At 35.9% G+C, this 115343-nt stretch carries 109 protein-coding genes, 1 tRNA gene, 1 other RNA gene, 2 pseudogenes and 2 riboswitches (2 of these 115 cut by a window edge); of the genes and pseudogenes, 96 read left to right on the top strand and 17 right to left on the bottom strand.

Features of this window, described 5'->3' with window-relative positions; all coding sequences use genetic code 11:
- From ACFQ18_RS00855 to ACFQ18_RS00710, 30 genes are all read left to right on the top strand, one after another.
- A protein-coding gene (locus ACFQ18_RS00855; protein WP_047184744.1) for a YibE/F family protein crosses the window boundary here: on the top strand, positions 1 to 715 show its 3' portion. It extends 410 nt beyond the left edge of the window; 715 of the gene's 1125 nt are visible here — the last part of the coding sequence; its start codon lies beyond the left edge, outside the window; it ends in the stop codon at positions 713 to 715.
- Positions 712 to 1494 (top strand): YibE/F family protein, encoded by a 783-nt coding sequence (locus ACFQ18_RS00850; protein WP_204797643.1) that lies wholly within the window; start codon positions 712 to 714, stop codon positions 1492 to 1494. The genes ACFQ18_RS00855 and ACFQ18_RS00850 overlap by 4 nt, the downstream gene beginning before the upstream one ends.
- 277 nt (positions 1495 to 1771) lie before the next feature.
- Positions 1772 to 1939, top strand: a complete 168-nt coding sequence (locus tag ACFQ18_RS00845) for a hypothetical protein (protein ID WP_157851570.1) — start codon at positions 1772 to 1774, stop codon at positions 1937 to 1939.
- 313 nt (positions 1940 to 2252) lie between these two features.
- Positions 2253 to 4769 (top strand): preprotein translocase subunit SecA, encoded by a 2517-nt coding sequence (gene secA, locus ACFQ18_RS00840; RefSeq protein WP_060668032.1) that lies wholly within the window; start codon positions 2253 to 2255, stop codon positions 4767 to 4769.
- 68 nt (positions 4770 to 4837) lie between these two features.
- Positions 4838 to 5939, top strand: a protein-coding gene (gene prfB / locus ACFQ18_RS00835) for a peptide chain release factor 2 (RefSeq protein ID WP_111014427.1) whose coding sequence is annotated in 2 segments (ribosomal slippage) — positions 4838 to 4909 and positions 4911 to 5939 — 1101 coding nt in all. Because the reading frame shifts where the segments join, the coding sequence is not laid out codon by codon here.
- 246 nt (positions 5940 to 6185) lie between these two features.
- Positions 6186 to 6569, top strand: a complete 384-nt coding sequence (gene cccB / locus ACFQ18_RS00830) for a cytochrome c551 (RefSeq protein ID WP_047184908.1) — start codon at positions 6186 to 6188, stop codon at positions 6567 to 6569.
- Positions 6570 to 6812: 243 nt separating this feature from the next.
- Positions 6813 to 7499, top strand: a complete 687-nt coding sequence (ftsE, locus tag ACFQ18_RS00825) for a cell division ATP-binding protein FtsE (RefSeq protein ID WP_204797642.1) — start codon at positions 6813 to 6815, stop codon at positions 7497 to 7499.
- Positions 7489 to 8382, top strand: coding sequence for a permease-like cell division protein FtsX (gene ftsX, locus ACFQ18_RS00820; RefSeq protein ID WP_047184740.1), 894 nt, complete (start codon positions 7489 to 7491; stop codon positions 8380 to 8382). Before ftsE ends, ftsX begins: the two co-directional genes overlap by 11 nt.
- 133 nt (positions 8383 to 8515) lie before the next feature.
- A complete protein-coding gene (locus tag ACFQ18_RS00815) occupies positions 8516 to 9946 on the top strand; it encodes a murein hydrolase activator EnvC family protein (RefSeq protein WP_047184739.1) in 1431 nt (476 codons plus the stop codon).
- Positions 9947 to 10180: 234 nt separating this feature from the next.
- Entirely contained in the window at positions 10181 to 11647 is a 1467-nt protein-coding gene (locus tag ACFQ18_RS00810; protein WP_060668035.1) for a S41 family peptidase, read from the top strand.
- A gap of 262 nt (positions 11648 to 11909) precedes the next feature.
- Positions 11910 to 13100, top strand: coding sequence for a PDZ domain-containing protein (locus ACFQ18_RS00805; RefSeq protein WP_204797641.1), 1191 nt, complete (start codon positions 11910 to 11912; stop codon positions 13098 to 13100).
- 334 nt (positions 13101 to 13434) lie between these two features.
- The gene (uvrB, locus tag ACFQ18_RS00800) at positions 13435 to 15420 is read left to right on the top strand and encodes an excinuclease ABC subunit UvrB (RefSeq protein WP_379565497.1); all 1986 of its coding nucleotides are present in this window, start codon (positions 13435 to 13437) and stop codon (positions 15418 to 15420) included.
- An 8-nt stretch (positions 15421 to 15428) separates the two neighbouring features.
- On the top strand, positions 15429 to 18311 hold the full coding sequence (gene uvrA, locus ACFQ18_RS00795) for an excinuclease ABC subunit UvrA (RefSeq protein WP_204797640.1): 2883 nt from the start codon (positions 15429 to 15431) through the stop codon (positions 18309 to 18311).
- Positions 18312 to 18458: 147 nt separating this feature from the next.
- Positions 18459 to 18812, top strand: a complete 354-nt coding sequence (locus ACFQ18_RS00790; protein ID WP_068673049.1) for a YojF family protein — start codon at positions 18459 to 18461, stop codon at positions 18810 to 18812.
- 21 nt (positions 18813 to 18833) lie between these two features.
- On the top strand, positions 18834 to 19499 hold the full coding sequence (gene bshB2 / locus ACFQ18_RS00785; RefSeq protein ID WP_204797639.1) for a bacillithiol biosynthesis deacetylase BshB2: 666 nt from the start codon (positions 18834 to 18836) through the stop codon (positions 19497 to 19499).
- Positions 19500 to 19731: 232 nt separating this feature from the next.
- On the top strand, positions 19732 to 20670 hold the full coding sequence (hprK, locus tag ACFQ18_RS00780) for an HPr(Ser) kinase/phosphatase (protein ID WP_204797638.1): 939 nt from the start codon (positions 19732 to 19734) through the stop codon (positions 20668 to 20670).
- 13 nt (positions 20671 to 20683) lie between these two features.
- Positions 20684 to 21517 (top strand): prolipoprotein diacylglyceryl transferase, encoded by an 834-nt coding sequence (gene lgt, locus ACFQ18_RS00775; protein WP_047184731.1) that lies wholly within the window; start codon positions 20684 to 20686, stop codon positions 21515 to 21517.
- A gap of 110 nt (positions 21518 to 21627) precedes the next feature.
- A complete protein-coding gene (locus tag ACFQ18_RS00770; protein ID WP_047184730.1) occupies positions 21628 to 22575 on the top strand; it encodes a nucleoside recognition domain-containing protein in 948 nt (315 codons plus the stop codon).
- Entirely contained in the window at positions 22550 to 23188 is a 639-nt protein-coding gene (ppaX, locus tag ACFQ18_RS00765) for a pyrophosphatase PpaX (RefSeq protein ID WP_047184729.1), read from the top strand. The genes ACFQ18_RS00770 and ppaX overlap by 26 nt, the downstream gene beginning before the upstream one ends.
- Positions 23189 to 23710: an acyltransferase gene (locus ACFQ18_RS00760; protein WP_047184728.1), complete on the top strand. Its 522-nt coding sequence runs from the start codon at positions 23189 to 23191 to the stop codon at positions 23708 to 23710.
- A 9-nt stretch (positions 23711 to 23719) separates the two neighbouring features.
- Positions 23720 to 24268, top strand: coding sequence for a glycerol-3-phosphate responsive antiterminator (locus tag ACFQ18_RS00755; RefSeq protein WP_084824056.1), 549 nt, complete (start codon positions 23720 to 23722; stop codon positions 24266 to 24268).
- Positions 24269 to 24611: 343 nt separating this feature from the next.
- On the top strand, positions 24612 to 25430 hold the full coding sequence (locus ACFQ18_RS00750) for an MIP/aquaporin family protein (protein ID WP_047184727.1): 819 nt from the start codon (positions 24612 to 24614) through the stop codon (positions 25428 to 25430).
- A 15-nt stretch (positions 25431 to 25445) separates the two neighbouring features.
- On the top strand, positions 25446 to 26939 hold the full coding sequence (gene glpK / locus ACFQ18_RS00745) for a glycerol kinase GlpK (RefSeq protein WP_047184726.1): 1494 nt from the start codon (positions 25446 to 25448) through the stop codon (positions 26937 to 26939).
- Positions 26940 to 27162: 223 nt separating this feature from the next.
- On the top strand, positions 27163 to 28833 hold the full coding sequence (locus ACFQ18_RS00740; protein ID WP_204797637.1) for a glycerol-3-phosphate dehydrogenase/oxidase: 1671 nt from the start codon (positions 27163 to 27165) through the stop codon (positions 28831 to 28833).
- A gap of 172 nt (positions 28834 to 29005) precedes the next feature.
- The gene (locus tag ACFQ18_RS00735; protein ID WP_047184724.1) at positions 29006 to 30004 is read left to right on the top strand and encodes a tetratricopeptide repeat protein; all 999 of its coding nucleotides are present in this window, start codon (positions 29006 to 29008) and stop codon (positions 30002 to 30004) included.
- Positions 30005 to 30144: 140 nt separating this feature from the next.
- Complete coding sequence (trxB, locus tag ACFQ18_RS00730; RefSeq protein WP_047184723.1) at positions 30145 to 31098, top strand: thioredoxin-disulfide reductase; 954 nt, start codon at positions 30145 to 30147, stop codon at positions 31096 to 31098.
- A gap of 335 nt (positions 31099 to 31433) precedes the next feature.
- On the top strand, positions 31434 to 32321 hold the full coding sequence (gene rapZ / locus ACFQ18_RS00725) for an RNase adapter RapZ (RefSeq protein ID WP_047184722.1): 888 nt from the start codon (positions 31434 to 31436) through the stop codon (positions 32319 to 32321).
- Between the two features lies 1 nt (position 32322).
- A complete protein-coding gene (locus ACFQ18_RS00720; protein ID WP_047184721.1) occupies positions 32323 to 33282 on the top strand; it encodes a gluconeogenesis factor YvcK family protein in 960 nt (319 codons plus the stop codon).
- Positions 33283 to 33430: 148 nt separating this feature from the next.
- The gene (gene whiA / locus ACFQ18_RS00715; protein ID WP_047184720.1) at positions 33431 to 34372 is read left to right on the top strand and encodes a DNA-binding protein WhiA; all 942 of its coding nucleotides are present in this window, start codon (positions 33431 to 33433) and stop codon (positions 34370 to 34372) included.
- A 221-nt stretch (positions 34373 to 34593) separates the two neighbouring features.
- Complete coding sequence (locus ACFQ18_RS00710; RefSeq protein ID WP_047184719.1) at positions 34594 to 34848, top strand: HPr family phosphocarrier protein; 255 nt, start codon at positions 34594 to 34596, stop codon at positions 34846 to 34848.
- A 48-nt stretch (positions 34849 to 34896) separates the two neighbouring features.
- Here ACFQ18_RS00710 and clpP read toward each other — a convergent pair whose 3' ends face one another.
- Entirely contained in the window at positions 34897 to 35487 is a 591-nt protein-coding gene (clpP, locus tag ACFQ18_RS00705; protein ID WP_047184718.1) for an ATP-dependent Clp endopeptidase proteolytic subunit ClpP, read from the bottom strand.
- Positions 35488 to 35965: 478 nt separating this feature from the next.
- Entirely contained in the window at positions 35966 to 36526 is a 561-nt protein-coding gene (locus ACFQ18_RS00700; protein WP_204797636.1) for a shikimate kinase, read from the bottom strand.
- 178 nt (positions 36527 to 36704) lie between these two features.
- Between ACFQ18_RS00700 and ACFQ18_RS00695 the strand changes: the two genes are divergently transcribed.
- The 11 genes and pseudogenes from ACFQ18_RS00695 (at position 36705) to ACFQ18_RS00645 (ending at position 46670) form a co-directional block, all read left to right on the top strand.
- Positions 36705 to 36780: transfer RNA gene (locus ACFQ18_RS00695), tRNA-Arg, on the top strand.
- A 187-nt stretch (positions 36781 to 36967) separates the two neighbouring features.
- Positions 36968 to 37732 (top strand): type I 3-dehydroquinate dehydratase, encoded by a 765-nt coding sequence (gene aroD, locus ACFQ18_RS00690; protein ID WP_204797635.1) that lies wholly within the window; start codon positions 36968 to 36970, stop codon positions 37730 to 37732.
- Between the two features lie 26 nt (positions 37733 to 37758).
- Positions 37759 to 37827: pseudogene (locus ACFQ18_RS00685) on the top strand (hypothetical protein); the annotation flags it as partial.
- Positions 37824 to 38087 (top strand): glutaredoxin family protein, encoded by a 264-nt coding sequence (locus ACFQ18_RS00680; RefSeq protein ID WP_338111354.1) that lies wholly within the window; start codon positions 37824 to 37826, stop codon positions 38085 to 38087. The pseudogene ACFQ18_RS00685 and the gene ACFQ18_RS00680, both read left to right, overlap by 4 nt.
- Positions 38088 to 38237: 150 nt before the next feature.
- On the top strand, positions 38238 to 39260 hold the full coding sequence (locus ACFQ18_RS00675) for a sugar-binding transcriptional regulator (protein ID WP_060667572.1): 1023 nt from the start codon (positions 38238 to 38240) through the stop codon (positions 39258 to 39260).
- 78 nt (positions 39261 to 39338) lie between these two features.
- Positions 39339 to 40346: a type I glyceraldehyde-3-phosphate dehydrogenase gene (gene gap, locus ACFQ18_RS00670; RefSeq protein WP_047184703.1), complete on the top strand. Its 1008-nt coding sequence runs from the start codon at positions 39339 to 39341 to the stop codon at positions 40344 to 40346.
- Between the two features lie 165 nt (positions 40347 to 40511).
- On the top strand, positions 40512 to 41693 hold the full coding sequence (locus tag ACFQ18_RS00665) for a phosphoglycerate kinase (protein WP_060667571.1): 1182 nt from the start codon (positions 40512 to 40514) through the stop codon (positions 41691 to 41693).
- 22 nt (positions 41694 to 41715) lie between these two features.
- Positions 41716 to 42474, top strand: a complete 759-nt coding sequence (gene tpiA / locus ACFQ18_RS00660) for a triose-phosphate isomerase (RefSeq protein WP_204797634.1) — start codon at positions 41716 to 41718, stop codon at positions 42472 to 42474.
- On the top strand, positions 42471 to 44012 hold the full coding sequence (gene gpmI / locus ACFQ18_RS00655; protein ID WP_047184700.1) for a 2,3-bisphosphoglycerate-independent phosphoglycerate mutase: 1542 nt from the start codon (positions 42471 to 42473) through the stop codon (positions 44010 to 44012). The genes tpiA and gpmI overlap by 4 nt, the downstream gene beginning before the upstream one ends.
- A gap of 104 nt (positions 44013 to 44116) precedes the next feature.
- Complete coding sequence (eno, locus tag ACFQ18_RS00650) at positions 44117 to 45403, top strand: phosphopyruvate hydratase (protein ID WP_047184699.1); 1287 nt, start codon at positions 44117 to 44119, stop codon at positions 45401 to 45403.
- A 295-nt stretch (positions 45404 to 45698) separates the two neighbouring features.
- A complete protein-coding gene (locus tag ACFQ18_RS00645) occupies positions 45699 to 46670 on the top strand; it encodes a nucleoside hydrolase (RefSeq protein WP_047184698.1) in 972 nt (323 codons plus the stop codon).
- 105 nt (positions 46671 to 46775) lie between these two features.
- On the opposite strand, the gene ACFQ18_RS00640 is transcribed toward ACFQ18_RS00645, so the two are convergent.
- Entirely contained in the window at positions 46776 to 47597 is an 822-nt protein-coding gene (locus ACFQ18_RS00640) for a MerR family transcriptional regulator (protein ID WP_204797633.1), read from the bottom strand.
- Positions 47598 to 47743: 146 nt separating this feature from the next.
- Between ACFQ18_RS00640 and ACFQ18_RS00635 the strand changes: the two are divergent.
- A pseudogene (locus tag ACFQ18_RS00635) lies at positions 47744 to 49093 on the top strand (MATE family efflux transporter).
- Between the two features lie 174 nt (positions 49094 to 49267).
- Here ACFQ18_RS00635 and ACFQ18_RS00630 read toward each other — a convergent pair.
- Positions 49268 to 50317: a homocysteine S-methyltransferase family protein gene (locus ACFQ18_RS00630; RefSeq protein WP_204797632.1), complete on the bottom strand. Its 1050-nt coding sequence runs from the start codon at positions 50315 to 50317 to the stop codon at positions 49268 to 49270.
- A 389-nt stretch (positions 50318 to 50706) separates the two neighbouring features.
- Between ACFQ18_RS00630 and ACFQ18_RS00625 the strand changes: the two genes are divergently transcribed.
- Positions 50707 to 51285 (top strand): nitroreductase family protein, encoded by a 579-nt coding sequence (locus ACFQ18_RS00625; protein ID WP_060667568.1) that lies wholly within the window; start codon positions 50707 to 50709, stop codon positions 51283 to 51285.
- Positions 51286 to 51356: 71 nt separating this feature from the next.
- Here ACFQ18_RS00625 and ptsP read toward each other — a convergent pair whose 3' ends face one another.
- Positions 51357 to 53069, bottom strand: a complete 1713-nt coding sequence (gene ptsP / locus ACFQ18_RS00620) for a phosphoenolpyruvate--protein phosphotransferase (RefSeq protein ID WP_204797631.1) — start codon at positions 53067 to 53069, stop codon at positions 51357 to 51359.
- A 30-nt stretch (positions 53070 to 53099) separates the two neighbouring features.
- The gene (locus tag ACFQ18_RS00615; RefSeq protein WP_204797630.1) at positions 53100 to 54023 is read right to left on the bottom strand and encodes an alpha/beta hydrolase; all 924 of its coding nucleotides are present in this window, start codon (positions 54021 to 54023) and stop codon (positions 53100 to 53102) included.
- Positions 54024 to 54282: 259 nt separating this feature from the next.
- Between ACFQ18_RS00615 and secG the strand changes: the two genes are divergently transcribed.
- From secG to ssrA, 6 genes are all read left to right on the top strand, one after another.
- A complete protein-coding gene (gene secG / locus ACFQ18_RS00610) occupies positions 54283 to 54513 on the top strand; it encodes a preprotein translocase subunit SecG (RefSeq protein ID WP_047184692.1) in 231 nt (76 codons plus the stop codon).
- Positions 54514 to 54703: 190 nt separating this feature from the next.
- Positions 54704 to 55450: an alpha/beta hydrolase gene (locus ACFQ18_RS00605; RefSeq protein WP_204797629.1), complete on the top strand. Its 747-nt coding sequence runs from the start codon at positions 54704 to 54706 to the stop codon at positions 55448 to 55450.
- 49 nt (positions 55451 to 55499) lie between these two features.
- Complete coding sequence (rnr, locus tag ACFQ18_RS00600; RefSeq protein WP_204797628.1) at positions 55500 to 57722, top strand: ribonuclease R; 2223 nt, start codon at positions 55500 to 55502, stop codon at positions 57720 to 57722.
- Between the two features lie 324 nt (positions 57723 to 58046).
- Positions 58047 to 58853, top strand: coding sequence for a zinc transporter ZupT (gene zupT, locus ACFQ18_RS00595; RefSeq protein WP_047184689.1), 807 nt, complete (start codon positions 58047 to 58049; stop codon positions 58851 to 58853).
- Positions 58854 to 58919: 66 nt separating this feature from the next.
- On the top strand, positions 58920 to 59387 hold the full coding sequence (gene smpB / locus ACFQ18_RS00590) for an SsrA-binding protein SmpB (RefSeq protein ID WP_047184688.1): 468 nt from the start codon (positions 58920 to 58922) through the stop codon (positions 59385 to 59387).
- A 150-nt stretch (positions 59388 to 59537) separates the two neighbouring features.
- Positions 59538 to 59880: a transfer-messenger RNA gene (gene ssrA, locus ACFQ18_RS00585) on the top strand.
- Between the two features lie 1146 nt (positions 59881 to 61026).
- On the opposite strand, the gene ACFQ18_RS00580 is transcribed toward ssrA, so the two are convergent.
- Entirely contained in the window at positions 61027 to 61635 is a 609-nt protein-coding gene (locus ACFQ18_RS00580; protein WP_204797627.1) for a LysE family transporter, read from the bottom strand.
- A gap of 117 nt (positions 61636 to 61752) precedes the next feature.
- On the opposite strand from ACFQ18_RS00580, the gene pdxR reads away from it, so the two are divergent.
- The 12 genes from pdxR (at position 61753) to ACFQ18_RS00520 (ending at position 72448) form a co-directional block, all read left to right on the top strand.
- On the top strand, positions 61753 to 63201 hold the full coding sequence (pdxR, locus tag ACFQ18_RS00575; protein ID WP_204797626.1) for a MocR-like pyridoxine biosynthesis transcription factor PdxR: 1449 nt from the start codon (positions 61753 to 61755) through the stop codon (positions 63199 to 63201).
- 482 nt (positions 63202 to 63683) lie between these two features.
- Positions 63684 to 64838, top strand: a complete 1155-nt coding sequence (locus ACFQ18_RS00570; RefSeq protein WP_047184685.1) for a betaine/proline/choline family ABC transporter ATP-binding protein — start codon at positions 63684 to 63686, stop codon at positions 64836 to 64838.
- A gap of 16 nt (positions 64839 to 64854) precedes the next feature.
- Complete coding sequence (locus tag ACFQ18_RS00565; RefSeq protein WP_047184684.1) at positions 64855 to 65499, top strand: ABC transporter permease; 645 nt, start codon at positions 64855 to 64857, stop codon at positions 65497 to 65499.
- A gap of 18 nt (positions 65500 to 65517) precedes the next feature.
- Complete coding sequence (locus ACFQ18_RS00560; protein WP_257455383.1) at positions 65518 to 65931, top strand: glycine betaine ABC transporter substrate-binding protein; 414 nt, start codon at positions 65518 to 65520, stop codon at positions 65929 to 65931.
- On the top strand, positions 65928 to 66398 hold the full coding sequence (locus ACFQ18_RS00555) for a CocE/NonD family hydrolase (protein WP_257455385.1): 471 nt from the start codon (positions 65928 to 65930) through the stop codon (positions 66396 to 66398). The genes ACFQ18_RS00560 and ACFQ18_RS00555 overlap by 4 nt, the downstream gene beginning before the upstream one ends.
- 213 nt (positions 66399 to 66611) lie before the next feature.
- Entirely contained in the window at positions 66612 to 67160 is a 549-nt protein-coding gene (locus tag ACFQ18_RS00550; RefSeq protein ID WP_047184681.1) for a GbsR/MarR family transcriptional regulator, read from the top strand.
- 3 nt (positions 67161 to 67163) lie between these two features.
- Positions 67164 to 68057, top strand: a complete 894-nt coding sequence (locus tag ACFQ18_RS00545; protein WP_204797625.1) for a BKACE family enzyme — start codon at positions 67164 to 67166, stop codon at positions 68055 to 68057.
- A 1-nt stretch (position 68058) separates the two neighbouring features.
- Positions 68059 to 69039, top strand: a complete 981-nt coding sequence (locus ACFQ18_RS00540) for a 3-hydroxyacyl-CoA dehydrogenase NAD-binding domain-containing protein (RefSeq protein WP_047184679.1) — start codon at positions 68059 to 68061, stop codon at positions 69037 to 69039.
- Positions 69040 to 69061: 22 nt separating this feature from the next.
- Positions 69062 to 69538, top strand: coding sequence for a thioesterase family protein (locus ACFQ18_RS00535; protein WP_047184678.1), 477 nt, complete (start codon positions 69062 to 69064; stop codon positions 69536 to 69538).
- A 346-nt stretch (positions 69539 to 69884) separates the two neighbouring features.
- Positions 69885 to 70628: a metal ABC transporter ATP-binding protein gene (locus ACFQ18_RS00530; RefSeq protein WP_204797624.1), complete on the top strand. Its 744-nt coding sequence runs from the start codon at positions 69885 to 69887 to the stop codon at positions 70626 to 70628.
- Positions 70628 to 71482 carry a metal ABC transporter permease gene (locus ACFQ18_RS00525; protein WP_145542943.1) on the top strand — a complete coding sequence of 285 codons (855 nt, stop codon included), beginning with the start codon at positions 70628 to 70630 and terminating at the stop codon, positions 71480 to 71482. Before ACFQ18_RS00530 ends, ACFQ18_RS00525 begins: the two co-directional genes overlap by 1 nt.
- A gap of 21 nt (positions 71483 to 71503) precedes the next feature.
- The gene (locus ACFQ18_RS00520) at positions 71504 to 72448 is read left to right on the top strand and encodes a metal ABC transporter substrate-binding protein (protein WP_204797623.1); all 945 of its coding nucleotides are present in this window, start codon (positions 71504 to 71506) and stop codon (positions 72446 to 72448) included.
- A gap of 54 nt (positions 72449 to 72502) precedes the next feature.
- On the opposite strand, the gene ACFQ18_RS00515 is transcribed toward ACFQ18_RS00520, so the two are convergent.
- A complete protein-coding gene (locus tag ACFQ18_RS00515) occupies positions 72503 to 73699 on the bottom strand; it encodes an MFS transporter (protein WP_204797622.1) in 1197 nt (398 codons plus the stop codon).
- 150 nt (positions 73700 to 73849) lie between these two features.
- On the opposite strand from ACFQ18_RS00515, the gene ACFQ18_RS00510 reads away from it, so the two are divergent.
- Both ACFQ18_RS00510 and ACFQ18_RS00505 read left to right on the top strand, forming a co-directional pair.
- The gene (locus ACFQ18_RS00510; protein WP_047184668.1) at positions 73850 to 74407 is read left to right on the top strand and encodes a cupin domain-containing protein; all 558 of its coding nucleotides are present in this window, start codon (positions 73850 to 73852) and stop codon (positions 74405 to 74407) included.
- A 97-nt stretch (positions 74408 to 74504) separates the two neighbouring features.
- Entirely contained in the window at positions 74505 to 75440 is a 936-nt protein-coding gene (locus ACFQ18_RS00505) for a hypothetical protein (protein WP_060667553.1), read from the top strand.
- A gap of 40 nt (positions 75441 to 75480) precedes the next feature.
- Here the strand turns inward: ACFQ18_RS00505 and ACFQ18_RS00500 are convergent, their stop codons facing one another.
- Positions 75481 to 75945 carry a hypothetical protein gene (locus ACFQ18_RS00500; protein ID WP_204797621.1) on the bottom strand — a complete coding sequence of 155 codons (465 nt, stop codon included), beginning with the start codon at positions 75943 to 75945 and terminating at the stop codon, positions 75481 to 75483.
- Positions 75946 to 76031: 86 nt separating this feature from the next.
- The gene (trhA, locus tag ACFQ18_RS00495) at positions 76032 to 76682 is read right to left on the bottom strand and encodes a PAQR family membrane homeostasis protein TrhA (RefSeq protein ID WP_047184666.1); all 651 of its coding nucleotides are present in this window, start codon (positions 76680 to 76682) and stop codon (positions 76032 to 76034) included.
- Between the two features lie 138 nt (positions 76683 to 76820).
- Between trhA and ACFQ18_RS00490 the strand changes: the two genes are divergently transcribed.
- The 11 genes from ACFQ18_RS00490 (at position 76821) to ACFQ18_RS00440 (ending at position 88359) form a co-directional block, all read left to right on the top strand.
- Positions 76821 to 77381, top strand: a complete 561-nt coding sequence (locus tag ACFQ18_RS00490; protein WP_047184665.1) for a DUF1836 domain-containing protein — start codon at positions 76821 to 76823, stop codon at positions 77379 to 77381.
- Between the two features lie 30 nt (positions 77382 to 77411).
- Complete coding sequence (locus tag ACFQ18_RS00485; protein ID WP_204797620.1) at positions 77412 to 78467, top strand: M42 family metallopeptidase; 1056 nt, start codon at positions 77412 to 77414, stop codon at positions 78465 to 78467.
- Positions 78468 to 78526: 59 nt separating this feature from the next.
- Positions 78527 to 79516, top strand: coding sequence for an LLM class flavin-dependent oxidoreductase (locus ACFQ18_RS00480; RefSeq protein ID WP_060667551.1), 990 nt, complete (start codon positions 78527 to 78529; stop codon positions 79514 to 79516).
- 249 nt (positions 79517 to 79765) lie between these two features.
- Positions 79766 to 80119 carry a lmo0954 family membrane protein gene (locus ACFQ18_RS00475; RefSeq protein WP_047184662.1) on the top strand — a complete coding sequence of 118 codons (354 nt, stop codon included), beginning with the start codon at positions 79766 to 79768 and terminating at the stop codon, positions 80117 to 80119.
- 18 nt (positions 80120 to 80137) lie between these two features.
- On the top strand, positions 80138 to 80773 hold the full coding sequence (locus tag ACFQ18_RS00470; RefSeq protein WP_047184661.1) for a PspA/IM30 family protein: 636 nt from the start codon (positions 80138 to 80140) through the stop codon (positions 80771 to 80773).
- Positions 80774 to 80860: 87 nt separating this feature from the next.
- Positions 80861 to 81589, top strand: a complete 729-nt coding sequence (gene liaF / locus ACFQ18_RS00465) for a cell wall-active antibiotics response protein LiaF (protein ID WP_047184660.1) — start codon at positions 80861 to 80863, stop codon at positions 81587 to 81589.
- Positions 81586 to 82629 (top strand): sensor histidine kinase, encoded by a 1044-nt coding sequence (locus ACFQ18_RS00460; RefSeq protein ID WP_047184659.1) that lies wholly within the window; start codon positions 81586 to 81588, stop codon positions 82627 to 82629. The genes liaF and ACFQ18_RS00460 overlap by 4 nt, the downstream gene beginning before the upstream one ends.
- Positions 82622 to 83254 carry a response regulator transcription factor gene (locus ACFQ18_RS00455; protein ID WP_047184658.1) on the top strand — a complete coding sequence of 211 codons (633 nt, stop codon included), beginning with the start codon at positions 82622 to 82624 and terminating at the stop codon, positions 83252 to 83254. The genes ACFQ18_RS00460 and ACFQ18_RS00455 overlap by 8 nt, the downstream gene beginning before the upstream one ends.
- A 580-nt stretch (positions 83255 to 83834) precedes the next feature.
- A complete protein-coding gene (gene aceB, locus ACFQ18_RS00450) occupies positions 83835 to 85430 on the top strand; it encodes a malate synthase A (protein ID WP_204797619.1) in 1596 nt (531 codons plus the stop codon).
- Between the two features lie 2 nt (positions 85431 to 85432).
- Positions 85433 to 86710, top strand: a complete 1278-nt coding sequence (gene aceA / locus ACFQ18_RS00445) for an isocitrate lyase (protein WP_204797618.1) — start codon at positions 85433 to 85435, stop codon at positions 86708 to 86710.
- A 248-nt stretch (positions 86711 to 86958) separates the two neighbouring features.
- The gene (locus ACFQ18_RS00440) at positions 86959 to 88359 is read left to right on the top strand and encodes a C40 family peptidase (protein WP_047184655.1); all 1401 of its coding nucleotides are present in this window, start codon (positions 86959 to 86961) and stop codon (positions 88357 to 88359) included.
- Between the two features lie 111 nt (positions 88360 to 88470).
- Here the strand turns inward: ACFQ18_RS00440 and ACFQ18_RS00435 are convergent, their stop codons facing one another.
- The 7 genes from ACFQ18_RS00435 to ACFQ18_RS00405 all read right to left on the bottom strand — a co-directional run bounded on the left by ACFQ18_RS00435 (position 88471) and on the right by ACFQ18_RS00405 (position 92731).
- Positions 88471 to 88905, bottom strand: a complete 435-nt coding sequence (locus ACFQ18_RS00435; RefSeq protein ID WP_204797617.1) for an SH3 domain-containing protein — start codon at positions 88903 to 88905, stop codon at positions 88471 to 88473.
- A gap of 82 nt (positions 88906 to 88987) precedes the next feature.
- Positions 88988 to 89335, bottom strand: coding sequence for a fluoride efflux transporter CrcB (gene crcB, locus ACFQ18_RS00430; protein ID WP_047184653.1), 348 nt, complete (start codon positions 89333 to 89335; stop codon positions 88988 to 88990).
- The gene (crcB, locus tag ACFQ18_RS00425; protein ID WP_240473188.1) at positions 89336 to 89731 is read right to left on the bottom strand and encodes a fluoride efflux transporter CrcB; all 396 of its coding nucleotides are present in this window, start codon (positions 89729 to 89731) and stop codon (positions 89336 to 89338) included.
- Entirely contained in the window at positions 89716 to 90129 is a 414-nt protein-coding gene (locus ACFQ18_RS00420) for a Fur family transcriptional regulator (protein ID WP_204797616.1), read from the bottom strand. Before ACFQ18_RS00420 ends, crcB (ACFQ18_RS00425) begins: the two co-directional genes overlap by 16 nt.
- Positions 90126 to 90980, bottom strand: a complete 855-nt coding sequence (locus ACFQ18_RS00415; protein ID WP_204797615.1) for a metal ABC transporter permease — start codon at positions 90978 to 90980, stop codon at positions 90126 to 90128. The genes ACFQ18_RS00420 and ACFQ18_RS00415 overlap by 4 nt, the downstream gene beginning before the upstream one ends.
- Positions 90981 to 90995: 15 nt before the next feature.
- Positions 90996 to 91751, bottom strand: a complete 756-nt coding sequence (locus ACFQ18_RS00410; protein ID WP_204797614.1) for a metal ABC transporter ATP-binding protein — start codon at positions 91749 to 91751, stop codon at positions 90996 to 90998.
- Between the two features lie 23 nt (positions 91752 to 91774).
- Entirely contained in the window at positions 91775 to 92731 is a 957-nt protein-coding gene (locus ACFQ18_RS00405) for a metal ABC transporter solute-binding protein, Zn/Mn family (RefSeq protein ID WP_052771675.1), read from the bottom strand.
- A 271-nt stretch (positions 92732 to 93002) separates the two neighbouring features.
- Here ACFQ18_RS00405 and ACFQ18_RS00400 point away from each other — a divergent pair, with 271 nt between their 5' ends.
- From ACFQ18_RS00400 to yunB, 22 genes are all read left to right on the top strand, one after another.
- The gene (locus ACFQ18_RS00400; protein ID WP_204797613.1) at positions 93003 to 95390 is read left to right on the top strand and encodes a 3-hydroxyacyl-CoA dehydrogenase/enoyl-CoA hydratase family protein; all 2388 of its coding nucleotides are present in this window, start codon (positions 93003 to 93005) and stop codon (positions 95388 to 95390) included.
- Between the two features lie 12 nt (positions 95391 to 95402).
- The gene (locus ACFQ18_RS00395; RefSeq protein ID WP_047184648.1) at positions 95403 to 96578 is read left to right on the top strand and encodes an acetyl-CoA C-acetyltransferase; all 1176 of its coding nucleotides are present in this window, start codon (positions 95403 to 95405) and stop codon (positions 96576 to 96578) included.
- A 158-nt stretch (positions 96579 to 96736) separates the two neighbouring features.
- The gene (locus tag ACFQ18_RS00390) at positions 96737 to 98521 is read left to right on the top strand and encodes an acyl-CoA dehydrogenase family protein (RefSeq protein WP_204797612.1); all 1785 of its coding nucleotides are present in this window, start codon (positions 96737 to 96739) and stop codon (positions 98519 to 98521) included.
- 236 nt (positions 98522 to 98757) lie between these two features.
- Positions 98758 to 99114, top strand: a complete 357-nt coding sequence (locus ACFQ18_RS00385) for an arsenate reductase family protein (protein ID WP_204797611.1) — start codon at positions 98758 to 98760, stop codon at positions 99112 to 99114.
- A gap of 134 nt (positions 99115 to 99248) precedes the next feature.
- Positions 99249 to 99629: a glycine cleavage system protein GcvH gene (gene gcvH / locus ACFQ18_RS00380; RefSeq protein WP_047184645.1), complete on the top strand. Its 381-nt coding sequence runs from the start codon at positions 99249 to 99251 to the stop codon at positions 99627 to 99629.
- Positions 99630 to 99758: 129 nt separating this feature from the next.
- Complete coding sequence (locus ACFQ18_RS00375; RefSeq protein WP_047184644.1) at positions 99759 to 100124, top strand: toprim domain-containing protein; 366 nt, start codon at positions 99759 to 99761, stop codon at positions 100122 to 100124.
- A gap of 40 nt (positions 100125 to 100164) precedes the next feature.
- Positions 100165 to 100479: a thioredoxin family protein gene (locus ACFQ18_RS00370; protein WP_204797610.1), complete on the top strand. Its 315-nt coding sequence runs from the start codon at positions 100165 to 100167 to the stop codon at positions 100477 to 100479.
- Positions 100480 to 100684: 205 nt separating this feature from the next.
- Positions 100685 to 100799, top strand: a riboswitch (SAM riboswitch).
- 150 nt (positions 100800 to 100949) lie between these two features.
- Positions 100950 to 101990 carry a methionine ABC transporter ATP-binding protein gene (locus tag ACFQ18_RS00365; RefSeq protein ID WP_204797609.1) on the top strand — a complete coding sequence of 347 codons (1041 nt, stop codon included), beginning with the start codon at positions 100950 to 100952 and terminating at the stop codon, positions 101988 to 101990.
- Entirely contained in the window at positions 101980 to 102636 is a 657-nt protein-coding gene (locus tag ACFQ18_RS00360) for a methionine ABC transporter permease (RefSeq protein ID WP_047184641.1), read from the top strand. Before ACFQ18_RS00365 ends, ACFQ18_RS00360 begins: the two co-directional genes overlap by 11 nt.
- A 170-nt stretch (positions 102637 to 102806) precedes the next feature.
- Positions 102807 to 103652, top strand: a complete 846-nt coding sequence (locus ACFQ18_RS00355) for a MetQ/NlpA family ABC transporter substrate-binding protein (protein ID WP_204797608.1) — start codon at positions 102807 to 102809, stop codon at positions 103650 to 103652.
- Between the two features lie 172 nt (positions 103653 to 103824).
- Positions 103825 to 103995, top strand: coding sequence for a hypothetical protein (locus ACFQ18_RS00350; protein WP_165589169.1), 171 nt, complete (start codon positions 103825 to 103827; stop codon positions 103993 to 103995).
- A gap of 329 nt (positions 103996 to 104324) precedes the next feature.
- Positions 104325 to 105110, top strand: a complete 786-nt coding sequence (sufC, locus tag ACFQ18_RS00345) for a Fe-S cluster assembly ATPase SufC (protein ID WP_204797607.1) — start codon at positions 104325 to 104327, stop codon at positions 105108 to 105110.
- Between the two features lie 17 nt (positions 105111 to 105127).
- Positions 105128 to 106438: a Fe-S cluster assembly protein SufD gene (sufD, locus tag ACFQ18_RS00340; protein ID WP_204797606.1), complete on the top strand. Its 1311-nt coding sequence runs from the start codon at positions 105128 to 105130 to the stop codon at positions 106436 to 106438.
- Complete coding sequence (locus tag ACFQ18_RS00335) at positions 106438 to 107661, top strand: cysteine desulfurase (RefSeq protein ID WP_047184637.1); 1224 nt, start codon at positions 106438 to 106440, stop codon at positions 107659 to 107661. The genes sufD and ACFQ18_RS00335 overlap by 1 nt, the downstream gene beginning before the upstream one ends.
- Positions 107648 to 108082 carry a Fe-S cluster assembly sulfur transfer protein SufU gene (sufU, locus tag ACFQ18_RS00330; protein ID WP_047184636.1) on the top strand — a complete coding sequence of 145 codons (435 nt, stop codon included), beginning with the start codon at positions 107648 to 107650 and terminating at the stop codon, positions 108080 to 108082. The genes ACFQ18_RS00335 and sufU overlap by 14 nt, the downstream gene beginning before the upstream one ends.
- A gap of 72 nt (positions 108083 to 108154) precedes the next feature.
- A complete protein-coding gene (gene sufB / locus ACFQ18_RS00325) occupies positions 108155 to 109552 on the top strand; it encodes a Fe-S cluster assembly protein SufB (RefSeq protein ID WP_047184635.1) in 1398 nt (465 codons plus the stop codon).
- Positions 109553 to 110080: 528 nt separating this feature from the next.
- Entirely contained in the window at positions 110081 to 110869 is a 789-nt protein-coding gene (locus ACFQ18_RS00320) for an enoyl-CoA hydratase/isomerase family protein (RefSeq protein WP_204797605.1), read from the top strand.
- A gap of 305 nt (positions 110870 to 111174) precedes the next feature.
- Complete coding sequence (locus tag ACFQ18_RS00315) at positions 111175 to 111255, top strand: putative holin-like toxin (RefSeq protein ID WP_225344196.1); 81 nt, start codon at positions 111175 to 111177, stop codon at positions 111253 to 111255.
- Positions 111256 to 111582: 327 nt separating this feature from the next.
- Positions 111583 to 112401, top strand: coding sequence for a sulfite exporter TauE/SafE family protein (locus tag ACFQ18_RS00310; protein WP_047184633.1), 819 nt, complete (start codon positions 111583 to 111585; stop codon positions 112399 to 112401).
- Between the two features lie 11 nt (positions 112402 to 112412).
- Complete coding sequence (locus ACFQ18_RS00305) at positions 112413 to 113810, top strand: bifunctional metallophosphatase/5'-nucleotidase (protein WP_060667542.1); 1398 nt, start codon at positions 112413 to 112415, stop codon at positions 113808 to 113810.
- A 94-nt stretch (positions 113811 to 113904) separates the two neighbouring features.
- Positions 113905 to 114216 (top strand): YunC family protein, encoded by a 312-nt coding sequence (locus tag ACFQ18_RS00300; RefSeq protein ID WP_047184631.1) that lies wholly within the window; start codon positions 113905 to 113907, stop codon positions 114214 to 114216.
- Between the two features lie 244 nt (positions 114217 to 114460).
- The gene (gene yunB, locus ACFQ18_RS00295) at positions 114461 to 115270 is read left to right on the top strand and encodes a sporulation protein YunB (protein WP_047184630.1); all 810 of its coding nucleotides are present in this window, start codon (positions 114461 to 114463) and stop codon (positions 115268 to 115270) included.
- A gap of 43 nt (positions 115271 to 115313) precedes the next feature.
- Positions 115314 to 115343: riboswitch (Lysine riboswitch) on the top strand (it continues 147 nt past the right edge of the window).

Below are 115343 nucleotides of genomic sequence, written 5' to 3'. Positions count from 1 at the left end.
GATTTTTATCTTTACTTTACTTATCGTTGGGAAAAAACAAGGGCTATTTGCCAGTATCAGTTTAGCGGTGAATATCCTTTTATTGTCCTATGCATTGGATATTTATGTAAGGACGGATTTGAATTTATTATGGATATGCGGGATAACGGTTATTTTATTCACCATTATTTCTTTGCTACTTGTTAATGGATTTAATGAAAAAACGTATACAGCTATTATTGCGACTTTATTAGGAACATTTAGCTCCCTTTTAATTACGTATTTTGCTATCTGGATAGCTTCTGAGAATGGGCTTTACTATGAAGAAATGCAATATTTGACAAGACCATATCGACTAATATTTTTAGCAGGGTTATTTATTGGTTCTTTAGGAGCCGTAATGGATGTTGCCATTTCACTATCGTCTGCTACGTTTGAATTATATAACAAAAACAACGATATATCGGTTAAAGCACTTAAGGCATCTGGAATGGAAATTGGAAAAGATATTATGGGGACGATGACCAATATTTTATTTTTTGCCTATATAAGTGGATCCATTCCAATGCTTATTTTATATTTAAAAAATTATTCGCCACTAGGTTTTACTCTTTCTATCAATCTTTCATTGGAGCTGGCCCGTGCTCTAGCTGGTGGCATTGGAATTGTTTTAACCATTCCAATAGGCCTATATACATCTATTTTCTTTATTAAGCGAAAGAGGGAAAATTCATGAATGTACTAGTATTATTGGTGATTATTTTATTTGCATTGATGATATGGATTGGTGGAAAAAAAGGAGCACGATCTTTTGTTTCTTTATTTTTAAATTTTGGGGTTATCCTAGTATCTGTGTTTTTTATGATGGATGCAAATGCTGATCCAATTATTATCACTTTAATTGCTTGTACGGTAATAAGTTGTATCAATCTTTTTTATATTAATGAAGTAAATAGTAAAACAGTAACAGCCTTTATTTCTACCCTTATTACGGTGACTATTTTATTATTCTTTATTTATATCGTAACAAAGAAGGCCATGATTCAAGGCTTTGGGGAAGAAGAAATGGATGAAATTAGTGTCATCTTCTCTCTTTATCCTGGGTTAGATTTTGTTAAAATTTCTGCTGCGGTGATTATTATGAGTACCATTGGCGCCGTTACAGATATAGCCATTTCTATAACATCTCCTATGCAAGAAATTTTTAACCAACATCCGTCCATTAAGAAAAAGGAATTGTTCACATCTGGATTATCTATTGGGAAGGATATTTTGGGTTCCAATACCAACACATTATTTTTCGCTTTTATCGGTGGTTATATGGCTTTACTTATTTGGTATAAGGATTTATCCTACTCCTTTGGTGATATTGTTAATTCAAAAATATTTAGTGCTGAGATGATTACGATTTTTTGTGCTGGGATTGGGATAGCTCTGGTCATTCCCATCGCATCCCTAATTAATGCACATTATTTAATTAAAATAAGGGATAAAAAAAGTGATAGTAAGATTTAATTGAAGTTTATCAGTCCAATTTGCACATATAAATTGGACTGATTTTTTACTTTTTAAGCATGTTACGGTTTTTAATATGCGTGGCGAAAAATGTCGAATGGTTAACTGAAATTTAAAAATGGTTAATCGTTGGGTTCCGTTTTTAAAAATCATGCAAATTTATAGAAAATATTGAAGAAAAATGCTTATTTTATCGAGCCAAAACTGCATTTCTTCAATTAGTACTTTAGATACTATATGTGGTAAAAATAAGTCAACGGAACTAGGAGGTGGTGATGTGAATGAGCGTGATAAATTAGTTTTACTTGAGTTACAAAAGAAGGTTCACCAGCATGAACAAACAATCAGCCAATTACTTAAAATTGTGGCTGCCACTAATAAAAAAATGACGGAATTAACAATGAACCAGAATAATACTGCAGCAAGGAGACTACTTATCAAATAACTCCCCCGAAAGTTTCCCCTATTTTCTCCATAAATTCCGCGAAATATGACCTCTTAAGAGAGTAATCTATCCCCGGATTACTCTCTTTCTTAATTTTTCTGTCCAATTCATTCCATGTGCACAAAGTTGTCATTGGTCAGCCTAAAATGTTATTATTAATCAATAGATGTAGTATGATTTTATCTACGGATGGGGAAATTTTTCCTCCTGGGGTTCCGATTACTCGCCCCACCGTAAAAATTTGCATAAGTGCAACTAAGGCATTCGACTAAAGATCTGTCGAATGCTGAGTTTTCTAAGGGAGCGTATATATATGGCAGGATTTCTCACAAAAATTTTTGGTGATGGAAATAAAAAACAACTGAATCGAATTCAAAAAAAAGTTGATCAAATAGAAGCTCTAGAACCCCAAATTGAAAAATTATCAGATGATGAACTAAAAGAAAAAACGACGGAATTTAAGGAACGTTTTCAAAATGGCGAAAGCTTGGATGATTTGCTTGTGGAGGCTTTCGCTGTTGTTCGAGAGGCAGCTAAACGAGTATTAAACATGCGGCCGTTTCCTGTGCAATTAATTGGTGGTATAGCCATCCATGAAGGTAATATTGCGGAAATGAAAACAGGGGAAGGTAAAACACTTGCCTCTACTTTGCCAGCGTATTTAAATGCACTGGAAGGTAAAGGTGTCCATATTATTACAGTGAACGATTATTTAGCTGATCGTGACTCGAAACAAATGGGAGAGCTTTTTGAATTTCTCGGCTTAACTGTTGGATTAAATACAAACGGGTTATCTAAAGAGGAAAAACGTGAAGCATATGAATGTGATATTACGTATGGTACAAATAACGAATTTGGATTTGATTACCTACGTGATAATATGGTGCTTTATAAAAATCAAATGGTTCAACGGAAACTTAATTTTGCCATAATCGATGAGGTCGACTCCATTTTAATCGATGAAGCAAGAACACCATTAATTATTTCAGGTTCGGCTAAAAAGTCAGCAACTTTATACCAACAAGCTAATAGCTTTGTCGTTACTCTCAAAGAGGACGACTATACGTATGATGAGAAGACAAAAGGTGTTCAATTAACGGAAGAGGGTATTAATAAAGCTGAGGGATTCTTCCATATTGAGAATTTATTTGATTTAAAAAATGTTTCTCTAATTCACCACATTAATCAGGCTTTAAAGGCACATGTTTCCATGCATCGTGATGTGGATTATATGGTGCAAGAAGGGGAAGTAGTCATTATTGATTCCTTTACTGGCCGATTAATGAAAGGTCGTCGTTATAGTGATGGATTGCACCAAGCGATTGAAGCAAAAGAAGGCTTACAAATCCAAAATGAAAGTATGACACTAGCTTCTATCACTTTCCAGAATTTCTTCCGAATGTATAATAAACTAGCGGGGATGACTGGTACGGCGAAAACGGAAGAAGAAGAATTTAGAAATATTTATAACATGGATGTAATTGCGATACCAACGAATAAACCTATTATCCGTGATGACAGACCGGACCTTATTTATAAATCAATGGATGGAAAATTCCGTGCTGTGGTTGAGGACATTAAGGCAAGACATAAAGAAGGACAGCCCGTTTTAGTAGGTACGGTTGCGGTAGAGACATCTGAATTAATTTCGAATTACTTGAAAAAAGCTGGAATTAAACATGATGTTTTAAATGCTAAAAACCACTTTAAAGAAGCGGAAATCATTGAGCATGCTGGTCAAAAAGGAGCAGTTACTATTGCAACAAATATGGCTGGTCGTGGTACGGATATTAAACTAGGTGAAGGTGTCTTGGAATTAGGCGGTCTTGCTGTTATTGGTACAGAACGTCATGAATCTCGCCGAATTGATAACCAGTTACGTGGTCGTTCTGGACGTCAAGGTGATCCTGGGGTGACTCAATTTTATCTTTCTATGGAAGATGAATTAATGCGACGTTTCGGTTCGGACAATTTGAAGAGCATGATGGAACGTTTAGGAATGGACGACTCTCAACCAATCGAAAGTAAAATGGTATCACGTGCTGTGGAATCTGCACAAAAACGAGTGGAAGGTAATAACTTTGATGCCCGTAAACAAGTTCTTTCTTATGATGACGTATTAAGGGAACAACGTGAAATTATCTATAAACAACGTTTTGAGATAATTGATACAACAGAGAATATGCGTGAAATTATTGAGAATATGATGAAATCTACCATTGACCGTATTGTATCTACGCATACTCAAGATAATGATGAAGATAATTGGGACTTACAAGCGATTGTCGATTATGCTCATGGTAACTTAATGGATCCAGAAGATGTTTCTATTAACGACCTAAAAGGAAAAGAAAGTGACGAAATCTCAGAAATTTTATTAGAAAAAGCGAAAGAAAAATACAATCAAAAATCTGAAGAGTTACCACCAGATCAATTCCAAGAGTTCCAAAAAGTGATTGTATTACGTACAGTTGATACAAAATGGATGGATCATATTGACCAAATGGATCAACTTCGTCAAGGTATCCATTTACGAGCTTACGGACAAAACGATCCTTTACGTGAGTATCAACTCGAAGGATTCCATATGTTTGAAGATATGGTAGCAAGTATTGAAGAGGAAGCTGTCAAATATATTCTAAAAGCTCAAATACGTGAAAACCTCCAACGTGAAGAGGTAGTAAAAAATACCCAAGCTGTTTCAGGTGGAAGCGAAGAAAAGAAAAAAGTAAGAAAACCATACGTGAAAAAGGTTAATGTTGGTCGTAATGACCCTTGTCCTTGTGGAAGTGGTAAGAAGTATAAAAACTGCCACGGTAAAAATGAATAATTGTAGAAAGCACTCCTTTTCCATTAAAGGAGTGCTTTCCTACTTAAATTTAACAAGAGGTGAATGAGATGGAATTAATTGAAATTAGACATGAATTAGACAAAATAGCTTCAAGAATTGAAGATTTTAGGGGGTCTCTTTGACTTAGATTGGAAAAGGGAAAGAGTTAAAGAGTTGGAACAAATGATGACAGAACCGGATTTCTGGGATGATCAAAACGCTGCGCAAAAGGTGATCAATGAATCCAATAACTTGAAAAACTACATTAGCAGTTTTGAGGAAATAGAAGAACGATATGAGGATATGGAAGTATCGTACGAGTTAGTTAAAGAAGAAAAAGATCAAGAACTTTTTGATGAACTAAATGAAGAAATGACAACTTTTTTAAATGATATTAATGACTTTGAATTACAACTTTTACTTAATGAACCATATGATGCGAATAATGCCATCTTAGAACTCCATCCAGGTGCTGGTGGTACAGAATCACAAGACTGGGCTAGTATGCTTTTAAGAATGTATCAGCGTTGGGCAGAAGATAAAGGATATAAAGTGGAGACATTGGATTATTTACCGGGTGAAGAAGCTGGGGTTAAAAGTGTAACATTGCTCATTAAAGGACATAATGCCTATGGATATTTGAAAACCGAAAAAGGCGTACATCGTTTGGTACGTATTTCTCCATTTGATTCATCAGGAAGAAGACATACTTCATTCGTTTCTTGTGATGTGACTCCAGAAATGGATGATGATGTAGACATTGAAATTAAACCAGAAGAAATAAAAATTGACACGTATCGTGCAAGCGGTGCAGGTGGTCAGCATGTTAATACGACCGATTCAGCTGTTCGTATTACACACATTCCTACCAATACAATTGTTACGTGCCAAAATGAACGATCACAAATTAAAAACCGTGAAGCAGCGATGAAAATGTTAAAATCCAAGTTGTATCAATTAGAAATTGAAAAACAACAAGAAGAACTTGCGTCGATTCGTGGGGAACAAAAAGAAATCGGTTGGGGAAGCCAAATTCGCTCTTACGTATTCCACCCATATTCTATGGTAAAAGACCACAGAACCAATACAGAAATTGGAAACACTCAAGCAGTAATGGACGGGGAGATAGATCCATTTATTGATGCTTATTTAAGATTACAGATAAATTAATGGAGGATAAAAGTTAATTCAAAAGTCAAGGTATTGGCCGTTGAATTAGCTTTTTTCAGTAGGAGGATATCATTTCCCCCCCCTTCCATTATTTCATAAATTTGCCATAATTATCCAAAAGCCTTGGTGATGCTGGATTACAACAAAAATTCTAGAAAAGTATTATGGTTGAGTACTTTTAAAAAAAATGGATACGGGTATAATAACCAGTGAAGTACTTTATATTGATAGGAGGATGAAAACATGATGAAAAAATGGTTATTAGCCATTATTTTCGGTACAGTATTAACACTTGCAGCTTGTGGTGGAGCAGGCAATGATAACAATGACAACGAGCCACCTGCAAATGATAATGCTGCTGAAGAACAAGATAAAGGGGATACAAACGGAGCTGGCGAAGCAGTTGACACTGCGGCAGGTGAAGAAGTGTTTGCGAACAACTGTGCAATGTGTCATGGTGCTGATTTATCTGGTGGAGCTGGTCCAGATTTAACAAATGTTGGATCTAAATACTCTGCTGATGAAATTAAAGATATCGTTCAAAACGGTAAAGGACAAATGCAGCCACAGAAACAAGTTACAGGTGATGATTTAGATAACTTGGCAAATTGGTTAGCAGAAAAAAAATAAATTATCATAAAAAAGCTTGTCGTGTAGATAAGCTTTTTTCTTCTCTTTAAAAATCCTATCATAGAGACATAAACTGACAATTATTACCAACTACTTACAAATGAAATACAAATGTAATAATTTTATACCTAAACTTTTCGTCGAAAAATGATATAATGTAAAAGACTTGTTGAAAAAGAGTGTCTAATAAAAATATTTTTCGACATTATTTGAAAATCAAAAAATTATAAAGGTGATTTTAAAATGATCTTAATGAAAGATGTATATAAAACCTATGCAAATGGGGTAACAGCACTTAGTGGTGTAAATGTTAAAATAGATCAAGGTGAATTTGTATATGTTGTTGGCCCGAGTGGCGCTGGGAAGTCAACATTTGTTAAATTAATTTTTAGAGAAGAAAAGCCATCGAGTGGCCAAATTTTTATAAATGATATTAATCTCTCGGAATTAAAGGAGAGGAAAATACCTTATTTACGAAGAAATATCGGCGTAGTATACCAAGACTTTAGACTTCTTCCAAAACTAACAGTCTATGAAAATATCGCTTTTGCCTTAGAGGTAATAGAAGAATCTCCGCGTAATATTCGTAATCGTGTAATGGATGTTTTAGATGTTGTTGGACTAAAAAATAAAGCTAAATCGATACCAGATGAACTATCAGGTGGTGAACAACAACGTGTATCCATTGCTCGTGCCATTGTAAATCGTCCAAAGATTGTAATTGCTGATGAGCCTACAGGAAATTTAGATCCCGAAACGTCACTAGATATTTTGAAAACTTTCGAATCCATTAACGAAGGTGGTACCACTGTGATTATGGCGACCCATAGTAAATCAATTGTGAACCAATTTAAGAAGCGGGTTATTGCAATTGAGGATGGAATTATCGCTAGAGACGAACAACAAGGAGAATACGGATATGAAGTTTAGAACATTTTTAAGACATATACGAGTAGGGTGTAGCAACATCTTTCGTAATGGCTGGATGACGGTGGCTTCAGTAGGTGCCGTTACTACTACCCTTATTCTAGTTGCAGTATTTCTTGCGCTAATCTTGAACTTAAATGAAATGGCAAAGAACATTGAAGATGATGTTGAAATTCAAACGTTAATCGATCATACAGCGAATGAAAAAGATGTACAGAGTCTAGGAAAGCAAATTGAAGAAATTAACGGAGTGGATACGGTTTTCTTCTCTTCCAATGACGATGAGTTAAATAAACTCATTAAAGGTATGGGAGAAGAAGGAGAAGCATGGAAATTATTAGAACAGGACAATCCACTTAACCATGCCTTTATTGTTAGAGCAAAGAATCCACAAGATACGGAAAAGATTGCAGATCAAATTAAAGATTTGGACCATGTGGAGGAAGTTGTTTTTGGACAAGAAGTTGTGGAACAGTTATTCAAGTTTACTAAGTATGCAAGAACCATTGGAGTTGTACTCATTATTGCATTAGTGTTTACAGCTATATTCCTCATTTCTAATACGATTAAAATTACTATTATGGCACGTAGTAAAGAGATAGGAATTATGAAATTAGTAGGTGCAACGAATTGGTTTATTCGCTGGCCGTTTTTTATTGAGGGTATGCTTCATGGTGTGCTTGGTTCGATTATACCAATCGCACTCATCTTGGTGGGGTACCATTATGTAGAAGATGCAGTAGCAAATCAAGTGTCATTTAACTTTGTTGAGGTACTACCGTATAATCCATTTGCATGGCAACTTTCCTTACTAATTATAGCAATAGGTGCCATTATTGGTATTTGGGGAAGTGTTATGAGTATTCGCAAATACCTTAAGATTTGATAGACTTTAAGATCTCAAGCCAATCCCCTCTATTTAAATAGAGGGGAACATAAGGCTTAGTGCATTATACATAGATCATGTTTCATTAACAATTCCATATTAAGGTTAATTTTTATGGGGAAGGAAGATTGAAATGAAGAAGGCATTATCATGTGCGTTAATCGGAACCTTAGTAATATCATTAAGTCCGATTCAACAAGCATCGGCACAATCCATTGAAGATTTAAATAAGGAAATTGAGAATTTAGAGAAAGAACAAAATACTAAACAAAATGAAACGAACGAATTAGAGAAAAAACAAAACGAGATGGAAAACAAAATAAATGATAATAAAGCCGAGCAAAACAAGACGCAATCCGATATAAATAATATTGATCAGAAATTAACAGATACAAGAAATAAGATAGATGCCAAAGAGAAACAAATAGATGCAACGAATAAAGAAATTGAAGATTTAACAAATCGAATCGAAGAACTAAAGAAAGAAATTAAAGACTTAGAAGAAAGAATCGAAAAAAGAGATAAGTTACTAAAAGACAGATTACGTTCCATTCAACAAAATGGTGGAGAAATGCCATACATAGAAGTGATTTTTGGTTCACAAAGTTTCGGAGACTTTATTAGTAGATCAATTTCTGTTAATAAAATAATGGATTCTGATAAAGAAATAATGGATCAACAAAAGAAGGATAAAGCAACTTTAGAAGCTGCAAAAATAGAAGTGGAAGATAAAAAGGAAAAAATTGAAACTGAAAAGGCAAACTTAGAGGCCCAGAAGAAAGAATTAGAATCTTTAAAACAAGATTTAGATAAGCAAATAGCACAAAAAGAAAAGATTATGGAAAAATTGGAAGAGGAACATAATCATCTTGAGGAATATAAGATATCTATAGAAGATGAAAAACAAATTTTGGCAAATCAAGCTGCTGCTGCCGCTAAAGCGAAGGAAATAGCAGAAAGTGAAAAAGGTAAATTAGAACAAGCTGCTAGAGAGCAAGAAGAAAAGGCTAGAAAAGAAGCAGAGGCTGCTGCAGCCGCTAAGAAGCAAGCTAGTGAAAATAATAATACTTCATCATCTAGTTCAGATTCTAAATCAAGTTCTACATCCAGTCCATCACAGTCTACACCGGAAGTTACCACACAAAGTGGTGGTGGAAATGGAACGTTTTCTTGGCCAACATCAGGTACGATCAGTTCTACTTATGGTCATAGATGGGGTAAACTTCACAGAGGTATAGATTTTGCTGTGTCAGTAGGAACTCCAGTTAAAGCAGCTGCACCTGGTGTTGTTATTCAAACAAATACAGAGCATGGTCCTGGGATGAATGGATATGGAAATGTAATCCTAATTGCGCATTCTATAAATGGTGAAACCTACACAACATTATATGCTCATTTAAGTTCTATGGCTGTATCATCTGGAGATGTTGTTAGTGCTGGACAGGTAATTGGTAATTCTGGTAATACTGGCCATTCAACTGGTCCACATTTACATTTTGAAATTCATAAAGGTGGATGGAATGGCGATGCTAACGCTAAGGATCCAATGAACTATCTACCTTAAATAAAAAAGAAGACATTGCTCATCACGAGCAGTGTCTTCTTTTTTATTTACTGATTTAAAGACCCAGTAGTGTATGCAATCGTTAATAAATGAAATTACTTTGTTATAGTTTTTCTAATAGTAAAATGCAATATAACGTGTTATGCTTTTTTTAGCAGATAAGAAGGGGTTTGAAAATGAAAAGCTGTTCGTTATACAATGGTTAAAAGTTAACTAAAATATTGAGGTGGAAAAATGAGACTTAAAAATTCGCATATTATCCTCATTTTAGTTGGGGCTTTACTTTTAGGTGGTATTGGTGCTTACACTGGTGTGAAGTTGGCTCAAGCGAATGATGATGGTAAGGGGCAAACATCCATTACGGATTCTGTTCTTTTCGGTAAAAAAGGAGCTCAGTCCGATCAATTGCCTAAGGATATGGAAAAAGTAGCACAGGCTTTTGCGCTGATTCAAGATAATTATATTGAAGATATTGATGATAAGCAGTTAACCGAGGGAGCAATTGAGGGAATGCTTGCCACTTTAGAGGATCCACATAGCTCTTATTTAGATGTTGAAATGATGGATCAGTTCAATGAACAAATTGAATCATCCTTTGAAGGTATCGGTGCAGAAGTAAGTATGGTAAATGGTGTTGTTACGATTGTAGCGCCTATAAAGGATTCCCCAGCAGAAAAAGCGGGAATGCGACCGAATGATGAAGTGCTTTCCGTTGATGGGGAAAGCTTAGAAGGATTAAATCTAAATGAAGCTGTAGCTAAAATTCGCGGAGAAAAAGGATCAAAAGTAGTACTAGAAATAAGACGTGCTGGGGCTAAAGATCCTTTTGATTTGACGATAACTCGTGATGAAATCCCGGTTGAAACAGTATATAATAAAATAGAAACGGTCGATGGGAAGAAAACAGGTATAATCGAGATTACGAATTTTTCTGAGCATACATATACCGAATTTAAAGAACAATTGGATACGTTGGAAGATAAAGGGATAGAAGGTTTAATCATTGACGTTAGAGGTAATCCTGGAGGACTCCTAAATGTAATTGAGGAAATATTATCCTTATTCGTACCGAAAGATATCCCATATATTCAGATTGAGGATGCAAATGGTAATAAAGAGCCATATTACTCTAATCTTGATGAGAAAAAATCTTATCCAATTAGTGTCTTAATTGATGAAGGTAGTGCGTCTGCTTCGGAAATATTGGCCGTAGCGATGAAGGAATTAGGTTATGATATAGTTGGTCATACTAGTTATGGTAAAGGAACGGTTCAACAAGCTATTCCTCTTGGAGATGGAAGTTCTTTAAAACTTACTACAAACAAATGGCTGTCTCCAAAAGGTAAATGGATCAATGAAGTTGGGGTAGAACCAACTATCGATGTAAGTCAACCTGATTATTATTATACGAATCCAATTTCACTTGAAAAACCTTTACAATACGATCAAACCAATGAAGCAATTGGAAATATGCAAACAATGTTGAGTGGGTTAGGTTATGATACAAGTCGTACAGATGGTTACTTCAATAAGGAAACGGAAAAAGCAGTGAAACAGTTCCAAGCAGACAATAAATTGGATGCAACAGGAAAGGTCGATGAGAATACTGCAGGTCTTATTGAAGCTAAAGTAATAGAACATATTCGAAATGGTGAAGATGATCAACAATTGAAAAAGGCATTAGAAGAAATATATAAATAATGTTAGAAAATAAAATCCGTGGGAAACCACGGATTTTATTTCATTTTTTTGTTATACTTCAATTAGAGTATGATGCAGAAAATACATTTATTTATCCTACCTCAAGATTTTGGGGAAACAAAGAAGTAGGTGGGAGATCAACTGTCCGTAATGGTCCGATAAGTGCGACTAACCATTAGTGGGGATGAAGGAAACCCTCCACGGATGGAAGTCTCCTTAATCGAATATATTTTTAAATGCATCTTGTTGGAAGGTGATGAACTTGATAGAAGATTGGTTCATGGAAGTGTTAAAAGGAATTGGAAGGTTCTTCTTAAATCCTCTTGTATATTGGTCTATTTTATTAGTTGTTTTTTCTGGCTATAAACGCATTAAAGATGAACGCCTTGATTTCGGTTCTAAAGTTTTTGATATTTTTTCTGAATGGAAAGGCACGCACTTGATTGCAATTGTTTCTGGTATAATCATTTCGGTTATTACTTTAGGGACAGGTATGGTTATTAACTATGAGACTATCATTTTACTATGTATATTAACTATTCTATTAAGTATAACAATGCGCTTTACGCTGCTTTCACCGATATACACGATAGGTATTACTTACTTATTGTTTTTATTTTTGCCATTCGTATCGAAAGACTTAGAGTTATTCGGTATGTCCTTTACAATGGAAACAAACTTTACCGTATTATCTATTTTATTAGGTTTATTTTTAATTGTAGAGGCGATTTTAATTAAAAGCATAAAACGAAATCGAACTTTTCCAAGCCTATCATTAAGTAGACGAGGAATTTGGGTAGGTCAGCACCGATTAAAAAGAATGGCTGTCATTCCATTTTTTATGCTAATTCCTACTGGCAATATTTTTCCTATTGAGCCTTACTGGCCAGTTGTTTCTTTAGGTGATCAAAGTTTTGGCATCGTACTTATTCCTTTTATTATTGGGTTTGACTATATTGCAAAAGGCCACATGCCAAAACAAGCCGCGGAGAAACTTTCGAAATATATTATGTTACTAGGATTTGGGATTGTTGCCATTGCAGTAGGTGGAATCTTCATACATTGGTTGTCCTTTGTTGCATTAATTGTAGCCATTTTAGGAAAAGAATATATTCATTATCGTTATAGATACGGCGATAAAGTAAGATTACCTTATTTCCATCCAGAAAATGCTGGGCTTAAAATTGTAAGTGTTATTCCTGGTACTCCCGCTGAACGAAGTGGAGTTCTAGTCGGAGAAATCATCGCAAAGGTAAACGGAATTAAGGTAAATAATGTTCATCAATTTTATCTAGCCTTACAAAATAGTGGAGCCTACTTTAAATTAGATGTTTTAGATGATAACAAAGAAGTAAGGTTTGTACAGGGCGCCTATTATGAAGGGGAACATCATGAATTGGGATTATTATTTTCTGAGAAACCTCACAAAGAAAAGATGAAAAAGGTAAATTAATGAATAGCTTAAGAGCCTGCTAAAGCTCTTCATGCTATTAGACTTCTATCGTGGATAGGGGTCTTTTTTTGATACATGGGGCTCGTTGGCTAAAATGTTAATTTATCTCATTTAAGTAAGACCCTCACCACAAGCTTCAGGGAAACAAAGAAGGGAGAGGCAGATCCAAATTCCCGTAAAGTACCTCTGTCCTCATTGTCTCCTTATTTTCCCTGCAAATTATGGATAAAATAGTAAAGCGTTAATACTTATGAATCGAATATTTGTTCGTGCTATGTTAAAATATGAAGCAGATATGATAGAATATAGGGAAAGAAGAACGGAGGCGGACATTTTGGATAATAATAAGTTTGAATTAGTATCTAAGTATAAACCAGCAGGGGACCAACCAAATGCAATTAAAGAAATAACGGAAAAAGTGTTGGCTGGTCAACGACACCAAACTTTATTAGGTGCAACAGGTACTGGTAAAACATTTACGATGTCCAATGTAATAAAAGAAATTAATCGTCCAACATTAGTGATTGCTCACAATAAAACACTTGCAGGACAATTATATAGTGAATTTAAGGAGTTTTTCCCCAATAATGCAGTGGAGTATTTTGTTAGCTACTATGATTATTATCAACCTGAGGCATATGTCCCTTCGACAGATACATTTATTGAAAAAGATGCAAGTATTAATGATGAAATAGATAAATTACGGCACTCTGCCACATCGTCTCTTTTTGAAAGAAATGATGTATTAATAGTAGCAAGTGTGTCTTGTATATATGGTTTAGGCTCACCAGAAGAATACCGTAGTCAAGTACTTTCCCTTCGTATGGGGATGGAAAAAGATCGTGATCAATTGCTCCGAGAATTAGTGGATATTCAATACGCTAGGAATGATATTGAGTTCGGGCGCGGAACATTTCGGGTTCGGGGGGATTCGGTTGAAATTATTCCTGCATCTAGAGAAGAACATTGTATTCGTGTTGAGTTCTTTGGGGATGAAATAGACCGAATTAGAGAAGTTGATGCTTTAACGGGAGAAATAGTTGGTGATAGAGAACATATTGCTATTTTCCCTGCTTCCCACTTCGTTACGAGAGAAGAAAAAATGAAATTGGCTATAGCTAATATTGAAAAAGAGTTAGAAGAAAGATTGAAAGAATTACGCGATGACAACAAACTATTAGAAGCACAGAGGCTAGAACAACGTACCCATTATGATTTAGAAATGATGCGGGAAATGGGTTTTTGTTCAGGGATTGAAAACTATTCTAGGCATTTGACTTTAAGAGAAGCAGGTGCAACACCATATACATTGCTCGATTATTTTCCAGAGGATTTCCTAGTTGTTATTGATGAATCCCATGTTACGTTGCCGCAAATAAGGGGAATGTATAATGGGGACCAAGCTAGAAAACAAGTACTTGTGGATCACGGTTTTCGTTTACCATCTGCTTTGGATAACCGTCCTTTAAAATTCGAGGAATTTGAAGAGAAAACACATCAACTTGTTTATGTTTCTGCAACACCTGGGCCATATGAGTTAGAACATTCTCCAGAAATGACGGAGCAAATAATTCGCCCAACCGGATTATTGGATCCGAAAATAGAGGTACGTCCAATTGAAGGACAAATTGATAATTTAATTAAGGAGATAAATCAACGAATTGATAAAAATGAACGTGTCCTTGTAACAACTTTAACGAAAAAGATGTCAGAGGATTTAACCGATTATTTGAAAGAAATCGGGATGAAGGTTGCCTACTTACATTCAGAAATTAAGACATTAGAGCGAATTGAGATCATACGTGATTTACGAATAGGAAAATATGATGTACTAATTGGAATTAACTTACTTCGTGAAGGACTTGATATTCCAGAAGTTTCGTTAGTTGCTATCTTAGATGCGGACAAAGAAGGATTCCTTCGTTCTGAACGATCCTTAATCCAAACAATTGGTCGTGCGGCACGTAATGCAAATGGAGAAGTTATTATGTATGCAGATAAAATAACGGATTCGATGCAGAAAGCAATTGATGAAACTGGGCGACGTCGGGAAAAACAGATGGCATATAATGAGGAACATAACATCGTACCAAAAACGATTAAGAAAGAAGTACGTGATGTGATTCGTGCAACAATGGTTGCAGAGGATACCGAAAAATATGATAGTAAGTCTAAAGCAATAGAGAAGTTACCGAAGAAGGAAAAGGAAAAAGTGCTTGAACAAATGGAAAAGGAAATGAAAGAGGCAGCAAAAGCGCTTGATTTCGAAAAAGCTGCTGAACTCCGTGATATTATTTTTGAGCTGAAAGCGGGAGCGTGATTTCAAATATGTCTACGAATAAAACGATACAAATAAAGGGAGCAAGGGCCAATAATTTAAAAAACATTGATATTAATATCCCGAAAAATCAACTTGTAGTGGTTACAGGATTATCTGGTTCGGGAAAATCTTCGCTCGCTTTCGATACAATCTATGCAGAAGGCCAACGTCGATATGTTGAATCCCTATCTGCCTATGCAAGACAGTTTTTAGGCCAAATGGATAAACCAGATGTCGATTCGATTGAAGGTTTATCCCCAGCAATTGCAATAGATCAAAAAACTACAAGTCGTAATCCAAGGTCAACGGTTGGAACAGTTACAGAGATTTATGACTATTTACGTCTTTTATTTGCTAGAGTGGGGCACCCAACATGCCCAAAACACGGAATCGAAATAGCATCACAAACTGTTCAACAAATGGTTGATCGAATCATAGAGTATCCAGAGCGAACCAAAATGCAGATCCTTGCTCCGGTTATTTCTGGAAAAAAAGGTGAACATAAAAAAGTTCTAGAGAAGTTGAAAAAAGAAGGCTATGTCCGAATTCGTGTAGACAAAGAAATGCGTGAAGTAACAGAAGACATAGCACTGGAAAAAAACAAAAAGCATTCGATTGAAGTGGTTATTGATCGTGTAGTTGTAAAACCAGGTATAGAAGGAAGATTGAGTGATTCCATTGAAACAGCATTGAAATTGGGTGAAGGAAAAATCATTGTTGATGTGATTGGAGAAGAAGAATTAACTTTTAGTGAAAATCATGCCTGCCCTATTTGTGGTTTTTCCATTGGAGAATTAGAACCACGTTTATTTTCATTCAATAGTCCATTTGGTGCTTGTACTGCTTGTGATGGACTTGGTACAAAACTAGAAGTAGACATCGATTTAGTAATCCCTGATTGGAATAAAACATTAAATGAAAATGCGATTGTTGCTTGGGAACCTATTAGTTCACAATACTATCCACAATTACTGAAAAGTGTTTGCAAGCATTATAATATTGACATGGATACCCCAGTAAAAGATTTGCTAAAAGAACAAATGGATAAAGTGTTATATGGAAGTGGAACTGAAAAAATTCATTTCCACTATGAAGGTGAATTTGGAAACATTAGGGATACCGATATTTACTTTGAAGGTGTTATGAACAACATTGCGAGACGTTACAAAGAAACGAGCTCTGACTTTACAAGGGATACACTACAGAAATATATGACGGAAAAAAAATGTCCTAAATGTAAAGGACACCGATTGAAACAAGAAGCATTAGCGGTATTAATTAATGGGTTACATATTAGCAATATAACCGATTATTCTATCAAGGAAGCAACGGAATTCTTTAAGAAAGTAGATTTCACGGAGAAAGAAAAACAAATTGCAAAAATGATTTTAAAAGAAATTAATAATCGTTTATTGTTCCTTGTCAATGTAGGATTGGATTATTTAACGATGTCTCGTGCTGCAGGTACTTTATCTGGTGGAGAAGCACAACGTATTCGATTAGCTACTCAAATTGGATCCGCATTAACCGGAGTGTTATATGTGCTAGACGAACCATCTATTGGATTACATCAAAGAGACAACGACCGTCTTATAAGTACGTTAAAACAGATGCGTGATTTAGATAATACGTTAATCGTAGTAGAGCATGATGAAGATACCATGCTTGCTGCGGATTGGTTAATCGATATAGGCCCTGGAGCTGGGGAATATGGTGGTCAAGTCATAGCAAGTGATACACCGGAAAACGTAATGAAACACGAAAATTCACTTACTGGTAAATATTTATCAGGAGAAAAGTTTATCCCACTTCCTACGAGCAGGAGAAAAGGAGATAAACGAAAACTTGAAGTTATTGGTGCGTCAGAGAATAATTTGAAAAATGTATCTGCAAAAATACCGATCGGATTAATGACCGTAGTTACCGGAGTTTCAGGTTCAGGTAAGAGTACATTGGTAAATGAAATTATTTATAAATCGCTAGCGAAAGAATTGAACAGAGCCAATATAAAAGCCGGGGAACATAAGGAAATCAAGGGATTAGATAATCTTGATAAAGTGATTAATATTGACCAGTCACCGATAGGAAGAACACCACGTTCCAACCCAGCAACATATACGGGGGTTTTTGACGATATTCGTGATGTGTATGCACAAACAAATGAAGCAAAAGTAAGAGGTTATAAAAAAGGACGATTCAGTTTTAATGTTAAAGGTGGGCGTTGTGAAGCTTGCCGAGGAGACGGAATTATTAAAATTGAGATGCACTTCTTACCAGATGTTTACGTTCCTTGTGAGGTTTGTCATGGGAAACGATACAATCGTGAAACATTAGAAGTGCAATATAAAGGAAAAAGTATTTCAGACGTTTTGGATATGCGAATTGAGGAAGCATTGGAATTTTTTGCACCTATCCCCAAAATCAAACGAAAACTCCAAACATTAGTTGATGTTGGATTGGGGTATGTTCAATTAGGACAACCTGCAACTACGTTATCTGGTGGAGAAGCCCAACGTGTGAAGTTAGCAAGTGAACTCCATAAACGATCAACAGGTAAAACTTTCTATATCTTAGATGAACCTACAACAGGTTTACATGTTGATGATATTAAGCGACTACTATCTGTTTTACAACGCATCGTAGAAAACGGGGATTCCATCTTAATTATTGAACACAATCTGGATGTTATTAAATGTGCCGATCATATTATTGACTTAGGCCCTGAAGGTGGAGATCGTGGTGGGCAAATTATTGCAACTGGAACACCAGAGGAAATTGCAGAGGCATCTGATATTTCTTATACCGGTCAGTACCTTAAAACAGTACTAGAAAGAGACCAAAAACGTATGGAAGAACTAATTACCGAAAAAGAGAAAATTAGTACGAAATAAAAGTGGAAGCACCAAACAGCCCGAATATATGATCCTTAAGAACGAGGAGTGTATTTCGGGCTACAATCTATTTTAAACAAACCAAATTTTTGACTGTATTTTGTTCTTCCGTTACAGTTAAAAAGAGAAAGAATTGGAGGAACAAAAATGAAACCAATTGAATTGGAAAAAGTTCAAAAAATAATAGATGGATTTAAAAATAAAGAAGTATATGTCCATTTGGAAACAACAAATGGTGCATACGCGAGTCATATTAATAAAAAAGCATACAATGTTGGTGCATACATACGAAATGCGAAAGTTTCCTTTAACCAAGCGAAAATTGTAGGAAATGGAAAGTCATATCGTGTCGGTCTTAAAATGGAAATGGGATGGATTTATGCAGAAGGTCTAACGGATTGGACCATTCATGAAGATTCTAAATTATTAATGGCCGGTCATGATAGAGAAGGACGTTTAATGGTTTCCCTACAGATTAGTGAAACACCATTTAGCTATTAAGTGAAGGAAGGAACGTTAACTATGGAAAAACACGTTGTTGTTATTTACCCACATCCAGATGATGAATCATTTGGAGCAGCAGGGACCATTGCAAAATTTCGAGAAGAAGGTGTGCCCGTTACATACTTATGTGGAACACTTGGAGAAATGGGAAGAAATATGGGATCCCCTATATTTGCAAACCGCGAGACATTACCTGAAATTAGAAAAAAAGAACTAATAGATGCATGTGAAGTTCTGGATATGAATTTAGAAATGTTAGGTTACCGCGATAAAACAATTGAATTCGAAGACCGAAACCAAATTGCATTAGATTTAAAGTCATATTTAGATAAAATTAAGCCTAGTCTAGTTATCACGCATTATCCAGACTATGCAGTTCACCCGGATCATAATGCATTAGGTGCAGCTGCCATTGAAGCTGTTCGCCTAATGAATCCTGAAGATCGACCAACCGTTTGGGCTCAAGCTATATCCAATGATTATGAAGAGGTACTAGGAAAGCCTGAAATCGAAAATGATATAACGGCTATTTTTGATAAGAAAATCGATGCAATATTCGCACATGCTTCTCAAGCACAAGGTGTTCTAGGGCAACGAAGAGACGAAGCAAGTGCCAATATTGATTTGAAAGAAATTGCAAAACAGAACATGGGAATAGAAAGATTTTATATATGGAAGTTTTAAGAATAAAGGAACCTACTTATGTTAGGTTTCTTTTTTTAGCAAGAAGTTATAATGAACTTCTTGTCCTGGGATCCAATTAACCGTCCCACCGTAAAGATTTGTAAAGCGCAACTAAGGTAATCGCCTAGCCCAATCGCGTGTGCTAGTTTTAATCAAAAAAATCTAGTAGGTGTATTGCCTATATTTTTTTATGCTATAATATTAGCAGTTATTATTGAAGGAGGCTACCTGAATGGGTGCAATAGTACGCACAAAAGATCTACTGGATAATTTTAATCTAACTCTAGTTGCAGGGGAAGATGGTATACATAGAGAAATTATTACAAGCGACATATCTCGTCCAGGAATCGAAATGACTGGCTATTTTAAATATTATCCTAAAGAGCGTTTACAGCTTATTGGAAAGACAGAAATGACATATTTTCTTGAATTGTCACCTGAACAGAGAAAAGACCGAGCAGAAAAATTATGTACAGACATTACTCCATGTATTGTCATTTCCCGTGGTATGAAAGTTCCAGAGGAGTTAATCAAAGCTGCAGATCATGCAGGAGTACCTATTTTACTTTCGCCTAGAAAAACGACTAGGGTCACCAGTCGGTTAACAAACTATTTGGAAGCAAAATTTGCACCATTTACAGCCGTACACGGTGTTTTAGTTGATATTTATGGGGTAGGTGTACTCATTACTGGACAAAGCGGTGTTGGAAAAAGTGAAACTGCCCTTGAATTGGTTAAGAGGGGCCACCGTTTAGTTGCAGATGATAGTGTAGAAATTAGACAGGAAGATTATGACACCTTAGTTGGAACTTCTCCACCATTAATTGAACATATGCTCGAAATACGTGGATTGGGAATTATAAATGTCATGACCTTATTTGGAGCCGGGGCAGTCCGTAATTATAAAAAGATTGCTTTAGCCGTCAATTTGGAAATTTGGGATGATAAGAAACAGTACGACAGACTCGGTTTAGATGAGGATAAAATGAGAATAATGGACGTAGATTTACCTAAGGTAACGATACCAGTACGTCCGGGCCGAAATCTTGCTGTAATTATCGAAGTGGCAGCAATGAATTTCCGATTGAAAAATATGGGTGTAAATGCTGCAGAAGAATTTTCAGATCGATTAACCCAAATGATTGAACTTGAAAAAGATATTTCAGAATAAGTGAGGTTTAAAAATGATCTTAACTGCACCATTAAATAGAGTATTTATAGAAATTGGCCCGTTAACCATTTATTGGTATGGGGTAATCATTGCAGTAGGTGCTGGATTGGGACTATGGCTAGCTATGAAAGAAGCGGATCGCCTTGGTCTAAATAAAGAACTGCTAATCGACTTCATTGTTTATGCGGTACCTATAGCGATTATTTGTGCAAGAATTTATTATGTTACGTTTGAATGGAGTGAACGTTACGCGAATGGTCCATTCTGGAAAGTGTTTGCAATTTGGGAAGGCGGTATAGCTATTCATGGTGCTATTATTGGGGGAGTATTAACTGCAATCGTCTTTTCGCGTGCTAGGAAGATACCTTTTTGGCAATTGGCTGATATCGTAGCTCCAAGTTTGATTCTCGCTCAGGCAATTGGACGTTGGGGAAATTTTATGAACCAAGAAGCTCATGGTGGCCCACTCCCTGATGGGTCCATTATTTATGATATTGTCCCGGATTTTATTATAAATCAAATGACAATTAATGGGGTTACCTACCATCCAACATTTTTGTATGAATCATTGTGGAACATTTTAATCTTTGTTTTACTTATTATATTAAGAAGATACAATCCATTACGTGGGGAAGTATTCTTAACGTATGTCATTGGCTATTCGATTGGACGCTATTTTATCGAGGGTATGAGAACGGATAGTTTATATGTTATTGGTGAATGGAGAACAGCCCAAATAGTTTCTGTCATTGCTATTGTTACAGCAATTCTATTGATCATTTACCGACGAAAAACGACAACTATCAGATACAATGATATTCCCAATAATAAAAAGAAAAAAGGTTAGAGTACTTGGCATTCGTCAAGCTTTTAGGCGAATGCCTTAATTGCACTTCATACAAATCTTTTAAGGAAGAAAAAATAAATGGATTAACATTAACGTAAAGGAGATTGCGTATGACAGGTATTTTAAAACGCGGTTTTATACAAGGATTAATAACCGGATGGACATTAGGGAAGGTAATCTTTCCAGTTACATTAATTGTTACCATTTTACAGTTTACTCCTTTACTCCCATGGCTAATCAATATATTAGAGCCGGTGATGGGCCTTATAGGTTTATCAGGAGAGGCAGCAGTTCCTTTAGTGCTTGGGAACTTTTTAAATTTGTACGCAGGAATTGGGGCAATTATTTCGTTTGATTTTACTGTAAAAGAAGTATTTATTATGGCTATGATGCTTTCGTTCTCTCATAATTTACTCATTGAATCTGCTGTAGCTACTAAAGTTGGAATTAAATGGTGGATTATTGTCAGTATCCGTCTTGGGTTAGCGGTACTTTCTGCGGTTATTATCAACTTGTTTTGGAGTGGTGGATCACAAGCTGCACAATATGGGTTTATAGCGGCAACAGAGGAACCTAATGGATGGGGCGAAATCATCTTCCATGGTATACAAACTTCAATTTTGGCGATTATTCAATTAGCTGCAATCGTGATACCATTAATGATTTTCACGCAGATATTACGTGAAAAAGGGTGGTTAAATAAATTATCCAACGCTTTTGCTCCTTTCATGAAAGTGCTTGGAATGAACAAGAATACATCAATGACGATGGTAGCAGGGCTTACAATAGGCTTAGCATATGGAGCAGGTTTAATGATTCAGGCGGTGAAAGAGGATGGGGTATCTAAGAAAGATATGTACTTAGCGATTATATTTCTTGTTTCATGTCATGCAGTAGTTGAAGATACGTTGGTTTTTATCCCATTAGGAATCCCGGTCTGGCCACTGTTAGTAATTCGATTGACTACAGCAATCCTTTTAACTATGTGTGTTGCTTTAGTTATGAATAAACATTCTAGAAAGGAAAGAGAAAATGAGCATACATACCATACTATTTGATTTAGACGGAACATTAATTGATACAAATGAACTAATCATTGCTTCTTTTACCCATACGTTTAAACATTATAATTTACCTTATACAAGAGAGGAAATTATAGAGTTTAATGGACCACCATTAAGGGAAACTTTTTCAAACATTGATAAAGACCGTGTGGAAGAAATGATCGATGTTTATCGAGAACATAACTTAAGGGAACACGATCATTATGTAAAGGCTTTTCCGAATGTAGTAGAAGTATTAGATATACTTAAAGAAAAAGGCTTCCAGCTAGGGATTGTGACAACGAAAATGAACGATAGTGTCCATCGCGGACTTAGTATAGTAGGTATAGAAGATTATTTCGATACAATCGTGACACTTGATGATGTTTCACATTCCAAACCACATCCTGAACCTGTGATGAAGGCGATGAAACAATTAGATGCAGATTCAACAACGACATTAATGGTTGGAGATAATTCTCACGATATTGAAGCAGGTAAAAATGCGGGAGTGAAAACAGCAGGAGTGGCATGGTCCTTTAAAGGAAAAGAGCGGTTAATGAAGTATAATCCAACTTATATGTTAGAAGATATGCGTGATTTATTAAAAATCGTAGGAGTCGAATAAATGCGTAAAACGAAGCGATACCCAGTACAGAATTCAAATTCCTTATGGCAAATATATCAAACGATTTCTTTCTTTAAAGTATTTAAAAATACGGTTGTTATCATTATTGGAAGATATACCCCGTTTATGCGTTTAAAGAACTGGATGTACCGCATGTTGTTGCATATGAAAATTGGCGATAAAACAGCCTTTGCCTTTATGGTTGTCCCAGACATTATGTATCCCGAAAAAATCACGGTCGGTAAAAATAGTATTATCGGATATAACTCAACTATTTTAGCGCATGAATATTTAATTGATGAATATCGTGTGGGAGAGGTCATCATTGGTGATGAAGTTATGATCGGAGCAAATTCTACCATTCTTCCTGGAGTGACCATCGGCGACCGTGCCATTGTCTCTGCAGGATCAGTTGTTCATAAAGATGTCCCTGAAGGTGCATTCGTTGGAGGGAACCCAATGAAAATTATTTATACAAAAGAGGAAATGGAAAAAAGAAAAGTTAGCTTAAGAGAAGAGTAGGTGAAAAGGTTGGAAATTCCTACTGGTATTATACCAGCAGTAAGAAAAATGAAAGAATTTGAATTAGCCATTGAGACACCATTTGACACAGTTGTTTTTTTAGAAACTAGAATTAGTCAATTGAAGAGTATGATACATTATGCGAAAAAGGCAAATAAAAATGTGCTTGTTCATTTTGATTTAATCCATGGCCTAAAGTCAGATGACTATGGAATGGAATTTTTGGTACATGAAATGAAACCAGATGGTATTTTATCTACCAGAGGAAATGTGGTTACGTTAGCAAAAAAACACCAATTATTAGCGATTCAACGTATGTTTTTGTTAGATAGTATCGCACTTGAAAATAATTTGAAATTGATTAATCGTATTAAACCCGATTGTGTTGAGGTGCTTCCAGGTATCATGCCAAGCATCATTAAACAAATTTATGATAAAACAAATCTTCCTATCATAGCGGGAGGGTTAGTAACAAGCTCAAATGATGTAAAGGCAGCGTATGATGCAGGAGCAATTGCTGTTTCAACTTCAAGAAAGAATTTATGGCATTTATCATAATAAGAAATAATATTTTATCATTGACAACGTTTTCAGTGTGTAGTAACATCTAAACATAAGTTAATATTGTGACGGAGAAATGGAGTCCCACACGTTTATCGTACTTTTATAAAAAAAGGGTATGAATAATTAGTGTGGGCTCTTTTTATTTCACGTTAGGGAAATTTAGCAAGCGACGCTAACATTTTAACGTTTCAAGTAAAACAAAAGGATTAATAAGTTCAATCTTTATATTTCTCTGTAGGAAAAACATTATGGATTCGTTAAAGGACGAGTGAATAAAGTTTTTCAAAATAACATAACTTGCTTATAGATACATCTAAGAAACGGAGGTATGGTAGAAATGTCAGAATTTCTGGCTGAACTTATAGGAACTATGATCGTTATTATTTTCGGTGGAGGTGTCGTAGGTGGTGTAGTATTAAAAAAGACGAAAGCCGAGAATTCTGGTTGGGTAGTGGTTACCATTGGCTGGGGTCTTGCTGTGACAATGGGGGTTTATGCAGTAGGTAAATTTACTGGTGCCCATATCAATCCTGCTGTAACATTAGGGTTTGCAGCAGCTGGTGAATTCCCGTGGGCAAAGGTCCCACTTTATATTACAGCACAAATGATTGGTGCATTTATTGGAGCGGTTATTGTTTTTCTAAACTATTTGCCACATTGGAAGGCAACAAAGGATAAAGGAGCGAAATTAGGAGTGTTCGCAACAGATCCAGCAATACGAAGCCCTCTATCCAATTTGGTTAGTGAGATAATTGGTACATTTGTCTTAATGATGGGACTGATGTTTATTGGTGCAAATGAAATTACAGAAGGATTAAATCCGATTATTGTTGGTGCTTTAATTGTAGCAATTGGAATGTCATTAGGTGGTACAACGGGATACGCAATTAACCCGGCTCGTGACCTAGGACCGAGAATTGCTCATGCAATTCTACCGATACCAGGGAAAGGTAAATCGGACTGGGGGTATGCTTGGGTTCCTGTCTTTGGTCCAATAATTGGTGGTGTTTATGGCGCCCTATTTTATAATGCGATATTTCTAGGGAATTTTTCCGTGATGTTCTGGGTATTAAGTGTTTTTGTAGCCTTAATAGTAATTGTCGCTGCAAATATTGAATTGAAAAAGAAAGAAATAATATCAGCTAAAAACAATTAGTTAGGAGTGTAGCAAATGAGTGAGAAGTTTATTTTATCTTTAGATCAAGGTACAACAAGTTCACGTGCAATATTATTTAATCATAATGGAGAAATAGTTCAGACAGCACAAAAAGAGTTTGAACAATTTTTTCCGCACCCTGGTTGGGTTGAACATGATGCCAATGAGATTTGGACAAGTATTTTAGCATGTATTTCTGACGTATTACGAAAAGCAGATGTGTCAGCTTCACAAGTTGCTGGGATTGGAATTACGAACCAAAGAGAAACTGCAGTAGTATGGGATAAGAATACAGGTAAACCAATTTATCATGCAATCGTTTGGCAATCGCGACAAACAGAAGATATTTGTAAAGAGCTAGCTGATCAAGGCTATCAAGATATCATTCGGAAAAAAACTGGGTTATTAATCGATCCATATTTTTCAGGCACAAAAGTAAAATGGATACTTGATCATGTGGATGGAGCTAGAGAGAAGGCCGAAAATAATGAGTTAATGTTTGGTACAATTGACACTTGGCTTATATACAAACTTTCTGGTGGAAAGGTGCATGTAACTGATTACTCTAATGCTTCCAGAACATTAATGTATAATATTTATGATTTAAAATGGGATGAGGAATTATTAGATATTTTAACGGTTCCAAAAAGTATGCTGCCAGAAGTACATCAGTCTTCAGAAATCTATGCTAAAACCGTGGATTATCATTTCTTTGGCCAGAAGGTTCCAATAGCAGGAATTGCCGGTGACCAACAAGCAGCATTATTTGGCCAAGCGTGCTTTGAAAAGGGAATGGCTAAAAATACGTATGGAACAGGTTGCTTTATGCTAATGAATACAGGTGAAAAAGCCGTTGTATCCGAAAAGGGGCTATTAACAACATTAGCTTGGGGAATTGATGGGAAGATAGAATACGCATTAGAAGGAAGTATTTTTGTTGCTGGTTCCGCTATACAATGGCTACGGGATGGGTTGAGAATGATTAAATCTAGCCCACAAAGTGAAGCATATGCAAAGAGTGTTGAATCTACGGACGGAGTATACATGGTTCCGGCATTTGTTGGACTAGGTACTCCATACTGGGATAGTAATGCAAGGGGGGCCGTATTTGGCTTAACTCGTGGAACAACAAAGGAGCATTTCATCCGTGCTACGTTGGAATCTCTAGCGTATCAATCAAAAGATGTCCTAAATGTTATGATTTCTGAATCAGGCATGGATCTAAAAACGCTACGTGTTGATGGTGGTGCTGTTGCAAATGATTTCTTGATGCAGTTTCAAAGTGATATTCTAGGTGTTCCGGTTGAACGACCAGCTATACAAGAAACCACCGGTCTAGGAGCAGCATATTTAGCTGGTTTAGCTATAGGATTTTGGGAAGATAAAGATGAGATTGCTAAACAATGGAAAAATGAACGTACTTTTACAAATCAAATGAATGAAGAAGATAGGAATAAATTGTATTCCGGATGGAAGAAAGCAGTGGAAGCAACTAGAGTATTTAAGTAATTTAGAAGTATATAGGTGTAGTAAAGACTTTTAAGTACCAAATATAAGAGAAATTGCTGTTGAATGTTATATCAAATGGTGCTATACTAATGGTAAGTTAATAATCTGCTCGGAGAGATGGAGAACCGCAAGCAACTAATGCAATGGCATTAGTCTGTTTGTGGTTCTTTTTTTGGGTAGAGTTTTTCAAAATTGGTAATACTACCTATAAGGAGTGTAGACAATGAATAACTTTTCAAGCTATAAACGTGAAGATATATTTCATAATCTAGAAAAAGAAAAATTAGATCTTTTAGTAATTGGTGGTGGGATTACTGGAGCAGGAATTTCATTGGATGCTGTAACAAGAGGATTAAAAACGGGACTAGTTGAGATGCAAGATTTCGCTGCAGGTACTTCAAGTCGTTCCACGAAACTTGTTCATGGTGGTCTTCGTTATTTAAAACAATTTGAAATAAAAATTGTAGCCGAAGTTGGGAAAGAAAGAGCGATTGTTTATGAAAATGGGCCACATGTAACAACACCAGAATGGATGATGCTCCCATTTCATAAAGGTGGCACATTTGGTCCGTTTACAACAAATATTGGACTTCGGGTTTATGACTTTCTTGCTGGCGTAAAAAAACAAGAACGTCGAAAAATGTTAAGCGCGGATGAGGCGTTGAAAAAAGAACCACTAGTAAAAGACCAAGGCCTAAAAGGTGCAGGGTATTATGTGGAATATAAGACAGATGATGCCCGATTAACCATTGAAGTAATGAAAAAAGCCGTTGAAAAAGGTGTCCATGCAATAAATTATGCAAAAGTAGTGGAATTACTTTACGATGGATCTAAAAAAATAATTGGTGTAGTTGTGGAAGACCAAATTACTGGTGAAAAACATGAGGTATTTGCGAAAAAGGTAATTAATGCAGGTGGACCATGGGTAGATAATTTAAGAGAAATGGATGGATCTAAAAAAGGAAAAGCATTACATTTAACAAAAGGTGTTCATTTAGTAATACCAAAAGAAGTTTTTCCACTTAAACAGGCGATATATTTTGACACTCCTGATGGTCGGATGGTTTTTGCAATACCGCGTGAAAATAAAACATATGTCGGAACAACGGATACAACCTATCAGGGTGATATTGCACATCCACAAATAACAGACAAGGACAGAGATTATTTACTTGAGGCAATAAACTATATGTTCCCATCACTGAATATAGGACCAAATGATATTGAATCAAGTTGGGCTGGATTACGGCCGTTAATTGCGGAAGAAGGTAAAGGTAATAGTCCGAGTGAAATCTCTAGGAAAGATGAAATCTTTATCTCAGATTCTGGACTTATATCCATGGCAGGCGGAAAATTAACCGGATATCGGAAAATGGCGGAACAAGCTGTCGACACAGTCGTAAAACAATTAAAGGAAGAAGAAGGAATACTTTATCCTGAATCTGATACAGAAAAAATGCCGATATCTGGTGGAGACATAGGTGGTTCTAAAGGGTTCGACCGTTTTAAAGAGCAAAAAGTTAGAGAAGGAATAAACTTAGGTTTAGATAAGGAAACTGCATTAAAACTTGTTCAAAAATATGGTACAAATGTAGATTTAGTTTTTGATGTATATCAAAACCGCTCTGAGGAAGCTAAGGAGGAAAATATCGACCCTGACGTGTTCGCAATGATTGTTTATGGAATTGAACATGAATTAGTTTATAAACCTATTGACTTTTTCATCCGGAGAACAGGTGCATTGTTCTTTGATATAAATTGGGTGCATCAACATAAAGAAACTGTCATCAATTATATGGAAAAAGTTCTAAAATGGAGTAAGGAACAAAAGGAAGTGTACACCAAAGAATTAGATCAATTACTTTATGAAGCTGTACACCCAATAAAGGAATAATGTCTCTTTACCTAAATCCAAATCTAAAAGGGCAGCCGTTATGGCTGTCCTTTTAGATTTGTAACACCAAGTATTCGAAAAGGCTTAAATGATTATCCAAGAACTAGGTATATATTTAGAAGATTATATATGGTATACTTTTTTCGTATGTTCGAAAAATAGGGGGATACACATGTCACATGTAACAAATAAAGAAAAGAATAAAGTAAATAATATCGTCCCTTATATTCCAGATGGTGATTTTTATTTTACAAAAGGTGTTGAGGCATTCCGTAATCGGAAATTTGATATTGCATTAAAATGGATGAAAAAGGCTGTCGAACAAAAGCCAAATGAACCATTATATCAATGTCAGATGTCTATTATATATACTGAAATTGGTGCGTATCATGCAGCCAATCAATTATTAACAAACGTATTACAATCAAGTGATTATATTGATTGTTATTATTTAATTGCTAATAATTATGCGCATTTAGGACTATTAAATGACGCGAAAAAATATGCAACTTCATATCTTGATAAAGAACCAAATGGCGATTTTAGTGATGATGCCAAACAGTTATTAGAGTTGATTGAAATTGATGACGAAGAATTGGATGAATTTGATTTAGAAGATGAGGATGAGCTTCTTATTTATCAAGAAACTGCCTTTTTTTATATGGAAAAGATGGAATGGGATAAGGCATTACCGGTTATAGAAAAAATGGTTGAACTATTTCCGAATCATGAAATTCCAAAACATGACTACGCGCGAGCGTTATTCTTTTCAGGTCGAAGGGAAGAGGCTTTACAGAAGGAATTAGAACTATTTGAAGAAGACCCAACTTCATTATATAGCCTAACGAATTTAGCAATCTTTTATTATGAATTAGGTCAAAACGAAAAAAGTGATCCATTTATTCAAGCTATAAGTAATGTATACCCAATACATGAACAGCAAAAGCTAAAAATAGCGGTTACGTTAGCTCGTACTGCAAATTTTGAGGAAGCATACCTTCGATTTCGCTCAATTGCAAAAGGAAAAGTGAAAAATCACTCCTCTTATTATCGCTGGTACAGTACTACTGCTTATCACCTAGGAGAGCCATCTAAATCCATAGAGTTATGGAAAGAAGGGTGTCACTTACATCCACATTTATCTAAGGAAAAAGGGCCTTGGAATTGTTAAATAAGTCCGAAAAGCCAATGAGCAGAATAATAGACGTACTGCGTTTATTTTAATAAGCTAGAGATGACTGAAAGTGCAAGTTCAAAAGAAGGACTTTTTTGAACATGCTTTAAATAAATAGGATTAAAGGGGCGAAGAAAATGTCCGATGAACGAATCTATGATGTAATTATTGCGGGTGCAGGTCCTGCTGGTATGACCGCTGCTGTATATGCTTCACGTGCAAACTTATCAACGCTTATGATCGAGCGGGGAATTCCTGGTGGACAAATGGCTAATACGGAAGATGTCGAAAATTATCCAGGATATGATCATATTTTAGGACCAGATTTATCTAACAAAATGTTTGATCACTCTAAAAAGTTTGGTGCAGAATATGCTTATGGAGATATTAAAGAGATTATAGATGAAGGCGACTATAAAACGATCAAAGCTGGCGATAAGGAATATAAGACAAAAGCATTAATCATTGCAACAGGTGCAGAGTATAAAAAACTCGGTGTCGAAGGTGAAGATGAACTAGCCGGCCGTGGCGTTTCTTATTGTGCGGTTTGTGATGGTGCATTTTTTAAAGAAAAAGAACTAGTCGTCGTTGGTGGTGGTGATTCAGCCGTTGAAGAAGGTGTTTATTTGACACGTTTTGCAAATAAGGTTACCATCATTCACCGTCGTTCGGAACTAAGAGCACAAAAAATTCTTCAAGATCGTGCATTTGATAATGAGAAGATTGATTTCATATGGGATACCGTTGTGAAGAAAATTAACGGTCCTGAAGGTAAAGTGAGCAGTATTACTTTAGAAAACACAAAAACGGGTGAAGTAACAGAATTTCCTGCTGATGGAGCATTTATTTACATCGGTATGGTGCCATTAAGTACACCATTCGAATCACTTGGAATTACAAATAATGAAGGTTATATCCCAACAAATGAAAATATGGAAACGAATGTACCGGGAATTTTTGCAGCTGGTGATATTCGAGAAAAACAACTTAGACAAATTGTGACAGCTACCGGCGATGGAAGTATTGCTGCAGAATCAGCTATCAAATATGTCGAAGAATGGCAAGAAAGATCCAAAGTCTCTAATTCATAAGGTATTGTGATTTTTACGAAGTTTTAATCCTGCTGTAACACAGGTGAAATAAATATGGGGTACAATTAAAATAACTAATTGACCCCCTTTTATAAATAGATTAGTTACTTGGCACAGGTTTGAAACCTGTGCATTTTTTTGTTCTAAAAAGACTTATTACAATTTTCTACATCAAATGATTATTATTGTTAAAACTAGGAAAAAACAAAAACTCTACTGTCATGGAAGTTTAGTGTTATTCATAGTATAATATGTAAGGAAGATAAAATATATTAATGAAACTAGCGTAATGATAAAAATCCTTCCATTAAGGTATTTTAAAGGGGACATACAGGATGAGCGATAAAAATACAGAAACAAAATTAGTCATTATTACTGGAATGTCAGGTGCTGGTAAAACAGTAGCTGTACAAAGTTTTGAAGATCTAGGATATTACTGTGTAGATAATTTACCCCCTACTTTATTACCAAAATTTCTAGAATTAATGAAGGATTCCGCTAATACGATACAAAAAGTTGCAGTTGTCATGGATTTAAGGGGTCGGGAATTTTTTGACTCCTTATTTGATGCGTTGGAATCTTTAGGGAAAGAAGAATGGTTAGATGAACATATTCTATTTCTTGATGCGAAAGATGAAAAATTAGTTAGTCGATACAAAGAAACAAGACGTTCCCACCCACTAGATCCTGGTAGTTTACCGCTTAATGGTATCAGACAAGAGCGAGAAATTCTAGATCTTCTGCGTGGTAGAGCTCAACGAATTATTGATACAACAAATTTAAAACCGAGAGAATTAAGAGAGAAGATTATTAATATATATTCCGAAGAGGAACAAGAAATTTTCTCTGTGCATATGGTTTCTTTTGGATTTAAACATGGAATACCAATTGATGCGGATCTTGTATTCGACGTGAGGTTTTTACCAAATCCTCATTATGTAGGTAATTTACGACCGTTAACAGGTTTGAATCAAGAGGTTTCTTCCTACGTATTTAAGTGGTCTGAGACACAAACATTTATTGAAAAAGTTTTAGATCTATTACGGTTTATGCTCCCTCAATATAAAAAAGAAGGAAAAACACAATTAGTCATAGGTATCGGTTGTACAGGCGGACAACATCGTTCCGTAGCATTAGCGGAATACTTCGGTAAAGAACTATCCTCTAGCTATATAACACATGTAAGTCATCGCGATATTGATAAAAGAAAGGGAAACTCCTAACATGATGAAGAAAGAGCAACCACGTGTAGTTGTCATTGGGGGCGGAACTGGTATGCCGGTTCTTCTTAGAGGTTTAAAAAATTTGCCAATTGATCTCACAGCACTAGTTACCGTTGCTGATGACGGTGGTAGTACAGGAAGAATTCGAAGCGAAATGGCAATCCCTGCCCCAGGTGATATAAGAAATGTAATTGCAGCGTTGTCTGATGCGGAACCTATGTTACTTGATCTTTTTCAACATCGTTTTTCTGATGGTAATGGTTTATCAGGTCATTCACTAGGAAATTTACTCTTAGCCGCAATGACCTCCATTACTGGTGATTTTTATGATGGAATACAAGAAATTTCAAGAGTACTCAATGTAAAGGGAGATATTTTCCCGATTTCTAACCAAAATATGACTTTACATGCTAAGTTCACGGATGGGACATATGTTTGTGGAGAGTCCAATATACCTAAAGCAAATAAAAAAATTGAACGTGTATTTTTGGAGCCAAACCCGATTAAGCCACTTCCTAATGCTGTACGTGCAATCGAGAATGCTGATTTAGTCATTATTTCTCCAGGTAGTTTATTTACAAGCATCATGCCCAATTTAATTATCCCGCAAATTGATGTTGCATTAAGGGAAACGCAAGGGAAAGTTGTTTATATTTGTAACGTTATGACGCAACCTGGGGAAACTACTGGTTTTACCGCATCTGATCATATTCAAGCAATTCAGAATCATATTGGTACTGGATGTGTTGACTCTATTGTTGTACATAACGAACCTATCGAACAATCGATTCGTGCGATTTATGCAGAAGAAAATGCTGAACCAGTTGTATACGATATTGAAAAATTGGTCGATATGGGATTGGAGATTATTGAAGGAGATATTATTAATCATTCAAATAAGACCGTAAGACATGATAAAGAAAAAATTGCAAAGCTATTATTTTCGATCATCGACAAATAATTGGGATAAAATGCGAGTTCAAAAAGGACCGTGGTCGGCTAAATGCGTAACGTTTTATTGCAACGCTGCTATTACCAACTAGAAATGCGAAGCGTCATTTTCACCGGACTTTTTGAACAACCTCTTAAAAGGAAGGGAGGGGATTACGATGTCCTTTGCTTCAGAAATAAAGAAAGAACTGACAAGCCTAGAAGTTGATGAATGTTGTAAACAAGCTGAATTAACTGCATTAATTCGGATGAACGGTGTTATTTCTGTCAATAGGTTACAATACACGTTAGATGTTCAAACTGAAAATGCTGCAATCGCTCGAAGAATATACACGCTTATAAAAGCAAATTATGATCCACCAGTAGAGCTACTTGTTAGAAAGAAAATGAAGCTTAAGAAAAATAATGTTTACATTGTTCGCTTAAAGGAGAAGGTACGTGAATTCTTAATGGAGTTAGGAATTTTAAAGGATTCATATACGGTTGTAAGAACGATATCTGATAAATACTTATCTAAATCTTGTTGTAAACGTGCCTATTTACGTGGTGCATTTTTAGCTGGTGGTTCCATTAATAATCCCGAAACATCATCTTATCATTTAGAGATTTTTAATAATTATGAGGATCATAATAATGAGTTATTCGAATTACTTAATTCATATGGTTTACGTTCAAGAACGTTAGAACGGAAAAAAGGTTATATTGTCTATATGAAGGAAGCAGAAAAAATTACTGAGTTTCTAGGAATAATAGGAGCACATAATGCATTATTTAAATTTGAGGATGTTCGAATTGTAAGGGATATGCGAAATTCCGTTAATCGATTAGTGAATTGTGAAACTGCGAATTTAAATAAAACGATTGGAGCAGCTTTCCGTCAGATAGAGAATATAAAACTTATAGAAAACACAGTTGGTCTGGATAAGCTTCCAGAAAAATTGCAAGAGATTGCTAAGTTACGGGTCGAGCACCAAGATGTCTCGTTAAAAGAATTAGGGGAATTAGTTGGAAGTGGAAAGATTTCCAAATCTGGTGTAAATCACCGCCTTAAAAAGATAGATGAGTTTGCAGAAAAAATCAAGCAAGGTGAATTTGTTTAGCGGATAAGAAAGTATGATACTATCTTATCTACATAAGTCACCAGCTAATAGTGTATTCTGATTATATTAAAGTTAAAAGGGGATATTTTCCTTTTAACTTTACATATGATATAATACATGTAATTTACAGTATAAAATTTAATTTTTTAGATAGTTAGCAACATGGGATGGTACAAAAGAAAAACAATGTTAGCGCTTACTCAATTGGGAGGATGAGAAGTTTGATTGAAAAACAGATAAAGGTAGAAATAGAGTCGGGTCTACAAGCTAGACCAGCGGCACAATTTGTTCAAGAAGCAAACCGCTATGCAGCGCATTTATTTTTAGAGAAAGATAGTAAGAAAGTAAATGCCAAAAGTATAATGGGGCTTATGAGTTTAGCTATTGCATGTGGAGAAGAAATTAAATTAATTGCGGATGGTCCTGATGAAGAAAATGCAATTGATCATTTATGTGAATTTGTTTCCAAAAAATAAGATATAAAAACTCCCTTTCGAAAAGTTGAAAGGGAGTTTTTATATCTATTATTTTTCTGATTGACGTTCTAGAATTTTGTCAATTAATCCATATTCAACGGATTGTGGAGCAGTCAAGAAGTTATCACGTTCCGTATCACGTTCTACTACTTCTAGAGGCTGTCCAGTCTTCTCAGCAAGGATTTCGTTCATGCGTTTTTTGATTTCTATAATACGTCTTGCATGAATTTCAATGTCGGTTGCTTGCCCCTGTGCTCCACCTAATGGTTGGTGAATCATAATTTCACTATTTGGTAGGGCATATCGTTTTCCTTTTTCCCCCGCTGCAAGTAAGAATGCTCCCATAGAAGCAGCCATTCCAATACAGATAGTGGATACATCTGGTTTAATAAAGTTCATCGTATCATAAATTGCCATCCCAGCAGTAATAGAACCACCTGGTGAGTTAATATATAATGAAATATCTTTCTCTGGATCTTCAGCTTCTAAGAATAATAATTGTGCAACAATGGAGTTTGACACATTATCATCGATTCCGCTTCCAAGTAAAATGATACGGTCTTTCAATAAGCGTGAGTAAATATCATATGCACGTTCACCACGATTAGTTTGTTCAATAACTGTAGGTACTAAATTCATAGTAAATCCTCCCTTAATAACAATAGTTTAGCCAAAATGTTATATTTCCATAATAGCTCAATGGTCAATGAAGGTCAAACAAAAACGTTCGACAAATTGGATACACTTTCCATTTTTCCCATAATTTTATTTAATAAACCAAATAAACCATTGGAAAGTTTGAAATCCCTTCATTTTATCATTATTGACTATTATCCCACCTCAAGCTTCCGGGGAACAAAGAAGGTAGGTGGGAGAAAGGTCCGATAAGTGCGACTAACCATCAGTGGGGGATGAAGGAAAAAACCACTGATGGAAGTTTTCTTTATGGCTTCATTAGAAAACTTGGCATTCGCTAGGCTTTAGCGAATGCCTTAGTTGCACTTATGCAATTCTTTAAGGTGGGGCGAGTAATCGGAGCCCCAGACGGGAAAGATGTTATACTTTCCCGCTAAAAAAAAGAAAGTATATTTCTACTTTTCTTTCCCTAAAATTTTATTTAACGATTTGGTTCATAAATATCCCAAGCTGTTTTTAATGAGGATACAATATAATCTGCTATTTCTTCGACATTTTGCTTGTCCGTTGCTACTTTGGAATGATGTTCTTCGTATATTGGCTGTCTTTTTTCAAATAGTTCTTTCATTTCTTCATAATTCTTTCCTTGAAGAACCGGTCGATTATCTATTATCATACTGATTCTTTCTTTCCATGATTCCCAAGATAACGAAAGGTAGAATACGATAGAATTAGCTAAGCAAGTCTCTTTTATTTCTTCTTGTAAAAATGCGCCACCACCAAGTGAAATAATTTTGAGTCTTTGATTTTTACAAAAATCCTGAATGATTTCTTTTTCTTTTTCACGGAATGTTTTTTCCCCAAATACCTGGAATATTTGGGGGGTAGGCATGTTGAATTGTTTTTCGATTTCTTCGTCTATATCAATGAAATCGCGATAAAGTTTTCTTGCAACAGCTTTACCGATTGTTGTTTTTCCTGCTCCCATAAATCCGATAAGCACAATATTTTGTTCTCTGAGAGAAACATTATTTAATCCCATTTTAATCCTCTTTCTCTTTGATAAGTTAAGGATATTATAATGTAAATTCATAATTTTGTAAAAGAGGTCACATAGGTACTAGGTGTCAAGTTTTTTGGCAATGTAAATGGATTAATTAAAGACTTGAATCTAGTAAAAGTTAAGGTTATAATAATATATGTGTCCAATTTTATATTATGCGCCCATAGCTCAGCTGGATAGAGCACTGGTTTCCGGTACCAGGTTTGTCGGGGGTTCGAATCCCTCTGGGCGCGTTAGATGAAGTCAAGTGTAGCAAGGGATAAAAGATGTTTTCTTCCCTTGCTATTTTACTATGAAAAAGGTGATTTTCAAACGGATTTCAAACATGTGGATCCAATTCACTGAATAGAAAGATTTTTTAGTAGGATTAGCACTGGTGTAACGAGAAAATCAATTAAACCTAACTAAAAGGAGTCCCAAATGATGACTATAGTTAAAGTGAAGAATATTACTATAGGCGAAGGAATGCCGAAAATCTGCGTACCGATTGTAGGAGAGACCGTTGAAAAAATAGTAGAAGAGGCAAAGTATCTTACTACTCTTGAGGCCGATGTAGTGGAATGGCGAGTTGACTTTTTTGAACAAGTTGAAGATATCAATCAAGTAAAAGAGGCATTAAAGAAAATACGAAAACGATTGCCACAAACCCCTATCATTTTCACGTTTCGTAGTTTAAGAGAAGGCGGACAAAAGGAAATTAGTACATCTTATTATATGGAATTAAATCGTATAATGGTTCAAACCGGGCAAGTGGACATGATAGATGTAGAATTGTTTAACGATGAAAAAGATGTAAAACATTTGATTGATGTTGCTCATGACCATCATGTGTATGTGATTATTTCCAATCATGATTTTCATAAAACTCCAAATAAAGAGGAAATTGTAGCCAGATTACGAAAAGGGCAAGAGCTAGGTGGGGATATTCCAAAAATTGCTGTTATGCCGAAAAATACGGCTGATGTATTGACATTATTGGATGCGACAAGAGAAATGAAAGAACATTATGCCGATCGCCCGATTATTACGATGTCAATGGCTGGAAAAGGTGTAATTTCTCGCTTGGCTGGTGAAATATTTGGCTCAGCATTAACATTTGGAGCGGCGAAGAAGGCCTCAGCACCAGGACAAGTAGCTGTTAATGAATTAAAAAACACTTTATCTTTATTACATAAAGCTCTTTAAGACGAATATGGAATTGAAATTGCCACAGAACAGTCATGAAATATCGAGAACAATTACATATACCATCATCAACTAATATAAGGAGAAAACAATGATGTTACATATTAACTTTTATACGAAGGAGAATTGTTCTTTATGTGTGGATGCAGAAGCACTCTTGTCCACATTCAAAAGAGATTACCCTTATGAGTTAGAAATGCGTGATATATACTCAAATGACGATTGGTTAGAAAAGTACCAATTATTAATTCCAGTTATCGAAGTAAACGGAAAACAATTGAATTGTGAGGAAATTAATTATGACTCAGTTGAAGAATTATTAAAAAATGAGTTTAAAAGGGAAGCCAACAAATAACGGTCTTTCCTTTTTTTATGTTCTTTTCCACTGTTTGTCATGATTATGAATCTTTTATTTGTATATTCATTAAACTATGTTATAATTAAAATCAGCTGGGACATAATAAAACCGCATGGGACATATTGTGTCCAGTTAGGAAGGGATTATATGAGAACTTTTACTGAATTGCAACAGAAATTGGTGCCAGATCTTTTGAAAATTATGCAACAACGTTATTTTATTTTACAAGCTGTCGAGAACTTTGAACCAATTGGAAGAAGAGGCTTGGCAGATCATTTAAATATGACGGAAAGATATGTCAGAAGTGAAGTTGATTTTTTACATAAACAAGCACTTCTTGATGTAACGTCAAAGGGTATGTATATTTCAAAAGAGGGCAAATTAGTTCTTGAACAATTATCTGGCATGATGCGGGAAATTGTCGGATTATCTGTTTTAGAAAAGCAAATTCGGGAAAAGTTAAAAGTAAGAAACGTTATTATTGTCCCTGGAAACAGTGATGAATATGAATGGGTAAAACAGGAAATGGGTAAAGCATGTGTTACCTATCTTAAAAAGATTGTTACTACTCGTTCCATTATTGCTGTAACTGGTGGAACAACAATGGCAGCCATTGCCGATGTAATGACTCCCTTAAATCACCGGATTTTATTTGTTCCTGCTCGTGGTGGGGTTGGAGAGAAGGCTGAGAACCAGGCAAGTAGTATTGTTTCCCAGATGGCGCATAAAGCGAATGGTGAGTATCGTCAACTATTTGTTCCAGACCCAATAAGTGAATCAGCATACCAAACATTAATTGACGAACCAATGATTAGGGATGTTTTAGAACATATTAAAGGTTCGAACATCGTCATTCATGGTATAGGTGATGCAAATACAATGGCCAAGCGAAGAAAGACATCCGAAGAAACAATGCGTAAACTTATAACCAATCATGCGGTTAGTGAAGCCTTCGGATATTATTTCAATCAAGATGGGGCTGTTGTTCATAAAGTACGAACAGTTGGATTACAACTGGAAGACTTATCATCAATTGATCATGTAATTGCGGTTGCTGGAGGAACTTCTAAGGCAGAAGCTATAGAATCATACTTTAAACAAGGAAAAAGTGATTTATTAATTACAGATGAGGCAGCTGCAGAACAGATTTTAAGAGGGAAATCCTTTTAAATATATGTTCGAGGAGTAGAGGAGAAATCATCTACACTTTGAACAAACCTATATAAAAAACATTAGGAGGAATTTTTAATGGCAGTTAAAGTAGGTATTAATGGTTTTGGAAGAATTGGACGTAATGTTTTCCGTCAAGCTCTAAAAAATGATAATGTAGAAATTGTTGCAGTTAATGACTTAACTGATGCAAATATGTTAGCACATCTTCTAAAATATGACTCTATTCACGGAATTTTAGAAGAAGAAGTTACTGTAAATGGTTCAAATATTGCAGTAGGTGGTAAAGAATTTAAAGTACTTTCTGAGCGTGACCCTGCACAATTAGGCTGGGGAGACCTAGGAGTAGACATCGTAATCGAATCTACAGGTCGTTTCACTAACGGAGAAGATGCGAAGAAACATATTGAAGCTGGAGCGAAAAAAGTAATTATCTCTGCACCTGCATCTAATGAAGATTTAACAATCGTTATGGGTGTTAATAATGATAAATATGATCCAAGTCAACATAACATTGTATCTAATGCATCTTGTACAACAAACTGCTTAGCACCATTTGCTAAAGTACTTAATGATACATTTGGAATTAAACGTGGTCTAATGACAACTATTCACTCTTACACAAATGACCAACAAATTCTTGACTTACCACATAAAGACTATCGTCGTGCTCGTGCAGCTGCTGAAAACATCATTCCAACAACAACAGGTGCTGCAAAAGCAGTAAGTTTAGTATTACCTGAATTAGAAGGTAAATTAAATGGTATGGCTGTTCGTGTTCCAACTCCAGACGGTTCATTAACTGACCTTGTTGCTGAACTTGAAAAAGATGCAACAGTTGAAGATATTAACAATGCATTTAGAGAAGCTGCACAAGGACCATTAAAAGGAGTTCTTGAATACAGTGAATTACCATTAGTATCTAGAGACATTGTAGGAAATACTCATTCTTCTATCGTTGATGGATTATCAACAATGGTAATGGAAAATAATATGGTAAAAGTTGTTTCTTGGTATGATAACGAAATGGGTTATTCCACTCGTTGTGTAGACTTAGCTGTATTTATGGCAGAAAAAGGACTATAAAATTAACCAATAGTGTTTAATAATTTCCTTAGGGGGAGGAGGTAGCTCCTCTCCCAATTTCCATTTTCCTATTTTTAAATCGTACATTTAGTATATAATGGATAAGGATGCAAGAAATGGCAGACGCTATATACTAGACATCTACATAATATAGGAGGATCTAACGTGAATAAGAAAACATTAAAAGACCTTGATGTAAAAGGGAAAAAAGTTTTTTGCCGTGTCGATTTTAATGTGCCTATGAAGGATGGGGAAGTAACAGACGATACCCGAATTAAAGCTGCATTACCAACCATCAAACACTTATCAGACAATGGTGCTAAGGTAATTTTAGCTAGTCACCTAGGACGACCAAAAGGACAAGCGGTAGAAGAGTTACGACTTGATCCAGTAGCCAAAAGACTTAGCGAATTAAGTGGTAAAGAAGTAGTCAAAACAGATGCAGTTTATGGCGAAGAGGTAAACGAAGCTATCGCTAATCTTCATGATGGTGATTTATTATTAATAGAAAATGTTCGCTTCGAATCAGGAGAAGAAAAAAATGATCCTGCATTAGTGCAAAGTTTTGCATCTATGGCAGATTTATATGTGAATGATGCATTTGGAGCAGCTCACCGTGCGCATGCTTCAACAACTGGTATTGCGGAAAAATTACCTTCTGCAGCTGGCTTTTTGATGGAAAAAGAAATCAGTGTGTTGAGTAAAGCTTTAGAAAATCCAGAGCGCCCATTTACAGCGATTATTGGTGGGGCTAAAGTAAAAGACAAAATTGACGTAATCGATAATTTGTTAGATAAAGTAGACAATCTTATTGTCGGTGGAGGCCTTGCTTATACATTTATCAAAGCACAAGGTCATGAAATTGGAAAATCCCTATTAGAAGAAGATAAAATTGATTTAGCAAAAGAATTTATGCAAAAAGCAAAAGAAAAAGGTGTAAACTTCGTCCTTCCAGAAGATGTCGTTATCGCGGATGATTTCTCTGAAGAAGCAAACACGAAAGAAGTATCCATTGAAGAAATCCCTGCCGATTGGGAAGCACTAGACATTGGACCGAAGACACGCGAGAAATATAGCAAAATCGTATCTGAATCTAAACTAGTGATTTGGAACGGACCGATGGGTGTATTCGAATTGAATGTATTTGCTAATGGTACAAAAGCTGTAGCAGAAGCTCTTGCAACAACAGAAGGTTATACGGTTATTGGTGGAGGAGATTCGGCAGCAGCAGTTGAAAAATTTGGTCTAGCAGACAAGATGGATCACGTTTCAACTGGTGGTGGAGCTTCCCTAGAGTTTATGGAAGGTAAGGTTCTACCGGGAGTAGCAGCCCTAGACGAAAAATAGTATTTTATATTGAGGTGAGACGATGCGTAAAAAAGTAATTGCTGGTAACTGGAAAATGAATAAAGTTTTATCTGAAGCAAATAGATTTGTAGATGAAGTAAAAGAAAAAGTACCTAATAGTGAACAAGTAGAAGCAATCGTATGTGCACCGTTTCCATTTTTAGCATCTCTTGTAGAGAAAACAAAGGGATCTAAATTAAAAATCGCTGCACAAAACATGCATTTTGAAAATGATGGAGCATTTACTGGTGAAGTAAGTCCCGTTATGTTAAAAGACTTAGGTGTAACTCACGTTGTATTGGGGCACTCTGAACGTCGTGAGTATTTTGCTGAAACAGATGAAACAGTTAACCAAAAGACCCATGCAGCATTTCAACATGGTTTAACACCAATTGTTTGTGTTGGTGAAACGTTAGAACAACGTGAAGCAAACGAAACAATGGGACTTATCGAAACTCAAGTGCAAAAAGCACTTCAAGGGTTATCCGAAGAACAAGTAGCAAATACTATCATTGCTTATGAGCCGATTTGGGCAATTGGAACTGGTAAAACAGCAACAAGTGAACAAGCTAATGAAGTATGTACACATATTCGTAACGTTGTAAGAGAATTAACTTCTGAAGCTACTGCTGAACAAGTTATTATCCAATATGGTGGAAGTGTAAAACCTGCCAATGTGGATGAATTATTAGCACAATCCGATATAGATGGCGCACTTGTTGGTGGAGCAAGCCTAGAAGCCGATTCTTTCTTACAGCTTGTGGAGGCTGGAGCAAAATGAATAATGAAAAACTAGCTGCATTAATCATCTTAGATGGATTCGCATTTCGCGATGAACAATTTGGGAATGCAGTTGCACAAGCAAAAAAACCAAACTTTGATCGTTATTGGAAGCAATTTGCACATAATCAGTTAACAGCTAGTGGTGAAGCGGTTGGATTACCTGAAGGGCAAATGGGTAACTCTGAGGTTGGACACTTAAATATCGGTGCGGGTCGTATCGTTTATCAAAGTTTAACAAGAGTTAATTTATCCATTAAAGAAGGCGAATTTTACCATAATGAAGCTTTCTTAAAATCTATTCAACATGCAAAAGATCATAACCGAGCATTACATCTATTTGGTCTACTATCAGACGGTGGAGTGCACAGTCACATTAGTCATTTATTCGCTTTGTTAAAGCTTGCGAGTGATCAAGGGCTTAAAGAAGTTTATGTCCATGGTTTCCTTGATGGTCGTGATGTTGGACCGCAAACAGCGAAAGAATTCATTAAACAAACGGAAGAAAAAATGAAGGAATTAGGTGTAGGTAAGTTTGCTACAATCTCTGGACGTTATTATTCCATGGATAGGGATAAACGTTGGGATCGTGTGAAGAAATCATATGATGCCATGGTATATGGAGAAGGACCTAGCTACCAATCAGCGTTGGAAGTAGTAGAAGACTCCTATAAGAACGGGATTTATGATGAATTCGTTATTCCTTCTGTAATCGTTAATGAAAATGGAGAAGCGGTTGGAAAAGTACAAGATAATGACTCTATTATTTTCTATAATTTTAGACCAGACCGTGCCATCCAAATTTCACGTACCTTTGCAAACGAAGATTTCCGTGACTTTGACCGTGGTGAAGGTGTACCGAAAAACTTGGACTTCACAATGTTAACAAACTTTAGTGAAACAGTTGATGGGTATGTTGCCTATAAACCAGTGAACTTAGATAATACAGTAGGTGAAGTTCTTTCTCAAAACGGCTTAAAACAATTACGTATTGCGGAAACTGAAAAATATCCGCACGTAACGTTTTTTATGAGTGGTGGACGTGAAAAAGAATTTGAAGGAGAAAAACGAATTCTTATTAATTCACCAAAAGTAGCGACATATGATCTTAAACCAGAAATGAGTGCATACGAAGTGACGGACGCGTTGCTTGATGAACTTGATTCTGAAGATCGTCCAAATGCCATCATTCTTAATTTTGCTAACCCAGATATGGTTGGACATTCCGGAATGTTAGAACCAACCATTAAAGCAATCGAAGCGGTGGACGAATGTTTAGGAAAAGTTGTCGATAAAATTCTTGAACTAGGTGGAAATGCAATTATTACTGCTGATCACGGTAATTCAGACGAAGTAGTAACAATGGAAGGTAAACCAATGACAGCTCATACAACAAATCCAGTACCTGTCATTGTTACGAAAGAAGATGTCAAATTACGTGATGGTGGAATCCTTGCAGACTTAGCACCAACCTTACTTGATTTATTGAATGTTAATAAACCAGAAGAAATGACTGGGAATTCATTGATTGAAAAATAACTATATGTCTTAAAATTCCCGTGGTGAGATAAGATTGGCTAGCCACTCATATACGGGAACATGGACTTGATAGAAAACTAACATATTTAAGGAGAGAAAAAATTATGCCATACATTACAGACGTATACGCACGTGAAGTATTAGATTCACGTGGTAACCCAACAGTAGAAGTAGAAGTTTATACAGAATCGGGTGCTTTCGGCCGTGCTCTAGTTCCAAGTGGTGCTTCAACAGGTGAATATGAAGCAGTTGAATTACGTGATGGAGATAAAGACCGTTATTTAGGTAAAGGTGTTCTTCAAGCGGTGAAAAACGTAAATGAAACAATCGCACCTGAAATCATTGGACTAGACGTAACTCGTCAAAATATCATTGATGCCACTATGATTGAATTAGACGGTACAGAAAACAAAGGTAAATTAGGAGCAAACGCAATTCTAGGTGTATCTATGGCTTGTGCTCGTGCTGCTGCTGATTTACTAGATGTTCCTTTATACAATTATTTAGGTGGATTCAATGCAAAAACTCTTCCAACACCAATGATGAACATTTTAAATGGTGGAGAACATGCAGATAATAATGTTGATATTCAAGAATTTATGGTTATGCCTGTAGGTGCTGAAAGTTTTAAAGAAGCTCTTCGCATGGGTGCAGAAATTTTCCATTCCTTGAAAAAAGTATTAAATTCCAAAGGACACAATACTGCTGTAGGTGACGAAGGTGGATTTGCACCAGACCTTGGTTCAAACGAAGAAGCTCTACAAACAATTGTTGAAGCAATCGAAGCAGCAGGGTATAAACCAGGTGAACAAGTAAAATTAGCGATGGACGTAGCTTCTTCTGAAATTTATGAAGATGGTAAGTACAACCTTAAAGGTGAAGGGGTAACTCGTACATCTGAAGAAATGGTAGCATGGTACGAAGAAATGGTGAACAAATACCCAATCATTTCCATTGAAGATGGTTTAGATGAAAACGACTGGGAAGGCCATAAACTATTAACAGACCGTCTTGGCGATCGTGTACAATTAGTTGGTGATGACCTTTTCGTTACAAATACGAAGAAACTTGCACAAGGTATTGAACAAGGTGTAGGTAACTCTATTCTTATTAAAGTGAACCAAATTGGTACACTTACAGAAACATTTGATGCAATTGAAATGGCGAAACGCGCTGGTTATACAGCAGTAGTTTCTCACCGTTCTGGTGAAACAGAAGATTCAACAATCGCTGATATTGCAGTTGCAACAAATGCTGGTCAAATTAAGACTGGTGCTCCATCACGTACAGACCGTGTAGCTAAATATAATCAATTACTACGCATTGAAGATGAATTAGCTGGCATGGGCGAATATGGTGGACTAGCTTCATTCTATAACTTAAAAAAATAAGTTGAAACAATATAAAAAGAGTGCTAAATCATAAGGTTTAGCACTCTATTTTTTTATATTTCCGTAAAAGGTCAGATAAGAGCCTGTAAAAGATTGAAATGTAATCGTCGATGAGTAACTATCTGCATATGTTTAGCGAATGTATTTTTTATCCCGCCTAAACGGGCAGTAAGACTCCTGCCTCGGGCTTCTGGGGAACAATGAAGGTAGGTGGGAGATTAACTGCCCAGTTTTTTCCATAAGGGCATAGGACAAATTATCGAATTAATATCATAGCATAAGGGGGGGAGGAAGATTGGCAAAAAAAGTATTGCTCTTTGGAGATATTGGTATAGATGATACAGTAGCTCTCATCTATGCTTATTTAAGTAAAAATATTGATGTAGTAGGTGTGGTAGCAGATTATGGGAACATACCTAGAGAAAATGCGATAGCTAACATTAATTACGTTCATAACATCTTTGATACACCAAAAATAGAAAATGTTAAAATTATTGCAGGAGCTGAACTCTCGATGACTGGGGAAATCCCTAAGTTTTACCCAGAAATTCATGGGGAATATGGACTTGGGCCTATCATTCCCCCTGCAGATGGGGCTGAGGTTTTAAGTGAAAATTTCTATGAAGTCATCGAAATTATTAATGAACACTTTGATGATCTTATTATCGTTAATATTGGTCGACTAACATCTTTAGCCACATTGTTTATTCTGCAGCCTAATTTGATGAAACAAATTAAAGAATACTACATTATGGGAGGGGCATTCTGGTATCCAGGTAATGTTACATCGGTCTCTGAAGCTAACTTCCATGGTGATCCAATAGCTGCACAATTAGTTCTTAGTTATGCAAATAGGGTGAAAATCTATCCTTTAAATGTAACATCTAGAGCTATTGTTACACCTGAAATGGTTAACTATATTGATCAAGTCGGGAAAGTACCCCTAATCAAAACCCTCCTTGATTACTATTATAATTTTTATAAAAAACGCGATCCAAGTGTACAAGGAAGTCCGTTACATGATGTACTCACAATAATGGCAGTATATTATGATGATATGCTTAAGTATGAAAGTTTTCCAGTCTATGTCGTACGATCATTAAATGGAACGGAACGGGGTCAGAGTATTGCTGACATAAGACCATTTGGAAGTTTAGAAGAAGAAACGACAGCGGTGATTAAAAAACATCAAATTGCGTCCCAGTTAGACTATCCGAAGTTTTTCAATCATTTTATGGAAGTGATGACAGGGGGAAAATTTGAATAGGAAAATATTCGTTTTTAAGAGGAACTATCCAATGCATTCTAGAAGAAGAAAATGAAAAAAATAAGCGATATAACTAAAAATGGCAGAAGAAAAATAGCAGTTTGCTTATTTTTCTTCTACCTGTATCATTATTTTTGTCACATAGTTATCTTCTCCGTGTACACTTACCTCATCTATCACATACTCTTCGAAGCTGTCACCACAAATGCTATAGCCTTCCTTATTTAAATAAATTTTCATTTTTTCATATGTTTCTGGAATCGTTACATAACTTCCTTTATGATAACCAATTACATATTTGCCTGCCTTTTTGATAAAAGGTTCCGCAAAATCAGGTTGATCGATACGCATATATAGATGCGAATAATTCCAGTAGTCTCCCGCTTCTAATTGCTTTTGTCGAACTAGAGCACCAATAGGATAGCCTGTATCAAGTTCCTCTTGCTTTGTGTATTTAATAAATGACATAATGGATTTCGTATATTCTTTATCGGAACAGTTTAAAATGTCCTCACTTAATACATAGCTTCCTATTTCCATCTCTTCAATTGTAAACTTGTCAAAATCCAACCGTAACGCTTCCTCAATTTGTTTTTTCTTGTTTTGAATAATTTGCTGCGTACGTTGCATTTTCACGATTTTCTCTTTCATTGCTTTTTCCTTTTCCGTTAATAATTCGATTGCTTGCTTAGGGTTTTTGAAATGTAAAAAGTCTTTAATTTCTACTAAAGACATACCAATTTCTTTTAACATTTCGATCACGCTAAAAACCTCTGCTTGTTGAACGGAATAAAAGCGATACCCATTTTCGTTTTTATACTCTGGTTTGAAAAGACCGATATCATCATAATGAAAGAGTGTTTGCTTTTTTACACCACATAAATCCGCAAATTCTCCTGTCGTAAATAGTATTTTAGTGGACTCCAAATTTTTCACCTCTTCACTCTTGACTATATGGTAACCGAATACTTTATCATCATAACATAGAAAGGTCGACAAGCGCCGAATGAATGAGGCATAGACATCAAAGAATGTAAACTTGAGGTGGTATTTTTATGGAAAACAATCATTTAATGATGCAAACGATGGAGCCCCGTAAACTATTTATGAAGTATTTAATTCCTTCCTTATTTGGAATGGTGTTGATGGCGATAAATATTTTAATTGATGGTCTATTCGTTAGCCATGGTGTTGGAGAAAAAGGGTTAGCCGGGGTTAATATTGCAGTGCCGATTTATTCGGTCATTTTATCCGTTTCTTTGTGGATTGGGATGGGCGGTGCCACGTTGTATTCGATTGCACTTGGCTAAAGCAATCAACATCGTGCGAAAGAAATATTTACACATTCGATTATTCTTGCTGTTTTGACAACAGGATTGATTATAGGATTCTGTCTATTATTTGAGGAACCACTTGCTTATTTATTCGGGGCAAACGATTCCATTATTTCATATGTTGACGATTATCTTCACATTATCCTATTATTTGGCCTTGTCTTTGTATTTGAAAATATTTTAAGTATTTTTATCCGAAACGATGGAAATCCTACGCTTGCGATGGCAGGGTTAATTGTAACATCTGTTGTGAATATTATTTTAAATTATCTATTTATCTTCATTTTTCATTGGGGGGTAAAAGGGGCCGCTTATGCAACAGTAATCGGTACTTTCATAGGAATTCTTGTTTTACTTACACACTTCTTAACGAGGAAAAAACAACTAGGGTTCGTCCATACGAAACTTGACTTGTCAATACTTGGTAATATTTTCTCGATTGGTTTTCCGAGTTTTATCGTGGAAGGCTCAACCGCGGTGATGATGGTTGCATTCAATATAACATTTAGCCACTATGTCGGAGAAACGGGAGTTGTAGCCTATGCGGTTGTCAACTATTTGCATACGGTGTTTCTTATGCTTTTTATCGGGATTGGAGCAGCCCTGCAACCTATTACAAGCTATCATTACGGTGCGAAACTTTATCAGCGTATGAAACAATTTATCCGGATTGCGCTCGTTACAGGATTTGGTCTTGGATCAGCTGTATTTATTATTGGGCTTTTCGGAAAAGGATTTATTATTGATTTATTCGGGATTGATATTCCCGAAATCATCAATTATACGAAAATAGGGATCGTATACTTTTTTGTAGGATATCTGTTTCTAGGGATCAACATGGTCTTTGTGGAATATTATCAATCTATTAAAAAAATCCGCATTGCTACATGGATTATCTTAAGTCGTAGCATAATTTTATTTATCCCTTTGCTTTGGATTTTACCGAATGTCTTCGGTCCTAACACGATTTGGCTTGTTTTTCCGGTAGCTGAGGGATTAACGGTACTTTTCACTTTTCTAGTATTAAAATTCAAATGGGTGGAACTTGTTCCAGTAGAAATGACACAGCTGTCCAAAAAGTCAGGATAAGGAATCAATAAAGAGATGATGGAAATATATTGAATTGGTTAGGAAGAATTATGGGCTTTCCTTTGTATAAAATTTTGCGATTAAAAAGGCTCGGTTCTATTCTGTAGAACCGAGCCTTAATCGTTTAACTGTTTTGGAAATTAGATGTTCAACATTTCAAAAATATTTTCAGACTTAGGCTTTTAAACGATAGTTCAAGTTATGATCTTTTAATGTTTTATCGTTCCCGAACAAGAAGTGTTTTTCCATGTTAGGCGAGTATTTGGAATTTACCGTTTCAATACCCACAGCTTCAGCTACCGCACGCAGCATCGCAGGGGATGCGCCACAACACAATCCTATATAGTTTATTCCTATGTCTTTGGCTTCCTTAGCCCACTCAGCCAACTCGTAACGATTATGATAAAGTGGGTCTAAAGCAGTGGGAAAAGTTGTTTCTAAAGGCAAATGACAACTACACCCACCATCTGGTAAATTGAAAAATGTAGGATTTTCTTCTGTTGTACGGTAAGGGATTGGTAATCCAGCTACGTAGCCATCCACATTTTTACGTATTTCAGCAAGGTAAGGCTGCATCGTATTAGGGCCTCGAAAACAATTCATTCCCACCACTAATGCACCTTTTTCGGAAAGTATTTTACATGATTCTGCTACTGTATACCCATCTCTTAAAATATTTTCACCCATTAAACCTAAAGTTATGACAGCTGGTAATCCTTGATTTTGAATTTCTTCCAGTGCGATTACTGCCTCTTCATGGTAGTAAAACGTCTCACCATTAATATAGTCGACTCCTTCTTCCTTGCACCATCCGGCCATTTCTGCAAACATATTTTTAACCTTTTGTTTCGATTCGGAGTCTTGTGGATCAAAAATATTCGTGTTAGATATATTACCTGCAACCAATGCCTCTTCATAGGGGTGTTCCTTTGCGACTTCTTTTGCTAATCGTATCGCATTCCTATTGAGAGGTTCTAATAAATCTTCCTTACCAATTATACGCATTTTTTCTCTGTGGGCATTGTATGTAAAGGCCAATACCACATCTGAACCTGCATTCATGTAATCTCGATATGCTTGTTTAAGTGCTTCTGGATTATCCAATGCTATTTCTGGCACAAAGGAGCCCGCTTGCAAATAACCTCGGCGTTCTAATTCAAATAAATAACCTTCTCCTGCAATAACCGTTCCATCTTTCAGCCTTTCTTCTAAACTGCGTTTCATACGAATTTCCTCCCCTTAATTTTTGTGTTCAACCTTTTGAACAATCTATTTCATATTTGAATCACTTCGCTATCCTACCCGATAGGCCGCCTTATACTTATATTCCCATCTAACTTAACCCTCTCCTTGTTTGAATTTGATGTAAAGTAAGTGTAGCATGGAAAAATAAATATAGGGTAACACATAAAATCTATCACTTGATATAGTCTTAGACTATGGCAAGAGATGCCAAGAAGATGGGACTGTGAAATCGAAAAACCATATGCGATGGAGACTTTTAAAATGTAAAAGAGATAAAGACGCTATTTCAAATCACCAATCTTTACCATCCTATCTATGCTAAAATAAAGACAAAATAGAAAAATTTACACGACAGGGAGGGGACTCGTATAGATATTTTAGAGGGGATTAAGCGCCGTAGGTCTATCCATTCATTTAAAGAGGAACAAGTAAGTAAAGAAATATTGGAGCAAATTTTCACATATGGTTCCTATGCACCGACCCATTATATGAAAGAACCGTGGAAGATAAAGGTGTACCAAGGTGACGGTAGGAAGAAATTTGTTCAAAGCATCATGAAAAGCTATCAAAGGATTGGCATGATTAAAGATGATGATCATCCGAAAACGTTAAAAACAATAGATTCCTTATCCAGTTTTCTTCTAGCTATTCCCCATCATGCTGTGATTTATTATGAACAACCTGATGATAGAATTCGTAATGAAGAGGAATATGCTTCCATTTGTGCGTTCATACAAAATTCCCAACTAGCTGCATGGCAATTTGGGGTAGGTATGTTATGGACTATCACACCCTATATGCACGATCCACAGTTTGCAAAAGAAATAGGGTTAGAAAACGAGAAAATTAAAATAGCAGCTGTTATGCAAATTGGGTATCCAAAAAAGATTCCCATTGATAAAGGGAGAACACCGATAGGAGAAAAAATGGAATTTGTGGAGTTCTAAATTCAAAATGTCGAACATACTTTTTCGATCAAAAAACACCTTGTCAAAATATAGACAAGGTGTTAGCCGTTTCACTCAGTTATTTCCCTAATAAACTCCACCACTTCATCCGCAGTCCTCATCGATAGAATTTGCTCTTTATGTTTGGAAATATCTTTTTTAGATAAATTTTTAATTTGTGTACGTGCAGGTAAGATAGATGTTGCACTCATGCTGAATTCATCTAAACCAAGTCCTAAAAGAATGGGAATGGCAATTGGGTCGCCAGCCATTTCACCACACATACCAGTCCATTTTCCTTCCTTATGTGCGGCTTGGATAACGTTGTTAACTAAGTTGAGAATAGCTGGATGATATGGTTGATACAAGTAAGAAACTCGCTCATTCATCCGGTCCGCTGCCATCGTATATTGAATTAAATCATTCGTTCCAATACTAAAGAAATCCACTTCTTTTGCAAATTGCTTTGCGGTAACGGCAGTCGATGGAATTTCAACCATAATTCCGACTTCAATATCCTCTGATACTTTGACACCATCGGCTTTTAGGGATTTCTTCTCGTCTAAAAGAATGGATTTAGCTTGGCGGAATTCCTCTAACGTTGCAATCATTGGGAACATAATTTTCAAGTTTCCGTAAGCACTAGCGCGAAGTAATGCGCGCAATTGTGGACGGAAAACAGCCTCATTTTCTAAACAGAAACGGATGGCCCGGAAACCAAGGAAAGGGTTCATTTCCTTAGGCAGATTAAGGTAACTAAGTTCCTTGTCTCCACCAACATCCAGCGTTCGAACAACGACGGGTTTCCCATCCATCCTTTCTAGGACAGTTTTATACGCTTCGAATTGTTCTTCTTCTGATGGTAGTTCACTTTTACCCATATAAAGAAATTCTGTACGATAAAGTCCTACTCCCTCGCCCCCATTATTTAAAACTCCGTCAATGTCATTCGGGGTTCCAATGTTAGCAACTAATTCAACTTGTTCCCCTTCTTTGGAGAATGTCGGTTCGTCTTTTAATTTTGCCCATTCTTCCTGTTGTTTGCGAAAAGAGTTTTGTTTCTCACGATAGCTTGTTAATTCTTCTTCGCTAGGCTGTATAATTACTTTTCCTTCTATACCATCAATGATTACCATGTCGCTTTGGTTTACGGAGGTAGTTACATTCTTCGTTCCTACGACAGCCGGAATCTCAAGGGACCTAGCCATAATGGCAGAATGCGAGGTTCTTCCACCAATGTCGGTTGCAAAACCTTTCACATATTGGCGATTTAATTGAGCCGTATCAGATGGTGTTAAATCCTGAGCAATTACAATCACTTCTTCATTAATTAATGCAGGGTCAGGAAATGTCACACCTAATAAATGGGCCATCACACGTTTAGTCACATCTTTAATATCAGCTGCACGTTCTCGCATATACTCATTGTCCATATTTTGAAACATCTCAATAAACATTGTTGTAACTTCTTCAAGAGCTGTTTCCGCCATTACGTTATTTTCCTTGATTTTATCCTTCATGGGATTAATCATTTCAGGGTCATTTAAAATAAGTAAATGTGCGGAAAAAATTTCAGCATGCTCATCTCCCAAGGAATTTTTCGTATGTTCTTTAATTCTCTCAAGTTCGGATTTAGATGTTTCTAGTGCTTGATTTAACCTTTCTATTTCTACACTGGGATTATCGATCGTTTTCTTTTCAAAAGATAAATCTGGAGTGACTAGTTGATACGCTTTTGCTATTGCAATTCCTGACGATGCTGCAATTCCATTGATGTGTGTCATTTTAATTACTACAACCTTTCCATCTCTTTTTCAGCTATGCTTGATATTACTTAATTGTTGATTAATCCAGTTATAAATGACGGAATGGACTTCTTCTTTGACTGAGTCATTTAATATCTCGTGTCGAGCGCCTTTAAATAAATGTGTATCTATCGACTTTATACCCACATCTTTATATAATTGAACACTTTTCCATACGCCTTTTTCATAATTCCCTACTGGATCATCTGAACCACTTATAAAAAGCATCGGTAAGTCTTTTCGTATGGAATGATTTTGTTTCTGCATTTGGTTTAATCCGGACATTAAATCATAAAAGAAACGAGCGGTTGGAATGAATCCAGATAAAGGGTCTTTCAAATACTTTTCTACTTCTAATTCATCACTAGATATCCAATCATACGCCGTTTTATGACCTGTAACTCTCTTATTATAATTTCCAAATGCTAAACGATTCATAATCTTAGATGGCTTTTTACTAGGCAATAGCATGGAAAGTAATTTACCTGGTATGGTTATGCTATCTGGATAATAACCGGTTCCAGATAAGATTACTCCATCAATCGAATGGCTATATTTTTGTATGAAACTTCTTGCGATAAAAGAACCCATACTATGACCAAAAAGAAAAATTGGTACATGAGGATGTTCCTCTTTTATGTGAACATTAATCTGATGAAGATCATTAACTACTTTAAAAAAACCATTATTTTGATCAAAGTAACCAAGCAAACCTTGTTTTAAGCCAGTTTGTCCATGGCCTCTATGATCATTTCCGTATACAGTAAATCCCTTATTCGTTAGGAACGTTGCAAAGGAATCATATCTTTCTATATGTTCAGACATTCCATGGGAAATTTGAATAATTGCTTTTGGTTTAGCATTTTCTGTTGACCATCTTTTTATGTATAAATCCGTATAATCTTTTGTTTTAAACCAAAAGGACTGTCCCATCTGATCATCCTTTCTTTTAGAGGTTGTTCAAAAAGTCCGGTGAAAATGACACTTCGCATTTCTTCGTTGGCTTGCTTTTCCGTTCCTCACGTATTAGTTGCATACGTTCCGGTACTCAAAGCTACGCCGCCTCGAACTGCTTGATCCTTTTCATCCTCCTTTTTGAACACACACTTTTAGTTAAATCAATGGTATTTTAAAATTATTTGTGCTAAAGTAAAGGGTAGTTAGTGTCGGAAATAGGAGGTATGATGGAAATATGTCTGGATTAGTAAATACATTATTGATTATTGATGCGATTATTTTAATCACTTTCGTTCTACTACAGCCTGGAAAAAGTGCTGGGCTGTCCGGAGCAATTTCTGGTGGCGCTGAGCAATTATTTGGTAAACAAAAAGCGCGTGGTATGGATTTAATTTTACATCGTGGTACAGTAATTACTGGCGTTTTATTTTTTGTATTAGCATTTATAAGTGGATATTTAGTATAATTATATTCTACCCTTATCACAATGAGAAGTGATAAGGGTTTAATTATGATTTTTAAAAGGTTGTTCAAAAAGTCCGGTGAAAATGACACTTCAACGTTTCTAGTTGGCTTGCTTTCATCCTTCTTTTTGAACACCTATTTTAAAATTGGTAAAATTAGGGAATACATATAAAGATAGGAGATGTAGCATCATGAAAATAGTTCAACCAAAACCATTTACATTTGAAGCAGGTAAACGAGCCGTACTTTTATTACATGGATTTACTGGGCATTCTGCTGATGTACGGATGCTTGGTCGATTTTTAGAGAAAAAAGGATACTCGTCCCATGCACCAATCTATAGAGGACATGGTTTGCCACCTGAAGAGATTCTTAAATCTAATCCAATGCAATGGTGGGAAGATGTCAATAAAGGGTTAAATCATTTAAAAGAATTAGGATATGAAGAAATAGCTGTTGCCGGGCTATCCCTTGGAGGTGTTTTAGGACTTAAATTAGCCTACTCAACACCGATAAAAGCGGTTATTTCAATGTGTGCTCCAATGTTTTTTGATAATGAGTTTCAACTATCTAAGGGTTTTGAAATATTTGCCAAAGAGTATAAACAATTAGAAGGCAAAGATGAGCAAACCATTGAGAAAGAAGTAAATCAGTTAATGGAAGATTCATTAGATTTATTCCATGAATTAGGAGAAACGATTAACGAAGTAAAAAGTAACATTGACACCATATATACACCAACTTTTGTCGTACAAGCTCGTAACGATGAAATGATAAATACAAATAGTGCAACTTATATATTTGAAAACGTAGAATCTGATGAAAAAAGCATTAAATGGTATGAAAACTCTACTCATGTAATTACCTTGGGAGATGAAAAGGAAGAATTGTACGAAGACATTTATCAATTTTTAGAAAGCCTTCAGTGGAATGATTGAGTATAAATAGAATAGAGAGCAAACAATAAATTGGAAAGCAGGTGAGAAGATGAAAGATAGAATACTAAGCATGTTCAAAGAAACTGAGATGAGACCATTGGCCGTCGATGAGATTGAACGTGAACTTGGAATAGATGATTCAAGTGATTTTAAAGAACTTATCATTGCATTAAATGAATTAGAGGAAGCTGGTGAATTAGTACGTACGAGGAAAAATAGATTTGGGCTACCAGAAAAAATGAACCTCATTCGTGGTAGAATTCAGATGCATCAAAAGGGTTTTGCCTTTTTAATTCCTGATGAAGAAGGTTTATCAGATGTTTATATACACGCATCTGACTTAGCTTCCGCCATGAATAATGATAAAGTTCTCGTACGAATCGAAAAAATGTCTGATGTGGGAAATCGCCCTGAAGGACAAGTTATTCGTATATTAGAAAGGGCAGTGATAAAAGTAGTTGGAACGTTTGAGGACAATCGCTCCTTTGGTTTTGTCATAGCAGACGATAAACGAATCCCAAATGATATATTCATCCCAAAAGGAAAAACAAATGGTGCTGTAGATGGACATAAGGTAATTGTGGAAATCACGAAATATCCTGAAGGAAGAAAAAGTGCAGAAGGAGAAGTAATTCAAATTTTGGGGCATAAAAATGACCCAGGAATTGATATACTTTCGATTATTTATAAGCACGGAATCACCATTGATTTTCCAGAAGAAGTTTTAAAACAAGCGGCTGATACACCGGAAACCATTTCGGAAGATGAACTAAAAGGACGTCGAGATTTGCGAGATGAAATGATTGTAACCATTGATGGTGCCGATGCGAAAGACTTAGATGACGCCGTTTCCGTTAAACAGTTAGAAAATGGAAACTATAAATTAGGGGTTTACATTGCTGATGTTAGTTATTATGTAAGAGAAGGTTCCCCCATAGATGTAGAAGCATTTGATCGAGGAACAAGTGTGTATTTAGTTGATAGGGTTATTCCGATGATCCCGCATCGATTATCCAATGGGATTTGTTCATTAAACCCACAAGTCGATCGATTAACCCTTGGTTGTGAAATGGAAATTACTTCGACCGGTGAAGTCGTAAACCATGAAATTTTCCAAAGTGTGATTAAAACGACGGAGCGGATGACCTATAGCGATGTGAATAAAATTCTCGTTGACCATGATGAGGAACTTCGCAATCGTTATGAATTGCTCGTTCCGATGTTTGAAAACATGGAGAAGCTTGCGGAAATATTAAGAGCAAAACGAATGGGACGTGGAGCCATTGATTTTGATTTTAAGGAAGCAAAAGTATTAGTGGACGATGAAGGTAAAGCGTTCGATGTTGTTTTACGCGAACGTTCTGTTGCGGAACGTTTGATTGAGGAATTTATGTTAGCAGCAAATGAAACGATAGCGGAACATTTTCATTGGATGGATGTCCCTTTTATACATCGTATTCATGAAGATCCTGATGATGGGAAACTACAAAACTTCTTTGAATTCCTTGGTGGATTAGGAATCAAAGTAAAAGGTACTGCTAATGAAATTCACCCACAAGCTTTACAAAAGGTTCTAGAGGAAATTAAAGGTGAACCAGAAGAAATGATTGTTTCTAAACTTATGCTTCGATCCATGAAACAAGCAAAATATGATCCGCAAAGTATTGGACACTTTGGGTTGGCAACGGAATTTTATACACATTTCACCTCGCCGATTAGAAGATATCCGGATTTAATTGTCCACCGCTTAATTCGAACGTATTTAATTGATAAACAAATGGATAGTAAAACCATTCAGCATTGGAAAGAAAGTATGCCTGAAATAGCACGTCATACTTCGGAAAGAGAAAGACGAGCTGTAGATGCAGAACGAGATACAGATGATTTGAAAAAAGCGGAATACATGCAAGATAAAATCGGTGAAGAGTTTACTGGTGTTATTAGTTCCGTAACGAATTTTGGTATGTTTGTCGAGCTACCTAATACGGTGGAGGGCCTTATCCATGTTAGTTTTCTAACGGATGATTACTATCACTATGATGAAAAAAGTCATGCACTAATTGGTGAACGGACGGCTAATGTGTATCGTGTGGGTGATGAAGTGAAAATAAGAGTCGCTGGAGTTAATATGGATGAACACGCGATTGATTTTGAATTAGTTGGCTCTGGTACAAAAGCAAGGAAGAGAAAGCCAATTAAAAATGATAAATCATCCGAAAAAGGTCGACCTCCAAAAAAGAAGCAAAAGAAGAATAAGAAAAAAAGAAAGTGAGCCTTCAGTTGATTGGGCTCGCTTTTTTTATCCACCTCGAGCTTCTAGGGGATAAAGAAGGTAGGTGGGATCAGCTGCCCATAAAAGTCCGATAAGTACGACTGACCATAGTTGGGGATACAGGAAAAACCCTATTGATGGTTAGTCTTCTTTATTAAAACATTGGACAATTGCCCTGCATATAATTCATTATCTATATCAATTAATGGATTTTGCCCTTGGGAAAACTTATTGTTGACATCTAAATTATCGTCTTTTATACTGATTAACAATAATAAGCTATATAAAGGTTAAACGGGAGACATCATGAGAGGGGTACTTCAGATGAATGAAGTAATGCTTGCTTTTTTACTAACATTGTTTGCTGGATTAGCCACTGGTGTAGGAAGTTTAATTGCCTTTTTCGCAAAAACAACGAATACCAAATTTCTTTCCTTTGCATTAGGTTTATCAGCAGGGGTTATGATTTATGTGTCGATGGTTGAAATTTTCTTTAAAGCAAAAGATTCTTTAACGATGGCACTTGATGAAACGAGTGGCTATTGGTTAACTGTAATTGGATTTTTTGCTGGAATGCTTTTAATTGGACTGATTGATCGATTTATTCCTAAATATTCGAATCCTCATGAAGTTAAAAAAGTAGAAGATATGGAAAAATCAACATCTCCAGTAAATGACCCGGATCTAATGAAAATGGGGATTTTTACGGCATTGGCTCTCGCAATTCATAATTTCCCAGAAGGAATTGCAACCTTTATTTCGGCCTTAAACGACCCGAGTATTGGTATTGCCATTGCTGTTGCCGTTGCTATTCATAATATCCCGGAAGGCATTGCGGTATCTGTTCCAATTTATTACGCTACAAATGATAAGAAAAAAGCCTTTAAACTATCTTTCCTGTCCGGTTTAGCAGAGCCAGTAGGGGCTTTAGTTGCTTTCTTAATCCTCATGCCGTTTTTAAGTGATGTATTGTTTGGAATCATATTTTCCATGGTCGCAGGTATCATGGTATTCATTTCTTTAGATGAATTATTACCTGCCGCTAAAAAATATGATGAAGCCCATTTGTCTATTTATGGAGTGATATTTGGAATGGCAATTATGGCAGTTAGTTTAATACTACTTGCCTAATCAATTGGAATTACAGTAATAATTTGTTAAAATAAGGATTACCTGAGCTGTAGGAGGATACACCTTATGCCAAAAGGACAAGGAAAAACAATCGCACAAAATAAAAAAGCAAATCATGATTATGCAATTGAGGAAACGTTCGAAGCGGGAATCGTATTAAAAGGTACAGAAATTAAATCAATCCGTAATGGTCGGGTAAATTTAAAAGACTCCCATGCAAGAATAGATCGTAATGGAGAAGTCCAATTAATAAACATGCATATTTCTGAATATGAACAAGGGAATCGTTACAACCATGATCCTACGAGGTCAAGAAAATTACTTTTGCATCGAAAACAAATTGATAGATTAATCGGTTTGATTCAACAACAAGGTTATGCGCTTGTTCCATTGAAGTTATATATAAAAAATGGTTATGCAAAAATTCTTCTCGGACTTGGAAAAGGGAAGAAAAAATATGATAAGCGCGAAGATTTGAAGAAGAAACAAATGAAGAGAGATATAGATCGAGCACTCAAAGATATGAACCGGTAGGGATGTAATTTCTACCAGTCCTTGATTTCTTCTCTTAATTTGTTATAATAAAGATACAAGTTAATAGCGAATGCTCATTTATCCTTGAGCGTTTCTCATTAAAGTATGTATTCAAATTATTTTTGAATAACATCATTTATATGGGGACGTTACGGATTCGACAGGGGTAGGTCGAGCTTTGGTCGCGCGTCGAGGTTACGACTCGTAAAACGTTATCGCCTAATAATAACTGGCAAATCTTATAATCAACCTGCTTTAGCAGCTGCGTAAGTAGCCTAAAGCGATCCTTCCTACCATCGCCCGTGTGGTAGCCTTGAAGGGTCTCAAATGAAGCGGGCTTTTGCTTCAATCCGCAGTCTGAGGATTGTTGCAGAAACTAATCAGACTAGCCATCTGGAAGCCTGTTGGTAGGCTGAAGGAATGGCGAAAGATAATATACCAACTACACGCGTAGAAGCCTAAGTGGCGATGCCCTTGGACGTGGGTTCGATTAGTAATTTAGTCGCCTTTTGTGGTAACACAAAAGTGAAAATTCGGCTTTATCGGTGAAACCTAAGTTGCTTATAAATATAGCAATAAGGCAATACCGAGTGGTATGTGGAGTAATCCAACAGCCATCTATCGACTTATAGGCTGCCTATCAGGTAGTACTAGGATACGGAATCCTACCATTATGGTAAATTTATATTTCGTATAAAACGCCGAAGGACCTTCAAATAGGTTCAAGATATAGTCAGTGCCATGACGAAAGCATGGAAGAGCATGTCCCACCGTCTCCACCAATACATAAGTTGGTGGTTTTTTTGCTAACTATAACTTAAAAAAGTTTTCTTCAAATAACAACTTATTTTTTAGAGCTTCATCGCTATACTTCCCATTTCTCGGGGTTACATGGTTGTAATCAAAAATATGTGAATTTCCTGTAATCAGAATTGCTCCCCATTTCTACAACACGAAAGATGAAATAAAATATGCAATAGATGAACTTGCTAACATAGTTGTCGGAAATTAATATAGTTTGATCATAAAGATCGTATATTGTAAATTAAAAATGGGTACCTATTGACATAAAAGGTCCGAGGGTAAAGTATAAAATCAATGTACACAATCATTGATTTCGTGGTATAATTAACATAGAAAATCTCTAAGTGCATACAATAATAAGGACCGCCCATGCTGGTACATGGAGCGGTCGCAATAGACCGAACCCCGTCAAGAGGGGTAGGTAGCTAGAGAGATAATCCCTCACATACCTGCTAGAGTGCATGAGGGGTTATTTTTTATGGTTTTTATCAGAAACGATAAACGCCACCAACATCCCGAAGGATCTCATAAGCGTTAGCGCACTAACAATGTCCATAGGCAAGCACCTCCCTCCCGAGAAGTCTCTCAATGAAGACAAAACGGCAGATCGACAGTGCTACCAAAAACCCCTCATGCGAAGCCAGTCTATGTTTTATTATAGCATATTATTATCGCTTTTACTGTTAAGGAAAAGTTTGTTCAAAAAGTAGAAAAATAAGGATATGAATTTTTCCTTTTAAAAGTAATTAAAATAATGAGGCACATATATCAACTAGTATGTACCTTGCGATTAAGAAACTCTAATAACTTTAATGTTCCATTTATTACAATCGATTTAAAATAACTGCGCCCCCATATAAACAGCCATAACCCAGATAATGATGGCAGAAAATTGATTCATCCGTTTTAACAGTTTTCCGTCTTTATCGATTTGACCGATTTTTTCCCCAGTAAGGGCTAAAGCTAGAAACCACATCCAAGAAATGAGAATACAGGCTATTGTAAAAATCCACTTCTCATGCCCCGTATAGACCAACGAGCTTGTCCCAATGACGCCTATTGTGTCCAAAATAGCATGAGGATTTAACAAGGATACAGAAGCGGCAAATATAATTTGTCGCTTTGCGGAGAAAGGATTAGATTCTTGGTGGTTCTTTACTTCGGGTGTTTCTCTCCACATTAGCCATCCCATGTACAGTAAGAAAATAAATCCTATCAAAAACATGACTGTTCTTAACCACTCGAAACTTAGAATAATAATAGATACACCAGCAACAGCTAAAGAAATTAGTAACGTATCACAAACTCCGGCCGTAATAACAGCAGGCAATGCGCTAGTAAATCTTTTATGTGTTGCACCTTGATTAAATATAAAAACATTTTGTACCCCTAAAGGTAGTATTAATCCGAAAGCAAGCGCCATTCCGTGAATAAAGGCTTCCATCTTTTACCCTCCAATCTAATATAGAATAAATGATTGGCATCAATATGTCTCCAACCAATTGGATGGTAATGTAACCAACCATTTGATACACTTATAGAAAAAAGATGGAGTAGGGATATGTCTAAAATAGAATGGAAACCGCAAAAATCTTCAACATTACCTTTACATTTGCAAATCACCAATTATATGAAAAAGAAAATTTTGAATGGGGAGTGGACAATCGGCACGAAAATACCGTCACAGAGGATTTTGGCCGAACAATTTCAAGTAAATCGAAGTACCATTGTAACTGCACTTGAGGAGTTGGTCGCAGATGGATTGATTGAATCGAAAGTGGGGAGTGGTACAAGGGTAGTAAATAATACTTGGAGTCTCCTTGCATCAACACCACCCCCCGATTGGACTAGTTATGTTCGTTCAGGTATTTATGAGCCTAATATAAGCACGATTCAAAAAATTAACGAGTCGGAAGCAAATTCTAATATCATCCGTTTAGGTACTGGGGAACTTTCCCCTGATTTACTACCTAATGAACAAATGAAGAAGTTTTTACAAATGGAGGTGGGCGATACTCTATCTCTAGGCTATGAAGAGCCAAAAGGAAGTTTCGAACTGCGAGAAACTATTAGCCACTATTTAAAAAAGAAAGGCATTGAAGCTGCACCTGCTTCCATATTAATTGTCTCAGGGGCATTACAGGCACTACAATTAATCTCAATCGGTTTATTAAAACGCTGTTCAGTTATCTTTCACGAAACACCTTCATACCTCAACTCAGTTCATGTGTTTCAATCAGCTGGTATGAATTTATTTGGTATTCCTATGGATAAAGAAGGGATAGTGCATGAATCTATTAGTCGTTTACAACGTCAGCACAATGCAGCATTACTTTATTCGATTCCATCATTCCATAATCCAACAGGCACTTTAATGACAGAAAAAAGAAGGCAACAATTATTAGAGGTTTGCAGAAAAGAAGCACTTCCGATTATAGAAGACGATGTTTATGGTGAATTATGGTTGGATACACCACCTCCAAAACCAATGAAGGCAAACGATGAACAAGGGAATGTGCTGTACATTGGTAGTGTTTCCAAATCGTTAAGTCCGGGGCTTAGAATTGGATGGATTGTTGGTCCAGAACCGGTTATTGATCGTCTCGCCGATATAAAAATGCAAACAGATTATGGGTCAAGTTCCATATCGCAATTTATTGTAAATAAGTGGATGAAAAATGGTTTGTATGGGGAGTATTTAAATCAAGTGCGTGTAGAATTAAAACGTAGAAGGGACTTTATGATCGAAATTTTAAATACATATTTCTCTGATATTGCAACATGGAATATTCCAAAGGGAGGATTTTATTTATGGCTTCAATTACAACCAGGGATATCCACGCGAAAATTATTTGAAACAGCTCTTAAGGACGGCATATTATTAAATCCGGGAAGCGTCTATGATAAGAATAATCAAGAACATTTACGTTTATCGTATTCCTATGCATCATTAGAAGAACTTGAAAAAGGGCTTATAAGGTTATCTGAACTTATTAAAGAACATAGATAGATTTTAAATTTTTCTTTCAAACTATTTTAGGGGGAGATTAAATTGAATTTGACCGAACATTCACTAAAGAGGATGTTGAAATATTTACAAAAGTGTTCATGGAGAAGGGGATGGGTGGGAAATTGACTGACCGTAAAGTCTGATAAGTACGACTAACCAACAGTGGAGGATGAGGGAAAAACCCTACTGATGGCTAGTCTTTTTTATTTGAGTTTAGGTAGAATTAGTTGTCTTTCCAATCAAACATTTTCGACATCACCTTGCCTTTATTTATTACAGCTACAATATACGGAAAGTCATAAACAGGTGAAATATCTAGATATATGCAGGATTTCTATGATATGCACTCTATAAAGTTTATACAATAAAAATTATACAAATTTATCGTACTTTATGGACTTATATGACTATTTCCTTTATTCCGTTATTACCTTATACTTACAAGAAAGATTAAACGGATCACATATGGAGGTGCTAGGAAATTGTTAGAGTTTCATAATGTAACAAAGCGATATAATAACGGAAAGTTTGCTGTAAATAATTTGAATTTAAAGATAAAGAAAGGTGAATTTATTTGTTTTATTGGTCCAAGTGGGTGTGGTAAAACAACAACGATGAAAATGGTTAACCGACTAATTGACATTACAGATGGATCCATTTTAGTTGATGGGAAAGATATTAAGGATCAAGATCCGGTAGCATTGCGCAGGTCCATTGGGTATGTGATCCAGCAAATTGGATTGATGCCGCATATGACAATCAAAGAAAATATTGTGTTAGTTGGTACTTTATTAAAATGGACAAAAGAGAAAAAAGAGGAACGGGCACGTGAGTTATTAAAGTTAGTAGATTTGCCAGAAGAATATCTAGATAAATATCCACATGAATTAAGTGGTGGACAACAACAGCGGATTGGTGTATTACGTGCGCTTGCTGCAAACCCTCCATTGATATTGATGGATGAACCATTCGGTGCACTTGACCCGATTACGAGAGATTCCCTCCAAGAAGAGTTCAAAAAGTTACAAAGGGAATTAAATAAAACAATTGTTTTCGTTACACATGATATGGATGAGGCAATTAAGCTTGCTGATCGAATTGTGATCATGAGGGAAGGAGAGATTGTTCAGATTGATACACCAGATGAAATTCTTAGAAACCCAGCGAATGAATTTGTAGAGGAATTCTTGGGTAAGGAACGGTTGATTCAAGGTCGACCTGATGTCACAACAGTAGGACAGATTATGAATAGTACCCCGGTTACAGTACAAACTGGCACAACGTTAAAATCTGCTATTTCTACGATGCGAGATAAACGGGTTGATTCTCTACTTATCACAGATTCAGACAATGTATTAAAAGGATATCTTGATATTGAAGCAATTAATCTTAATTATAAAAAGGCTAATCAGGTCGAGGAAGTAATGGAGACCAAACTTTATTCTGTATTTCAAGATAGTTTGTTAAGTGATACCGTTCGCAAAATACTCAGACATGGAGCTCAATATGTTCCTGTTGTAGATGATCAGCATCGTCTAGTCGGAATTGTTACACGTGCGACGCTTGCAACGCTTGTTTATGACACAATTTGGGGCGACGGAACGGAATTGGAAGAAATCATATCAGTAGCAGAATAAGGAGGCAGAGATCGTTATGATGGATTTTTTTGCTGTACATGGTAATGAATTAATAATAAAAACATGGGAACACTTGTATATTTCTGTTGCGGCCATCTTGCTAGGTGTGGTAGTTGCTATTCCCCTCGGGATTCTCCTTTCAAGGGTGCCAAACTTCGCTGATAAGTTTATCTCTTTTATTGGTATTCTACAAACTATTCCAAGTCTTGCAATCCTAGCATTTTTTATCCCATTTTTAGGTGTTGGAAAAATTCCTGCTATTTTGGCACTATTTTTCTATTCGCTATTACCAATCTTACGAAACACTTACATTGGGGTTCGAGATGTGGATAAAAGTGTGATAGAAGCAGGTAAGGGCATGGGGATGAGTAATTTGCAATCGATAATAAAAGTTGAATTTCCAATGTCCTTACCGGTAATTATGGCGGGTGTTCGCTTATCGACTGTATATTTGATTGGTTGGGCGACATTGGCAGCATTCATCGGTGGTGGTGGTCTTGGTGATTTTATATTTGATGGATTGAACTTATATCAGCCTTCATTGATTATTGCGGGAACAGTACCAGCAACCGTCCTAGCCTTGATTTCTGATCGTTTCCTAGCCATTATAGAAAAAAGATTGACACCGGAAGGGTTAAAGAAATCTTATGAAGCCGCATAATGTTGGAGGTGAAAAGTTGTGCTGAAAAAGATGCTATATAGAGGATGTTTTATTTTACTTTTAGTAGTGATGCTTGCTGGTTGTTCCTTGCCAGGTCTTGCAAGTACATCAAAAGATACGTTAAAAATAGGGGCTCTTGGTACATCTGAATCACAAATTTTAGCTGAAATGCTATCTATCTTGATTGAACGGGAAACAGATGCTACTACTGATCTTGTTACACATCTAGGATCATCCATCGTACAACACCAGGGTATGTTAAGAGGTGACCTTGATATAACAAGTACACGTTATACAGGAACAGATCTGTCGGGATCACTGGGAATGGACCCGATTACAGATCCTGAAAAGGCGTTGAATATCGTATCTCATGAATTTAAAGATCGTTTCAATCAAACATGGGCAAGTCCATATGGTTTTGAGGAGTATTGATTGCAGGACATGAGTCAGGAATGTTTGATGTTAGTGATATTCAGGATCGTGATGATGTCCTCGTATATACAAGTATGGAACTTGATACGGAATTACGACTATTGGGTTCGATTAAAGCAGAAATTTGGGTCTCCTCTCCAACATGTCTATTTGATATTTCTTTGAGACTATCAGATGTGGACGAATTAGGTCGTGCGTATAATATTGTTGATACGTTTCACAGGGAAAAGGTTGAAAATGTGAATCAGCCATTTTGTTTGGAAACCGAAATAGGTTCTACATCTTATACCCTGAAAAAAGGCCATCGTCTGAGGTTAGATATAGCAGCAAGTAATGCACCACTTTATGATATCAATTTAAATAACGGAACGACAACAAAAACACATACGGAGGGAAAAGCTGCGGTTGAATACATTTATCATGGAGGAGAAAAGGCATCGAAATTAATAATACCACTAGAGAAATAAGTGAAAATGAAACGAATAACCCTTTGTAAATTAATTATTTCTCCTAGTACTATTTAAAGGTTGGATTAATTTTATCCCACCTCAAGCTTCTGGGGAAATAAAGAAGGTAGGTGGGAGTCAACCGCCCGTAAAGGTCCGATAAGTGTGAGATGAAGGAAAACCCGCACTGATGGAAGTCTTCTTTATGTGCAGCATGCCGAAAGGGGAAGTACTATGAAAATTCATGATGAACGAATTGAAGATGTCAGAACTCAATTTATTGAAAAAATAACGGATAATATGAATGCTTTTGGTGTCTCGACAAGTGTTGGACGTGTTCTCGGAATTATTTATATGAACCAGAAACCGATGACCCTAGACGAGTTATCAGAAGAGACCGGAATGAGCAAAACCCGAATGAGTCAGGTTGTCCGGGAAATGATAGATTTAGATATTGCGGAGCGTGTATTTAAAAAAGGTATTCGAAAAGATTTATTTCAAGTAGAAGAAGATTATTACCAAACATTTATTTCTCTTTTTACCTCTACTTGGCATAAAGCTATTAAACGTAGCCGTACCTTTGAACAAAGGCTTTTAAAGACATTGGATGAATTACAGAATGTATCTGGACTTACTGAGGAGGATGAAGAGGCTATTAATGAACTTTTTCATGAAATGAGGGATTGGATGGACTACTATGACTGGATTCGTCGAGTAACTGAGTTTTTTGAAAGCGGTGAAATATTCGAACACGTACCGAAGAAAAAGAATGGGAGGAATTAAGCAATGAATAAAAAAGTAATTTTATCATGCGCATTAACAGGAGCTGGTGACACAACGGCAAAAAGTCCACATGTACCCGTAACTCCAAAAGAAATTGCAGATTCAGCCATTAAAGCTGCTAAGGCAGGGGCTACAATTGCACATATCCATGTTCGTGATCCAAAAACTGGCAAGCTAAGCCATGATGTCAGCCTGTTTCAGGAAGTCGTAGAACGTATTCGTGAGTCAGAGACCGACGTAATTATAAATCTTACTTCTGGTGGGGGTGGAGACTGGATACCAAGTGAAGATGCCCCAACTACAGGTGGAGAAGGAACCGATATTCAAACTCCTGAAGAACGCCACGAACCTATTGAAAAACTTCTACCAGAAATGTGCACCCTTGATTGTGGTAGCTTAAACTTTGGCAATATGTTATACGTAAGCCCGACTGACTGGTTAAGAAGACAGGCGAAACTTGTTAAAAATATTGGGGTGAAACCAGAATTAGAATGTTTTGATACAGGTCATATTCGTTTCGCGAACCAATTAGTGGAGGAAGGTTTAATTGAAGGAGCTCCACTATTTCAGTTTTGCCTTGGTATCCCATGGGGAGCAGCAGCGGATGCAGAAACGCTGTCTTACATGAAGAGTCGTATTCCGGATAACGCGAAATGGGCAGCTTTTGGAATTGGTAGAATGCAAATGCCAATAGCGATGGAATCCCTACTTCAAGGTGGAAATATCCGTGTAGGCCTTGAAGATAACTTGTATTTAGAAAAAGGAAAACTTGCTACAAACGAGCAACTTGTTGATAAAGCTGTCGGTATGGTACAAGCTTTAGGTTCCGATATTATGACGCCGACCGAAGCGCGAGAGCATCTAAATTTACGTAACCCATATGGAAAGGAAGGCTAGTATGACGAAAGAAACTTCAATTAAAAATATCACAGTTGTCGGAACGGGTGTAATTGGCAATGGGTGGATAACACGCTTTTTAGCAAATGACTACACCGTTACTGCATATGATCCAGATCCCAACACAGAAGAAAAGACCCGTAAAGCTGTGGAACGTGCATGGCCTTGGATGAAAAAAATGGGATTAGCTGTGGGTGCTCCAGAAGATCATTTATTTTTTGAAACTGATTTAGAAAAGTCATTAAAGGAAGCGGACTTTGTTCAGGAAAATGTCCCGGAGCGAGAGGAATTAAAAAGAAAGGTTATAGCTGATATTGATCGATATACCAAAGAAGAAACCATTATTGCTTCAAGCACATCGGGAATATTACCAAGTAGCTTACAGGCGGATTGCAAGAATCATCCAGAACGTGTTATGGTTGCCCATCCATTTAATCCGGTATATCTGATGCCGCTTGTGGAATTAGTTGGCGGGGATAAAACCGACAAATTTTATATTGAAAAGGCAAAAATGTTTTATGACAACATAATGATGAAACCATTAGTGATTCGTCAGGAAATTGAAGGTCATATTGCTGACCGCTTAATGGAAGCAATTTGGCGTGAAGCACTTCATATTGTTAACGATGGTGCTGCAAGTACAGAAGAAGTGGATGCATCCATTATATATGGGCCAGGACTCAGATGGGCGCTAATGGGACCATTCATGACTCTACATATGGGTGGAGGGAAAGAAGGGATGCGTCACCTGCTGGAACAATTCGGACCTGCATTGAAATTACCATGGACCAAACTGGAAGCACCAGAACTAACGGAAGAACTAGCTGAAAAAGTAATTACTGGTTGTGAAGCACAAACGGATGGTGTGGAAATGGAAAGACTAGAAGACCGCCGTGATCAGTTTTTAATTGAATTACAACAGTTATTGGAAAAATACTGGCCAGGGGAAAATATGTCCGGAAGCTACGAGTCATTTAACTAGTTTTTAGAAGGGAAGATAGAACTTGAACGAATCCAAATTGATTATTCAGGATAAAGTACCAGAGACTTGGATTGACTACAACGGACACATGAATGATGCAGAATATGTACGTGCATTTAGTTGGGCTGTCGATGCCTTTATGAACTTCATTGGTATAACGGAAGATTACCGGAATAAGAGTCAATATACGATGTACACGATGGAAACTCATGTTTGTTATTTAAATGAAATGAAACTTGACGAACCATTTGAGATCCGTATGTACGTTATCGATTATGATGTTAAACGTACTCATCTATTTTTTGAATTGTACGGAGAACATGGTAAACGAGCCGCAACAAGCGAACAAATGCTAATGGGGATTGATCAGTCAACAGGGAAAGCATCACCGTTCCCAGAGGAAATTTATTCACAAGTAAAAGAACTCGCAGCAAAGCATACTCCTATGAAGAAACCGAAAGAAGTGGGACGTGTAATAGGTATCAGAAAAAAGAAATAAAAGTGTAATGGAATGGTTTCCCATCATAGAAAATGGGGAACCATTTTATTTTTAGGTAACGATGTGGTAGCCGTACTAATAAGAGTTGGTTTAGTTATATTTGCAGAGAAAATCACAACTGTTCATGCATATATTTGTATACCTGACATAATGTTGCCTTAGGGAAACTATTTGTTGACAATAAAAGACTTTGTCATTTACACTAGTTATTATAAAAGTGATTTTTAATGAACCATTTTAGTTTTTATTGAATAGAGTATGATCAAATGTTGCCCTAGGGAAAAAGTTGTTTGTGAGGTAAATATTAGCTAGTAATAGTATTAAATGGAAGAGGAAGGTGAAAAAGATGGGAAAAGCGCTCACGGTAGACCATCTACATGTTTCTTATTATGGAAAGGAAGTTATAAAAGATGTTTCCTTTTCAATTGATACAGGAAAATTAGTAGGAATAATAGGTCCAAATGGCGCAGGTAAATCAACCATTATGAAAGCTACACTTGGCCTAATTCCTAAAGATAAGGGAAATGTGAGGGTATTAGGGAAGCCTTTAAAAGCTATACGAAAAAAAATTGCTTATGTTCCCCAACGTAATAATTTGGACTGGGATTTTCCTATTAATGTTATAGACACGGTTCTTCTAGGAACATACCCACATCTTGGTCTTATGCGCAGACCTAATGCAAAGCAAAAAGATTGGGCATTCCAATGTTTAAAAGAAGTCGGAATGGAGGATTACAGTAAACAGCAAATTGGAGAACTGTCAGGAGGACAACAGCAACGAGTGTTTCTTGCTAGGGCACTTGCGCAAAAAGCGGAATTATTTTTCTTGGATGAGCCTTTTGTTGGGATTGATGTATCTAGTGAAACCACCATTATCCAAATTCTAAAGAAACTTCGTGACAAAGGAAAAACAGTATTAGTTGTTCACCATGATTTAACGAAAGTGGAGGATTACTTTGATGAGCTAATTTTGTTAAATAAGGAATTAGTGGATTTCGGCCCCGTTCAAGAAGTATTTAAACCAGAAAAGATTACTCGGGCATATCGTGCAAACCTTTCTATATTGGAAAATGTTGGGGTGAAAATGTAATGGAATTTATACAAGACCTTATGAATTACGGCTTTCTACAAAAAGCGTTGTTTACCTCAATAATGGTTGGAATAATATGTGGGGTTATTGGTTGCTTCATCATTCTCAGAGGTATGGCCCTGATGGGGGACGCTATTTCCCATGCTATTCTACCAGGTGTCGCTATATCTTTCATGTTAGGGATTAATTATTTTTATGGTGCAGTGGTTATTGGTTTATTAACTGCTGTCGGTATTGGTTATATAAGTCAAAATAGCCGTATTAAAAGTGATTCTTCGATTGGTATTGTTTTTTCATCCTTTTTTGCACTAGGGGTAATACTGATTACAAAAGCTTCGACAGCCATAGATTTAACCCAAATATTGTTTGGTAATGTTTTATCTGTTCAATCATCAGATATGTGGTTAACATTAATCATTGGTGCCATTGTTTTACTTATTGTTATTTTATTTTATAAAGAATTTCTTATTACAACGTTCGATCCAACGATGGCTCAAGCCTACGGGTTACCAGTTCGTTTTATTCATTACGTCATTATGATCTTATTAACCTTAGTAACCGTTGCTTCCTTGCAAACAGTAGGAGTTATATTAGTAGTTGCAATGCTTATTACACCAGCATCTACAGCGTATTTATTGACAAACCGCTTATCAACGATGATATTCCTATCAGCCTTTTTTGGAGCTTTATCAGCTGTCATCGGTTTGTACTTTAGTTCAGAATATAATTTATCGTCGGGTGCAGTCATTGTCCTTGCTACAACATTTATTTTTATTTTAGCTTTTATTTTCTCGCCAAAACAAGGAATCTTATGGCGTGCGATAAGGGAAAAGAGAAACAAAGCTTCTATTTAAAAAGAGAAGGAGTAATAAAAGATGAGAAGGTTAGTTCGATTAATGTTAAGCTTAGCCGCTATATCCTTACTATTAGCTGCTTGTGGAAATAAGGATGTTACTGCGAATGATAACAATGACGATGTTTTAAAAGTTGTAACTAGTTTTACGTTGTTAGAGGATATTGTACATCAAATTGGTGGGGAGCATGTAGAGATTCATAATCTCGTTCCAATTGGTACAGATCCACATGAATATGAGCCACTTCCAGAAGATATTAAGAAGGCTACAGATGCAGATATATTATTTTATAATGGTTTAAATCTAGAAGGTGGAGAGCATGGCTGGTTTTTTAAAATGATGAACACTGTTGGACAAAAAGACGAAAATATCTTTGAATTAACGAAAGGTGTAGAACCCAAGTATTTAACTGAAAAAGGGGAAGCAGAACATGAAATGAATCCCCACGCTTTTCTAGATCCAAATGTTGGAATGATTATGGTAGAAAAGGCACATGATGCATTAGTGAAAGCAGACCCAGAGAATAAAGAGGAATATGATAAGAATGCTAAGGCTTATATAGAAAAATTAAAAGAAATAGATGAAGAATATAAAAATAAAATTGCCGATATTCCGGAAGAAAATCGAATTCTAGTAACAAGTGAACGTGCATTTCAATATATGGCAGACAGATATGGGCTAGAAGAAGGTTATATTTGGGAGATTGATACGGAGGAAAACGGATCTCCAGAGCAAATAAAATCTCTTGTCAATTTCCTTAAAGAGCGTGACGTTCCTATATTATTCTTAGAATCGAATGTGGATTCTAGACCGATGGAAACCGTGTCCGAAGAAAGTGGAGTAGAAATCTATAAAGACAAAATCTTTTCAGATGAAATAGGAAAAAAAGGGGAAGCTGGAGACACGTATATTAAGTTTTTAGAATATAATATTGATAAAATTTACAATGGTTTAAAAGGTGATTAGTCTCTCCAAGTTGAGCATAAATTCCTTATTATGGAATTTATGCCTTTTTACTATTTACCTGGATCGTAACGTACTTTTTGAAAAGACAAGAATTCCTACCAATACAAAAGCAATGACTAATAATACACTAATCATTCCGATTACGCCGTTCCAACCGTAATTGCTCCAGAAGATTCCTCCCAATGTACCAAATAAGCTAGAACCACCATAGTAGAATAATAAATATAGAGAAGAAGCTTGTGCCTTATGGGCTGTTGCTTTTTGCCCAACCCAAGCACTTGCGATGGAATGACTGCCAAAAAAACCAAAGGTAAATATAGCGATTGCTACAATTTTTAACCACAAACCTTCATATAATGTACCGATTGCACCTATTGTCATAATCAAAATGCCGAGTGGCAATACTTTGGCTTTTCCGTGCCGATCAGCTTGATTACCCATAAAGGTTGAGCTGAATGTACCTACTAAATAGACAAAAAAGATGGAGCCTACCGCAGCATGACTTAAATGATATGGTTCGCCGATTAATAAATAGGTAATGTAGTTATATAGAGTGACAAAGCTCCCCATAAGCAAGAAAGATAATCCATAAAGACAAAGCAAAGCTGGATTTTTAAAATGGTAGCCTAATTCAGGGATTAAGTTTTTTAAAGTGCCATGCTCTTTTACGAAATGTCGTTCTTCGGGTAAATGCCTCCAAAACCATATGCTAATGAAGAGTGCGATACCTCCAATGATGAAGAGGGCAATTTCCCAAGTGAACCAATCCGTGAGGGCACTAGTAACAATTCTTCCGGAAAGCCCCCCAACTGTATTTCCACTAATATAGATTCCCATAACCGTACCTAGTTCCTTCGGGTGGAATTCCTCAGATATATAAGTCATGGCAATACTTGGAAAGCCAGCCAAAACAGCACCTAATAATGCTCGACTAAGTAGTAATAGAGAAAAGTTTGGTGTTATAGCCGTTAAAATGGAAAGAATAGAAGCTGCCAAAAGAGCAATCGACATAATCTGTTTGCGCCCAATGGAATTAGACAAGCTCGGAGTAAAAAGCATTACAATGGCTAAGACTCCTGTAGAAAAAGAAAGCGATAAACTAGCATTTGTAGGTGATACACCAAACTCGCTTGAAAATATTGGAATTAAAGGTTGAGCACTATAAAGTAAGCTAAATGTTACGAAACTTCCAGAGAATAAAGCGAACAGTGCTTTACGGTAGGATGCAGTTCCTTTTTGGATATAAGACATAGTAGACACCTTGTTTCTATAAAAGAATGTTTAAATTTAGTATAACATTAAATGCTAGATGCGATTTTCTGAAAAAAATAATACAAAGTACATTTTGGTATCTGTAGCATAGGATAGGATGACATGAATTCAATTGGGGGAGTGTTTCAGATGTATTATTATCCTTATTTTTATCCAAATCCGTTTTACGTTAATCCACATGGATACTATCATGCTAGACAGCCAGTAAATATGCCACTGCCTTATGGAAACATGTATGATTATTCGTTTAACCCAAACATTAAAATAGAAGACAGGATAATTAAAGATCATGGGAAACAGCCTTTTTCTTTAGATATTGAGGATGCTACGAAAGAAAATGATACATTTCGAACAGCAATTTGGACAGGGGAGCATTTACAAGTCACCTTGATGAGTATACCCGTAGGAGAAGATATTGGATTGGAGAATCACCAAACAACAGACCAATTTTTACGCTTGGAAGACGGGAAAGGCATCGTTCAAATGGGGAAACAAAAAGATCGCTTGGATTATAATGTTAAAGTTTCTGACGATGATGCAATCATGGTTCCGGCTGGTTTTTGGCATAATATCGTGAATATTGGTAACAAGCCATTGAAATTATATTCTATCTATGCACCACCTGAACATCCATTCGGGACTGTTCACCAGACAAAAGAAGAGGCTATGCATGAGGAACATGCTTAGATTGGTAAAATCCTGCCGTGTATATTGGCGGGATTTTTTAAATGAGTATGAAACTTTTAAATAAGTTCGTTCGTATAATAATGGAGGGGGATTTTAGATGATAGAAGAAAAACTTAACCAAGAACTAATGGAATTAAAAACGAAAATGAGAAAAAAGAAAAAGTGGCAATTACAAATTGTAGATTATGAAAATGAACTTACGGCAATTGAAGAAAATATATCATTTCTCTCCAATCAATTAAAGGAAGAAGAAAAAGATGTGGAAAAGTTAGAGGGTTTAAGTTTTTCCAATTTGGTCCAAACCTTGTTAGGCAATAAGGTAGAAAAACTGGAAAAAGAAAAACAGGAAGTCCTTACTGTTCAAATCCAATTAAACGAGGCAAAGAAACATAAAAAGGATGTTGAATTAGAAATAAGTAATCTTCAATACCGTATTGAAAAAATGGGAGATGTAGAATATCGTTATAACGAAATTTTTACTAAAAAAGAAGGAATCATTAAACAAAGTGCATCTTCCACTACATTATTTGAATTTAGTGAACAGGAAGAAGACTTAAGAGCATACATAGAAGAATTAGATGAAGCTTTAATAGCTGGAAATAAAGCGAAAGCTGACCTCGATATTGCAGGAGATTCAATAGATAATGCTGCGACATGGGGAGTATTCGATATGTTTGGAGGTGGTGCAATATCTGGGCTCTTGAAACATAGTAATATGGATGAAGCTATGGAAGCTATTAACCGTGCACAAAAAAGCTTACGTAAGTTTCAAAAGGAATTATTAGATGTAGAAGCGGATTTAAATATTTCGATAGATATTTCAAGTATGTTGAAATTTGCCGACTTTTTCTTGGATAATTTCTTCACTGATTATTTGGTTCAAGAAAGAATTAATGAATCACAGGATCAAATTAGTCAAAAACAGTTAGAAGTAGGTCGAATCGTTGAAAATATAAAAGAACAGATTCATTTAAAAGAGAATGAACTTGAACAAGTTGTTCTAGACCGTAGACGATTTGTAGAAGATTTTTAAAAGGGGAAAGCGTTGGTAGATAAACCAACGCTTTTGTAACTTATTTGATATTCTGTAAAGGGAATTCTGCTGATACTTCAACTCCGTCTAATATGAGTAATGTTGAATCTAGCGCATGTTTTTTTACTTTAGCAAAATTTGCTCCGTTCTTTATTTGGTAAGATACGTAAAAATAAGACTCGCTGTTCGGTTCGAAAAAGCCTCTACTGCCACTGCTCAAAGAAAGCATTTTTTGATGTTTTGTATTCTCTTCCATTTCCATTAAACCAGCTAGTTCTTCATTAGGCTTAACTACTAGTTCAATTCCGTATGGATGGCTTCCTGGGTAATCAAATTCGCTTTTAATAGGTTCGTTTCCATTATTTTTAATTTCAAAGTCGTAACGCAATTCATGGTTTGCCTCATCGACCGTTGTTTCAATTTTTGTAATCTCTAGGTTCTCAGTGTGATCAAAACCCGTTAGAAAAATAAACAAAAAGACAATAGGGAATAATACTTTTTTCATAAATAGCCTCCTAGGAAAACTGTTTCTTACTAGTATTTGGAAAAGGAGAACTTTTATGCAAAAAAAACACGCCATATTAAGGCGTGTTATAAAACGTATGCATAGATGCAAATAAAGTGAAAGAGACTTCCAAACAAAATGAAAAGGTGAAAAATCTCATGAAATCCCCAATTTTTAAATTGAAGGAACTTTGGTTTAAATCCGTATATAAGTCCGCCTACTGTATAAAAAGCACCACCTAAAATGAGAAAAGTCATTCCACCAATACCTAATCCAGGTGCTAATTCTCCGGTGAAAAAGACAACAAGCCATCCCATTCCTAGGTAAATCGCAGTAGATAGCCAACGCGGGGAGTGGAACCAAGTTAATTTAAACGTTACCCCTAATATAGCAAGACCATTTACGATAAAAAACAATATCCATCCAAGTTTCGTTCCTTGTAGTGTAATTAAACAAAATGGAGTGTACGTCCCAGCAATAAGAACAAAAATCATGGAATGGTCAATTTTTCTTAGGAAAGCTATAACACGGTCTTTAGCTATTACCATATGGTATGTAGCGGATGCCGAGTATAATAAAATCATACTTACCCCAAAAATAATAACAGCTGTAGTGACGAGCCAAGAACCGGAAGTAATTACTGCCTTTACAATCATTGCTACCAAACCAAAAACTGCTAAAATTGCTCCAATTAAATGGGTCCATGTGTTAATAGGTTCCCGTATATAAGAATTCATTTACTTATTCCTCCACTTCAACATGTAGTTTCGAAAACTATATATCAATCATACACGTATTGTTATCATGTAGTCAATGTTTTACTAAATAAAATATTTATTTTATAATAAAAGAAAATACAATAGGGGTTTATTATAATGCAAAATATAGATGAACTATTAGAAAAACTATATCTGGATACTCAATTAACAATAGAGGAAATACCTGATATAGATTTATATATGGACCAAGTGATTCAGTTATTCGAAAATAAGTTTTCCCAAACGAAGCGGAATGATGAAGAAAAAATACTTACCAAAACAATGATTAATAATTATGCTAAGGGTAAGTTATTTTTCCCTGTAAAGAATAAAAAATATTCAAAAGAACATATCATGCTTATCAGTATGATCTATCAAATGAAGAGTTCGTTATCTATAAATGATATCAAGAAAACATTGTCACCATTAAATAAAAAAGTTTTAGCAGAAGAGTTTTCTTTGGAGGATGTATACAATACTTATATTACTTCTAATGAGAAAAATGTGGAGCAATTTAAAAATGATAGTTCAGATATTTACAAAGAGATAGAAGATAAAATGATGGATGATAAGGATGAAGAGTATTTAAGAAAACTTCTGCTAGTTGCATCTTTTACACATATGAGTAATTTATTTCGAAGGGCCGCGGAGAAAATAGTGGATGAAATAGAAGAATAAAATCATTCTAATATTAAAGGAGTGGAAAAAATGAGTACATATCCAAAAGTTAACGAAACAAAGGAATTAATCAAGGAACTTGTTTCTATCCCAAGTCCATCTGGAAATACCGCTAAAGTCATACAATTTGTTGAGGAATATTTGAACAGTTTAAACGTAGATACAAAACGAAATCGGAAAGGTGGGTTAATTGCTACTATCCCTGGTAAAGTAGAAAATGAACATCGGATGTTAACAGCTCATGTTGATACATTAGGTGCTATGGTAAAAGAAGTAAAAAAGAATGGCAGGCTTCGTTTAGATTTAATTGGTGGATTTCGCTACAATTCAATTGAAGGAGAATATTGTGAAATTCACACTACAACAGGAAAGAAATATACAGGAACTATTTTGATGCATCAAACTTCTGTGCATGTATATAAAAATGCAGGAGAAGCGGAGCGTAATCAAAAAAACATGGAAGTTAGAATTGATGCGAAAGTGAAAAATGCAGATGATGTACGTGAACTAGGAATTGAAGTTGGAGATTTCGTTTCTTTTAATCCTCGAATAGAACTTACCGAAAATGGATTTATTAAGTCACGTCATTTGGATGATAAGGCAAGTGTGGCTATACTTCTTCAATTAATAAAACGGATAAAAGAAGAAAGTATTACTCTTCCATATACAACCCATTTTCTTATTTCTAACAATGAAGAAATAGGCTATGGAGGTAATTCAAATATTACCCCAGAAGCAGTGGAATATTTAGCAGTGGATATGGGTGCAATGGGAGATGGACAATCTACAGATGAATATACCGTATCCATTTGTGTGAAAGATGCAAGTGGTCCTTATCATTATGAATTAAGGAAACATCTTGTCAGGTTAGCCGAGGAAAATAATATCGGTTATAAGCTAGATATTTATCCATATTATGGTTCAGATGCTTCTGCTGCGATTCGTTCCGGATATGATATTGTACATGGATTAATTGGACCTGGGATTGATTCCTCTCATGCTTTTGAGAGAACCCATGAAGATTCATTAAAGGAAACAGAGAATTTGCTTTATCATTATGTACAATCTAAAATGATTTCTATATAAAAGACAAGCGGACTTACCAGTGTGGTAGGTTCGCTTTTTCATAAAGAGGTGGATTACAAATGAAATTAAGTATATTAGACCAGTCCCCAATTTCTAAAGGAAAGACTCCGAAAGACGCTTTAGAGGCATCCATTGAACTTGCCAAACTGACTGACGAACTTGGTTACCACCGTTATTGGGTAGCAGAGCATCATGATTTAGGCGGTTTAGCGTCACCGGCTCCAGATATCTTATTAGGAATTATTGGTTCGCAAACAGAACAAATCCGCATTGGTTCAGGTGCAGTATTGTTACCAAACTATAGTCCCTATCATATTGCTGAAAGATATAATGAACTTGCAACATTGTATCCAAATAGGGTGGACTTGGGACTTGGAAGAGCACCTGGTGGATCCGCAGAAGTTTCGATAGCACTTGCTGGAAACTTTTTAGAAAAGGTCCGGATGTATCCAAAATTAGTGGATGAAGTTATTCTTTTTTTACATCAAGATTTTCCAAGTGATCATATGTATGCGAAAGTCTCTGCAACTCCAGTACCAAAAACACCTCCAGTACCATGGTTATTAGGAACGAGTAATAAGAGTGCAAAGTTAGCGATTGAAAAAAGGTTACCATTTGTGTTTGGTCATTTTATGAGTAATGAAGATGGACCATCTATCGTCAAAGAGTATATGAAAAATGTTCTTAATGGGAAGTCTAATGTGATTGTTACCGTTTCTGCGATTTGTGCAGAGACGACAGAAGAAGCGGAAGAAATAGCAATGAGCAATTATTTGTGGAAAATATTACAAGACAAGGGAGAAGGAAAAGAAGGTGTTCCTTCCATTGAAGAAGCTAAAGCATATCCATATTCATTGGAGGAAAAGGAAAGAATAGAAAGAATGAAACAAAACCAAATCGTAGGGAATCCTTCTCAAGTTCGGGAGCAACTAGAGAACTTACAATCCGAATATGAAGTCGACGAATTAATGATTGTAACTATTACCCATAGCTACGAAGCTCGAAAAAAATCGTATCAGCTCTTGGCAGAGGAATTTTGTTTGGCGTGATCCTAGATAAAACAATTATATTTTAATGAAGCTTGGATAATTTGTGTATCCAGGCTTCTTTTAATCGACCTGATGAGTGCCGGAACACATCGTAAAAATCAACACACTGCAACTCATACATCCAATACATTTAAACACAAGTATTACCCCAAATACGCCTCAAGTCCTATACAAAAATATTCCTCAGGATCATTAAAAGAAAACGTAAATTTCGTTATGATGGAATCAAGATAAGGAAGGAGGAAAAATATGAAAAAATTTATGTTGTTTGCTGGAGGATTGGTTGCATTACTACTTCTTTTGGCAAATCTTGGATCAATGGTTTTATTAGGACTATCCGTTTGGTTGCTATACATTGTCTTCAAGAAGTTTGTTAGAAGTGAGTCAATTTTCGGGAAAATAGGTTGGGCTATTTTAGGCCTAATTATCGCTAGTATCGCCTTTTCCAATTTATATGCGGTAATTGGTTTGGTCGCAGCCTACGCATTGTATGTAATATATAAAAATTGGAACAAGGAAGACGATGACCCAGTAGTTCGTGTGATAGAAGATGATGATCCATTTACAAACTTTGAGCGCGAGTGGGCAGAATTAAATAAATAATTAAAGGAGCGGATTTTAATGGCAAATATTTTTACAAGAATTAAAAATGCAGTGGAAGCAGACTTACATGATGTTTTGGATAAAAAAGAACAGAAGAATCCGATTAAAGCTTTGAACCAATATTTACGTCAAGCCGAACAAGAAACGGAAAAAGTAAGAAGATTAATTGATCGTCAATACAAATTAAAAGAAGAGTTTACAAAGGAATTTGAAAAAGCAACTCATTTTGCTGAAAAACGCTTAAACCAAGCGAAAGTTGCTGAAAAGGCAAATGAAGTGGAAATGTTCGAATTTGCGATGAAGGAACACGAAGAATACAAAAATCGTGCAGACCGAATGAAAGTTTCCAAAAATGAAGCGATAGAACAATTAGATAAGCTAGAGCAAAAATATGAAGAAATGAAACATCGCTTAAAAGATATGCATTTAAGAAGAATGGATTTAATGGGTCGAGAAAATATTGCCCATGCTAACCATCAAATTAATAAAGTAATGCAACATTCAGCTGAAGAACCATATTCAAGATTCTCAGAAATGGAACGTTATATTGAAGGGCTAGAGTACAAAGTGAATCAATCTTATTTCCGAAGTACCTTTGATGGTAAAATAGACAAGCTAGAAAAGGAATTAAAAGAAAAAGAGATGGAAATATAATATTCATACAGTTATTGGTAAATCATGGTATAATACAGGCGTAACTTACGCCTGTATTCGTATATAATGAAAAGAGGAGGGGATAAAATGTTAAAACGTTTTCGTACAGATACATTTAACTGGATTTTAATTATCGGTCTTATCCTCCTCATTTTTGAAATTATTTTTTTCCATGGTGGAGCCTTATTTCAAGTGTTTTTTTCCGCCTTGTTTCTGTACATTGGTTGGAAAAACTTTTACAAACTATGGGGGAAAATTCTATTTTGGATTTTCCTAATTAGTTTTATATTTTCGTTATTTAATATTTTAGCCGTTCGATTCTTGATTGTGACGGTACTTGTTTTATGGATTCTTGATTATGCCAAAAAGAAAAAAGAGGATGAGTTTATAACACCGACACTTCCAGGAGAAGAAGTGAAACAAGGTACCATCATTCAAATGGAGCCGTTATTTGATCACACGTTATTTGAGGATCAAAAAACAGAAGAAACTGCTTATGGCTGGAGAGATATTAATATCCATAGCGTTTTTGGGGATAAAATAATCGATTTAACGAATACCGTTTTACCAAATGATACAGCCGTTATTTCGATGAGGCATTTTATGGGGAATATTGAAATCTATGTCCCTTATGAAGTAGAAGTTAGTATTCATCATAGCTCAGTTTTTGGTCGAGCTCATATTCTTGGTGAACATCATTGGAAACTAATGAATAAATCATTATTCTATCAGACGGAAAATTATGGTCGGTCTTTTCCTAGAGTAAAAATTATCACCTCAATCTTTTCTGGAGATATTGAGGTGAAGCGAATATGAATATTATTATTAGGCATATATTTACTTCTGTATTGTTTTCCATTTTACTTTCCGCTGCAATTATAAGTATAACATTCCTGTTTTTTCCTTTAAAAGAATGGATGCTGATTTGGAATGAAAAGCTTGGTAGTGTATCTTATTTACTTTGGATTATCGGAATTACCATTGTAACGGGGATTATTTTTGGCGTAACGATTGGAGTATATTGGAAACAACGGGTTTATGAGGTCGAACGTGATTTAGATGAATTAATAAAAGGGAAAAAACTTGCGATGTCTGATGACTCATATAGAGAAATGGAACAGGTAAGACATAAAATGTATGAGTTACAAGAAAAAATGAAGAAACAAGTAGAGTTGTCCCAGCGTTTGGCAACCGAACGAACAGAGGAAAGAGAGAAAGGTTTGCAAGAAATTGTAGAACAGGAGAGGAATCGTTTGGCAAGAGAGCTTCACGATTCTGTTAGCCAACAATTATTTGCATCTTCCATGATGATGTCCGCTATAAATGAATCTAACCCACCAAGTGACCAAAAGATGAAAGATCAATTACGAATGGTAGAAAAAATGATTCATCAGTCCCAATTAGAAATGCGAGCATTATTATTGCATCTTCGACCGGTCGCACTAAAAGGAAAAACATTACAAGAAGGCATAGAGGAGCTATTACGTGAGCTTACACAAAAAGTACCAATGGAAATCACGCAAAAAATAGAACAGTTCCCAATGGATAAAGGAGTAGAAGATCAGCTATTCCGTATTCTTCAAGAGTCTTTGTCCAACACCTTAAGACATGCGAAGGCGACGAATTTAAGCGTATTGTTAATCGTAAGAGATGAAACGATTATTTTTCGTGTAGTTGATAATGGAGTGGGATTTGATATGGAAAGTATGAAAACAGGCTCTTATGGATTACAAAATATGCGTGAGCGTGCTTATGAAGTTGGTGGAACCTTTAAATTAGTTAGTTTACCAAATCAGGGGACACAACTAGAAGTAAAAGTACCTATATTAGAAAAGGTGGAGGAACAAAATGATTAGAGTATTGTTTGCGGACGATCATGAAATGGTTCGTATCGGAGTTTCGTCATATCTTTCTGCCCAATCTGATATCGAAGTGGTTGCTGAGGCTGATGATGGAGCTCCCGCAGTAAAATTGGCACTAGAACTTAAACCAGATATAATTTTGATGGATCTCGTAATGAAAGAGATGGACGGTATAGAAGCAACGAAACAGATTATTCAAGCGTGGCCAGAAGCGAAAATAATTATTGTTACGAGTTTTCTGGACGATGAAAAAGTTTACCCTGCATTAGAAGCTGGTGCAACAAGTTATATGCTAAAGACATCAAAAGCAGATGAAATTGCAAAAGCAATACGTGCAACGTACGAAGGGCAATCCATATTGGAACCGGAAGTAACGGGGAAAATTATGACAAAAATGAGGAACAAAACTAAAACCGAATTATTTCATCAATTAACAGATAGAGAAATGGAAGTTTTGTTATTAATGGCAGAAGGAAAATCAAATCAAGACATTGCGAATGAGTTGTTTATTTCGTTAAAAACAGTAAAAGTACATGTTAGTAATATTTTAGGAAAATTAGAAGTACAGGATCGCACGCAGGCTGTTATTTATGCGTTTAAACATGATTTAGTGGAGTAGAAGGGTGGCTTTTATATAAGTCCGCTTTCTACTCCCTTTTATTTTACATTTTTTAAATAATCATCCATTAAGTGCAGTATTTCAATATTCCGCCTCAACTAAGAAAAATAATTTTCAAATAATTTTAAAAAAAGGGGTTGATTTTTTTGAAATTATCGAATAGACTGTATTATAACAACAAATGATAGTTGAATAACTGTTATATAAGAGAGGTGAAAGTAATGGAGAAAGTCAACTGTCCAGAGTGTGGAAAAGAAGTAGATGCAAAAAGTTATGTAATGGTTTGTGATTATTGTCTTTCCAAAAGAGAGGACTAATTTTTTTGAATATGATGTTATACAACAGATATGATATAGATTATGTGTGATATAACATTAATGATTGGAAATATAATGGGGATTAGGGGTGTAAAAATGGAAACAATTTACTGTCCAGAATGTGGAAAAGAAGTAGATGCAAAAAGCTATTCAATGGTTTGTGATTATTGTCTTTCCAAAAGAGAAGATTAATTTTTTTGTATAAATTGTTATATAACAATTTGGTTAAGTTGAATTTATGCTATAACAAAGGAGAGGGAGTTATGCTAAATACTTCAGAAATAAAAAGCAATCAGAAAAACAGATTTGGAGAAATTCTTACACCAGAGGCAATGGAATTTATCGAGCAGCTTCATTATCATTTTGATGAACGTCGAAGGGAGTTGTTAAAAAGGCGTGAGGAACTACAACAGAAGTTAAATCAAGGTATGACACTTGATTTTCTTAAAGAAACAGAAAGCATAAGAAATGGTAATTGGGTGATTAATCCTATTCCAAAGGATTTACAAGATCGCCGGGTAGAAATAACAGGACCAGTTGACCGAAAAATGATTATCAATGCTTTAAATTCAGGAGCTAAAACATTTATGGCAGATTTTGAGGATGCAACCTCACCAACTTGGGAAAATATGATGCAAGGTCAAATTAATTTAAGAGATGCCATTAGACGTGAAATAGATTTTACAGCAAATAATGGAAAAGATTATAAATTGAATGAGGAAACAGCGGTATTAATCGTTCGTCCAAGAGGATGGCATTTAGAAGAAAATAATCTTCACTATGAAGGTAGACCGATGTCTGGTAGTTTAGTAGATTTTGGACTTTATTTTTATCATAATTCGAAAGAGCTACTACGTCGGGGAAGCGGACCATATTTTTACCTACCTAAGTTGGAAAACCATTATGAAGCAAGATTATGGAATGACGTTTTTGTTTACGCGCAAAACCATCTTGGAATTCCACAAGGCACTATAAAGGCGACTGTTCTAATTGAAACTATTACCGCTGCGTTCGAAATGGATGAAATATTATATGAACTAAAAGAACATTCAGCGGGGTTAAATTGTGGAAGATGGGATTATATTTTTAGTTTTATAAAAAAGTTTCAAAATCATAAGGATGTTATTTTTCCCAATCGTTCTATTGTAACAATGGAAGTTCCATTTATGAGGGCTTACTCATTGCTAGCAATTAAGACTTGTCATAAGCGAAATGCTCCGGCAATCGGTGGGATGGCAGCACAAATCCCGGTAAAAAATGATGAGCAAGCGAACAGTGTTGCATTTCAAAAAGTTCGAGCTGACAAAGAAAGAGAGGTAAGGGATGGTCATGATGGTACGTGGGTTGCTCACCCAGGAATGGTCGAACTTGTAAAGGAAATATTTAATGAAGGAATGCCGACTCCAAATCAAATTTTTAATAAAAGAGAAGATGTAGAGGTAACGGCTGAAAAGTTATTGGAAGTTCCTACAGGAGAAATTACCGAAGAAGGAGTTCGAACAAATATTAATGTAGGGATTCTTTATACAGCTGCGTGGTTGAGTGGTATGGGTGCTGTACCTATTAACAATCTAATGGAGGATGCAGCGACAGCAGAAATCTCAAGAGCACAAATATGGCAGTGGATAAGACATCCTAAAGGAAAAATAGGTAATAAAATAGATATTACGGAGCAAATGGTTGCAACGTTAATCGATGAGGAACTGATGAAAATAAGAGAGCAAGTTGGAGAGGATGCATTTACAACAGGAAATTATGAAAAAGCTGCAACTATTTTTAGTGAATTGGTTATGCAAGAAGAATTTGCAGAGTTTCTAACAATACCAGCATATGAACAGTTAAATAATGAGGGGGAATAAAAATGGAAATGAATCGGGCGGAAAAATTAAAAAACGATTGGGATACAAATTCTAGATGGAGAGGAATTGAAAGACCATATACTGCAGAAGATGTTATTCGTTTACGGGGTTCTATAGATATAGAACATACATTAGCAACTCGTGGTGCAAATAAACTTTGGGAATCTATTAATGGGGAAGGATATATCCACGCTTTAGGGGCACTAACTGGAAACCAGGCTGTTCAACAGGTTAAAGCGGGATTGAAAGCTATATATTTAAGTGGGTGGCAAGTAGCTGCAGATGCAAATATGGCTGGACAAATGTATCCAGATCAAAGTCTATATCCAGTGAATAGTGTACCTAATGTTGTAAAGCGAATAAATCAAGCATTGCAACGTGCAGATCAAATTCATAGTGCAGAAGGAAATGAAGAAATTGATTGGTTTGTGCCGATAGTAGCTGATGCGGAAGCTGGTTTTGGTGGTCAATTGAATGTATTTGAATTGATGAAGTCTATGATTGAATCAGGTGCATCAGGTGTTCACTTTGAAGATCAATTATCGTCAGAGAAGAAATGTGGTCATCTTGGTGGGAAAGTATTACTTCCAACTCAAACAGCAGTTCGAAATTTAATTGCAGCAAGATTGGCAGCTGATGTAATGGGGACACCAACAATTATTATCGCAAGAACAGATGCAAATGCTGCAGATCTAATAACAAGTGATGTGGACCCTTATGATGAACCATTTTTAACAGGAAGTCGAACAACAGAAGGATTTTTCCGTACCCGTTCAGGAATTGACCAAGCGATTTCGCGTGGTCTAGCGTATGCCCCATATGCTGATCTGATTTGGTGCGAAACTTCTGAACCGAATATTGAAGAAGCACAAAGATTTGCTGATGCAATTCATGAAAAATATCCAACTAAACTATTAGCATATAATTGCTCCCCTTCATTTAATTGGAAGCAAAAATTAACAGATACGGAGATTGCTAGTTTTCAAAATAAATTAGGAGAAATGGGTTATAAATTCCAATTTGTAACACTTGCTGGATTTCATGCATTAAACCATAGTATGTTTGAATTAGCGAGAAAATATCGCGAAGAAGGAATGGCTGCCTATTCTGAATTACAGCAAGCTGAATTTGCAAGTGAACGTTATGGATATTCTGCTACAAGACATCAACGTGAAGTTGGTACAGGGTATTTCGATGAAGTTGCACAAGTAATCTCAGGTGGGACTTCCTCCACTACTGCACTACAAGGCTCCACCGAAATGGAACAATTTTCAAGTTAATTAAATAGATAACAACGGTATTCGCAAAGAAATAAGAGGGATACCGTTGTTTTTTTTATAGTATTATCGATTTCTGTCGCTTTTGAAACATAATTGTAACATTAATATAATATGTGTGAAACCTTTTGATGTTATACTACGACATGTTGAATATGAAAGATTTATACATATATAATAGAAAACTTGTGATAGATTTATAGAAAAAAATATGAAATTACTTGAATGGTAAAGGAAGCGGGGAAGTAAGATTGAAAAAAACAATGATAGCATTGTCTACGGTTGCTGTAATTGGCTTTAGCAGTCCAGCATTATTAAATACGGTTCATGCAGAAACCAAAGCGGAATTAACTGTAAAACAAGAAGAAATTCAAAATCAACGTGGGGATCTTAAAGCAAAGCTTTCAGATGCAGAAAGCCAAATTGCAGATGTCCTATTTCAATTAAATGATTTACAAGAAGAAATTGATCGTGTAAATCGTGCATTAGAAGAAAATCAAGGAAAGATGAATAAGACGGAAGGGGACATTTCCGCAACAGAAGAGAAAATAAAAGGATTGGAAGATGAAATTGCTAAGCTTGAGGAAGCAATTGAAAAACGTTATGATATTTTGAAAGAACGTATGAAATCTTATCAACAATCTGGTGGTTCTGTTAATTATTTGGAAGTTATTTTTGGCTCAGCCGACTTTTCAGATTTTGTTAGTCGAGTGAACGCAGTATCAAAAATTACAGAATCTGATCAAAATTTAATAGATGCACAAGAAAGAGATAAACAAAAAGTTGAAGAGAATAAAAAATCCTTAGAGGACGAGCTTGAAGGATTAAAAGAGAAAAAAGAAGAATTAAAAGGTATGCAAGAAACAATTAATGAGCAAAAAAGTCAAAAGGAAAGTAAAGCAAAAGAATTAAAAAATGAACAACAAAAATTAGAAGATCTAAAAACAGAGTTAAACTTGGAAGATAATGAATTGGCTTCACTTGAAGCAGAAGTAAAAGAAAACATGCAAACAATAACAGAACCGGCAAAAGAGACTCAAGTTGCAAATGTAAGTTCATCATCCAGTGAACAAGTTACAACTCAAAGTCAAGAAAGTAAATCTAGCGAGCCATCCAGTAAATCTGGTGAATCATCTAGTAAATCTAGCGAACCATCCGGTAAATCTGACGAATCATCTAGTAAATCTAGTGAACCATCCAGTAAGTCTAATGAATCATCTAGCAAATCAACAAAATCAGAAACAAGTAGTAAGCAGGGCGACTCAAACACAGATACAAAATCAAGTGGAGGCATTCAGGCAGCTATCAATGCTGGGTTTGGTCATATAGGTACTCCATATGTATGGGGTGGTAAAGCTCCAGGTGGTTTTGATTGCTCCGGGTTCGTATCATGGGCATTTGCACAAGCAGGAATATCTATTCCATCAAGTACATCTGCGTTACAAAGTGTAGGTACAAAGGTTTCTTATAGTGAAGCACAACCTGGTGATTTAGTATTTTTTGATACGTATAAAACAAATGGACATGTTGGTATCTACTTAGGTGGAGGTCAATTCATCGGTGCACAAAATTCCACTGGTTTAGACGTAGCAAATATGTCTAGTGGATACTGGAAAGATCATTTCTCTGGACATGTTCGACGAGTAAGATAAAATTGTAAAACAAATAGAAAAACCACCTAAATGAGGTGGTTTTTTTATTTGTGAAAGATAAAAGTTCATATGAAAAGAGTTCTAGAGATACTCATTCTCTAGAACTCTTGTTTATACTTCTTCATCTAAAAATTTACTATTTACAAATCCTGTAAAGTCATCGGTTGTAATTTTAACCCAGCCCTCATCATTATCGATATTTTCCGCTTTTACTTTTTGATTTAATGTAACAACGCCTACAATCTCACTGTTAGTGTTTGGGTCACTCCTAACATTTAATAAATCCACGTTCACGTACTTTGTAGTTGGCATAGTTTTATCTTGGTCTTCTTCCGTAGAGACATCATTATCTTTATCCACTTTTTCTACATCTTTTACGTTTTCTTTCCTTTTGTCTTTGTTGTCATTTAAATTTATATTTTCATTCGTTTCCGCTGTTGCAAAATCAGGATTTAAAAAGTTATGCTGCATAATAATAACGAAGGCGATGAAAGCGATGGTTAGTATAAATAATAAAAATGTCAAAAAACCTCGTTTTTTATTCATATTACTTCTTCTCCTATTACATTTTTCTACCAAGAATAGTATACATCAAATAAAAGATTAGTTGAAGTAAAACTCTAATTCTTTAATAGGTTATGTAACGGACAATGGAAACAAGAATGAAAGAGACACTTAACGTAGTAAAAACATATAGGAAAGCTATTTTGTACTTTTTGTCGAAAATTAATTCTAATGTTTCATTACCAAAAGTGGAGAATGTCGTGTACGCTCCACAAAAACCTACACCTAATAAGGCCCAAATCGAAGCGGTTATTTGGCCATTCACATGTAGGTAGTAAATAAATGCTAGTAAAAGAGATCCGGAAATATTGGCAATCCACGTCCCTATTAAACGTTTCCCGGTTATTTGTGAGATATAGAATCTAAGAATACTACCAAAAAATCCCCCTAAAGCAACTAAAATAATATTCATTTATTTCATATCCTGCCTTTTATTTGCTAATTTAAAGCCCACATAACAGCTTAGTAAACCGCCGAACATACTTAAACCTACATATAAGATGCTTAGCACGGCATTTTGTTGCCACAATTGAATGGTTTCTAATGCAAAAGTGGAATAAGTAGTAAATGCTCCAATTACCCCAGTTGTAAGGCCAGTTAAAAATTCTGGAGAAAGTTTTTCTTTAATGGATTGGTGTTGTAATAAAAATGATAAAATAAAGCAACCTAATAGGTTAGCAGCTAGTGTGCCGATTGGAAAGTTTTCAAAGTAAGAAAAAGCGGATGAGATTCCATATCGACTAACTGCACCAATCATTCCTCCAATCCCAACCGCTATATATAATTTTCTATTCAATTGTTTTGACAATTTGGACACAATCCATATATTTCGAATTTATGACCTTCAATTGCATAGTTAGCCAAAGATTTCTTGACATCCGCCATAGGACACACATCAATTGCTTTTGTGCGCCCACATTCATTACAGATAAAATGGTGATGATGATGCTTAGCACAGTTCATACGAAAATGCTTCTCCCCATTTAATTCCGTCGTCTCTAATATGCCCATTTCTTTATACAAGTGAAGGTTCCGATAAATGGTATCAAAGCTCACTGTCTCGTTGTCGTTTTCTAGATGTGTAATTAAATCCTTTGCAGTTCGATAACCATCTTGTTCAGAAAAATAGTCTAAAATATCTTTTCTTTTGCCTGTTGCTTTAAAGCCATTATGTTTCAAGAGATCTATTGCTTCGTTTACGTTCATTTGATTTCCCTCGCTTTTACAGCTTTAAAAAACTTTAACCGTTTCATTCCGATTGAAATTAATAAAATAAGGATAGATACCATCACGATTGTTCCACCGGGTGGAATGTTTAAATAATAGCCTGATATTAAACCTATAATAATAGCTAATTCACCAAATAGGATGGATAATCCAATCATTTGTTTAAACCCTTTTGCTATGCGCATTGCCGCGGCTACTGGTAGTGTCATAAGTGCTGATACGAGTAATACCCCAACAATACGAATGGAAGCGGCAATAACTAGGGCTGTTAAGACAATAAATAATAAATGAATAGTTTTCGAGTGTAACCCAGATACAGTTGCATGCTCTTCATCAAATGATAAGGTAAATAATTCTTTATAAAATATAGTAACCATAAATACAACAAAAATAGAAATGGTTACAATCATCAAAAAGTCACTTCTACTAACAGCGGATACAGAACCAAATAAATAGTTAAATAAGTCGTTATTAAATCCGTTAGCTAACGCGATAAAAATAACACTTAAACCAACACCGCCTGATAGAATAATAGGAATTGCGATTTCTTGGTATGCCTTATATACACTTCTCAGTCTCTCGATTAGAATGGAACCAATGACGGAGAAGATCATCCCCCCAAGTAATGGACTAAAAGAAATAACAAGTAATTTTTCCAACATTAATCCAAAAGATATTCCTGCAAGCGTTACATGTGAAAGGGCATCGGCGATTAGGGATAGCCTTCTTACTACAATAAAAGTTCCTAGTAAGGGGGCAATAATACCAATTAATAACCCAGTTAAAAATGTATAACGTAAAAAATCATATTGAAAAAAATCAGCTAACAAGGCGACGCCTCCTTTCTAATGGTTATGTTCAACGACATGAACTGGGTAACCGTAGAAATTAGATAGTTCCTTCTCTGATAAGGAATGGTATTCTTCCGGTTTACCGTGAAAATGTAATGTTTTATTGAGACAAACAATATCGGTAGCATGTTCAGTCATTATACCAGTATCATGCGTAACCAAAAGAAGCGTGATGTTTCTCTTTTCATGTAGTTGGTGTAATAAGTCATAGAAACGCCTTACGTTTTCATAGTCAATCCCGACCGTTGGTTCATCTAATATTAATAATTCCGGATCACTGACAAGTGCTCTAGCAATAAAGACACGTTGTTGCTGTCCGCCTGAAAGATTCCCGATATTCTGGTACGTGTATTCTGACATCCCAACTTGATCAATAGCATGAAGTATTTTTTCTTTATGTTTTTTATTCATAAATTTAAAGTAGCCAATTTTAGCAGTAAGTCCAGTTGAAACAACTTCAAAAACAGTTGCAGGAAAGCCACGGTTAAAGGAGTTTGCTTTTTGGGATACGAAGCCGATTTTACTTCTTCCTTTAAATTTACTAACAGGTTCTTCATAAATATTGATTGTACCTTCATCAGGCTTTAATATACCAAGCAATAATTTAATTAAAGTTGTTTTTCCGCCACCATTTGGTCCGGTTAACCCCATAAGGGAACCTTGGGGTATTTCGAAATTGATATGATCAAGAACTATTTTATCTTCATAAGCATACGTAACATTTTTCATTGATACTACTGGTTTTCCCAAACGAACACCTCCTAACAATTTATTTAGCTAGTTACTTGATTTAAGGTTGCTAGATTTTTCTTCATTAAAGTTAAATAATCTTCATGATTTCGAATGTCTTCATCCGTTAATACGGCTAAATTATGAATGACTGCTGTTTCCGCGCCGATTTCTTGTTGAATTACTTCAGATAAACGATTAGAAGAATTTTGTTCAAAAATAATGTATTTTAATTTACTCTTTTTTGCTTGATTAATGATATTGGTTAACTCTTTTTGTGATGGCTCACTACTAGAAGATAGCCCATTAATGGCAATTTGTTGGATACCGTATCTTTCTTTCCAATATCCATACGCTGCATGTGTAACTAAAATTTTATTATTTTGTTTGTCTTTAAGCGTGTTTTTAAAGTCCTGATCTAGTTCCAGTAAATCCTCTTCTAATTTTGCAAAATTTTTATTATAAAGTGATTCTTGTTCTGGATTTAAATTAATCAGTTCTTGCTTAATAATATTGGACATTTCTAACATGCGGATTGGATCAATCCATATATGAGGATCATGATCACCATGATGATGTCCATCATGATCCTCATTTTGTTCTGCATGTTCGTCTCGTTCTTCAGATTCCTCTACATGAAAGAGTTCTTCATGTTTACCTAATTCTATTAGTGCCACATCTTGATTACCTAGCGCATCAGCAGCTGTTTCCGCAAATGCCTCCATTCCTGCACCTAAATAAAAAAATGCATCACTTTTAGCAATATTTGTTATATCTTTTGAAGTAGGTTCGTAGGAATGCGCATCTACTCCCGGAGGATAGACGGATTCTACTGTAACACTATCTCCGGCAATCCTTTCAATCGCATATTGAATAGGATAGAGTGTCGTATATACTTTGAGGGATTCATTACTTTTTGTTTCTGATTCATTATTAGAATTACATCCAAACATGGTTGCTGCGATAATAAACAATAGGATAAATACCTTACCAATTCTCATTTAATTTGTCTCCTCTGCAACTAAAATACTTAAATATAATAACGTAATGATTCCGATTTGTAAATAAGAATGATTACGATTATGATATCTTTTTTGAATAAGTTGCGTCTTTTAAGTCCAATGTTTACAGTTATCACCATTTTTAATGAATAAACTTATTGCGAAATATCAGAATATAGTATATAGTGTAAATAGGAAAATAAGTAATTGATATTTTTTTTGAACTTAAAATGAATGAGTGTTCACTCAGTATTTCGAAGGGGGATGAAGTATGAATTACAAAGTAAAGAAAGCTGCAGTTTTAGGGTCTGGTGTAATGGGTTCTGGTATTGCTGCGCATCTTGCTAACAATGGAATTCCTGTTTTAATGCTTGATATTGTTCCCAGGGAATTAGCTAATGATGAAGAAAAGAAAGGCCTAACACTGGATCACCCGGCTGTTCGAAATCGCTTTGCAGCAAATGGTAAAAAAGCGTTATTAAAGCAAAAACCTTCACCTATTACATCGAAAAAAAGTCTCGACTTAATTGAAATAGGTAATTTAAATGATGATTTAAAAAAATTATCTGAAGTAGATTGGATTATTGAAGTTGTTCTAGAGAACCTTGAAGTAAAAAAGGATGTTCTCTTAAAAGTAGATCAGTACCGGAAATCTGGATCAATCGTATCCACTAATACATCTGGTATTTCTGTAAATGCAATGATTGCAGACTGTTCAGATGATATGAAAAAACATTTCTTAGGGACACATTTCTTTAACCCGCCAAGATACTTGAAATTACTGGAAGTTATTCCAACGAATGATACAAAACCAGAAGTTTTAACCTTTATGAAATCTTTCGGAGAAGAATTTTTAGGAAAAGGTGTAGTTGAAGCGAAGGATACACCTAACTTTATAGCCAATCGAATTGGAACACATGGATTACTTGTCACGGTTAAAGAGATGTTAAAGAGAGGGTATAGTGTTGGTGAAATTGATTCTGTTACAGGACCAATGATTGGCCGACCAAAAAGTGCAACATTCCGAACATTAGATGTTGTTGGTTTAGATACTTTCATCCATGTTGCTCGAAATGTATATGACCATGTAGATGGAGATGAGAAAGAGGTTTTTGAAGTTCCTAAATTTATGCATCAAATGAATGAAAAAGGTTGGATTGGTGCTAAGGTAAATCAAGGATTCTATTGGAAAAAAGGAAAAGAAATTTTGGAAATCAACCCTTCAACGCTTGAATATGAGGAAAGAAGGAAGCTAAAAACGAAAGTAACAGAGATGGTAAAGCAACAAAAAGGTGTCAATAAAAAGTTGCAGACACTTCTGAATGCTCCGGGAGACAAGGCTAGTGATTTAGTATGGGCTATTTTAAAACCAACATTACTTTATTCAGCCGAACTAGTTGGAGAGATTTCTGATGATATTGTAGCGATTGATCAAGCAATGAAATGGGGATTTGGTTGGGAAGTAGGCCCATTTGAGACTTGGGACGCAATAGGACTAAGAAAATCGGTTGGTCGAATGCAAAAGGAAGGGGATACAGTTCCTAGATGGGTACTTAATCTATTAGAAGATGGATATGAATCCTTTTACAAATATGATAGTCATGAAGATTACTTCTATGATCAAGGAGAATATAAACTCCTTCCTCATAATAAAAAGGAAATTAATATTCAACGATTAAAAGAAAGTAAAGGTGTCATTAAACATAATCCAGGTGCAAGTTTAATAGATATGGGTGATGGTGTTGCATTACTAGAATTTCATTCGAAGAGTAATGCTTTAGGAATAGATTCGATACAGATGATTCATTCCGCTATTGAAGAAGTAGAAAAAAATTATGAAGGACTTGTTATCGGGAATCAAGGGAGAAACTTCAGTGTCGGTGCAAATTTAGCACTTATGCTTATGGAAGCACAGGATGATAATTTTGATGAACTTGATTTAGTCATTCGCCAATTTCAAAATATAGGAATGAAAATTAAATATAGTGAAAAACCAGTAGTTAGTGCTGTGTTTAATATGACGTTGGGTGGTGGCGCAGAAATAGCTTTACCTTCTACCTCTGTTCAAGCATCTGCCGAAACGTATATGGGACTTGTCGAAGTTGGAGTTGGTTTAATTCCTGGTGGTGGAGGAACGAAAGAACTTTATTTGAAACAATTACGTCAAATCCCTGAAGGTATATCAATTGATTTAGGTAAGGTAGCGAATGATGTTTTTGAAAAAGTGGCTACTGCTAAAGTTTCGGCATCTGCAGCGGAGGCATTTGAAAACGGATTCCTTGGTAATGGCGATAGTATAAGTGTGAATTCAGACCATCTCTTATATGATGCGAAAGAAAAAGTATTAGCTTTATCTAAGACAGGATATAAAGCGCCAATTCGTGAAAAGATTCCTGTTGTTGGGGAAGCAGGATATGCTGCTATGCTGATGGGTGCTAAATCACTTCAATATGGGGGCTATGCATCTGAGCACGATATTAAAATCGCGGAAAAATTAGCCTATGTTTTATCAGGTGGACGTATAAGAGAAGGAAGTACCATTGATGAGCAAGTAATGTTGGATCTGGAAAGGGAAGCGTTTTTAAGTTTAATTGGAGAGCCTTTAACTCAAGCAAGAATGCAACACATGCTATTGAAAGGTAAGCCACTACGTAATTAAGGGGGCGGTAAAATGAAAGAAGCTGTTATTGTTTCAGGGGCGAGAACCCCTGTGGGAAAAGCATTTAAAGGTTCCTTAGCAAATACGAGACCTGATGATTTGGCGGCATTAACTATAAAAGAGACATTAAAACGTGCAGATGATTATGATGGAAACATAGATGATGTCATTATCGGTTGCGCCATGCCAGAGGCTGAGCAAGGTATGAATATGGCCCGCAACGTAGCAGGGTTGGCTGGTTTAAGTCATGATGTTCCAGGGGTAACGATCAATCGTTATTGTTCATCAGGTTTACAGTCAATTGCTTATGCTGCAGAAAGAATTATGGTTGGAGCAAGTGATACGATTATTGCTAGTGGAGCAGAATCGATGAGCTTAATACCAATGGGAGGACATGTGATTAAGCCAAACGTGAAATTAGTAGAGAATGCACCCGGGTATTACATGAGCATGGGTCATACAGCCGAGGAGGTAGCAAGTCGTTTTGGCATATCTAGAACTGACCAAGATGAGTTTGCGACAAGAAGTCATGAACGTGCTGCTAAAGCTATTCAAGAGGGACGCTTTACAGATGAAATTGTTCCTGTTGATGTAAAGGAACGTGTTTTAGGAAATAACAATAAAATAGATGAAGAATCCTTTACGTTTAAAATCGATGAAGGAGTGAGACCGGAAACGAGTGTAGAAACGTTATCCAAGTTACGTCCAGCTTTTAAAAATAAAGGGACTGTAACAGCAGGTAATTCCTCACAAATGAGTGATGGAGCTGCTTCCGTTTTAGTAATGGATCGGGAAAAGGCAAAATCAATTGGATTAACCCCAGTTGTTAAATTCCGCTCCTTTGCGGTTGCAGGAGTTGAACCTGAAATTATGGGGGTTGGCCCCGTAGCAGCTATTCCCAAAGCATTACAAATTGCAGGATTGGAATTATCTGATATAGGTTTATTTGAATTAAATGAAGCATTTGCTGCACAAGCAGTACGCGTCATTCATGCTTTGGACTTAGATATCGATAAAGTAAATGTCAACGGTGGGGCAATTGCTCTTGGCCATCCACTCGGCTGCACTGGTACAAAATTAACCCTAACCTTAATGAATGAAATGAAGCGTAGAGATGTTCAATTTGGTGTCGTTACCATGTGTATCGGTGGGGGCATGGGGGCAGCCGGTGTATTTGAACTTTTATAGGATGTTCAAAAAGTACGGTAAAAATGACATGCCCCTGCAAAAGGGGTATGCCGACGTTGGGCGCAAAGCCGCCTTGAACTTCTCGGTCCTTTTTATCCTCCTTTTTGAACACTCAATTTTATAAAAACTAGTAATCTATTTTAGAAAGGATGAAGAAAATGAGTGAAACAAAGGAAAAATTATTTAAAGGTGGAGCATTTTTAACAGAAGACTTAACAAGTGACGATGTTATAACACCAGAAGATTTCAATGATGAACAAAAACTGATTGCTAAAACAACACATGATTTCGTTGATAAAGAGGTATTACCAAACATAGAAGAGTTAGAAAATCAGAACTTCGATTTAAATAAAAATCTTCTTAAAAAGGCTGGAGAATTAGGTCTACTAGGAGCTGATGTCCCAGAAGAATATGGTGGATTAGGTTTAGATAAGACAAGTTCTGCTCTAATTACAGAAGAATTCTCAAGAGCTGGTGGTTTTTCCCTTTCTTATGGTGCACACGTAGGGATCGGTTCTCTTCCAATCGTATTTTTTGGTAATGAAGAACAAAAGAAAAAGTACTTACCAAAACTTGCAACTGGTGAACTAATTGCAGCATATGCGCTAACAGAATCTACATCAGGGTCAGATGCATTGGGAGCCAAAACAACCGCAGTTTTAAATGAGGCTGGAACACATTATGTATTAAATGGCGAAAAACAATTTATTACGAATTCTGCTTTTGCTGATATATTTGTAGTCTATGCAAAGATTGATGGAGAACACTTCAGTGCCTTTATCGTTGAACGAGACTATCCGGGAGTTTCTACTGGTGTGGAAGAAAAGAAAATGGGAATTAAATCATCCTCTACACGAACGCTAGTTTTAGATGATGCACAGGTCCCAGTAGAGAATCTTTTAGGTGAAAAAGGGAAAGGACATAAGATAGCCTTTAATATTCTTAATGTTGGAAGATATAAATTGGCCATTGGCGGAATTGGTGGGGCAAAAGATGCACTTGAAGCTAGTGTGAAATATGTAAATGAACGTAAGCAATTTAATACGAAGATTTCTAGTTTTTCTTTAACACAGGAAAAACTCGCTACGATGGCTGCAAGTATCTATGCTAATGAAAGTTCTGTATATCGTACAGTTGGATTATTTGAACAAAGAATGGGAGCCTTAACAGATGAGCAATTAAATGATGGAAGGGAAGTAGCTGCAGCTATAGCCGAATATCAAATAGAATGTTCATTAAATAAATTTACGGCTACAGAAGCATTGGATTATGTAGTAGATGAAGCAGTTCAATTACATGGTGGAAATGGATTTATTCAAGAATATGCAGTTGAAAGAATGTACCGTGATTCAAGAATTAATCGTATTTTTGAAGGAACAAATGAAATTAACCGATTGATTGTACCTGGAACTTTATTGAAGAAGGCGATGAAAGGTGAATTACCTTTAATGCAACAAGCTCAAGATCTTCAAGAAGAATTAGTAACGAAGATGCCTGAACAGGTTGGAACTGGTACATTGGAACAAGAGAAATACTTACTTAAAAATGCGAAGAAAATCGTATTGTTTGCTGCAGGGTTAGCTGTTCAAAAATACCAGCAAAAGATTGAATTTGAGCAGGAAATCCTTGTGAACTTGGCAGACATGGTTTCCGAGGTTTATAATATGGAAGCGGCTATTCTACGGACAGAAAAGGCAATAAAAAAATCCGGGGAAGCAGCTAATAACCAAAAACTTCTTTATACACAAGTGTACGTACAAGAAGCATTTAATCGTGTGGAAGCTGATGCGAAAGAAACGATTATCGCTGCCAGCGAAGGAGATACTTTACGTATGATGTTATCTTCCTTACGTAAATTAACACGTCACAACCCAATTAACGTTGTAAAGAAAAAGCGTGAAATTGCCGCTAAAATTATTGAAGAAGAAAAATATGTAGTTTGATTTTGAAAGAAAAAGATATGATTCCCGAAGTATAAAGGGAATCATATCTTTATTTGTTTTTCAGGTTGAGTTGTACTGATCTTCTGCGAGTGAATACAGATAACTTGGTATGAATGCTATAGTTCCTGTTTGATTCTAGTAAAGTCTATCTATCGCCAGTGATAAGTCAAACTAATGTATTTAGCTGGGAAACATGATAAGATAGAAGAAATGATCATGAGCAAGGAGTGTACATAATGGCATTAACTTTTTACTGGTATCCAAACTGCGGAACATGTAAAAAAGCAAAAAAATGGTTTGATGATAATCAAATAGAGTATCATGCAATTCATATTGTAGAAGAAACACCTACAAAAGAAGAGTTATTAAGTCTCATAGAGAAGAGCGAATTACCAGCAAAGAAATTCTTTAACACAAGTGGGAAAAAATATAGAGAATTAAATATAAAAGAAAAGATTAAGGATGCATCCACAGAGGAAATGGCAGAAATTTTATCTTCGGATGGCATGCTAATTAAACGTCCGATAGTTACAGATGGAAATAAAGTAACGGTCGGATTTAAAGAAGACATGTTTACAGAAAATTGGTTATAGAAGTTGTTCAAAAAGTCTGGTGAAAAGAACACTGCGAATTTAGCTGATCTTGGCCCTTTTTGAACAGCATTATAAACATAAGTTTTTCCTATAAGTAATAGGATTATACAAACGAACATTTGGAGGGATAGATGATGAGTTTACCAAAAGATTTATTATATTCAAAAGAGCATGAATGGGTAAAAAAAGAAGGGGATAACGTACGTATTGGGATTACGGACTTTGCACAAGATGAACTAGGAGATATTGTATTTGTGGAACTACCTGAAGTGGGCGATGAGATTAAATTAAATGAACCATTCGGTAGTGTTGAATCAGTTAAAACGGTGTCTGAGCTATATGCTCCGATAACCGGAAAAGTAGTTGAAGTAAATGATGAATTAGAAGATCATCCAGAATTTGTGAATGAGTCACCTTTCGAAAAAGCATGGATGATTGTAGTAGAACCATCAAGTGAGTCTGAATTAGATTCAATGTTGAAGCCAAATGAGTACGAGGAACTAATAGATAATTAAAATAAAAAAACATGGCTAACGTACATTTATTCTAAAAAGCGTATAGTTATCCTCCGTTTTATCATATACTTATGTAAACAGGATACTTATAACGAGCATCTTACTTGCTTACATGGGGAGTGCTGTGTGATGATAACGTCTGATTCGGAAAAAGTAATCATTGTAGAAGGGTTGACTGATAAACGTCAAATCGAAAAAGTTATCAATGACGATGTAACGATTGTCTGTACGAACGGTACACTAGGAGTGGAGCGATTTGACGAGATGTTAGAAATGTATCAATTAGATGATAGGGATGTTTTTATTTTAGTGGACGAAGATCGTTCAGGAATAAAGCTCAGAAAGCAGCTTGCGCGTGAATTACCACATGCTGATCATATTTATGTAAGTAGTGAATATAGGGAGGTTGCAACAACACCCGAACATATCCTTGCAACTACACTAGTTGGTAAACATTTCTCAGTTAACCCTTTATTCTTAATAAAAGAATTTTAAATGATTATTCGTTCAATTTAATCGGTATAGGGTGGTTTCATTGCAAGAAATAACAGAACAAGCATTAAATGAAGAAAGATATCTATTATATATATACACCCCTTTTTGCGGAACATGTAGTGTAGCAAGAACGATGTTAGAAAAAATCGAATCTGTTCATAAAGAAACCATTTTTTATGAAATGAATGCATCGTATTTTCCAGAATTTATGTATGACAACAAGATTGAAAGTGTTCCATGTTTACTTATTAAAGAAGAAAATCAAATAAAAGAAAAAATCTATGCTTTTAGGTCCACAGGAAATATTTATCGTTATTTAATTCAGTATAAGCCAGAGTTATTTGGAAATAACTGAAGTGAAATCGACAAAAGCAGGTTTATTTTTGATCGGTAGGACAGAAAATACTCTCCTATCTGTCTGAGTTAACTAAGGCATTCTCTTAAAAAGCTTGACGACATGCCAAGTTTCCTAAGGGGATATGTAACTTTGCTTCGTTATTTGACAAACCTAAGGGCATAGTGCTATCATGGTTTTAATATTATACTAGTAAGCTATCAATCTCTTATCAAGAGCGGTGGAGGGACAAGGCCTGAAGAAACCGCGGCAACCTTCAAACAATGTTGTTTGAAAAAGGTGCTAATTCCTGCAAAGCATATTGCTTTGAAAGATGAGAGAATGGAATGACATAGTAAGCGTCTTTCTGTTCTCATGTTCAGAAAGACGTTTTTTATTTTAGTATACATTTGTATCGATTATTGCAAGTATTTCCAATGCTAGATGTCGTATACTAAAAGAGATTCTAGTTGAATGAAGGAGGATTCGTTTTGATTTCAATTAAAGGGTTACGTAAGGTTTATACATCAGACAATAAGAAATTAACAGCGGTAGATGATTTAACCCTTGATATAAAGAATGGTGAGATTTTTGGTGTCATAGGCTACAGTGGTGCTGGAAAAAGTACATTCGTACGACTACTAAACCGCCTGGAGGAACCAACTGAAGGAAATGTTATTATTGATAAACAAGAAATCACCTCATTAACTAAGAATGAGTTGCGCTCCGCACGAAAGGAAATTGGGATGATTTTCCAACACTTCAATTTGTTATGGTCCCGTACGGTTGAAGATAATATCTCTTTTCCACTTGAAATTGCAGGGGTTGCCAAAGAAAAAAGAGTAAAAAGAGTCCAAGAATTAATTGACTTAGTAGGGTTATCTGGTAGAGAAAAAGCATACCCTTCTCAATTAAGTGGAGGTCAAAAGCAACGTGTTGGGATAGCACGTGCATTAGCAAACAATCCGAAAGTATTGCTTTGTGATGAGGCAACTTCGGCACTAGATCCAGAAACAACCAATGCTATTTTAGATTTATTAGTCGACATTAACCAGAAGCTTGGTCTCACAGTCATTTTGATTACTCATGAAATGAATGTGATTCGTAAAATTTGTAATAGGGTTGCCGTAATGGAAAAAGGGAAAATCGTGGAGCAAGGTGATGTCCTTGATGTTTTCTCTCATCCAAAACAACCTGTGACGAAAAAATTCGTAGCTCAGTTAATGGAGCCGGGTTCTGAAGATGAAACAGAAGATATTGAGAATCTGTTACATAATGTAAACCATGACGGTGTTCTATTACGTTTGCGTTTTATCGGAGAGTCAACAAATCAGACTTTAATAAGTCAATTAGCGAAGAAATTCCCAATTGACATTAATATTTTGCAAGGTAAAATTACGCAGACACAAACAGGTGGATTTGGAACATTAATTACGCAATTTATAGGTAATGAAAAAGATATTAGTAATGCGATTGAATTCATTCACCATGAAACCTCAGTAGAAGTGGAGGTTATACGTAATGCTGACTAATATAAAGATGGAAGATATATGGACTGCAACTTATGAAACCTTTTATATGACTATTATCGCACTTATTGGTACAGCTATTATAGGTATTATCCTTGGTTTACTTTTATACTTAACATCTAAAGATGCAATTTGGGAAAATACAACTTTTAACGTTATCGTTGCGAGTATTGTCAATGTCTTTAGAGCTATTCCGTTTATCATATTAATACTATTACTTTTCCCATTTACGAATTTTCTTGTAGGAACGGTTCGGGGACCTACTGCTGCTTTACCAGCCTTGATCATCGGATCGGCACCTTTTTACGCGAGATTAGCTGAAATTGCTTTTCGTGAAGTAGATAAAGGGGTAATCGAAGCGGCAAAATCTATGGGGGCAAAAACAAGTACGATTATTTTTAAAGTGCTTATCCCTGAATCAAAACCAGCTTTAGTTTCTGGTTTAACCGTAACCGCCATAGCATTAATTGGGTATACCGCAATGGCAGGTGTTATCGGCGCCGGGGGACTAGGGGACTATGCATATTTTTACGGATTCCAGAGAAGGCAATTTGATGTTGTTTTACTATGTACGATTCTGATTTTAATTATCGTTTTTATTTTCCAATTTATTGGAGACTATATCACTAATAAAATGGATAAAAGATAGACAAGCTTAAACGGGCAGTAAGACCCCCACCTCAAGCTTAAGGGGAACAAAGAAGTCAACTACCCGTTAAGATCCGATAAAAGCGACTAACCATCAGTGGGGATGTAGGAAAATCCCTACTGATGGAAGTCTTCTTTATAAGCAAAAAATAATAAGGGGAGAGAGTAAATATGAAGAAATTATTAGGTACATTACTAGTCTTACTTTTCACCATCGTGTTAACTGCTTGTGGTGGATCATCAGATGAGAATTCAGCAAATGAATCAACAGAGGATGCGGAAATCACCATTGGCGCTTCTAGTACCCCACATGCTGAAATTTTAGAAGAGGCAAAACCACTCTTAGAAAAAGAAGGTATTACATTAAATATTGAAGAATACCAAGATTATGTTTTTCCAAATGATGATTTGGCAAATGGCAAATTAGATGCGAACTTTTTCCAACACATTCCATATCTAGAGCAAACAATTGCTGACACTGGAAATGATTTAGATTATTTTGATGGAATTCATGTAGAGCCAATGGGTGTTTATTCTAAAAATATTAAAAGTATAGAAGATATTCCTGATGGCGCAGAAGTCATTATGAGTCGTTCTGTTGCTGACCATGGTCGTGTCCTTGCATTGTTCGAGGCACAAGGTTTAATTACGTTAGATAAGAATGTTAAAAAAGCGGAAGCAACGGTAGACGATATTGTGGATAATCCTCATCATTTAACATTTTCACCTGACGTTGATGCAGCATTCTTACCAGAAATGTATGAATCAGAAGCAGATGCTTTAGTAGCAATTAATACGAACTATGCCATTGAAGCAGGATTAAATCCTTTAGAAGATGCAATATTTATTGAAGATGAAAATTCACCATACTTGAACGTAGTTGCTGTTCGCGCTGAAGATAAAGATAATGAAGCAATTAAAAAATTAGTGGAAGTTCTTCACTCAGAAGAGATTCAAAACTTTATGTTAGAAAAATATGATGGTGCAGTAGTTCCAGTAGGACAAAATGACAAATAAACATTAGTATTTGGCAGGATAATAAAGCAATTTTGTATAACTTAATCATATATGATTGGAAGAGTGTTATACGTTCATGAATCGAACTATATCCTTTGAATTTCATGTTGTAAGATAAAACATCAAGTGCTAAAATTATTTTATACCTTTTGAAAGGATGATTAAGTTATACATGAAGTATACACATGAAATGGAAAAGGCTATGGAAAAGTCTCATGGGATGAACTATTCTGAATATGAAAGAAAACTCTCTAATCGTATGAAAGTTGAAAGACGACGTGAACAAGATTACGCATTGAGTAAAAAAATTGTTGCAGAGGCTACATCTCAAATTCATAAATAAATTAAAAAATGCTGGTACTTACTTAGTGCCAGCATTTTTTGATGAATTTTGTCTGTCTGGGTTCGATTACTCGCCCCAACGTAATGATTTGCATAAGTGCAACTAAGGTATCGTCCGAGCCTTCTAAGTAAATATTAGAGCAAATTTAGCAATTCGGCATTTTAAGTTATATTTTTTGCTTTTATCTTATAAAACCTATATTCTAGAGTCTACTAGTTAATAAGTTGATAATTAATTGGAAATGCTTTAAGATTGTAATGAGAATAGATTGAGAATGGATTAATATTCATTTCAACATAGTTAAAATATCAGTCTTTGGAGGTATAATTATGGCAGGATCAGTTTTAGAAATCAAAAATCTACACGTTGAAATTGAAGGTAAACAGATTTTAAAAGGTGTAGACCTTACTATAAAAAGTGGAGAATTCCACGCAATCATGGGACCGAATGGTACAGGCAAGTCAACACTTGCATCTGCAATTATGGGACACCCAAGTTATGAAGTAACGGAAGGTAGTATCACGCTTGACGGAGAAGATGTATTAGAAATGGAAGTAGACGAACGTGCACGTGCAGGTCTTTTCTTAGCTATGCAATATCCAAGTGAAATAACTGGGGTTACTACTTCTGATTTCTTACGTTCTGCAATTAATGCTCGTCGTGAAGAGGGAAGCGAAATTCCTTTAATGAAATTCATCAAAGAATTAGATAAGGACTTAGACTTCTTAGAAATTGATCAAAACATGGCTACAAGATACCTAAATGAAGGATTCTCTGGTGGAGAGAAAAAACGTAACGAAATCCTTCAATTAATGCAATTAAAACCTGAAATCGCTATTCTTGATGAAATTGATTCTGGACTAGATATCGATGCATTAAAGGTTGTTTCTAAAGGAATTAACAAAATGCGTGAAGAAAATCTCGGTTGCTTAATCATCACACACTACCAACGTTTACTTAACTACATTTCTCCTGACTTTGTTCATGTTATGATGCAAGGACGTGTTGTTAAATCAGGTGGACCAGAACTTGCTAAACGTTTAGAAGCGGAAGGCTATGACTGGGTCAAAGAAGAACTAGGAATCGAAGACGAAACTGTAGAACAAAATGCGTAAACGTTAGGAGGACTAAAATGACTGTTGAAACAAAGCTTCCATATAATAAAGAATATATTGAGCAAATTTCAACCAACAGAAATGAACCATCATGGTTGAAGACATTGCGATTAGAGGCATTGGAACAAGCAGAAAGATTAGAAATGCCTAAACCAGATAAGACGAAAATTACTAGGTGGAATTTTACCCAATTTAAACATGAATTCACAGAAGGGGAAGCAATTTCATCTATTAAGGATTTGCCTGAAGTATTACAAGAATACTTTGATCAAAATAATATTCCAGAGAATTTAATTATTCAACGAAATAACTCTATTGCTTATGCAACGATTAACGATGATTTGAAGAAGCAAGGTGTTATTTTTACGGATATTTTCTCAGCACTTGAACAACATAGTGATTTAGTAGAAAAATATTTCATGAAAGATGCTGTACAAGTTGATCAAAACCGCTTAACTGCATTACATGCTGCTTTAATGAACGGTGGGGCATTTATTTATGTACCAAAAAACGTACAAATCGAAGAACCATTACAAGCAGTATTTTGGCAGGAAGATGCAGAGCTAGCATTATTTAATCATGTTCTTGTCGTTGCGGAAGAAAACAGTAAACTTACATTCGTAGAAAACTATATTTCAAGTGATGGCAATCAAGAAACCATTGCAAACATTGTAGAAGAAGTAATTGCAATGGATAATGCGAAAATCTCATATGGTGCTGTTGACAATCTTTCATCTGGTGTAACTTCATATGTTAACCGTCGTGGTGTTGCTAATCATAATGCAACCATTGATTGGGCTCTTGGACAAATGAATGACGGAAATACTGTTTCTGAGAACATTACTTATCTAATGGGAAATGGTGCAACATCCAATGCGAATGCAGTATCTGTTGGACTTGGAAAACAAATTCAAAACTTTACTGCAAGTATTATTCAACACGGAAAAGCGACAGAAGGTTTTATCCTACAACGTGGGGTTATGAAAGAAAGTGCGACTACAATTTTCAATGCAATTGGTAAAATTGAACATGGTGGAACGAAGGCTAATTCTGAACAAGAATCACGGGTATTAATGCTTAGCCCGGATGCTCGTGGTGATGCCAATCCAATTTTATTAATAGAAGAAGATGATGTTACTGCAGGTCACGCAGCATCTGTAGGCCGTGTAGATCCATTACAGATGTATTATTTGATGAGTCGTGGTTTATCAAAAGAGGAAGCAGAAAGACTTGTTGTACATGGTTTCTTAGCGCCAGTAGTAGATCAATTACCAATTGAATCAGTTAAGAAACAATTGAAACAAGTGATTGAAAGGAAAGTATATTAATGGATATTAAAGCCATTAGAGAAATGTTCCCTATTTTAGATCAAGAAGTTAATGGAAACCCATTAGTCTATCTAGATACATCTGCAACATCTCAAAAACCATTACCGGTAATTAAAGCAGTGGATGATTATTATCGGAATAATAATTCTAATGTCCATCGTGGTGTGCATACATTAGGTACAAGAGCGACTGATCAATATGAGGGAGCTAGGGAAAAGGTTCGAGCATTCATTAATGCTGAAAGTGCTGCTCAAGTTATCTTTACCCGCGGAACGACTACTTCCATAAACTTCGTTGCCTATGGATATGCACGACCTAACTTAAAACCAGGTGATGAAATAGTTATTACACCAATGGAACATCACAGTAATATCATTCCTTGGCAACAAGCTGCAAAAGCGACGGGTGCTACATTAAAATATATTCCCCTTCAAGAAGATGGAACGATTTTACTTGAAGATGTTCGGAATACAGTAAGCGATCAAACAAAAATCGTAGCAATTACCCATGTATCGAACGTGCTTGGTACCATCAATCCTGTAAAAGAAATTGCTAAAATAGCGCATGATCATGGTGCGATTATTGTTGTAGATGGAGCACAAGGTGCACCACATATGAAGGTAGATGTTGTAGACTTAGATTGTGATTTCTACGCTTTCTCTGGTCATAAAATGTGTGCCCCAACTGGAATAGGGGTACTATATGGGAAACGGGAGCTATTGGAGAAAACAGAACCTGTTGAATTCGGTGGGGAAATGATAGATTTTGTGGATTTATATGATTCCACCTGGAAAGAACTACCTTGGAAATTCGAAGGTGGGACTCCAATTATTGCTGGTGCAATTGGATTAGGTGCTGCCATTGATTTTCTAAATGATATTGGAATGAATAACATTTATGAGCATGATAAAAAATTAGCAGATTATGCACTGGAAAGATTAAGCACGATTGATGGTATTACCATTTATGGACCTGAAGAGCGCGGAGCACTTGTTACATTTAATTTAGATGATGTTCATCCACATGATACTGCAACAGTTCTAGATGCTGAAGGTATAGCTGTTCGAGCAGGTCATCATTGCGCACAACCATTAATGAAGTGGCTTGATGTTACGGCTACTGCTCGTGCAAGTTTTTATCTGTATAATACGTTGGAAGAAATAGACACCCTAGTCGATGGACTTTTAAAAACGAAGGAGTATTTTGGGAATGTCTTTGAATAATCTCGATACACTTTACCGACAAGTTATTATGGATCATTATAAAAATCCTAGGAATCGTGGAGTTGTAGAAGGAGAATCTGTCTCCGTTGACATGAATAATCCTACTTGTGGTGACCGAATCCGACTACAATTAAAAGTGGAAGATGACATTGTAAAAGATGCGAAATTTGAAGGAGAAGGATGCTCCATTAGCATGTCATCTGCATCCATGATGACACAAGCAGTAAAAGGAAAAAAAATTGAAGATGCCTTGGAAATGTCTCAACTTTTTTCGGATATGATGCTTGGAAAGGAATTAAAAACAGATTTAGATTTGGGAGATATTGAAGCTCTTCAAGGAGTTTCTAAATTTCCCGCTCGTATAAAGTGCGCTACATTAGCTTGGAAAGCAATGGAACGAGGCGTTAAAGAGGAGAATTAGGACTGTAGGCCATATATGATAGGTATGCTACTAAGATGAATCTACAGCTAATACCTAAAGGAGGTTTTTTAATTGTCTAAGAAAGCACCTGAAATAGAAGAGTATCAATATGGATTCAGGGACAGAGACGTTTCTGTATTCCGTACAGAAAAAGGTTTAACTCGTAAAGTAGTAGAAGAAATCTCAAAAATGAAAGAAGAACCTCAGTGGATGCTAGACTATCGTCTAAAAGCATTGGAACATTTCTATAAACGTCCAATGCCACAATGGGGTGGAGACCTCACTGGGTTGGATTTTGATGAGATTGTATATTATGTAAAACCATCTGAAAAACAAGGTAAAACTTGGGATGAAGTACCAGATGAAATTAAACAAACATTTGACAAACTTGGTATACCTGAAGCTGAACAAAAATATTTAGCTGGTGTTTCTGCACAGTATGAATCTGAAGTTGTTTATCATAGCTTGAAAGAGGACTTGCAAGAATTAGGTATTGTCTTTTTAGATACGGATACAGCATTAAAAGAACATGAAGAACTCTTTAAAGAATATTTCGGTACCGTTATTCCATATTCTGATAACAAGTTTGCCGCATTAAACTCGGCTGTATGGTCTGGTGGATCATTTATTTATGTCCCTAAAGGAGTTAAAGCAACTACTCCATTACAAGCCTATTTCCGTATTAATTCAGAAAATATGGGACAATTTGAAAGAACATTAATCATCGTTGATGAAGGTGCATCCGTACACTATGTGGAAGGTTGTACAGCTCCTGTTTATACAACGAATTCCCTTCACAGTGCGGTTGTGGAAATCATCGTTAAGAAGGATGCATATTGCCGTTATACAACCATCCAAAACTGGGCTAACAACGTGTACAATCTAGTTACAAAACGTGCGACATGTGATGCGAATGCTACGATGGAATGGATTGATGGAAATATTGGATCTAAACTTACCATGAAATATCCAGCTATCCACTTAAAAGGTGAAGGTGCTCGTGGCAATACGATTTCTATCGCTATTGCAGGTAAAGGTCAAGTACAAGATGCTGGTGCGAAAATGCATCATTTAGCACCTAATACATCTTCCACAATTGTGTCTAAATCATTCTCTAAGCAAGGTGGTAACGTAACTTATCGTGGTTTAGTTCATTTTGGACGTAAAGCAGATGGAGCACGCGCGAATATTGAGTGTGACACGTTAATCTTGGATAACGAATCCAAATCTGATACGATACCATATAATGAAATTTATAATGACAATATTTCATTAGAGCACGAAGCTAAGGTTTCTAAAGTTTCTGAAGAACAATTATTCTACCTAATGAGTAGAGGTTTAACAGAAGAAGAAGCAACAGAAATGATTGTAATGGGCTTCATTGAACCATTTACAAAAGAGCTTCCAATGGAATATGCAGTAGAGATGAACCGTCTAATCAAATTCGAAATGGAAGGTTCTATTGGATAAAGTTCTAAACCTAGAAAAGAGAAAAAGCTTCATTAGTTCATACAAACGAATAACCTTCTAGTAAGAGTAGCTCTTACTAGAAGGTTATTTAAAATTATTGATAAATATAAAAGCGTTATAAGAAAATAGGCTAAAGTTTTAGGCAAAGCTGTATCCAGTATACGAATATCATATGTCAGTTTCGTTTGACTCAGAGTAATATACCCCAAACCAATTGTGGTTACCAAAACACTGGAAAACCAATAATCACAACCACTGCAACACCTCGGCTATATAATAATGCCATTATGTTCCTACTATTAACAAATAAGGGTGACTTTAATCGTTGCAAAACCGACTGATTTTTCTTTCATCATCATAAATATAATCATTAAATTTAAAAGGTGAATCAATCAAAACAAATCTTTATTTTAGTGAATGAAATGTGACAAGCAATTAAGAAGAATGCTATACTATGAATAATTAGAATAATCAATATATAATTGTGGAGCTAAGAAAAAGATATCAAATGATAGAGGAGGAACAAAAATGGAACATATTATTATAGAAACGAAAGATGGGGTTCGTACACTAACATTAAATAGACCGGAGCGCCTAAATGCCGTAAATGATACACTTAGTAATGAGATTATCCAGGCAATTTCAGAGGCATCTGCTGACGATGAAGTCCGCGTTATTGTCATTACCGGAAGTGGGCGAGGATTCTGTGCAGGTCTTGATTTGACCGATTATGTGAAGAGAAATCCAGACGCTCAATCTCGTCATCAAAAATTAGATGAATTGGGTTGGGTTGGTCATCAAGCCTTGGGGATTGTTCATTGTGATAAGCCGGTTATTGCTGCAATCAATGGGATCGCGGCTGGTGCAGGACTTGCGCTAGCTCTGGCTTGTGACATTCGCTACATGTCTGCTAATGCAAGGGTAACAGCTGGATACATTCGCCGCGGTCTCAGCCCTGATGCGGGAATGAGCTATTTTTTACCACGGTTGGTCGGGCAGGGAAAGGCTACCGAATTGATCTTAACCGGTCGGGATATTTACCCTGAGGAAGCAGAACGAATTGGATTGGTCAATGGGATATTCCCTGATGAAGAATTTCAGGAACGGGTGATGAATTTTGCCAGGGAATTAGCGGCAGGACCACCAGTAGCAATGACGCTTTCTAAAAGATTACTCGCTGCAAGCCCAGACACAGACCTTACAACGATTCTAAAACAAGAGTACGCTTTTATTAAACAATGTTTTGGAACTAAAGATGTTCAGGAAGGGGTTCAAGCATTTGCTGAGAAGAGAAAGCCCGTGTTTCGAGGGGAATAGGTAAATTCTAGAAACTAAATTCATGATGAAGGTTCAATTGGATCAAATCTAAATAACTATAACGTTTGTGGCGGGAGTAATTTATTTTTTTGCGGATCTCATTCGTGCATTCCTTGTGTCACGTACGGAATGCAGAAGGACAATTATATGGGTCAATGGTTAGAAGGATAAAACGAAATAAAAAATTACTAAAAGTAGACATGGAAATGATGTGAAATCATCATTTATTTGTTATACTAACTGTAGTGTAATAGGGCTTTCATGGGTGGTGGTTCACCCCTTTTTTGAAAGAAGGGGGTGATAATATGACGGTATTCGAAGCGTTGGTTTTGATGATCTCTTTCTCAACCTTAATCGTTGCCATACTGTCTCAACAAAAAAAGTAACCACCCATTGAACGCCTAGCAAGCCTTTGGGTTGGTTACTTCTCTAACTCAAACGAGTGAGCTGCCCCTTGAAGGGCTGTTACACATTAGACCGTTCCATGTACCAGCATGGTCGGTCTTTTATTATACTATGACTTTCTATATATATTATACCTTAATATCCTCGAAAAATAAACATGTAGCGGTTTATCATCATTACTAATGAACATTAATGTTGCCAATCCATTATTAATTTTTTGCTATAGATTCTTCTCGATAGTTGGGAATTAAATACATTTAGTGCTAATATAAATAGTGAAGTTTAATATTTGGATAGAGGGGAAAGCTTTGGTTTTTATAATTTGTGTATTAATTGGTATCCTTACTGCGTTTGTTGGCTCCATTGCGGGGTTGGGTGGAGGGATAATATTAGTTCCTAGTTTATTTTTAATGAATCATATTTCCCCATCATTTGCTTGGGCAACACCACAAACTATTGTCGGTATATCATTAGTGACGATGATTTTTACTGCTTTATCTTCTTCTTTAACCTATATCAAGGGTAGAAGAGTGGATTATCAAACGGGAATTCTTTTCTTAATTGGTAGTATTCCGGGCGGTATTATTGGGTCTAGATTAAATGCTTATTTTGATGTAGACGTATTTACTTTGTATTTTGGACTTTTGATGATTATTGTTTCATCTCTATTGTTTATTAATAAAAGCGTATTTAAAAGGGAAGTTAGGCCAAATCAAAAAAGTGTTAAAACGGTTGAATTAGCTGGAGAAAGGTATCATTATAAAGTTTCTGTTATCCCAGCTATTATACTTTCATTAGTAGTAGGAGTTTTATCAGGCCTGTTTGGTATTGGTGGTGGATCGATTATGGTTCCTGCCATGATGTTATTGTTCGGAATTCCAACACATATTGCTACTGCAACTTCTATGTTTATGATTTTCTTTGTAAGTATCTCGGGAACCATAACACATTTTGTGCAAGGTCACATTTTATGGGAATATGTAATATTGTTTATTCCTGGAGCATGGATTGGTGGCAGATTAGGAGCAAAGGTTAATCAAATGCTGCCGGGAAAGACACTGGAATGGATCTTACGTATTTTACTTATTATCGTTGGATTACGAATGATTATTGAAGGACTTTCGTAAGGAGTTAAATGATGAAAGAGAAGTTATACTTTTACTATACAAATGATTTACATAGTAATTTCGAACAATGGCCAAGAGTGGCGGCGTTTATAAAAGAATCCATAGCAGCGCGAAACGTTCGAGATAATGATTATTGGCTTTTTGATATTGGCGATCATATGGATCGGGTTCACCCGATATCAGAGGCGACTAAGGGAAAAGCTAATATTCAGCTTATGAATGATTTAAGATATGATGTTGTGACATTTGGTAATAATGAAGGAATTACCTTAGCCCATGATGATCTTTATCATTTATATGATGATGCCGAATTCGATGTTGTTTGTACGAACCTTCATAGTTCGGATAATCAAAACCCTCTTTGGTTGAATCGTCAAGTTAAATTAACATCGGAAAGTGGAGTAAGAATTGGAATTCTAGGTTTAACGGCACCATTTAATGATTATTATCATTTATTGGGCTGGCATATCTCATCCGCATTTGATGAACTAGATAAGTATGTTCATGAATTAAGCCATGAGACGGATATTATTGTTCTCTTGTCACATCTTGGTTTAAGCGAAGATCAAGAAATAGCAAGAAGATATAAAGATATAGATGTAATAATAGGTGGTCATACACATCATTTATTACGAACTGGTGAAAAAATAAATAACACCATAATCACTGCAGCTGGTAAACATTGTTCCTTTGTTGGGGAAGTTATTTTAACCTGGGATCACAATCAAAAAAAACTCATTAATCAAGAAGCGTATGCAACGGATATCTCGGAGTATGAAAATGATACAGAGACAGAGCATAAAATTATGTCATTGCAAGAAGATGCGGAACAACGTTTGAATTATCCAATTGTCTATACAGATTACCCAATAGAGGTAAGATGGTTTAAAAATACCAAAGTCATGCGAGAATTAACAAACACATTACGAGAATTTACGAAGGCAGATATTGCTATGTTGAATTCAGGTTTACTATTAGATTCTCTTCCCGCTGGTAAAATAGCTTATAAGGATGTTCATCGCATCTGTCCACATCCGATTAATGCCGTTACAGTTGAGTTAACCGGTAGTGAAATATTGGAAGTGATTCGTGTTTCTTTAACTAAGCAGTTTACAGAATTTCAGTTAAAAGGGTTCGGATTTCGAGGTAAAGTATTAGGGGAAATGGTATTTTCGGGTATAGAAGTGGTATCGAACTTTCATCCAAATGGGGAGAAATATGTAAAAACTGCATTGTTGCCTGATGGCAGTGAGCTAGATGCAAATCAAACCTATAAATTGGGGACTGCTGATGTGTTTACGTTCGGTCGTTTATTACCTGAAATAGCTAAATCAGACACGAAGCATTTTTTTCTTCCGGAATTTTTAAGAGATTTATTAGTAAAAACATTGGAAGAACACTATTCATAAATACTTCTGTTTGGAATGTCGTATTTTTAGTGACAATCCATCAACATAATGCATAAAGATATAATATACATTGCGAAGGAGGTTTATCATTCTTATGGTAACAGTAGAACCTATAGAAATAGAAGGAAAGCATTTTGTTGCAACAACGGTTAAACTCCCGAAAACAACATTATTATCGGTTTCTAATGATGTTGGCTACATTATGTGTGCGGCATTAGATGTGGATTTTTTTGATGTAAACCCAAAATTAAAAGAAAGAAAAGTAATTGCTGGTCGTGCGGAAGGTGTACGAAGTATCGATCAATTATTGAATGCCCCGTTAGCCAAAATAACGGATGCTTCACGTGAAGAATTTGGTTGGGAAATTGGAATGACTGGTAAAGAGGCATTATTAAGACTTTCGTAAACAAATATAATGATGAGGGGATGCGACTATAGCTTTCTCTTTTATTTATCCTATCTAAACGGGCAGTAAGACTCTGACCTCAAGATAAGTGCGACTAACCATTAGTGGGAGATAAAGGAAAACCACCACTGATGGAAGTCTTCCTCTAATCATGTAATTAATGTGTGTTATTAAATCTTAATGCAATAGAAATAAATTCTATCCCCGCTAAAACAAGCATAGATTGTTTTAGGGGGGATTTTTAATGGGGCCACGTAGACGATTCGGGAGAAGAAAATTTGCACCACCTCCAAGGAAAAATATCTTTTTGATGACCATGGTTGTTTTTGTCTTGTGTATAATTTTAAGTATTGGAATTGTAAGTAAAGGAATAACACCAGCAATAAAAAATATATCGGAAGCTAAAACAGATGAATTTGCCACTAGGGCGATTAATATGGCAGTACGATTTGCAGAAAGTTATGATTTTAGTGATGTCTTAAACATTAGTTATGATGATAATGGTAATGTTACAGTATATAATTGGAACCAATCTGTAATAAGTGAAATTAACAGAGTGGCAACAGACAGGGTGGAGGAGTTTTTCCTACATATGAACCGGGGGGATCCCATATCGTATGATTATTCATTACATGAACCTTATGACTATGACGATGGGGCGGAAGATCGCGCTGCACTAGATCCGACTTTAATTGAGGTGCCACTAGGTGAAATAACAGGAAATGCTTTATTGGCAAACTTGGGACCCAAGATACCAATTAATTTGGAGTTAATTGGGGCAGTTCGTACCAATGTTGTTAGAGAGACGGAACCATTTGGAATCAATGGCTCCTGGGTTTCGTTGTATGTGAATGTAGAAGCGGACGTTCAAATCATTATTCCTTATATTACAGAACGTAAAACAGTTCAAACTGAAATATATATTGACGGCGGAGCAATTATGGGAGAGGTACCGGAGTTTTATGGCGGAGGTAGTAACGGCCCATCCATATCTATCCCAAAGGAGGACATTGGTGAACGAGGAAAAAATCGTAACTTGCAAGAAAATGAATAATCTAGTATATTAGGAAATAGATAAAATTAAATAGACCTCAGATCGGTGAGGTAGAGGTGCGGACAAGATAAGT

Source organism: Oceanobacillus caeni, assembly GCF_042678465.1.
GTDB lineage: Bacteria > Bacillota > Bacilli > Bacillales > Amphibacillaceae > Oceanobacillus > Oceanobacillus caeni.
Note: the sequence above shows the minus strand (reverse complement) of the source record. Positions and strands in the feature narration are given on the sequence as shown.

Bases quoted from the DNA above. Each gene is read 5' to 3' on its own strand.
- ACFQ18_RS00305 (WP_060667542.1), top strand. From the start codon at position 112,413: ATGAAAGAGAAGTTATACTTTTACTATACAAATGATTTACATAGTAAT.
- clpP (WP_047184718.1), bottom strand. From the start codon at position 35,487: ATGAATTTAGTACCTACAGTTATTGAACAAACTAATCGTGGTGAACGT.
- secA (WP_060668032.1), top strand. From the start codon at position 2,253: ATGGCAGGATTTCTCACAAAAATTTTTGGTGATGGAAATAAAAAACAA.
- ACFQ18_RS00390 (WP_204797612.1), top strand. From the start codon at position 96,737: ATGAGTGAAACAAAGGAAAAATTATTTAAAGGTGGAGCATTTTTAACA.
- ptsP (WP_204797631.1), bottom strand. From the start codon at position 53,069: ATGACACACATCAATGGAATTGCAGCATCGTCAGGAATTGCAATAGCA.
- ACFQ18_RS00405 (WP_052771675.1), bottom strand. From the start codon at position 92,731: ATGAGAATTGGTAAGGTATTTATCCTATTGTTTATTATCGCAGCAACC.
- ACFQ18_RS00815 (WP_047184739.1), top strand. From the start codon at position 8,516: ATGAAGAAGGCATTATCATGTGCGTTAATCGGAACCTTAGTAATATCA.
- secG (WP_047184692.1), top strand. From the start codon at position 54,283: ATGTCTGGATTAGTAAATACATTATTGATTATTGATGCGATTATTTTA.
- ACFQ18_RS00300 (WP_047184631.1), top strand. From the start codon at position 113,905: ATGGTAACAGTAGAACCTATAGAAATAGAAGGAAAGCATTTTGTTGCA.
- ACFQ18_RS00770 (WP_047184730.1), top strand. From the start codon at position 21,628: ATGACAGGTATTTTAAAACGCGGTTTTATACAAGGATTAATAACCGGA.
- trhA (WP_047184666.1), bottom strand. From the start codon at position 76,682: ATGAATTCTTATATACGGGAACCTATTAACACATGGACCCATTTAATT.
- tpiA (WP_204797634.1), top strand. From the start codon at position 41,716: ATGCGTAAAAAAGTAATTGCTGGTAACTGGAAAATGAATAAAGTTTTA.
- ACFQ18_RS00395 (WP_047184648.1), top strand. From the start codon at position 95,403: ATGAAAGAAGCTGTTATTGTTTCAGGGGCGAGAACCCCTGTGGGAAAA.
- ACFQ18_RS00550 (WP_047184681.1), top strand. From the start codon at position 66,612: ATGAAAATTCATGATGAACGAATTGAAGATGTCAGAACTCAATTTATT.
- ACFQ18_RS00475 (WP_047184662.1), top strand. From the start codon at position 79,766: ATGAAAAAATTTATGTTGTTTGCTGGAGGATTGGTTGCATTACTACTT.
- ACFQ18_RS00400 (WP_204797613.1), top strand. From the start codon at position 93,003: ATGAATTACAAAGTAAAGAAAGCTGCAGTTTTAGGGTCTGGTGTAATG.
- ACFQ18_RS00355 (WP_204797608.1), top strand. From the start codon at position 102,807: ATGAAGAAATTATTAGGTACATTACTAGTCTTACTTTTCACCATCGTG.
- ftsE (WP_204797642.1), top strand. From the start codon at position 6,813: ATGATCTTAATGAAAGATGTATATAAAACCTATGCAAATGGGGTAACA.
- ACFQ18_RS00675 (WP_060667572.1), top strand. From the start codon at position 38,238: ATGAGAACTTTTACTGAATTGCAACAGAAATTGGTGCCAGATCTTTTG.
- ftsX (WP_047184740.1), top strand. From the start codon at position 7,489: ATGAAGTTTAGAACATTTTTAAGACATATACGAGTAGGGTGTAGCAAC.
- ACFQ18_RS00750 (WP_047184727.1), top strand. From the start codon at position 24,612: ATGTCAGAATTTCTGGCTGAACTTATAGGAACTATGATCGTTATTATT.
- ACFQ18_RS00385 (WP_204797611.1), top strand. From the start codon at position 98,758: ATGGCATTAACTTTTTACTGGTATCCAAACTGCGGAACATGTAAAAAA.
- cccB (WP_047184908.1), top strand. From the start codon at position 6,186: ATGAAAAAATGGTTATTAGCCATTATTTTCGGTACAGTATTAACACTT.
- trxB (WP_047184723.1), top strand. From the start codon at position 30,145: ATGTCCGATGAACGAATCTATGATGTAATTATTGCGGGTGCAGGTCCT.
- ppaX (WP_047184729.1), top strand. From the start codon at position 22,550: ATGAGCATACATACCATACTATTTGATTTAGACGGAACATTAATTGAT.
- ACFQ18_RS00500 (WP_204797621.1), bottom strand. From the start codon at position 75,945: ATGAAAAAAGTATTATTCCCTATTGTCTTTTTGTTTATTTTTCTAACG.
- ACFQ18_RS00615 (WP_204797630.1), bottom strand. From the start codon at position 54,023: ATGGGACAGTCCTTTTGGTTTAAAACAAAAGATTATACGGATTTATAC.
- uvrA (WP_204797640.1), top strand. From the start codon at position 15,429: ATGTCTACGAATAAAACGATACAAATAAAGGGAGCAAGGGCCAATAAT.
- hprK (WP_204797638.1), top strand. From the start codon at position 19,732: ATGGGTGCAATAGTACGCACAAAAGATCTACTGGATAATTTTAATCTA.
- ACFQ18_RS00490 (WP_047184665.1), top strand. From the start codon at position 76,821: ATGCAAAATATAGATGAACTATTAGAAAAACTATATCTGGATACTCAA.
- ACFQ18_RS00545 (WP_204797625.1), top strand. From the start codon at position 67,164: ATGAATAAAAAAGTAATTTTATCATGCGCATTAACAGGAGCTGGTGAC.
- eno (WP_047184699.1), top strand. From the start codon at position 44,117: ATGCCATACATTACAGACGTATACGCACGTGAAGTATTAGATTCACGT.
- yunB (WP_047184630.1), top strand. From the start codon at position 114,461: ATGGGGCCACGTAGACGATTCGGGAGAAGAAAATTTGCACCACCTCCA.
- sufC (WP_204797607.1), top strand. From the start codon at position 104,325: ATGGCAGGATCAGTTTTAGAAATCAAAAATCTACACGTTGAAATTGAA.
- gcvH (WP_047184645.1), top strand. From the start codon at position 99,249: ATGAGTTTACCAAAAGATTTATTATATTCAAAAGAGCATGAATGGGTA.
- crcB (WP_047184653.1), bottom strand. From the start codon at position 89,335: ATGAATATTATTTTAGTTGCTTTAGGGGGATTTTTTGGTAGTATTCTT.
- smpB (WP_047184688.1), top strand. From the start codon at position 58,920: ATGCCAAAAGGACAAGGAAAAACAATCGCACAAAATAAAAAAGCAAAT.
- ACFQ18_RS00525 (WP_145542943.1), top strand. From the start codon at position 70,628: ATGGAATTTATACAAGACCTTATGAATTACGGCTTTCTACAAAAAGCG.
- sufU (WP_047184636.1), top strand. From the start codon at position 107,648: ATGTCTTTGAATAATCTCGATACACTTTACCGACAAGTTATTATGGAT.
- ACFQ18_RS00470 (WP_047184661.1), top strand. From the start codon at position 80,138: ATGGCAAATATTTTTACAAGAATTAAAAATGCAGTGGAAGCAGACTTA.
- ACFQ18_RS00480 (WP_060667551.1), top strand. From the start codon at position 78,527: ATGAAATTAAGTATATTAGACCAGTCCCCAATTTCTAAAGGAAAGACT.
- ACFQ18_RS00515 (WP_204797622.1), bottom strand. From the start codon at position 73,699: ATGTCTTATATCCAAAAAGGAACTGCATCCTACCGTAAAGCACTGTTC.
- ACFQ18_RS00680 (WP_338111354.1), top strand. From the start codon at position 37,824: ATGATGTTACATATTAACTTTTATACGAAGGAGAATTGTTCTTTATGT.
- rapZ (WP_047184722.1), top strand. From the start codon at position 31,434: ATGAGCGATAAAAATACAGAAACAAAATTAGTCATTATTACTGGAATG.
- ACFQ18_RS00335 (WP_047184637.1), top strand. From the start codon at position 106,438: ATGGATATTAAAGCCATTAGAGAAATGTTCCCTATTTTAGATCAAGAA.
- ACFQ18_RS00420 (WP_204797616.1), bottom strand. From the start codon at position 90,129: ATGAACGTAAACGAAGCAATAGATCTCTTGAAACATAATGGCTTTAAA.
- whiA (WP_047184720.1), top strand. From the start codon at position 33,431: ATGTCCTTTGCTTCAGAAATAAAGAAAGAACTGACAAGCCTAGAAGTT.
- ACFQ18_RS00435 (WP_204797617.1), bottom strand. From the start codon at position 88,905: ATGAATAAAAAACGAGGTTTTTTGACATTTTTATTATTTATACTAACC.
- ACFQ18_RS00630 (WP_204797632.1), bottom strand. From the start codon at position 50,317: ATGAAACGCAGTTTAGAAGAAAGGCTGAAAGATGGAACGGTTATTGCA.
- aceB (WP_204797619.1), top strand. From the start codon at position 83,835: ATGCTAAATACTTCAGAAATAAAAAGCAATCAGAAAAACAGATTTGGA.
- gap (WP_047184703.1), top strand. From the start codon at position 39,339: ATGGCAGTTAAAGTAGGTATTAATGGTTTTGGAAGAATTGGACGTAAT.
- ACFQ18_RS00320 (WP_204797605.1), top strand. From the start codon at position 110,081: ATGGAACATATTATTATAGAAACGAAAGATGGGGTTCGTACACTAACA.
- ACFQ18_RS00455 (WP_047184658.1), top strand. From the start codon at position 82,622: ATGATTAGAGTATTGTTTGCGGACGATCATGAAATGGTTCGTATCGGA.
- ACFQ18_RS00315 (WP_225344196.1), top strand. From the start codon at position 111,175: ATGACGGTATTCGAAGCGTTGGTTTTGATGATCTCTTTCTCAACCTTA.
- liaF (WP_047184660.1), top strand. From the start codon at position 80,861: ATGTTAAAACGTTTTCGTACAGATACATTTAACTGGATTTTAATTATC.
- ACFQ18_RS00530 (WP_204797624.1), top strand. From the start codon at position 69,885: ATGGGAAAAGCGCTCACGGTAGACCATCTACATGTTTCTTATTATGGA.
- ACFQ18_RS00350 (WP_165589169.1), top strand. From the start codon at position 103,825: ATGAAGTATACACATGAAATGGAAAAGGCTATGGAAAAGTCTCATGGG.
- ACFQ18_RS00460 (WP_047184659.1), top strand. From the start codon at position 81,586: ATGAATATTATTATTAGGCATATATTTACTTCTGTATTGTTTTCCATT.
- ACFQ18_RS00740 (WP_204797637.1), top strand. From the start codon at position 27,163: ATGAATAACTTTTCAAGCTATAAACGTGAAGATATATTTCATAATCTA.
- lgt (WP_047184731.1), top strand. From the start codon at position 20,684: ATGATCTTAACTGCACCATTAAATAGAGTATTTATAGAAATTGGCCCG.
- ACFQ18_RS00520 (WP_204797623.1), top strand. From the start codon at position 71,504: ATGAGAAGGTTAGTTCGATTAATGTTAAGCTTAGCCGCTATATCCTTA.
- glpK (WP_047184726.1), top strand. From the start codon at position 25,446: ATGAGTGAGAAGTTTATTTTATCTTTAGATCAAGGTACAACAAGTTCA.
- aceA (WP_204797618.1), top strand. From the start codon at position 85,433: ATGGAAATGAATCGGGCGGAAAAATTAAAAAACGATTGGGATACAAAT.
- aroD (WP_204797635.1), top strand. From the start codon at position 36,968: ATGATGACTATAGTTAAAGTGAAGAATATTACTATAGGCGAAGGAATG.
- ACFQ18_RS00810 (WP_060668035.1), top strand. From the start codon at position 10,181: ATGAGACTTAAAAATTCGCATATTATCCTCATTTTAGTTGGGGCTTTA.
- ACFQ18_RS00605 (WP_204797629.1), top strand. From the start codon at position 54,704: ATGAAAATAGTTCAACCAAAACCATTTACATTTGAAGCAGGTAAACGA.
- ACFQ18_RS00510 (WP_047184668.1), top strand. From the start codon at position 73,850: ATGTATTATTATCCTTATTTTTATCCAAATCCGTTTTACGTTAATCCA.
- ACFQ18_RS00565 (WP_047184684.1), top strand. From the start codon at position 64,855: ATGATGGATTTTTTTGCTGTACATGGTAATGAATTAATAATAAAAACA.
- ACFQ18_RS00540 (WP_047184679.1), top strand. From the start codon at position 68,059: ATGACGAAAGAAACTTCAATTAAAAATATCACAGTTGTCGGAACGGGT.
- gpmI (WP_047184700.1), top strand. From the start codon at position 42,471: ATGAATAATGAAAAACTAGCTGCATTAATCATCTTAGATGGATTCGCA.
- sufD (WP_204797606.1), top strand. From the start codon at position 105,128: ATGACTGTTGAAACAAAGCTTCCATATAATAAAGAATATATTGAGCAA.
- pdxR (WP_204797626.1), top strand. From the start codon at position 61,753: ATGTCTAAAATAGAATGGAAACCGCAAAAATCTTCAACATTACCTTTA.
- ACFQ18_RS00580 (WP_204797627.1), bottom strand. From the start codon at position 61,635: ATGGAAGCCTTTATTCACGGAATGGCGCTTGCTTTCGGATTAATACTA.
- ACFQ18_RS00700 (WP_204797636.1), bottom strand. From the start codon at position 36,526: ATGGGATTAAATAATGTTTCTCTCAGAGAACAAAATATTGTGCTTATC.
- ACFQ18_RS00485 (WP_204797620.1), top strand. From the start codon at position 77,412: ATGAGTACATATCCAAAAGTTAACGAAACAAAGGAATTAATCAAGGAA.
- ACFQ18_RS00375 (WP_047184644.1), top strand. From the start codon at position 99,759: ATGATAACGTCTGATTCGGAAAAAGTAATCATTGTAGAAGGGTTGACT.
- zupT (WP_047184689.1), top strand. From the start codon at position 58,047: ATGAATGAAGTAATGCTTGCTTTTTTACTAACATTGTTTGCTGGATTA.
- bshB2 (WP_204797639.1), top strand. From the start codon at position 18,834: ATGGAAAAACACGTTGTTGTTATTTACCCACATCCAGATGATGAATCA.
- rnr (WP_204797628.1), top strand. From the start codon at position 55,500: ATGAAAGATAGAATACTAAGCATGTTCAAAGAAACTGAGATGAGACCA.
- ACFQ18_RS00505 (WP_060667553.1), top strand. From the start codon at position 74,505: ATGATAGAAGAAAAACTTAACCAAGAACTAATGGAATTAAAAACGAAA.
- ACFQ18_RS00760 (WP_047184728.1), top strand. From the start codon at position 23,189: ATGCGTAAAACGAAGCGATACCCAGTACAGAATTCAAATTCCTTATGG.
- ACFQ18_RS00790 (WP_068673049.1), top strand. From the start codon at position 18,459: ATGAAACCAATTGAATTGGAAAAAGTTCAAAAAATAATAGATGGATTT.
- ACFQ18_RS00850 (WP_204797643.1), top strand. From the start codon at position 712: ATGAATGTACTAGTATTATTGGTGATTATTTTATTTGCATTGATGATA.
- ACFQ18_RS00720 (WP_047184721.1), top strand. From the start codon at position 32,323: ATGATGAAGAAAGAGCAACCACGTGTAGTTGTCATTGGGGGCGGAACT.
- ACFQ18_RS00360 (WP_047184641.1), top strand. From the start codon at position 101,980: ATGCTGACTAATATAAAGATGGAAGATATATGGACTGCAACTTATGAA.
- ACFQ18_RS00735 (WP_047184724.1), top strand. From the start codon at position 29,006: ATGTCACATGTAACAAATAAAGAAAAGAATAAAGTAAATAATATCGTC.